Annotated in this window: 118 protein-coding genes and 3 pseudogenes (2 of these 121 only partly in view); 25 read left to right on the forward strand and 96 right to left on the reverse strand. The window is 69.3% G+C overall.

Features of this window, described 5'->3' with window-relative positions; all coding sequences use genetic code 11:
* A protein-coding gene (locus tag VFR64_15260; GenBank protein ID HET9491098.1) for a CapA family protein crosses the window boundary here: on the forward strand, positions 1-1,131 show its 3' portion. The gene continues 6 nt to the left of window position 1, outside the view; the window shows 1,131 of its 1,137 coding nt (coding positions 7-1,137); the start codon falls outside the window, past its left edge; it ends in the stop codon at positions 1,129-1,131.
* Between the two features lie 121 nt (positions 1,132-1,252).
* Here VFR64_15260 and VFR64_15265 read toward each other — a convergent pair whose 3' ends face one another.
* From VFR64_15265 to VFR64_15280, 4 genes are read right to left on the reverse strand one after another with little or no spacing between them, the layout of a single operon-like run.
* Positions 1,253-1,816: a CBS domain-containing protein gene (locus tag VFR64_15265; protein HET9491099.1), complete on the reverse strand. Its 564-nt coding sequence runs from the start codon at positions 1,814-1,816 to the stop codon at positions 1,253-1,255.
* 45 nt (positions 1,817-1,861) lie between these two features.
* Positions 1,862-3,307, reverse strand: a complete 1,446-nt coding sequence (locus VFR64_15270; GenBank protein HET9491100.1) for an RtcB family protein — start codon at positions 3,305-3,307, stop codon at positions 1,862-1,864.
* A 7-nt stretch (positions 3,308-3,314) separates the two neighbouring features.
* On the reverse strand, positions 3,315-3,743 hold the full coding sequence (locus tag VFR64_15275) for an archease (GenBank protein HET9491101.1): 429 nt from the start codon (positions 3,741-3,743) through the stop codon (positions 3,315-3,317).
* A gap of 15 nt (positions 3,744-3,758) precedes the next feature.
* Entirely contained in the window at positions 3,759-4,202 is a 444-nt protein-coding gene (locus tag VFR64_15280) for an Hsp20/alpha crystallin family protein (protein ID HET9491102.1), read from the reverse strand.
* A gap of 223 nt (positions 4,203-4,425) precedes the next feature.
* Between VFR64_15280 and ald the strand changes: the two genes are divergently transcribed.
* Complete coding sequence (gene ald / locus VFR64_15285; protein HET9491103.1) at positions 4,426-5,526, forward strand: alanine dehydrogenase; 1,101 nt, start codon at positions 4,426-4,428, stop codon at positions 5,524-5,526.
* 22 nt (positions 5,527-5,548) lie between these two features.
* Here ald and VFR64_15290 read toward each other — a convergent pair whose 3' ends face one another.
* Complete coding sequence (locus tag VFR64_15290; protein ID HET9491104.1) at positions 5,549-7,966, reverse strand: xylulose 5-phosphate 3-epimerase; 2,418 nt, start codon at positions 7,964-7,966, stop codon at positions 5,549-5,551.
* Complete coding sequence (locus VFR64_15295; protein HET9491105.1) at positions 7,956-9,101, reverse strand: acetate kinase; 1,146 nt, start codon at positions 9,099-9,101, stop codon at positions 7,956-7,958. Before VFR64_15295 ends, VFR64_15290 begins: the two co-directional genes overlap by 11 nt.
* A gap of 189 nt (positions 9,102-9,290) precedes the next feature.
* Here VFR64_15295 and VFR64_15300 point away from each other — a divergent pair, with 189 nt between their 5' ends.
* The 5 genes from VFR64_15300 (at position 9,291) to VFR64_15320 (ending at position 13,171) form a co-directional block, all read left to right on the forward strand.
* Positions 9,291-10,319 (forward strand): TRAP transporter substrate-binding protein, encoded by a 1,029-nt coding sequence (locus VFR64_15300; protein ID HET9491106.1) that lies wholly within the window; start codon positions 9,291-9,293, stop codon positions 10,317-10,319.
* Positions 10,320-10,326: 7 nt separating this feature from the next.
* Complete coding sequence (locus tag VFR64_15305; protein HET9491107.1) at positions 10,327-10,803, forward strand: TRAP transporter small permease; 477 nt, start codon at positions 10,327-10,329, stop codon at positions 10,801-10,803.
* A complete protein-coding gene (locus VFR64_15310) occupies positions 10,800-12,122 on the forward strand; it encodes a TRAP transporter large permease (protein ID HET9491108.1) in 1,323 nt (440 codons plus the stop codon). The genes VFR64_15305 and VFR64_15310 overlap by 4 nt, the downstream gene beginning before the upstream one ends.
* A 248-nt stretch (positions 12,123-12,370) precedes the next feature.
* Complete coding sequence (locus VFR64_15315) at positions 12,371-12,856, forward strand: OsmC family protein (GenBank protein HET9491109.1); 486 nt, start codon at positions 12,371-12,373, stop codon at positions 12,854-12,856.
* A 57-nt stretch (positions 12,857-12,913) separates the two neighbouring features.
* Entirely contained in the window at positions 12,914-13,171 is a 258-nt protein-coding gene (locus VFR64_15320) for a hypothetical protein (GenBank protein HET9491110.1), read from the forward strand.
* A 75-nt stretch (positions 13,172-13,246) separates the two neighbouring features.
* Here the strand turns inward: VFR64_15320 and VFR64_15325 are convergent, their stop codons facing one another.
* The 5 genes from VFR64_15325 to VFR64_15345 form a co-directional block, all read right to left on the reverse strand.
* Positions 13,247-13,474 carry a hypothetical protein gene (locus VFR64_15325; protein ID HET9491111.1) on the reverse strand — a complete coding sequence of 76 codons (228 nt, stop codon included), beginning with the start codon at positions 13,472-13,474 and terminating at the stop codon, positions 13,247-13,249.
* Between the two features lie 898 nt (positions 13,475-14,372).
* Positions 14,373-15,272, reverse strand: a complete 900-nt coding sequence (locus VFR64_15330; protein ID HET9491112.1) for a YCF48-related protein — start codon at positions 15,270-15,272, stop codon at positions 14,373-14,375.
* Positions 15,273-15,289: 17 nt separating this feature from the next.
* Complete coding sequence (locus VFR64_15335) at positions 15,290-15,727, reverse strand: hypothetical protein (GenBank protein ID HET9491113.1); 438 nt, start codon at positions 15,725-15,727, stop codon at positions 15,290-15,292.
* Positions 15,728-15,761: 34 nt separating this feature from the next.
* Complete coding sequence (locus VFR64_15340; protein HET9491114.1) at positions 15,762-17,978, reverse strand: MtrB/PioB family decaheme-associated outer membrane protein; 2,217 nt, start codon at positions 17,976-17,978, stop codon at positions 15,762-15,764.
* Positions 17,979-17,981: 3 nt separating this feature from the next.
* Positions 17,982-18,962 (reverse strand): DmsE family decaheme c-type cytochrome, encoded by a 981-nt coding sequence (locus VFR64_15345; protein HET9491115.1) that lies wholly within the window; start codon positions 18,960-18,962, stop codon positions 17,982-17,984.
* Between the two features lie 485 nt (positions 18,963-19,447).
* Between VFR64_15345 and VFR64_15350 the strand changes: the two genes are divergently transcribed.
* The 11 genes from VFR64_15350 (at position 19,448) to VFR64_15400 (ending at position 30,414) form a co-directional block, all read left to right on the forward strand.
* Positions 19,448-19,741, forward strand: a complete 294-nt coding sequence (locus tag VFR64_15350) for a hypothetical protein (protein HET9491116.1) — start codon at positions 19,448-19,450, stop codon at positions 19,739-19,741.
* Positions 19,742-19,761: 20 nt separating this feature from the next.
* Positions 19,762-20,424, forward strand: a complete 663-nt coding sequence (locus tag VFR64_15355; protein HET9491117.1) for a NapC/NirT family cytochrome c — start codon at positions 19,762-19,764, stop codon at positions 20,422-20,424.
* A complete protein-coding gene (locus VFR64_15360) occupies positions 20,421-20,624 on the forward strand; it encodes a hypothetical protein (protein HET9491118.1) in 204 nt (67 codons plus the stop codon). Before VFR64_15355 ends, VFR64_15360 begins: the two co-directional genes overlap by 4 nt.
* Positions 20,625-21,186: 562 nt before the next feature.
* On the forward strand, positions 21,187-21,441 hold the full coding sequence (locus VFR64_15365; GenBank protein ID HET9491119.1) for a DUF5676 family membrane protein: 255 nt from the start codon (positions 21,187-21,189) through the stop codon (positions 21,439-21,441).
* Positions 21,442-21,466: 25 nt separating this feature from the next.
* Positions 21,467-22,093, forward strand: coding sequence for a hypothetical protein (locus VFR64_15370; protein ID HET9491120.1), 627 nt, complete (start codon positions 21,467-21,469; stop codon positions 22,091-22,093).
* A 49-nt stretch (positions 22,094-22,142) separates the two neighbouring features.
* Positions 22,143-23,348, forward strand: coding sequence for an efflux RND transporter periplasmic adaptor subunit (locus tag VFR64_15375; GenBank protein HET9491121.1), 1,206 nt, complete (start codon positions 22,143-22,145; stop codon positions 23,346-23,348).
* A gap of 3 nt (positions 23,349-23,351) precedes the next feature.
* The gene (locus VFR64_15380) at positions 23,352-25,259 is read left to right on the forward strand and encodes an ATP-binding cassette domain-containing protein (protein ID HET9491122.1); all 1,908 of its coding nucleotides are present in this window, start codon (positions 23,352-23,354) and stop codon (positions 25,257-25,259) included.
* Entirely contained in the window at positions 25,252-26,394 is a 1,143-nt protein-coding gene (locus VFR64_15385; GenBank protein HET9491123.1) for an ABC transporter permease, read from the forward strand. The genes VFR64_15380 and VFR64_15385 overlap by 8 nt, the downstream gene beginning before the upstream one ends.
* Before the next feature lie 3 nt (positions 26,395-26,397).
* Positions 26,398-27,522 carry an ABC transporter permease gene (locus VFR64_15390; GenBank protein HET9491124.1) on the forward strand — a complete coding sequence of 375 codons (1,125 nt, stop codon included), beginning with the start codon at positions 26,398-26,400 and terminating at the stop codon, positions 27,520-27,522.
* A gap of 15 nt (positions 27,523-27,537) precedes the next feature.
* A complete protein-coding gene (locus VFR64_15395; GenBank protein ID HET9491125.1) occupies positions 27,538-28,233 on the forward strand; it encodes a CBS domain-containing protein in 696 nt (231 codons plus the stop codon).
* Between the two features lie 240 nt (positions 28,234-28,473).
* Positions 28,474-30,414 carry a copper-translocating P-type ATPase gene (locus tag VFR64_15400; GenBank protein HET9491126.1) on the forward strand — a complete coding sequence of 647 codons (1,941 nt, stop codon included), beginning with the start codon at positions 28,474-28,476 and terminating at the stop codon, positions 30,412-30,414.
* A gap of 39 nt (positions 30,415-30,453) precedes the next feature.
* On the opposite strand, the gene VFR64_15405 is transcribed toward VFR64_15400, so the two are convergent.
* From VFR64_15405 to VFR64_15450, 10 genes and pseudogenes are all read right to left on the reverse strand, one after another.
* Positions 30,454-31,533 (reverse strand): hypothetical protein, encoded by a 1,080-nt coding sequence (locus VFR64_15405; GenBank protein ID HET9491127.1) that lies wholly within the window; start codon positions 31,531-31,533, stop codon positions 30,454-30,456.
* Positions 31,534-31,557: 24 nt separating this feature from the next.
* Positions 31,558-31,704, reverse strand: coding sequence for a YHS domain-containing protein (locus VFR64_15410; protein HET9491128.1), 147 nt, complete (start codon positions 31,702-31,704; stop codon positions 31,558-31,560).
* A gap of 130 nt (positions 31,705-31,834) precedes the next feature.
* Positions 31,835-31,993: pseudogene (locus VFR64_15415) on the reverse strand (isoprenylcysteine carboxylmethyltransferase family protein).
* Positions 31,990-32,232, reverse strand: coding sequence for a DUF2933 domain-containing protein (locus tag VFR64_15420; protein ID HET9491129.1), 243 nt, complete (start codon positions 32,230-32,232; stop codon positions 31,990-31,992). Before VFR64_15420 ends, VFR64_15415 begins: the two are co-directional and overlap by 4 nt.
* A 68-nt stretch (positions 32,233-32,300) precedes the next feature.
* Complete coding sequence (locus VFR64_15425) at positions 32,301-32,753, reverse strand: hypothetical protein (protein HET9491130.1); 453 nt, start codon at positions 32,751-32,753, stop codon at positions 32,301-32,303.
* 31 nt (positions 32,754-32,784) lie between these two features.
* The gene (locus VFR64_15430) at positions 32,785-33,117 is read right to left on the reverse strand and encodes an SHOCT domain-containing protein (GenBank protein HET9491131.1); all 333 of its coding nucleotides are present in this window, start codon (positions 33,115-33,117) and stop codon (positions 32,785-32,787) included.
* A gap of 234 nt (positions 33,118-33,351) precedes the next feature.
* Positions 33,352-33,693, reverse strand: a complete 342-nt coding sequence (locus VFR64_15435; GenBank protein HET9491132.1) for a hypothetical protein — start codon at positions 33,691-33,693, stop codon at positions 33,352-33,354.
* A 29-nt stretch (positions 33,694-33,722) separates the two neighbouring features.
* Positions 33,723-34,958, reverse strand: a complete 1,236-nt coding sequence (locus VFR64_15440) for a c-type cytochrome (protein ID HET9491133.1) — start codon at positions 34,956-34,958, stop codon at positions 33,723-33,725.
* An 11-nt stretch (positions 34,959-34,969) separates the two neighbouring features.
* Positions 34,970-36,400 carry a hypothetical protein gene (locus VFR64_15445; protein ID HET9491134.1) on the reverse strand — a complete coding sequence of 477 codons (1,431 nt, stop codon included), beginning with the start codon at positions 36,398-36,400 and terminating at the stop codon, positions 34,970-34,972.
* 64 nt (positions 36,401-36,464) lie between these two features.
* Positions 36,465-36,869, reverse strand: coding sequence for a hypothetical protein (locus VFR64_15450; GenBank protein HET9491135.1), 405 nt, complete (start codon positions 36,867-36,869; stop codon positions 36,465-36,467).
* Positions 36,870-37,042: 173 nt separating this feature from the next.
* Between VFR64_15450 and VFR64_15455 the strand changes: the two genes are divergently transcribed.
* The 4 genes from VFR64_15455 (at position 37,043) to VFR64_15470 (ending at position 40,570) form a co-directional block, all read left to right on the forward strand.
* Positions 37,043-37,378 carry a hypothetical protein gene (locus VFR64_15455; GenBank protein ID HET9491136.1) on the forward strand — a complete coding sequence of 112 codons (336 nt, stop codon included), beginning with the start codon at positions 37,043-37,045 and terminating at the stop codon, positions 37,376-37,378.
* A 340-nt stretch (positions 37,379-37,718) separates the two neighbouring features.
* The gene (locus tag VFR64_15460; protein ID HET9491137.1) at positions 37,719-38,777 is read left to right on the forward strand and encodes a hypothetical protein; all 1,059 of its coding nucleotides are present in this window, start codon (positions 37,719-37,721) and stop codon (positions 38,775-38,777) included.
* Positions 38,778-38,789: 12 nt separating this feature from the next.
* On the forward strand, positions 38,790-39,710 hold the full coding sequence (locus VFR64_15465; GenBank protein HET9491138.1) for a metal ABC transporter substrate-binding protein: 921 nt from the start codon (positions 38,790-38,792) through the stop codon (positions 39,708-39,710).
* Positions 39,707-40,570 (forward strand): iron chelate uptake ABC transporter family permease subunit, encoded by an 864-nt coding sequence (locus VFR64_15470; protein HET9491139.1) that lies wholly within the window; start codon positions 39,707-39,709, stop codon positions 40,568-40,570. Before VFR64_15465 ends, VFR64_15470 begins: the two co-directional genes overlap by 4 nt.
* 36 nt (positions 40,571-40,606) lie before the next feature.
* Here VFR64_15470 and VFR64_15475 read toward each other — a convergent pair whose 3' ends face one another.
* From VFR64_15475 to tsaB, 13 genes and pseudogenes are all read right to left on the reverse strand, one after another.
* A complete protein-coding gene (locus tag VFR64_15475; protein ID HET9491140.1) occupies positions 40,607-41,317 on the reverse strand; it encodes an ABC transporter ATP-binding protein in 711 nt (236 codons plus the stop codon).
* A 4-nt stretch (positions 41,318-41,321) separates the two neighbouring features.
* The gene (locus VFR64_15480) at positions 41,322-42,077 is read right to left on the reverse strand and encodes an ABC transporter ATP-binding protein (GenBank protein HET9491141.1); all 756 of its coding nucleotides are present in this window, start codon (positions 42,075-42,077) and stop codon (positions 41,322-41,324) included.
* Between the two features lie 79 nt (positions 42,078-42,156).
* Complete coding sequence (locus tag VFR64_15485; protein ID HET9491142.1) at positions 42,157-43,377, reverse strand: ABC transporter substrate-binding protein; 1,221 nt, start codon at positions 43,375-43,377, stop codon at positions 42,157-42,159.
* Between the two features lie 35 nt (positions 43,378-43,412).
* The gene (locus tag VFR64_15490) at positions 43,413-44,435 is read right to left on the reverse strand and encodes a branched-chain amino acid ABC transporter permease (GenBank protein HET9491143.1); all 1,023 of its coding nucleotides are present in this window, start codon (positions 44,433-44,435) and stop codon (positions 43,413-43,415) included.
* A gap of 5 nt (positions 44,436-44,440) precedes the next feature.
* The gene (locus VFR64_15495; GenBank protein ID HET9491144.1) at positions 44,441-45,322 is read right to left on the reverse strand and encodes a branched-chain amino acid ABC transporter permease; all 882 of its coding nucleotides are present in this window, start codon (positions 45,320-45,322) and stop codon (positions 44,441-44,443) included.
* A 120-nt stretch (positions 45,323-45,442) separates the two neighbouring features.
* Entirely contained in the window at positions 45,443-46,861 is a 1,419-nt protein-coding gene (locus VFR64_15500) for an OB-fold domain-containing protein (GenBank protein ID HET9491145.1), read from the reverse strand.
* A gap of 161 nt (positions 46,862-47,022) precedes the next feature.
* Positions 47,023-47,145 (reverse strand): annotated as a pseudogene (locus VFR64_15505) (YkvA family protein).
* A 73-nt stretch (positions 47,146-47,218) separates the two neighbouring features.
* The gene (locus VFR64_15510) at positions 47,219-49,204 is read right to left on the reverse strand and encodes a (Fe-S)-binding protein (protein HET9491146.1); all 1,986 of its coding nucleotides are present in this window, start codon (positions 49,202-49,204) and stop codon (positions 47,219-47,221) included.
* Positions 49,204-50,199 (reverse strand): methylmalonyl Co-A mutase-associated GTPase MeaB, encoded by a 996-nt coding sequence (gene meaB / locus VFR64_15515; GenBank protein HET9491147.1) that lies wholly within the window; start codon positions 50,197-50,199, stop codon positions 49,204-49,206. The genes VFR64_15510 and meaB overlap by 1 nt, the downstream gene beginning before the upstream one ends.
* Before the next feature lie 119 nt (positions 50,200-50,318).
* Positions 50,319-50,786, reverse strand: a complete 468-nt coding sequence (locus VFR64_15520) for a cytochrome c (GenBank protein ID HET9491148.1) — start codon at positions 50,784-50,786, stop codon at positions 50,319-50,321.
* A 58-nt stretch (positions 50,787-50,844) separates the two neighbouring features.
* Positions 50,845-51,717 carry a cytochrome c gene (locus VFR64_15525; GenBank protein HET9491149.1) on the reverse strand — a complete coding sequence of 291 codons (873 nt, stop codon included), beginning with the start codon at positions 51,715-51,717 and terminating at the stop codon, positions 50,845-50,847.
* 68 nt (positions 51,718-51,785) lie between these two features.
* Positions 51,786-52,280 (reverse strand): ribosomal protein S18-alanine N-acetyltransferase, encoded by a 495-nt coding sequence (gene rimI, locus VFR64_15530; protein HET9491150.1) that lies wholly within the window; start codon positions 52,278-52,280, stop codon positions 51,786-51,788.
* A complete protein-coding gene (tsaB, locus tag VFR64_15535; protein HET9491151.1) occupies positions 52,261-52,935 on the reverse strand; it encodes a tRNA (adenosine(37)-N6)-threonylcarbamoyltransferase complex dimerization subunit type 1 TsaB in 675 nt (224 codons plus the stop codon). The genes rimI and tsaB overlap by 20 nt, the downstream gene beginning before the upstream one ends.
* Before the next feature lie 89 nt (positions 52,936-53,024).
* Here tsaB and VFR64_15540 point away from each other — a divergent pair, with 89 nt between their 5' ends.
* On the forward strand, positions 53,025-53,708 hold the full coding sequence (locus VFR64_15540; GenBank protein ID HET9491152.1) for a phosphoribosyltransferase family protein: 684 nt from the start codon (positions 53,025-53,027) through the stop codon (positions 53,706-53,708).
* A gap of 85 nt (positions 53,709-53,793) precedes the next feature.
* Here the strand turns inward: VFR64_15540 and VFR64_15545 are convergent, their stop codons facing one another.
* From VFR64_15545 to VFR64_15810, 54 genes are all read right to left on the reverse strand, one after another.
* Positions 53,794-55,611 (reverse strand): radical SAM protein, encoded by a 1,818-nt coding sequence (locus VFR64_15545; GenBank protein HET9491153.1) that lies wholly within the window; start codon positions 55,609-55,611, stop codon positions 53,794-53,796.
* 138 nt (positions 55,612-55,749) lie between these two features.
* On the reverse strand, positions 55,750-56,271 hold the full coding sequence (nrdR, locus tag VFR64_15550; protein HET9491154.1) for a transcriptional regulator NrdR: 522 nt from the start codon (positions 56,269-56,271) through the stop codon (positions 55,750-55,752).
* Between the two features lie 13 nt (positions 56,272-56,284).
* Positions 56,285-57,532 (reverse strand): serine hydroxymethyltransferase, encoded by a 1,248-nt coding sequence (glyA, locus tag VFR64_15555; protein HET9491155.1) that lies wholly within the window; start codon positions 57,530-57,532, stop codon positions 56,285-56,287.
* Positions 57,516-57,992, reverse strand: coding sequence for a ribose 5-phosphate isomerase B (rpiB, locus tag VFR64_15560; protein HET9491156.1), 477 nt, complete (start codon positions 57,990-57,992; stop codon positions 57,516-57,518). Before rpiB ends, glyA begins: the two co-directional genes overlap by 17 nt.
* Before the next feature lie 35 nt (positions 57,993-58,027).
* The gene (locus VFR64_15565; protein HET9491157.1) at positions 58,028-58,786 is read right to left on the reverse strand and encodes a glucosamine-6-phosphate deaminase; all 759 of its coding nucleotides are present in this window, start codon (positions 58,784-58,786) and stop codon (positions 58,028-58,030) included.
* A 3-nt stretch (positions 58,787-58,789) separates the two neighbouring features.
* Entirely contained in the window at positions 58,790-59,578 is a 789-nt protein-coding gene (locus tag VFR64_15570) for an MBL fold metallo-hydrolase (GenBank protein ID HET9491158.1), read from the reverse strand.
* On the reverse strand, positions 59,500-60,168 hold the full coding sequence (locus VFR64_15575; protein ID HET9491159.1) for an MBL fold metallo-hydrolase: 669 nt from the start codon (positions 60,166-60,168) through the stop codon (positions 59,500-59,502). The genes VFR64_15570 and VFR64_15575 overlap by 79 nt, the downstream gene beginning before the upstream one ends.
* Positions 60,165-61,400 carry a tRNA uracil 4-sulfurtransferase ThiI gene (thiI, locus tag VFR64_15580; protein HET9491160.1) on the reverse strand — a complete coding sequence of 412 codons (1,236 nt, stop codon included), beginning with the start codon at positions 61,398-61,400 and terminating at the stop codon, positions 60,165-60,167. The genes VFR64_15575 and thiI overlap by 4 nt, the downstream gene beginning before the upstream one ends.
* 10 nt (positions 61,401-61,410) lie before the next feature.
* The gene (locus tag VFR64_15585) at positions 61,411-62,205 is read right to left on the reverse strand and encodes a hypothetical protein (GenBank protein HET9491161.1); all 795 of its coding nucleotides are present in this window, start codon (positions 62,203-62,205) and stop codon (positions 61,411-61,413) included.
* On the reverse strand, positions 62,202-62,801 hold the full coding sequence (locus VFR64_15590) for a molybdenum cofactor guanylyltransferase (protein ID HET9491162.1): 600 nt from the start codon (positions 62,799-62,801) through the stop codon (positions 62,202-62,204). Before VFR64_15590 ends, VFR64_15585 begins: the two co-directional genes overlap by 4 nt.
* The gene (locus tag VFR64_15595; GenBank protein HET9491163.1) at positions 62,798-63,406 is read right to left on the reverse strand and encodes an L-threonylcarbamoyladenylate synthase; all 609 of its coding nucleotides are present in this window, start codon (positions 63,404-63,406) and stop codon (positions 62,798-62,800) included. Before VFR64_15595 ends, VFR64_15590 begins: the two co-directional genes overlap by 4 nt.
* 9 nt (positions 63,407-63,415) lie before the next feature.
* Positions 63,416-63,862: a 5-(carboxyamino)imidazole ribonucleotide mutase gene (gene purE / locus VFR64_15600; protein HET9491164.1), complete on the reverse strand. Its 447-nt coding sequence runs from the start codon at positions 63,860-63,862 to the stop codon at positions 63,416-63,418.
* A gap of 91 nt (positions 63,863-63,953) precedes the next feature.
* Entirely contained in the window at positions 63,954-65,228 is a 1,275-nt protein-coding gene (gene purD / locus VFR64_15605) for a phosphoribosylamine--glycine ligase (protein HET9491165.1), read from the reverse strand.
* Entirely contained in the window at positions 65,225-66,133 is a 909-nt protein-coding gene (locus VFR64_15610; GenBank protein ID HET9491166.1) for a tetratricopeptide repeat protein, read from the reverse strand. The genes purD and VFR64_15610 overlap by 4 nt, the downstream gene beginning before the upstream one ends.
* Before the next feature lie 3 nt (positions 66,134-66,136).
* A complete protein-coding gene (gene purH / locus VFR64_15615; protein ID HET9491167.1) occupies positions 66,137-67,789 on the reverse strand; it encodes a bifunctional phosphoribosylaminoimidazolecarboxamide formyltransferase/IMP cyclohydrolase in 1,653 nt (550 codons plus the stop codon).
* 2 nt (positions 67,790-67,791) lie between these two features.
* Positions 67,792-68,406, reverse strand: coding sequence for a phosphoribosylglycinamide formyltransferase (gene purN / locus VFR64_15620; GenBank protein ID HET9491168.1), 615 nt, complete (start codon positions 68,404-68,406; stop codon positions 67,792-67,794).
* On the reverse strand, positions 68,403-69,707 hold the full coding sequence (locus tag VFR64_15625) for an NAD(P)/FAD-dependent oxidoreductase (protein HET9491169.1): 1,305 nt from the start codon (positions 69,705-69,707) through the stop codon (positions 68,403-68,405). The genes purN and VFR64_15625 overlap by 4 nt, the downstream gene beginning before the upstream one ends.
* Positions 69,708-69,715: 8 nt before the next feature.
* The gene (gene purF / locus VFR64_15630) at positions 69,716-71,128 is read right to left on the reverse strand and encodes an amidophosphoribosyltransferase (protein ID HET9491170.1); all 1,413 of its coding nucleotides are present in this window, start codon (positions 71,126-71,128) and stop codon (positions 69,716-69,718) included.
* Entirely contained in the window at positions 71,109-73,343 is a 2,235-nt protein-coding gene (gene purL, locus VFR64_15635) for a phosphoribosylformylglycinamidine synthase subunit PurL (protein ID HET9491171.1), read from the reverse strand. The genes purF and purL overlap by 20 nt, the downstream gene beginning before the upstream one ends.
* A 13-nt stretch (positions 73,344-73,356) precedes the next feature.
* Positions 73,357-74,070, reverse strand: a complete 714-nt coding sequence (purQ, locus tag VFR64_15640; GenBank protein HET9491172.1) for a phosphoribosylformylglycinamidine synthase subunit PurQ — start codon at positions 74,068-74,070, stop codon at positions 73,357-73,359.
* 78 nt (positions 74,071-74,148) lie between these two features.
* Positions 74,149-74,382, reverse strand: coding sequence for a phosphoribosylformylglycinamidine synthase subunit PurS (purS, locus tag VFR64_15645; protein ID HET9491173.1), 234 nt, complete (start codon positions 74,380-74,382; stop codon positions 74,149-74,151).
* A 45-nt stretch (positions 74,383-74,427) separates the two neighbouring features.
* On the reverse strand, positions 74,428-75,180 hold the full coding sequence (gene purC / locus VFR64_15650; protein HET9491174.1) for a phosphoribosylaminoimidazolesuccinocarboxamide synthase: 753 nt from the start codon (positions 75,178-75,180) through the stop codon (positions 74,428-74,430).
* An 11-nt stretch (positions 75,181-75,191) separates the two neighbouring features.
* Positions 75,192-76,487, reverse strand: a complete 1,296-nt coding sequence (gene purB, locus VFR64_15655) for an adenylosuccinate lyase (GenBank protein ID HET9491175.1) — start codon at positions 76,485-76,487, stop codon at positions 75,192-75,194.
* Between the two features lie 97 nt (positions 76,488-76,584).
* The gene (locus VFR64_15660; protein ID HET9491176.1) at positions 76,585-77,868 is read right to left on the reverse strand and encodes a pitrilysin family protein; all 1,284 of its coding nucleotides are present in this window, start codon (positions 77,866-77,868) and stop codon (positions 76,585-76,587) included.
* Positions 77,861-79,999, reverse strand: a complete 2,139-nt coding sequence (pnp, locus tag VFR64_15665) for a polyribonucleotide nucleotidyltransferase (GenBank protein ID HET9491177.1) — start codon at positions 79,997-79,999, stop codon at positions 77,861-77,863. Before pnp ends, VFR64_15660 begins: the two co-directional genes overlap by 8 nt.
* Positions 80,000-80,192: 193 nt before the next feature.
* Positions 80,193-80,462, reverse strand: a complete 270-nt coding sequence (gene rpsO / locus VFR64_15670; GenBank protein ID HET9491178.1) for a 30S ribosomal protein S15 — start codon at positions 80,460-80,462, stop codon at positions 80,193-80,195.
* A gap of 126 nt (positions 80,463-80,588) precedes the next feature.
* Complete coding sequence (locus VFR64_15675; GenBank protein ID HET9491179.1) at positions 80,589-81,506, reverse strand: bifunctional riboflavin kinase/FAD synthetase; 918 nt, start codon at positions 81,504-81,506, stop codon at positions 80,589-80,591.
* A complete protein-coding gene (gene truB / locus VFR64_15680) occupies positions 81,469-82,392 on the reverse strand; it encodes a tRNA pseudouridine(55) synthase TruB (protein ID HET9491180.1) in 924 nt (307 codons plus the stop codon). Before truB ends, VFR64_15675 begins: the two co-directional genes overlap by 38 nt.
* Positions 82,389-83,351 carry a bifunctional oligoribonuclease/PAP phosphatase NrnA gene (locus tag VFR64_15685; GenBank protein ID HET9491181.1) on the reverse strand — a complete coding sequence of 321 codons (963 nt, stop codon included), beginning with the start codon at positions 83,349-83,351 and terminating at the stop codon, positions 82,389-82,391. Before VFR64_15685 ends, truB begins: the two co-directional genes overlap by 4 nt.
* A gap of 8 nt (positions 83,352-83,359) precedes the next feature.
* The gene (gene rbfA, locus VFR64_15690) at positions 83,360-83,707 is read right to left on the reverse strand and encodes a 30S ribosome-binding factor RbfA (GenBank protein HET9491182.1); all 348 of its coding nucleotides are present in this window, start codon (positions 83,705-83,707) and stop codon (positions 83,360-83,362) included.
* On the reverse strand, positions 83,707-83,997 hold the full coding sequence (locus tag VFR64_15695) for a DUF503 domain-containing protein (protein HET9491183.1): 291 nt from the start codon (positions 83,995-83,997) through the stop codon (positions 83,707-83,709). Before VFR64_15695 ends, rbfA begins: the two co-directional genes overlap by 1 nt.
* 21 nt (positions 83,998-84,018) lie before the next feature.
* Positions 84,019-86,586 carry a translation initiation factor IF-2 gene (gene infB / locus VFR64_15700; GenBank protein HET9491184.1) on the reverse strand — a complete coding sequence of 856 codons (2,568 nt, stop codon included), beginning with the start codon at positions 86,584-86,586 and terminating at the stop codon, positions 84,019-84,021.
* 7 nt (positions 86,587-86,593) lie between these two features.
* A complete protein-coding gene (locus tag VFR64_15705) occupies positions 86,594-86,872 on the reverse strand; it encodes a YlxR family protein (protein HET9491185.1) in 279 nt (92 codons plus the stop codon).
* A 10-nt stretch (positions 86,873-86,882) separates the two neighbouring features.
* Positions 86,883-88,205 (reverse strand): transcription termination factor NusA, encoded by a 1,323-nt coding sequence (nusA, locus tag VFR64_15710; protein HET9491186.1) that lies wholly within the window; start codon positions 88,203-88,205, stop codon positions 86,883-86,885.
* Between the two features lie 6 nt (positions 88,206-88,211).
* Positions 88,212-88,679, reverse strand: coding sequence for a ribosome maturation factor RimP (locus VFR64_15715; protein ID HET9491187.1), 468 nt, complete (start codon positions 88,677-88,679; stop codon positions 88,212-88,214).
* 76 nt (positions 88,680-88,755) lie between these two features.
* Entirely contained in the window at positions 88,756-90,450 is a 1,695-nt protein-coding gene (locus VFR64_15720) for a proline--tRNA ligase (GenBank protein ID HET9491188.1), read from the reverse strand.
* A gap of 13 nt (positions 90,451-90,463) precedes the next feature.
* Positions 90,464-90,796 (reverse strand): (2Fe-2S) ferredoxin domain-containing protein, encoded by a 333-nt coding sequence (locus tag VFR64_15725; protein ID HET9491189.1) that lies wholly within the window; start codon positions 90,794-90,796, stop codon positions 90,464-90,466.
* Complete coding sequence (ispG, locus tag VFR64_15730) at positions 90,796-91,890, reverse strand: flavodoxin-dependent (E)-4-hydroxy-3-methylbut-2-enyl-diphosphate synthase (GenBank protein ID HET9491190.1); 1,095 nt, start codon at positions 91,888-91,890, stop codon at positions 90,796-90,798. The genes VFR64_15725 and ispG overlap by 1 nt, the downstream gene beginning before the upstream one ends.
* Positions 91,891-91,905: 15 nt before the next feature.
* Positions 91,906-93,264, reverse strand: coding sequence for an RIP metalloprotease RseP (rseP, locus tag VFR64_15735; GenBank protein HET9491191.1), 1,359 nt, complete (start codon positions 93,262-93,264; stop codon positions 91,906-91,908).
* Between the two features lie 6 nt (positions 93,265-93,270).
* The gene (gene dxr, locus VFR64_15740; GenBank protein ID HET9491192.1) at positions 93,271-94,440 is read right to left on the reverse strand and encodes a 1-deoxy-D-xylulose-5-phosphate reductoisomerase; all 1,170 of its coding nucleotides are present in this window, start codon (positions 94,438-94,440) and stop codon (positions 93,271-93,273) included.
* Positions 94,437-95,270, reverse strand: coding sequence for a phosphatidate cytidylyltransferase (locus VFR64_15745; protein HET9491193.1), 834 nt, complete (start codon positions 95,268-95,270; stop codon positions 94,437-94,439). The genes dxr and VFR64_15745 overlap by 4 nt, the downstream gene beginning before the upstream one ends.
* A gap of 16 nt (positions 95,271-95,286) precedes the next feature.
* Positions 95,287-96,069 carry an isoprenyl transferase gene (locus VFR64_15750; protein HET9491194.1) on the reverse strand — a complete coding sequence of 261 codons (783 nt, stop codon included), beginning with the start codon at positions 96,067-96,069 and terminating at the stop codon, positions 95,287-95,289.
* 14 nt (positions 96,070-96,083) lie between these two features.
* Positions 96,084-96,638 carry a ribosome recycling factor gene (gene frr / locus VFR64_15755; protein ID HET9491195.1) on the reverse strand — a complete coding sequence of 185 codons (555 nt, stop codon included), beginning with the start codon at positions 96,636-96,638 and terminating at the stop codon, positions 96,084-96,086.
* 21 nt (positions 96,639-96,659) lie between these two features.
* A complete protein-coding gene (gene pyrH, locus VFR64_15760; protein ID HET9491196.1) occupies positions 96,660-97,394 on the reverse strand; it encodes a UMP kinase in 735 nt (244 codons plus the stop codon).
* Between the two features lie 2 nt (positions 97,395-97,396).
* Entirely contained in the window at positions 97,397-98,002 is a 606-nt protein-coding gene (gene tsf / locus VFR64_15765) for a translation elongation factor Ts (protein HET9491197.1), read from the reverse strand.
* Positions 98,003-98,004: 2 nt separating this feature from the next.
* Positions 98,005-98,766 carry a 30S ribosomal protein S2 gene (gene rpsB / locus VFR64_15770; protein ID HET9491198.1) on the reverse strand — a complete coding sequence of 254 codons (762 nt, stop codon included), beginning with the start codon at positions 98,764-98,766 and terminating at the stop codon, positions 98,005-98,007.
* A gap of 141 nt (positions 98,767-98,907) precedes the next feature.
* Entirely contained in the window at positions 98,908-100,101 is a 1,194-nt protein-coding gene (argJ, locus tag VFR64_15775) for a bifunctional glutamate N-acetyltransferase/amino-acid acetyltransferase ArgJ (GenBank protein ID HET9491199.1), read from the reverse strand.
* A gap of 56 nt (positions 100,102-100,157) precedes the next feature.
* Positions 100,158-101,216, reverse strand: a complete 1,059-nt coding sequence (argC, locus tag VFR64_15780; GenBank protein HET9491200.1) for an N-acetyl-gamma-glutamyl-phosphate reductase — start codon at positions 101,214-101,216, stop codon at positions 100,158-100,160.
* Positions 101,217-101,221: 5 nt separating this feature from the next.
* The gene (gene rpsI / locus VFR64_15785) at positions 101,222-101,620 is read right to left on the reverse strand and encodes a 30S ribosomal protein S9 (protein ID HET9491201.1); all 399 of its coding nucleotides are present in this window, start codon (positions 101,618-101,620) and stop codon (positions 101,222-101,224) included.
* Complete coding sequence (rplM, locus tag VFR64_15790; GenBank protein ID HET9491202.1) at positions 101,620-102,042, reverse strand: 50S ribosomal protein L13; 423 nt, start codon at positions 102,040-102,042, stop codon at positions 101,620-101,622. The genes rpsI and rplM overlap by 1 nt, the downstream gene beginning before the upstream one ends.
* Before the next feature lie 120 nt (positions 102,043-102,162).
* Entirely contained in the window at positions 102,163-102,825 is a 663-nt protein-coding gene (gene nth / locus VFR64_15795) for an endonuclease III (GenBank protein ID HET9491203.1), read from the reverse strand.
* Complete coding sequence (locus VFR64_15800; protein ID HET9491204.1) at positions 102,822-103,172, reverse strand: HIT family protein; 351 nt, start codon at positions 103,170-103,172, stop codon at positions 102,822-102,824. Before VFR64_15800 ends, nth begins: the two co-directional genes overlap by 4 nt.
* Before the next feature lie 67 nt (positions 103,173-103,239).
* Entirely contained in the window at positions 103,240-104,403 is a 1,164-nt protein-coding gene (locus tag VFR64_15805; protein HET9491205.1) for a pyridoxal phosphate-dependent aminotransferase, read from the reverse strand.
* On the reverse strand, positions 104,400-105,833 hold the full coding sequence (locus VFR64_15810; protein ID HET9491206.1) for an NAD-dependent malic enzyme: 1,434 nt from the start codon (positions 105,831-105,833) through the stop codon (positions 104,400-104,402). The genes VFR64_15805 and VFR64_15810 overlap by 4 nt, the downstream gene beginning before the upstream one ends.
* 525 nt (positions 105,834-106,358) lie before the next feature.
* On the opposite strand from VFR64_15810, the pseudogene VFR64_15815 reads away from it, so the two are divergent.
* Positions 106,359-107,681: pseudogene (locus VFR64_15815) on the forward strand (sigma-70 family RNA polymerase sigma factor).
* Between the two features lie 12 nt (positions 107,682-107,693).
* Here the strand turns inward: VFR64_15815 and VFR64_15820 are convergent.
* The 8 genes from VFR64_15820 to VFR64_15855 all read right to left on the reverse strand — a co-directional run bounded on the left by VFR64_15820 (position 107,694) and on the right by VFR64_15855 (position 112,683).
* A complete protein-coding gene (locus VFR64_15820; GenBank protein HET9491207.1) occupies positions 107,694-108,218 on the reverse strand; it encodes a DinB family protein in 525 nt (174 codons plus the stop codon).
* 11 nt (positions 108,219-108,229) lie between these two features.
* Complete coding sequence (locus tag VFR64_15825) at positions 108,230-108,445, reverse strand: biotin/lipoyl-binding carrier protein (protein HET9491208.1); 216 nt, start codon at positions 108,443-108,445, stop codon at positions 108,230-108,232.
* 15 nt (positions 108,446-108,460) lie between these two features.
* Positions 108,461-109,423 carry a hypothetical protein gene (locus VFR64_15830; GenBank protein HET9491209.1) on the reverse strand — a complete coding sequence of 321 codons (963 nt, stop codon included), beginning with the start codon at positions 109,421-109,423 and terminating at the stop codon, positions 108,461-108,463.
* Between the two features lie 21 nt (positions 109,424-109,444).
* Positions 109,445-110,203, reverse strand: a complete 759-nt coding sequence (locus VFR64_15835) for a DUF455 family protein (GenBank protein ID HET9491210.1) — start codon at positions 110,201-110,203, stop codon at positions 109,445-109,447.
* An 81-nt stretch (positions 110,204-110,284) separates the two neighbouring features.
* Entirely contained in the window at positions 110,285-110,467 is a 183-nt protein-coding gene (locus VFR64_15840; protein HET9491211.1) for a helix-turn-helix domain-containing protein, read from the reverse strand.
* A 23-nt stretch (positions 110,468-110,490) separates the two neighbouring features.
* The gene (cysE, locus tag VFR64_15845) at positions 110,491-111,156 is read right to left on the reverse strand and encodes a serine O-acetyltransferase (GenBank protein ID HET9491212.1); all 666 of its coding nucleotides are present in this window, start codon (positions 111,154-111,156) and stop codon (positions 110,491-110,493) included.
* On the reverse strand, positions 111,149-111,529 hold the full coding sequence (locus VFR64_15850) for an iron-sulfur cluster assembly scaffold protein (protein ID HET9491213.1): 381 nt from the start codon (positions 111,527-111,529) through the stop codon (positions 111,149-111,151). Before VFR64_15850 ends, cysE begins: the two co-directional genes overlap by 8 nt.
* Positions 111,526-112,683, reverse strand: a complete 1,158-nt coding sequence (locus tag VFR64_15855) for a cysteine desulfurase family protein (GenBank protein ID HET9491214.1) — start codon at positions 112,681-112,683, stop codon at positions 111,526-111,528. The genes VFR64_15850 and VFR64_15855 overlap by 4 nt, the downstream gene beginning before the upstream one ends.
* A gap of 41 nt (positions 112,684-112,724) precedes the next feature.
* On the opposite strand from VFR64_15855, the gene VFR64_15860 reads away from it, so the two are divergent.
* On the forward strand, positions 112,725-112,837 hold the 5' portion of the coding sequence (locus VFR64_15860; protein HET9491215.1) for a DsrE family protein. It continues 211 nt past the right edge of the window; the window shows 113 of its 324 coding nt (coding positions 1-113); the start codon lies at positions 112,725-112,727; its stop codon lies beyond the right edge, outside the window.

Consider the following 112,837-nt stretch of genomic DNA (forward strand, 5'->3'; position numbering starts at 1 on the left):
TCGGAACCAGTCGCGGGATCGTCCGCCCGCATCACCCTGTTTCTCTGCGGCGACGCCATGACCGGCAGAGGCGTCGACCAGATCCTGTCCCATCCGAGCGATCCCCGACTCCACGAGCCCGTGTTGAAGAACGCCCGTGGTTACGTCGAGCTTGCCGAGGCTCGCGGCGGGCCCATCGAGAGGCCGGTCGACGCCGCCTACATCTGGGGCGATGCCCTGGCCGAATTCGCCCGTGTCTCGCCGGATGTCAAGATCATCAACCTGGAGACTGCCGTCACCACCAGTAGCGAGTACTGGCCCGGCAAGGGGATTCACTACCGGATGCATCCGAGCAACGTGCCGTGCCTCACAATGGCGGGCATCGACGTCTGCGTGCTGGCCAACAACCACGTCCTCGACTGGGGGTACGCCGGGCTCCGGGAGACGCTGGAAACCTTGCAGCGAGCCGGCATCAAGACCGCCGGGGCAGGCCGCGATGCCGTCGAGGCAGCCGCGCCCGCGCTCGTCGAGGTCGCCGACAAGGGGCGCGTGGCGGTCGTTGCGCTCGGCTCCGAGACCAGCGGTATCCCGCCCGCATGGGCCGCGTCGGCCACCACGCCCGGCATCAATCTCCTGCCCGATCTCTCGCCCCGTACAGCCCGAGCCCTCGCGCGCGCCATGCAGGCGGTGAGGCGGCCCCGCACCATCGTGGTCGTCTCGCTGCACTGGGGGGAGAACTGGGGATATCGCATCCCACGGTCGCAGCAGGCGTTCGCCCGCATGCTGATCGACGAGGCCGGCGTCGACGTGGTGCACGGACATTCGTCGCACCACCCGAAGGCTATCGAGCTCTACCGGGACCGCCCGATCTTCTACGGCTGCGGCGACTTCCTCACGGACTACGAGGGCATCGGCGGGCACGAAGCCTTTCGCGGCGAGCTGGGCCTGATGTACTTCCCCACTCTCGACGTCCTGACGGGCCGGCTGGTCCATCTGGCCATGACGCCAACCCGGGTCGCCCGGTTCCGCGTCACTCGAGCCTTGCCCGAGGAGGCGCAGTGGCTCGGCGACGTCCTGACTCGAGAAGGCCAACGATTCGGCACCCGCGCGTCGCTGACCGAGGATCATGGCTTGACGCTGCGGGGGCCGTGAGCTCGGCGGCGTGGGCGCCATCAGCCCGCGATCGCGGGCTCCAGCCTGATCGGCGTGTCGAGCGAGGCCGAGACGAGGCGTCCCGCCTTGACCTGCGCCGGTCCGGCCTGGGCGCCCCGGCTCATCGGTATGCAAAGGCCCAGCGGTAGGGTTTGGCCAACGCCTCCTGGGTCAGCACGTCCTGAAATGCCTTCAGGACGTCGCTCTCGGTGATGATGCCGACCACCCGCTCGCCCTCTACCACGGGCAGCGCGCCAATCTTCTGCTCGTGCATCCGGCGTGCGGCTTCCCCGATGGTCGTGTCGGGACGCGCCGTGACGACGCCCCAGGTCATCACGTCCCGGATGGTGAGGCGGCCCAGGGCGTCGGCCACGCTACCGGCTCGGCTCTGGATGCTGGGATCGAAGATGACTTGCCGCAGGTCCCGGTCGGTCACGATGCCTACGAGCCGGCCTTCCCGGTCGATCACGGGCAGGTGCCGGATCTTCCGTGTCCTCATCATCTCGGCCGCGCCGCGGACCAGGGCGTCTGAATGAATCGTGGCGACCCCACGGGTCATCCGGTCCCGCACGCGGATCGCCGCCTCCGGCCACTGCAAAGCCTCCAGCTGATCGGCGTCCCGGCCGGGATGGAGCGGACGCCGCGTGCGGATCGCTCTGGTGATCGTCCGTTTCGGATGCCTCATCGTCGTCGTTTCCTCGTCGGCTCGCCCCCGAGCAGAGCGGGCGGGCTAGCCTTTGATGTTGCCGATCGGCGCCAGCGAGACTACCCGGCGCGAGATGTCGAGACGGTGGACCACGTCCACGACCTCGGTCAGGCTCTTGTAGGCGAAGCCGGCTTCCTCGGCCACGCCCGACTTCGACGCCGCCCGGATGATGATTCCCCGCGCCCGCATGTCCTTCATCAGCGTCTCGCCCCACACCTGGCGCTTGGCCTGCGTGCGGGACATGGTGCGGCCGGCACCGTGGGCCGTCGAGCCGAACGTCTCCTGCATGGCGTGGGCGGTGCCCACCAGCAGCGCGGAGCCCGTCTCCATCGAGCCGCCGATGATGACGGGCTGGCCGATCGCCCGGTACGCTTCGGGAACGTCGGGGGCGCCAGGCCCGAAGGAGCGTGTGGCGCCCTTGCGGTGGACCACGAGGTCCACGCTCTCCCCCTCCACGACGTGGCGCTCCAGCTTGGCCGTGTTGTGACAGACATCGTAGATGACCGAGAGCCCGAGCTCCCGAGGGTCGCGGCCCAAGACGCGCCCCATGACCTCGCGGACGCGGTGAGTGATCACCTGGCGGTTGGCGAAGGCGGTGTTGGCGGCGGCGTTCATGGCGCCGAAGTAGGCCTGGCCTTCGCGGGAGCGGAAAGGAGCGCAGGCCAGCTCGCGGTCACGCACCGTGATGCCATAGGTCTTCATCACCTGGTCGAAGGCGCGGAGGTAGTCGGTGCCGATCTGGTGACCGAAGCCCCGCGAGCCGCAGTGCAGCATGACGAGGATCTGCCCCGGCTCGCTGACACCCAGGGCGCGCGCCACTTCCGGGTCGTGAATGCCATCGGGCGGCACCACCTGGATCTCGAGATAGTGGTTGCCGGAGCCCAGCGTGCCGAGCTGATCCTTGCCCCGCGAGACGGCCCGGGCGCTCACGTGCGAAGGCTCGGCTCCGGCCAGACAGCCGCCGGCTTCGGTGGCGGCCAGGTCCTCGGGCCAGCCATAGCCGCGGCGCACGCACCAGCGCGACCCCTCCCGCATTACCTCGCGAAATTCGTCCTCGCTGAGGCGGACGAAGCCCTTGGCCCCCACTCCGGAGGGCACGGCGGCGAAGAGCGCCTCCACCAGCTCCGTGAGCCGGGGACGGACCTCGGCCTCGCTAAGCGTGGTGCGCAGCACCCGCATGCCGCAGTTGATGTCGAACCCGATGCCGCCGGGAGAGATGACGCCGCCGTCGGCCCGGAACGCGGCGACCCCGCCGATGGGGAAGCCGTATCCCCAGTGGCCATCGGGCATACACAGCGCGGCCCGGACGATCCCGGGCAGGCAGGCGACATTGGTCACCTGCTCGAAGACCCCTCGGTCCATCTGGGCGAGCAGCCGCTCCGAGGCATAGATGCGCGCCGGTACCAGCATGCCCGGCTTCTCGCTCGCCGGGATCTCCCAGATGCAGTCGCCGACCGGGATCGTCTTCATCGTCTCCTCAGATGTCGATGACCACGCGGGCCCACCAGCCCTGACCCCGCCGCTCGATGGCGAACTGGTGGAAGGTCACAGCCTTGGCATCGGCCCGCAGGGCGGTCCGCTTGCGGTCGATCGTCCCGCCCGTGAGGACGGCCTCCAGCCGGCACGGCTCCCCCTCGCTCACCCGGACCTTGACCCTGGGAAAGATCATTTCCTCCTGATCCTTGAGAAAAATCAACTCGGCCAGCCAGTCATAGAGCAAGAGATCGAGCGAGGGGGCCGTGAGCGTCACCGTCCGCTCCACCGTGGCCGCCACCGTGGCCGGATCGACCATCACCTCGGCCAGCGCCTGCGCCGCCGTCGCGAACAGATCGTCGAGATCGGCCCCCTCGACCTCGAGGGCGCAGTCGGCGATGGCCACGGCATCGAGAAACCGGTAGTGGCCCACGGCCCCGGAGCGTCCTCAGGACGCCTTGATCGGAATGGTCGTGCCCTTGGCCGCCGGCGTCTTGGGTAGCGTCACCGTGAGCACGCCGTCCTTGAAGCTCGCCGCCACCTTGCTGGCTTCCACGGCGGCGGGCAGCCGCATGGCCCGTGCGAAGGCCCCGTAGGAGCGCTCCACCCGATGGTAATTCTCGTCCTTCTCCTCCTTCTCTTTCGTCTTCTCGCCCTTGATCGTGAGGAGGTCATTCTGAAGCGAGACCTGGATGTCTTTCTGCTCGACGCCCGGGACCTCGGCCCGGACGACGTAGGCATCCTTGGTCTCGGAGAGATCGACCTTGGGGGCCCATTCGCCGCCGATCTCGAGGGCCTCCCATCCGGCGTCGCCCTCGAAGAAGCGGTCGAAGAGCCGGTCCATCTCCCGTCGCAGACCCGTCATCCCCGTCCAGGGGGCCAGAGCACGCATGCTGTCCTCCTTCTGGCGCTCACCGCGCCGCTCAGACGGGCTGCAACCGGGCTGCCAGGAAACAGTAACGCGATTTTGAAGAGTTGCCCTCCACGGTCCCCGTGGCGGCCGCGCGTCGGCTCCCCAGGCGGGGCATGCTTGCCCCAGAGCGTTCCGTACTCGACAGCGCCTGGCGTCCTGGCTACGATCGCGTCATGGCCGCCCCCACCGCAGGCGCCCGGCGATGATCGTCGGCGTGCCCAGAGAGATCAAGCCCGGCGAGCAGCGCGCCGCCCTGACGCCGGCCGGAACCCGGGCCCTCGTGGAGCATGGACATCAGGTGCTGGTCGAGCGCGGGGTCGGCGCCGGCAGCGGAATCCGCGACACCGATTTCGTGACGGCAGGCGCCGAGGCCGTCTCCCTCGAGCAGGTGTGGTCGGCGGCCGAGCTCATCTTGAAGGTGAAAGAGCCCATTCCCGAGGAGATTCCGCGATTCCGCTCGGGCCAGGTCCTGTTCACCTATCTCCACCTGGCCCCCTCCCCGGCGCTGACCGCCGCCCTGCGTAAGGCCGACGTGATCGCGATCGCCTACGAGACCGTGCAGCGGGCCGACGGCAGCCTGCCGCTGCTCACCCCCATGAGCGAGGTCGCCGGCCGTCTGGCCGTCCAGGAGGGCGCCTCTTACCTGAGCAAGGCGCGCGGCGGCCGCGGCATCTTGCTTTCCGGCGTCCCCGGCGTTCCGCGGGGCAACGTGGTCATCCTGGGAGCCGGCACCGTCGGCCTCAATGCCTCCAAGACGGCGCTCGGCCTGGGGGCCGACGTCTCGATCCTGGATGTGAATCTGGATCGCCTCCGCTATGTCGACGACGTCTTTCGCGGGCAGATCGTGACGCTGTTCTCCAACAGCTACAATATCGCGCGCGCCGTCGAGCGGGCGGACCTCCTCATCGGCGGCGTCCTCATCACCGGCGCGCGGGCGCCCGTGCTGGTGACCCAGGCGATGGTGGCCGCCATGAAGGAAGGCGCGGTCATCGTCGACGTGGCCGTCGATCAGGGCGGATGCGTGGCCACCACCCGGCCCACCACGCTGCTCGATCCCGTGTACACGGTGTCCGGTGTGGTGCATTACGGCGTCACCAACATGCCCGCCCTGGTGCCCCGCACGTCCACCTTCGCCCTCACCAACGCCACGCTCCCCTACGTCCTGCAGCTCGCCGCGTCCGGCCCCGCTCAGGCTGCCCGCGACAATCCGGCCCTGGCCAAGGGCGTCAACATCTGGCGCGGGCGCATCGTGCATCCTGCGGTGGCCGAGTCCGTGGGCGAGGTGGCGCTACCCCTGGAGTAGGCCCAGGCCGGGTTCGGCAGGCTCAGACCTCGTCGATGACGACGCCGTGAGGGGAGCGGCGGCGGTCGAGCGCGGCCCTCTCTTCGTCGGCGAGCAGCTCGGCCCGGTCGAGCCCCATCAGCCGGCCGACGGCAGCCAGACAATGCGCCCACGTCGAGCCGTTGATGAAGAGCAGGCCCTGCACGCTCAACGTCCCTCCGTGATTCGTGAAGCCCAGCGCGACCGTGTCCGGGCCCGTGTGCAGCGGCGGCAGGGCGCCGAGGAGCGCCTGGGGACGCGTATGGGTGAGGAAGACCCGCGCCGGCACGGTGTCCGGGTAACAGCGGGCCACGACGTCCGGGGAGGCCCGATGGCGCTCCTCGCCCTCGCTGCGGGCCGCCCGGAAGCGTCCGGGCTCGAGCATGTACACCACGGCGTGGGCGAAGCCTCGCTCGGTCAGGCGCTGCGACGCGCGGAGGACCTCGGTCAGCTGATACGCGCCCACGGCGGTCAGGATCACGCGCGCCTCGTCGGGGGAGTGGCCGGCCCAGTCGAGCCGCAGGGCGCCGTCGCGCAACAGGGCGCTCGCCTCGTCGCCGGTGAAGCGGTCGGGCACCGCCAGCTTGGGGACGACGAGCGTCCAGATCTGGCCGCACGTCCGGTAGACAGCCTGCATCACCGCGGCGGCCGTGTTGTAGTCCGCGGGGAACATCACGCGGGAGACGTCCGACGGCTCGCCCAGGAGAACTTCCGCCAGCGCCGGATCCTGATGGGACCGCTCGTTCTTGGCGTTCTCCCAGGTGTGTGAGGTCAGGACCAGCGGCACCGAGAGCCAGCCCGGCGGCCGGCCGGCCGCGGCGAGCTCGTCTGCGAAGATGATTTCCTGACGGACGGCGCCGTGCATCTTGGCCCCGAAGGCCTCGTACGTGACGATGATGTTGAGGCCGCCCTTGTTGCCCAGCGCCGCCGAGGCCACGGCTTCCTCGTTGAGCGCCGTGATCACCGCGCCCCCGACCGCCTCCGGGATTCCTTCCTCGGGATCGGTGACGCGGAACTTGAGGTTCTCCAGCGTCCGGAGCATGCGGTTGCTGCGCATCTCGTCCGGGTTGCCCACCCGCGGTCTGAGCCCGGAGTTGGCCTGGACGACGGCGAGGAAGCCCTCGTCGACAGCGGCCATGGGACTGGTTGTGGCTCCTCGGGACCCGTCGGCGCGATCCGCTGGAACCTGCCGGAACACGGGTTCGGGCGACTTCAGGAGGCTCACGCGACGGGTGGCCAGCGCGTGATCGCGCTCGCGGGGGCGCCCGGTGCGGCCGTGGCCCTGGAACGCCTGGGCGGCCCCCGCGAGCTCGGCCGGCGGCACCCGGAGCCGCCGCGCGTGCTCGTTGAAGCGTCGGGCCGCCAGGGCATCGGTGTGCGGGTTCGTGCCGAGAGGCAAGTTGTGGGCGAGGTTGGTCCCGGCGCCATAAAAGCCCGCACCCTTCGGGGCGACCGCGATCCCGTAGGGCAGGCGCACGGGGTATCTGGCCTGCCCGGCTTTGACCGCCGCGGCGGCCGCCTCCAGCCGCCGCTCGATCTCGTAGATCGCCCACACGAACGCCGCCGGGTCCCGCCCGTCGAAGACGAAGGGGTCGAAGCTGTTGAGCCTCAGGTGCCGGAGGAGCCAGGCGATACCCCCCTGCTGGGACATGGTCGTTCGCTGGTCGATCCGCCGGCCGTTGGCGATCATGATCGGCGCGACCAGGCCGGAATCCTCGGCCCGCCACCAGCGCGGTGCCCAGTCGCCGCCGCGCTGCTCCTCGAAGGCCCCGTCGCTCAGGAACACCACCAGGCACTCGCCCGGCAGTGGCATGTGCACGTACTGCAGCTCGGCGAACCCCAGGTAACCGCCTTCGGCCAGCCCTCCGGCCGTGTGGGCGTTGACGTGGCTGCCGAGCGGTGAGTCCTGACGCCCGTCGTCGCGCAGCCGATACGAGTAGAAATCGCGGACGTAGCGCGTCAGGCCCTCGTCGGAGACGGAATAGCGCTCGGCGTGGGCCCGCGTCATGTTGCCCACCAGCAGGTTCACGGAGTCGACGGCGGCCACGCAGTGGCCCTGGCCCATGAGCCAGGCGCGCGTGGTGCCCGTGAGCGCGTTGACCGCCAGGTACCCCGTGTAGGCGGGCACCATGTTCAGGGCCCCGCCGGTGTGGCCCTCCGGCGAGGGCTTGAAGTCCTCCGGGCGCAACGGGCGGCCATCCAGGTAGACGTTGCGCGCATACGTCTCGTGGACGACGAGCCACATGCCTGCGCTGGCGATGCGGTCGGCGGCGAGCAGCAGCTCGTAGACGGGCGTCCCGTCGCCCTGCCCGCCCTTCCGCGACAGCGCTTCCACCATGGCGCGGATGCGCCGCTGGGTCATCGACGTGTGGCGGATCGGCCCGTAGCCGCTCGTCCACCGGGTGTCGGCATTACCGTTCACGGAGCGCCTCCCTCGTCTCGCGCGCGATGATCGCCTCCTCGTCGGTGGGGATGACGAATACCCCGATGCGCGATGTCGCCGTGCTGATGCAACCCTCGCTGCCGATGACCCGGGCGTTGCGCGCCTCGTCCAGCCGGAGTCCGCACCACTCCATCCCGGCGCAGATGCGGGCGCGCACCGGGGGCCAGTGCTCCCCGATTCCGCCGGTGAAGACGACGGCGTCGGCGCCGCCGAGGGCGGCCAGGTACGCGCCCAGATACTTCCGCGCGCGGTAACAGAAGATCTCCACCGCCAATTGGGCCCGGGGGTCGTGCTGCTCCCCGGCCAGCAGGTCCCGCATGTCGGCGCTCACGCCCGACAAGCCGAGGAGCCCGGACCTCTCGTTCAGCCACCGCTCGACCTCGGCCGCGTCCACGTCCTCCTTGCGGACCAGGTAGCCGACCAGCGCGGCATCGAGATCACCGGCGCGCGTACCCATCACGAGCCCCTCCAGGGGCGTGAAGCCCATCGACGTGTCGATCGACGTGCCATCACGGATGGCCGCGGCCGAGCACCCGTTGCCCAGATGGAAGACCACGAGACGCGCGCCGTCCGATGGCCGCGCGAGCTCCCGATACCGCTCCACGACGTACCGGTAGGACGTCCCGTGGAAGCCGAACCGGCGGACGCCGTGCCGTTCCGCCAGCTCGTAGGGAATGGCGTACCGGTAGGCGTGCTCCGGCAGGGCCGCATGAAACGCCGTATCGAACACCGCAACCATCGGGACCTCCGGGCCCAGCACCTGGCGGCAGGCGCGGATCGCGGCCAGGCTCGGCCGGTTGTGGAGCGGGGCCAGGTCCTCGAGCGCCTCGATCGCCGCCACCACCTGGTCATCGATCACCGTGGGTCGGACGAAGCTCCGGCCGCCGTGCACCACGCGGTGGCCGACCGCCTCCACGGGAGAAGCATCGGGGACGGCCTGGACCCGCTCGACGACCCGGCGGACCGCCTCGCCGTGATCCGTCTGGCCGCCGGCCACTCCGATTCGCTCGATCACGCCCCGCAAGATCTCGCGCCCCACCGCGTGCGGGCTCTCGAACCGGCTCAGGCGGAACTTCAGGGACGAGCTTCCCGCGTTCAGCACGAGCACCCTCATGACGCCCGTCGCGGGAATGCCCCCCGCCCTCTCGAGCCAACCGTAGAGACGAAGGCGCCCTCCGTCAAGCCGGACCGCGCCGGCCAGCCGTCCATGCCTCGAACGCGCTTGACAGCACGTCCATGCCTCACTAGCTTACCGGTGCCCGGGCCGGCGCGCCGGACCGAGGCGACACCCAAGGAGGCGCACATGAAGCGCTGGAGCCTCGCGGCCGCTCTGCTGATCGCGCTCGCCCTCCCGCCGGCGCCCGCGGCGGCCCAAACCGTCACGCTGAAGCTGAGCCACTTCGTGCCGCCGGTTGCGCCTCCCCACGCGACGTTCCTGGCCCCGTGGGCGGCCAAGGTGGAGAAGGCGTCCGGGGGCCGGCTCAAGATCCAGATCTACCCGTCCATGCAGCTCGGGGGCACGCCGCCCCAGCTCATCGACCAGATCAAGGACGGCGTGGTGGACATCGGCTGGACCCTCCCCGGCTACACCGCCGGCCGTTTCCCGCGGACGGAGATCTTCGAGATTCCCTTCCTGCACACCAACGCGCTCGGGACCACGCTGGCGCTGCAGGACTACTACGAGAAATATCTGCGCGACGAGTACAAGGATTACCACGTGCTGCTGCTGCACGTCCACGGCGGCACGCTGGTCCACGCCAACAAGCCCATCCTCAAGCTCGAGGACTACAAGGGGTTGAAGATCCGCACGGCGAATCGCGCCGGCAGCGTCTATCTGCGCGCGGTGGGGGCCAACGCCGTGGGCTCCCCGGTGCCCGAGGTCCCCCAGATGCTCTCCAAGGGGGTGATCGATGGCGCCCTGCTCCCCTACGAGATCGCCCGCCCCCTCAAGATCCACGAGCTCGTGAAGTACCACTCGGAGCTCGCCGGCCCCCAGCCCCGCCTGGGCACCAGCGTGTTCCTGTTCGCGATGAACAAGAAGAAGTACGAGTCGCTGCCCGCGGATCTCAAGAAGGTGATCGATCAGCATTCGGGACGCCACATCGCCGCCTGGGCCGGCCAGAACTGGGACGACATCGAGAAGCCGGGCAAGGAGGCCGCGCAAAAGGCCGGCAATCAGTTCCCGGTGATGCCCGTGTCCGAGGTCGAGCGCGTGCGCGCGGCCGTCAAGCCCGAAATCGCGAAATTCTTGAAGGAGCTGTCGTCCGCCGGTTTCGACGCCAACGCGGCGTACGCCGAGGCCCAGAAGCTGGTCAAGAAGTACACGAAGTAGCCCACGCGTGACCGGCGCCCTCGAGGGTCTGGCCCGCGCCTTCGCCCTGGCCGGGGGCGCGCTCCTGGTCGTGATCACCGGGATGTCCGTGGTCTCGATCGTCGGGCGGGCCGTCCTCGGCACGCCGGTGCCGGGCGACTTCGAGCTGGTCCAGGTCGGCTGCGGGGCGGGAATCGCCATGTTCCTGCCCTACTGCCAGCTTCGCCGCGGCAACATCATCGTCGACTTCTTCACCGTCAGGGCGCCCGCGCGCGTGCAGGCCGCGCTCGACGCCTTTGGCGCGCTCGCCGTGGCGGCCGTCATGGCGCTGCTGGCCTGGCGCACGACGGCCGGGATGCTGACCGTCAAGGCCGCCGGCGAGGTGTCGATGATCGTCGGCTTCCCCATCTGGATCGGCTACGCGGCCATCGTGCCCTCGCTGGCGCTGGCCGCCCTCGTCGGCCTGGCCACCGCCATCGCGTCCTGGAAGGCAGCGCGGGGCTGAGCGCGGTCGAAGCCGGGCTCCTGCTGTTCGCGGCGATGCTCGGCCTCATGGCCCTCCGCGTGCCCATCGCCATCGCCATGTTCATTCCCGGCGCCGTGGGCTATGCCCTGCTGGCGAGCCCCACGGTCCTGCTGAACCATCTCAAGGGCGCGGCTTGGGCGCGCCTGTCCGTCTACGACCTCTCGGTGATTCCGCTGTTCCTGCTCATGGGGCAGTTCGCCACCCAGGGCGGTCTGTCGCGCGCGCTGTTTCGGTTCACCAACACGCTCGTCGGCCACCACCGCGCCGGCCTGGCCATGGCCGCCGTGCTGGCCTGCGCCGCCTTCGGCACCATCTGCGGCTCGTCGGTGGCGACCGCAGCGACCCTCAGTCAGGTGGCCCTGCCCGAGATGCGGCGCCACCACTACTCGGGACGGCTGGCCACGGCCACCCTGGCCGCCGGCGGGACGCTCGGTATCCTGGTCCCGCCGTCGGTGGTCCTGGTGGTCTACGCGATCCTCACCGAACAGAACATCGCCAAGCTGTTCGCGGCCGCCTTCGTGCCCGGCGCGCTGGCCGCCGCCGGCTACGTCACCGCGATCGCCGTGTACGTACGGCTGGTGCCCGGCCAGGCGCCCGCGCTGCCACGCGCCACCCGGCAGGAGCGCCTGGCCGCCCTCGCCGACGTGTGGCCCATCGCCGCGATCTTCGTGGTGGTCTTCGGCGGCATCTACGGAGGCCTGTTCACGCCCACCGAGGGGGCCGGGGTCGGCGCGGCGGGCACCTTCCTCACCGCGGTGGCCAGGCGCGAGCTCGGCCTGGCCGCGCTCCAGCGGGCGTTCCTCGGCACCGCCGAGACCACCGCCATGGTCTTCCTGATCTTCCTCGGGGCCGACATGCTGAACGCCGCGCTGGCCCTGTCCCAGATGCCGGCACAGCTCGCCCAGTCCGTGGTGGAGCTGAGCCTGCCCCCGCTGGCCGTCGTGGCGGGGATCCTCGGCTTCTACATCATCCTCTGCAGCGTCATGGACGAGCTGTCCATGATCATCCTGACCGTCCCCATCCTCATCCCGGTGGTGATGGAGCTGAGCCTGTTCGGCCTGAACTCGACGGAGAAGGCGATCTGGTTCGGGATCCTGGTCCTCTCGGTCGTCGAGATCGGGCTCATCGCGCCGCCCGTCGGCCTGAACGTGTACGTCGTGAACAGCCTCGCCCGCGACGTGCCCATGGCCGAGACCTACCGGGGCGTGCTCCCCTTCCTGGCCTCGGACGCCGTCCGCGTCACGCTGCTCCTGGCCTTCCCCATCCTGTCGCTCTGGGCGGTGCGCCTGATCAGCTGACCGCGGCCCGGAGGTCGTCGTCAGCAAGCGCCGCACCGGGACGCCGCTGCCGCCGTCGCTGCGTCACCGCATCCCCAGGTGGGAAGCTCACGCCTCACTCGATCCTCCCGGGCGTTTCACGCACCGTCGAGAAGCCCGCCACTTCAGCAGGTTACAGCCACCATAACCGGACGGCTGCGGCACCGGGTATGCACGCGTTGATGACTTGTCCCTCTGGAGGACCGACTCCGCCCCTGAAGGAGGCCCCAATGGCAGAGGCCCATTTCTACGCGACGCTCGTCTGGAGCGGCGGAGCGCTCGGACCGACCAGCTCCGTCGAACGTTACTCGCGAGAGTTCCGAGCCGAGTTCGAAGGTAAGCCTCCGTTGCGAGGTTCTGCCGATCCGGCGTTTCACGGCGACCCCACCCTCTACAATCCCGAAGACCTGCTCCTTGGCTCGCTGGCCGGTTGCCACATGCTGAGCTATCTGGCCGTCTGTGCCCACGCCGGCATCGCGGTGCGCTCGTACGAGGACGCCGCCGTCGCCACGATCGCGCGCCGGGACGGGAAGGTGAGGTTTGTCGATGTGCTCCTTCGCCCCAAGGTGGTGCTGGAACCGGGAAGCGATCTCGAGAAGGCCAGGGCGCTACACGAGAAGGCGCACAACATCTGCGTCGTGGTGAACTCGGTGAACTTCCCGGTTCGTCACGAGGCGGAGGTGACCATGCCCAGCGCGAGCGTGGCCGCCGTGTAGCCGGCACCGGCGGTCCCTCGAAGCCTCCTGCTCGGCACCGAATAAGGAGAAGCGCCGATGATGAACCAGGACCAGGGCACGCAACGCAGGAGCGCCATGGCGATGTGCCCGATGGCGTCGATGTGCAGGGAGATGGCGGAAAAACCGGGTATCGGCCTCCTGCTGCTGATACCCGGCCTCCTCCTGATCCTGGGAGGTGTGTTGATTTTCCTGGAGCCGAAGTTCCTGGTCTGGCTCCTGGCCGGCACCTCGATCCTGATTGGCCTGGTGATCCTGTTCTTCGCGCTGTCCATACGAAAGATGGTCACTCGCTAGGGAGCGGCGCGGGCCGGACCCTCAGCCAACCGTCGGTGGGGCAGGCCCGTCCCGGGCGCAGCGCCGCCGACCCGTTCAGGGACAGCTCGCCTCCACCGCTCGGCTGATCTCCTGCGGCGAGGCGAACAGGAGCGACGCCCGGTCGCCCTGCATCCCTGCCGGCAGCAACACGGGCCGGCCGGGAGCCGGCCCCTGCGCGCTGGAGTCCGTCTTCAAGCGCAGATTGAGCTCCCAGAAAGGGACCGTCCGGCCATCTTCGGTCGTGACGTGGTAGCCGTCGCCGCAGTAGCGAATCCCCTTCACCCGACGTTCCGGCCCCAGCGCCTTGAGGTTTGGGACGTGCCAGGCCGGCCATCATCCGCCCCCGTGGCGCCACGGCAGGCGCTCGGACTGCGGCAACCGCCTCCAGGTACGCGACGACGTCGGCCGCTGTCTTCCATCTTTCAGTCCGGGGAACGTCATGAGATTCCCCGGCACGACGGCCTGGGGGTCCTCGAGCCAGCGCCCGAACGTAGCGACGTCCCACACGACAGTGGCGGCTTTGAGCGCTGAACGGCGAACCCGAAAAGGCTTGACCTTGCCCCCAGGGGCAAGGTCTATCCTGGGCCCCGTGCGGTCAGGGTTGCTGATCGGCGAGGTGGCTGCGCGTAGCGGGATGAGCCGCAAGGCTCTTCGGCTCTATGAGGCCAAAGGGTTGCTGCCGCCTTCGCGCCGCACTCAATCCGGCTACCGTGTCTACCCGGACGACGTGCTGGTAGTCCTCGCGTTCATTGGCCGCGCGCGCCAGCTCGGGTTCACGCTAACCGAGATCGGGGAGATCGTCGCTCTTCGGCGGGCAGGGCGCGCTCCTTGCACACATGTACGGGCCATTCTTCACAAGAAGATCAGGAGCCTCGGAACTCTCTTGGACGACCTGCGAGGCAGTCTGCGGTCCTGGGGCACCGCCTCCGGGCGGTTGCCCGCCATCTGTCCGCATATCGAGTCGAAGGGAGGTGATCAGCGATGGAGAGATTCTCCCTCTGCCCAGGCTGCACGAACTGTCCGGAAGTCGTGATCGATGGCGACGCCATCCGGATCGGTGAGGATGGGAACGCGGCTGTCCTCAAAAAAGAGGAATGGAACGTCCTTGTGGACCTCATCCGATCAGGGCAGCTTTCGGGCCGCTGATTCCTGAGCGAGGGGCGGCCGCCGCCCCTCGCTGTCACCGCGAGGATGTGCGCGACCGCCCACGCTCGAGCAGGACCTCCCACGTCCCCCCGCCATCGCCCGAGCGCAGGACGTCGGCGCTCGTCGTGGCAGCCACGACCTGCTGGCCAGGGCCTACCGCCAGCGCGATCACGGGATCCTGCGCCTCGCGTTGAAGCGCGGACTTCTCCCACGTCCTTCCGCTGTCCGCGCTTCGGAAGAGAACGCTGGCGGCACCGGCCGCGAAGGCGTAAACGACGCGTGCGTCGTTGCGGTGGAACGCCACGGCAGTGACCGGCGCCCCGGCCGGGAGTCCCGTCACCGGCAACCATGTGAGCCCGCGGTCGCGACTTGCCAGCAAGCCCCGGCGCGTGCCCGCAAGCAGGGGCCCCGCGGGCGCCGGGCTGGCGGCGAGAGCGCTGACGTCGGCGAGCCCGCGGGTGGGCAGGCGCTCGACCTTGGCTGACGCCGGCGAGACCCGATAAAGCCCCGGCTCACCGGCGACAGTCCAGCCATAGAGATGACCCCCGTCGTGAGGGCTCCAGGCAAGCGCGTGGAAGTCCGCCTTGCCCCGGAGCGCCACCGACCGCCACGTGGCGCCGCCGTCCCGGCTCTCGAGGACCCCCAGGTTGGCGACCCCCTCCCGGTGATACGTGGGCAGATCGGGATGACCGCTCGCCCAGACCAGGCCCTGGCGGCTCGGATGCGCCGTGAACCCCATGAGGTCGAAGCGATGCTCGCCTACGAGCTCAGGCCTTCGGCCCGGCGCGAGCTTCGCGAGGCCCGTATGCGTCGCCACATAGACGATCGCGGGATCACCCGAGTCGACCGACAAACCGTGGATGTGATGGACCTGGACCTCGCTTGCCCACCCGGTCACGATCGCCAGCGTGAGAAGCCCCACCACGAGCGGCATCAGGGCCTTGCCTCGGATCACGGGCGCGGACCGGGCGCGGATGGCGCCGGCACCTTCTCCAGTTCGGCGCCGTGCTTCAGCAGAACCTCGCCCATCGCCTTGAGGAGGTCGCCGCAGATTCTCAGGCTCCGGCTCATCGCCCTGGCGTCGTCGTGCGCCAGCATCCTTGCCGTCGGGCACAGACTCAATGGCCCTTCGCCACCGCGGCCATGACCCATCATCCCGCCGCCGTGCATGCGCATCATCTCTCCCATCATGCCGCCGCCCATCATGCCGCCCATCCCGCCGGGACCCCCGCCCGGCGCCGGCTGGCCGGGTGCCGGTTGGCCGGGCACGGGCGCTTGCTGCTGCGGGTGGTGAGGATCGGATGGCTGACCGGATTGCTGGGCGACGGCCGGCAGCGTGACGGTGATCAGCACTGCCGCGACCGCGATCGGACCGATGACGCGCATCATGACGAACCCTCCTTCGCCGATTGTGGCTCTGAGGCTAGTCGAAGCGGTAGCCCAGCGTTGCTATAAGCATGTGGGCATCGTAATTCCTGGCGTCATTCCCCAGCCAGATCGACGTCACGCCCGGAATGAACGGGTTCAGCCGATCGGTCCGCCAGTCGTTCTTCCGAAACGACTCGAAGACGTACCCGAGCTTGGCCGTCCACCTCTTCGCGAAGCGGTACCGCAACGCCGTCTCCAGACGGAGGAGCCGGTCTTCGAAGGCGGGCCAGGGCTTGGCGGTGGCCGTGGCATCCTGGGCCGCCGTCCCGCTGGCTGGCGTCACGGGGTTCCCGTTCTGCACCCTACCGAGCGCAGAGGCGTAGCTGGCGTCGAGGCTCCAGTCGAGCACCCGCGGGATCAGCCCGATCCGGGTACCCGCATAGAGCGTGTCCACGGTGTCGGTGTGGACGGCTATCCAGTCGTAATCGGCAAAATCCAAGGTCACGCCCCCACTCACCGGCCGGCTCCGGGAACGCTGCGTCTGCTCGATGACTTCGTGGGTGTAGCCGCCGTAGAGCGATAGCCACCGCAGAGGAGCCCAGGTGAGATCGACGCCGACGGACCAGGTGGTGGCGTCCTGCAGACCGAGGGGTGACGCGATGTAGTCGTCGTCGTACAGGGCTCCCGTCACCGAGGCGGTGACGGCGTCGGCGGGCATGAACTGCAGGAGCAGGTCGACGCGCTGGCGATCCCGCTCGCCCTCGTCGAATTTCCTCAGCAGCGGAGACTGGCTCTGGGCCGCAGCGCTGGTCACATCCTCCTCTACCACCGTGTGCACGAGGTGGGCAAACGTGTCGTACTCCTCGATCCGCCGAAACGAGGGACGGTACGTGAGCCGGACGAGCAGCCAGTCGAGCGGCGTGGCGTCCAGAGCGCCCCTGGCGAAGTACTCGTCGCTCGTGGGGACCTCGCGGTGTTCGTTGCGGTCCCACCGCTCCCAGCCTCCACCCACCGTGATGGTCAGCGGGCGCAGGAGGCGCATTCGCGCATCGGCGTCCGCATTCTGTCGGGTGTACTCGAAGCGGCCCGCCCGGCGGTCTTCGACCACCAGGGTCCGGTCGTCGACGACGTGCCCGGGAAAGACCGGCTCGTCGCTCATGTCCTGCAGGTCGTAGAGCCGGTAGCGCAATCTGAGGGTCAGCGGTCGCAGTGGTCGGCTGGTGGCGCTCAAGTTTACGAGCGTGGTCCCGACCATCCCGTTGAGGCTGTCCTGCGGCAGGGCAAGCGCCGGGTCGCTGATGGCCGGGTTGATCGTGTGGGGCAGAAACGTCTCGTTCTGAAGACGCAAGCTGTACGCGACATTCGCGGTCAGGCGCGTCCGGAGCGGCAGGGTGACCCCTCCGGCGAGGCTCAGCGTGTGGGCCATGTTGTCGGGGGCCAGCGCGATCTGTCCCGAGGCCGGGGCGGCCGCGCCGCCGTCGCTGGCGCCGCACGACGCCACGTTGCCGAAGCACGGGTTGTCGGCGATGACGCGGCTCAGCGAGTTCTGGAACATCGAGAGCGCGTACCCGAGCTGCAGCTGCCAGCGGTCGCGAGCCAGGGTCGCGCGCAGGCGCAGGTCGTGGATCGTCTGGTCGATCGGCTCCACGATCTCGTAGAAATTGTTGCCCGGGCTGCCGAATGCCATCCCGAAGGGACGGTCGCCGGCTTTATGGGTCCGCGTGTACTGCGCGTCCAGATCCAGATCCGGGGTCGGCGTGACCCTGACGAACATCCGCGCGGTGTCCCAGCGGATGCTGATCTCGGACTGATCGGGCGTGTTGTGGGTCGAGAGCGCGGGCCGCGGAGCCGGCAGCGTGAAAACACCGCGGTCGGTCTCGACGGCCAGCGTCCGCGCGGTCGTGGAGTACAGGTGGGGGATCTGATCCCATGCGAACCCGAACTGCCAGAGCCCGAGCCGGCCGGCGCCCAGCGAGAACTCCTGGTCCTCGTGGCCCCACTTCGAGCCCCCGAGCTCGACGGAGTAGCTTTCGTCGGGACGAAACAGCCTCAGCTGCAGCTCGTGCAGGAACGGCCCGGGCGATAGGTCTCGGTACTCCTCGAACTTAGCTCGACGGGTCGGCGAGGGACGCTCGATGAAGAATCGGCCCCCGGCCTCGACCTCCCCCTCGAGGGTGAGGCCGCCCGGGCTGACCTGGGCGGAGGCGAGGTCAGCGCCCCCGAGCACCGTCAGCGCCGCGACGATGAGGGCTTTCGGCCTCGCCGCTCTCATCGCCTACCGCGTGAAGGCGAATCCCGAGGGATGGTTGGAGCCATGGATGTTCACGTGGCAGCTGGAACAGGCTCGGCCGAACACGAACTTGGCGGATGCGGTTTCCCGACCGTACGGGTTGGTCGGATGGCGGGTCTCCACGTGGCACTGCTGGCAGAGCCGTGGCTTGGCCATCTTGAGCATCCGCTCGTGGTTGGAGCCGTGTGGATCGTGGCAATTCACGCAGCTCTCGGCGACGGGCGGATGCTCCCAGAGGAACGGCCCCCGCTTCTCGGCGTGGCAGGTGTAGCAGGTGTCGTTGAGGGACTGCTCCTTGAGCAGGGCCGGGGTGACGGTGCCGTGCGGGTTGTGGCACGACGTACAGGTCATCTTGCCCTCCCGCAGCGGCATGTGGGACGAGCGCATCTGCTGGGCCCGCCTCTGGATATGGCAGGAGCCGCAGGTATCGATCTCGGTAGCCCGGGCCAACTGGGCGCGCGGCGAATGGTCCTGCATGACCCTGTGGCAGCCGGCGCAGGTGACGTCGCGGGAGTCGTGGGGGCTCCCGGTCCAGAACAGGCGGTCGCCCTTGGTGTGGCACGCCAGGCACGCCTCGCTCCGCCGCTCCGGCGCGGTGGGATCGTCCCTGGCGAAGGTGATCAGCCTGGCCTGACGCCCCTTACCTCCACCGGCCTCGACGTGGGCCTGGCCCGGCCCGTGGCAGTTCTCGCAGCCCAGCCGCTCCAGCGCATTGCGCGGATGCCGGAGGAACAGCCGCCCCATCCGGGTGGTCGCGAAGCGCTCGTAGGCGTCCTCGTGGCACGCCTTGCAGGTCTCGGCGCCGACGTAGCCGTCTACCGGAGCCGATGCAGTGGTGCTCGATTGCGCGACTGGCGAAACGGGAGAAGGCGGCTGGGCTGGCGAGCAGGCAGAGAGCGCAAAGGCCAGGGCCAAAAGCCCTGTGCACCCGACTATCGTGACGGACCAGGCTGCTCGTCGTCCCACGCCACGCCTCCCCGACAGGGGACGTCCCGAACGCTCAACGAAGACACCTGCCCTCGAACCAGCAGATCTGTGAGGGACAGTGAGAGGCGGACGAGAGGCTAGATCAGTAGCGCGGCGTGGCGTAAGAACAGCGGCGGTGAGGTCGCGACAGCTCGAACCTGCCCAGCCGCCGACCGAGCACGCAGGGCATTGCGTTCAGGAGTAATCTCCGCACTGGCCGCGCCGACGATGATGAGGCTCACAGGCGACGGTGCCGCGGCGTCACACGACGCTTCGGCGACCGCATCAGTGGCGTGACCGGGCGTCTCGTCGGCGGCTTCACGGGTCGTGACCGTCGCCGTCGAAGCATGATCCGGGACCGGGCACACGTGGCCCAAGCACATCGCGGCTGTGAACGCCACCAGGACCTGGCCGAATCGCTGCGCCAGACGCACGGTAGCGTAACCTTGACACCGCTGCCTCGCGTGTGTCAAGCGATCGGCAGGGTGGAGACCACAGTGATTCTTCGAACGTCGGCCCTCGTGCTCGTCTTCTGGAGCGTTAGCCTCGGTGCCGCCGTGGCCGAGCCACTCTGGGTAAAGAACGCGAAGGACCTCGGGTACCCGGCCCAGAACTGTCTCTACTGCCACAGCACCAAGCTGCCGAAAAAGGAGACCTACACGCCTGGCGAGCTGAACGACCGCGGCCGGTGGCTGGTCCAGGAACGAGAGCGGCGCCGAGCGAGCCAGGTCGATCTGTCGTGGCTGAAGGACTATCCCGGCGGTAAAGCTCAGAAGTGACGAGCGGATGGCTCGGGTCCTTGCTGCCTCTCCTGGCGACAGCCACCTCAGCCATCCCGCAACCGCACGGGTGGCTCGGCACGGTCAACGACTGGGCCCGCGGACTCGGGATCGCGTTCGCCATTCTCGATTGCGTCCTTCTCGCCGTCGCCTGGACGATGCTCCGCCGGGCAGGAGTGACACCCACCCTGAGGCTGCTGCTGCCCGCGGCGGTCGTCGTGCTGCCGCTCGCCGTGACATTCTTCGGATACCACTACGGATTCGAAGCGGCCAAGAGCGTGGAGGCCTGCGGGGCCTGCCATGCGATGAGACCGTACGTGAGCGACCTCCGCGAGCCCGCCAGTCAGACGCTGGCCGCCGTTCATTTCAAGAACCGCTACATCCAGGACAATCAATGCTACACGTGTCATTCCGACTACGGCATGTTCGGGGGACTGAGGGCGAAGTGGAAGGGGCTCGAGCACCTCGCGCGCCAGACAACGGGGTCCTATAGCCTGCCGCTGACGATCGCCCGTCCCTATGCCAGCGCCCGGTGCCTGCACTGTCACGGAGAATCCCTGAAGTTCCTCGAATCGGCCGGCCACGGCCGGGAACTGGTGGCGCAGATGATCACCGGCGCGGTTTCGTGCCTCGGCTGCCACGGCCCTGCGCACCGGGCGGCAGCCGCTCGGGCGGTGCAGTGATCGCCCGGCAGCCCCGTCTCCTGCGCGCCGTCATCGTGCTCACCGGTCTGGGTGTCCTCCTCACCCTGATCATGCTGATCCGGGTCACCGGTCTCACGCTGGCGCTCTTCATGTTCGTGGCGCAACCCCTGCTGCTGGTCGCCGTCGTCCTGCTGGCCTGGCGGGTCGTCCGCGATCTGCGGCGTAGCGGTCTCGTGTGAAATCTCGCGATGCGCCGAGGCATTGCCGTTGTCGGGGGCCTGATGGCGGGCCGTATCCGCCTCAGATGGGGCTGCAATGCCCCAGTGGCAAGGTGTTCGATCGGTGAATCTGCCGGGAACCGGCTGATTCCACGAGACCTTCCGGGCTGTGGGTTCTGGCAGGCAATTTGCCCTGGAGGCCAGGCAGGAGCGCTTGAGCATGCCTCGTAGATTGGCGGTCATGGTGCTGATCGGATTGGTCCTAGCGGCTGGCCTCTGCATCCTGGACGACGACGGCGCCGACGCCGATCTGTGCAACCTGAGTCTCCTGATCGTGACCGTCTCTCCGCTCGCTTTTTCACTGGCGGTTACCGGCCGTGCTCAGCCAGGCCCCCTTGCCGGGTACATTGCCCCTCTAGCGGACCGCCCGTCTCCCCCTCCCCGCGCCTGACCCTCCTCAACGTTGTAGCAGAGTCTCTGGCGGCTCGGCCTGCGCCCCCGGGCACGACCGGCACGGAAGCCGGGACGTCAACCCCCGGCGCCCGCATGGAGGGACGCGATGCACAGCCTGAACTGGCGCGCGATGACATTGTCCCTCGGGCTCTTCAGCGCCGTGACGTTCGTCGTGTGCGTGGCATACGGCCTACTAGTCCCGAGGAGCCTCCACATGACACAGTTTCTCGAGGCCATCCTGCCGGGCTTCACGTGGCTCACCGCGGGGAGCTTCGTGCTCGGGCTGGTGGAGACCTTCCTCTACGGCGTGTACGCGGGGCTCGTGTTCACGCCCATCTACAACGTCGTGGCGCGACGCTTTCAGCCAGTGAAGGAGGCTCGGTGAAAGCCGGTCCATCTCAGGAGATCTGATGACACCCTCATCTTACGTGGCCCGCGACCCGTTCACCGGTGTCCAGGTCCGCATCGGAGTGATGGGCTCGGCGGCCGAGTTGCCGGAGCCGAGTATCACCGCCCTCTGCAGGAGGTTGGGGCGGACCATCGCGGACCGCGGATGCTGCCTGCTGACGGGTGCGTGCCCCGGGCTCCCGCACGAGGCCGTGCTGGGCGCCAAGGAGGTTGGCGGCCATGTCGTGGGGATCTCCCCAGCGAGCTCGCTCAAGGAACATGTCGAGAGCTTCACCTCTCCTTATCGTGAGTACGACGTGCTGGTGTTCACGGGCCTCGGTCTCATGGGCCGCGAGATGGTGAACATCCGGAGCAGCGATATCGTGGTCGTCATCGGCGGGCGATCGGGCACGCTCGGCGAGTTTGCCATCGCCTACGAGGAGGGCAAGCTGATCGGCGTTCTCACGGGAACGGGTGGCATCACGGCCGCGCTGCGAACGGTGGAGACGAGCCTCCGGAAGAAGACCGGCGCCGAGGTGATGTACGAAGCGGACCCGAGCCGGCTCGTGGACCGGCTCCTCGGGCACTATCGGTCCTCAGATTATGTGTGCCCCTGCTGGCCGGGTTCCCGGCGGGGCAACGAGGCGTAGGCGGGTCGATGGCTCTTCGAGCGCCGATTCCCCGCACGGCCGCCGTCAGATGACCAGGCTGCCGACGGGGACCGTCCGCCGTGCTGCGATGATGCTCGGCGTAGCCGCCCTGGCGGCTGCGGTGACGGCGGCGGCGGCGTGGCTCGTGCTGCGCCCGGCAGAACGGCCGTCGGGGATCCTCGAGGTCAACGGCCGCGTCGAGGGTGACGAGTCGGCCGTGGGGCCGCGGGCGGGCGGTAAGGTCGTGAAACTGCTGGTCCGGGAGGGCCAACGCGTCGACTCCGGCGCGCTGATTGCCGAGCTCGCGTCCGACCAGGTCCGCGCCCAGCTCGCCCAGGCCGCGCACGCCGTGCACACGGCCCGCGAGGAGCTCGCCGAGGCTCACGCCCACCTGGCCTCGGCCCGCCGCGAGGTCGAGACGGCGGACCTCGCGGTCACGCACGCCAGGCAACAAGCCCGGGCGCGGATCGGCGAGGCCGAGGCGGCGCTGGGCGCCGCCCGCGCCCGGCTGACGGAGGCGGAGGCCAGTCGGACGAACGCCGACCGCGATTTCGCCAGAGCCCGGGAGCTCTACGCCAAGGAGCTCATCGCCGCCCAGCAGCTCGACCAGGCGCAGACGCGCTTCGAGGTCGCACGGGCCGGCGCGGAGGCCGCCCGGCAACACGTCGGGCAGGCCGAGGAGACGCTGGCCCTGGCCCGAACTTCCCGGACGGCGGCCGAGGTGCTCGAGGGCCGCGCGCAGACCGCGCGCGAGCGCGTGCGAGAGGCCCGGGCGGCGATCGAGACCGCCCGCGCACGGATCGAGGTGGCCGATGCCAACCGCGCGGTGGCGCGCGCGAACGTGGAAGATACCCGGGTGCTGGCGCCCTTCACCGGAACCGTGCTCCGGAAGCTGGTGGAGCCCGGCGAGGTGGTGGCGGCGGGCACGCCGCTGGTCCTCTTCGTCGATCTCGCGCGGCTCCACGCCAAGGTGTACGTGCCGGAGGCCGATCTCGGCAAGGTCAAGGTGGGCGATCCCGCGCGTGTCTACACCGACGCGTTCCCCGGCCGGGCCTTCGACGCCCACGTCTCTGAGGTCGCGCAGCACGCCGAGTTCACGCCACGGGACGTGCACATGAAGGACGAGCGCGCGAAGCTCGTCTTCGCCGTCAAGCTGGCGATCGACAACCCCGAGGGGATCCTCAAGCCCGGCATGCCCGTCGACGCGCTGATCCGGTGGCGTCCCGATGCTTCCTGGCCAGAGCCGGAGAAATAGCCGATGACAGCGGCGATCGAGGCCCGGGGGCTCACGAAGCGGTTCGGACAGACGACGGCCGTCGACGGCGTCGATCTCGAGATCGCGCCGGGGGAGCTGTTCGGCATCGTCGGGCCCAACGGCGCCGGCAAGACGACACTGCTCCTCATGCTGGCCGCGCTCGTGGATCCGACCGCGGGGCAGGCCCGGATAGACGACCGCGACGTCGCCCGGAGCGGCCCGGCCGCGCGCGAGCGCCTCGGCTACGTGTCCCAGGACTTCACGCTCTACGGAACGCTCAGCGTGGAGGAGAATCTCGATTTCTTCGCCGACCTGTACGGGGTGCCGGCGTCCGCGCGCGCCGAGCGGAAGGCCGGGCTGCTGACCTGGAGCCGCCTGGAGCCGTTCCGGACCCGGCGGGCGGCCGCACTGTCGGGCGGCATGCAGAAGAAGCTCCACCTCTGCTGTTCGCTCATCCACGAGCCGGCCGTGCTCCTCCTCGACGAGCCGACCACGGGCGTCGACCCGGTCTCGCGTCGCGAGTTGTGGGAGATCCTGCACGGCCTCGTGGGGCGGGGGCTCACTCTGGTGGTGACGACGCCGTACATGGACGAGGCCGAGCGCTGCGGGCGCGTCGCGCTGATGGACCGTGGCCGCATCCTGAGGCACGACCGCCCGGCGGCGCTCAAGGCCGGCGTCGCCGAGGCAGTCTGGCGGGTGCGGGCCCCCGACCTCGCCTCAGCCCGGACCCGGCTGGCCGCCCCCCCGGCCTTCCAGGTCCGCCTCGCGGGCGATGCCCTCCACGTGATCACGCCTTCGGCGCCGGACGTCGAGGGTGACATCCGGCGGCGGCTCGGCGGCGCTGTGGTCGACATCCGCCGCGTGCCCCCGACCATGGAGGACGTCTTCGTCCTGACCGTGGGGGACCGGGCGAGGCGACCGCCGGCGATGGCGACCGGCCCGACGGCACCTCCCCGCAGCGCCGGTCCCGCGGTACGCCTCGAGGCACTCACCAGGCGTTTCGGCGACTTCGTCGCCGTGGATGGCATTTCGCTCTCCGTCGATCGTGGCGAGATCTTCGGATTCCTCGGTCCCAACGGCTCGGGGAAGACCACGACCATCAGGATGCTGTGCGGGGTCCTCCCGCCGTCATCGGGGCGGGGCGAAGTGCTCGGGCATGACGTTCGTCGCCCTGGCCGGCGCGTGAAGGCGCGAATCGGCTACATGTCCCAGCGCTTCTCGCTCTATCAGGACCTGACCGTCGGCGAAAACCTGGCCTTCTTCGGGCGCGGCTACGGCCTCCCCGCCGGCCGCCTCGCCGAGCGGGTCGCCTGGGCGCTGGAGCTGGCCGGGCTGGGGGGTGAGGAGCGTCGGCTTGCGCGTGAGCTCTCCGGCGGCGTCAAGCAGCGGTTGGCGCTCGGCTGCGCCCTGCTCCACGATCCCGAGGTGCTGTTCCTCGACGAGCCCACGGCCGGTGTCGACCCGGTGGCGCGGCGGCAGTTCTGGGACATCATCGTCGCCCTCGCATCCTCGGGCACGACGGCCTTCGTGACCACCCACTACCTGGACGAGGCGGAGCACTGCCACCGGCTCGGCCTGATGTACCAGGGGCGGCTCATCGCCGAGGGCAGTCCTCGTCAGCTCAAGGAGCGGATGCGGGCAGGCGTGATGGTGGAGGTCGCCTGCGCCGATCCCCTGCGAGCGCTCGGCCTGATCCGGGCCGAGCCCGCGCTCGGGCGGGTCAGCCTCTTCGGCGACCGACTGCACGTCCTCGTCGACGATCCAAACGCGGCCATGCCGTCCCTCCGGACGGCGTTGCGCGAGGCGGGCCTCATCGTCGAGCGGCTGGAGACGGTCCCCCTCACGCTCGAGGACGTGTTCGTGATCTTCGTGGAGATGGAGGAGGCGCGGCTGAGGACCGCCGGTGGATAGCCTGCGCCGTTGTCTGGCCATCGCGCGCAAGGAGGCGCGTGAGATCCGGCGCGACCCGATCACGCTGGGGATCGCGATGGTGCTGCCCCTCATCATGATGTTCCTCCTCGCCTACGCGATCACGCTCGACGTCCGGGAGATCCGGATGGCGGTCCTCGACGAGGACGGCAGCGCGGACAGTCGCGAGTACGTCGCCGGCTTCCTCCGGTCGGGCTACTTCCGGCTCCAGGCCACCGTGCACTCCTTCGGGGAGGTCGAGCGGCTGCTCGATTATGGGGCCGCCCGCCTGGTCCTCGTGATTCCCGAGGGGTTTGCCCGCACGCTGGCCCAGGGGCGTCCGGTCGACGTCCAGATCCTCCTCGACGGCTCGTTCGCCAACACGGCCATCCTCGCCCTGAACTACGCCGACCGGATCACCGAGGACTACACGCTCGGGATCCAGGAGCGCTCGCTGGCGTCGCGCGCCGGGTCGGCGGTCCGGCTGGCGGAAGCCGTCCGACTGGAGCCGCGGATCCGCCACAACCTTGAGTTGCGCAACGAGAACTTCGTGGTGCCCGGTCTTTTCGCGCTGATCCTCATGGCCTTCCCGCCGATGCTCACGGCGCTCGCGGTGGTGCGGGAACGCCAGCGCGGCTCCATTCTCCAGCTCGCCATCGCGCCCGTTCGCCCCTGGGAGTTCCTCGTCGGCAAGCTCGTCCCCTACGCAGCCCTCGCGTTCGCCGAGATGCTGCTCCTCCTGGCCGCGGGGTGGGTCTGGTTCGGCGTCGCCGTCCGGGGCAGCGTACCGCTCCTCCTGGGGCTGTCCCTCATCTACGTCCTGTGCACGGTCGCGATCGGTCTCGCCGTGTCCACCGTGACGCGCAGCCAGGTCGTGGCGATCCTGCTGTCCATCGTGCTCACCTTGATGCCCTCGTTTCTCTTCTCCGGCTTCCTGTTCAGCATCGACAGCATGCCGGTAGGATTCCGGGCGTACACGTACCTCTTCCCCGCCCGGTACTTCATGACGATCGCCCGCGGGATCGTGCTGAAGGGGGCCGGACTCGATCAGCTCTGGGGGCAAGCCCTGGCCCTGGTGGCCTACGGCGCCGTCCTGCTCACCCTGGCCTCCCTGCGCTTCGGCCGGCGGCTAGGTTGACGCGTGGGGCCCCTGGCTGCCCTCGTCCGGAAGGAGCTCATCCAGTTTCTCCGGAGCCGGCCGCTGGTCGTAATCGTGGTCTGGACCATCGCGATCGAGATCGCAATCTGCGCCTGGAGCATCACCTACGACATGAAGCACCTGAGCCTGGCGATCTTCGACCTGGACCAGTCGGCCTCGAGCCGCGAGCTGGTGGAGCGATTCGCCCGGACCGAGTACTTCGACCGGCGTTTCCAGGCGCACAGCGATGCCGAGCTCGATGCGCTGATCGAGAGCGGCCGCGCCACCCTCGGCCTGGTGATCCCCCCGGGTTTCGCGCGCCGGATCGATCAGCGCCTGCCCGCGGCCGTCCAGCTGGTCGCCGACGGGACGAACTCCAACACGGCCCTGATCGCGCTCGGGTACGCCGACCGGGTCGTCCACGCCTATTCGCGCGGCCTCCAGCTGAGCCAGCTCCAGGCCAGGCTCGGTCGGATCGAGATCGTGCCCGAGGTGCGCGCCCAGCGGCGAGCCTGGTACAACCCCTCGCTGCGCAGCGTGGACTTCGTGGTGGTCTCGATGCTGACCCTCGCGGTCATGATGATCGCCGTGATCCTGCCGGCGGCGGGGCTGGCGTGGGAGAAGGAGGCCGGGACGGTCGAGCAGCTCCTGGTTATGCCGTTCCGGGCGTGGGAGCTGATGCTCGCCAAGGTCGTGCCGACCTTCGCGGTGAGCCTGGCGTCACTGGCCCTGGCGTTGTGGGTGCCCTGGTGGTTCGCAGTGCCCATCCGCGGCAGCCTTGTGCTTTTCTTCGCGCTGTCCGCCGTGTTCCTCTTCAGCGGCCTGGGAGTGGGCCTCCTGATCGGCGCCGTCACCGACAACTTGCAGCAGGCGCTGCTCCTGTCCTTCTTCACGATCTTCCCCGTGTTCGTGATCTCCGGGACCTTGGCGCCCGTGGAAACGATGCCGCGGGCGATCCAGCTACTCTCGCTGGCCAGCCCGCTGACGTACTACACGGACATCGCGCTGGCGATCTTCCTGAAGGGTGTCGGGATAGAAGCGTTGTGGCGCCAGGCCCTGGCCATGGCTGGCCTCGGGCTAGCCATCCTCGCGCTCGGACTCTGGCGCTTCCGCCGTCAACTTGCCTGAAGAGAGGAGACGCCCATGCAGGCCAGAGACCTCATGACGACGAGCGTGATCACCGTCAGCCCCGAGACGCGGGTCCGGGAGCTGGCCCGTCTCTTGCTGGAGCACCACATCAGCGCCGTCCCCGTGGTCGACAGCGACAATCGCATCCTCGGGATCGTCAGCGAGGGCGATCTGATGCGCCGGGCGGAGGTCGGAACCGAGTGGCACCGGTCGTGGTGGCTGTCACTGATGGCGGGTGCGGATCAGCTGGCCCGCGAATATGTGAAGACGCACGGCCGGCGAGCGGACGACGTCATGACGCGCGATGTCGTCACCGTGGCCGAGGACACGCCCGCCCATGAGATCGCCGGCCTCCTCGAGAAGCGCCGGATCAAGAGGGTGCCGGTGGTGCGAGACGGGCGGCTCGTGGGGATCGTCAGCCGGGCCGACCTGCTCCGCGGGCTCGCGGTCCAGCCGCTTCCAGCCGAGGCGCCGTCGGCGGCGGACGACCGGGCGATCCGCGAACGCCTGCTTCGCGAGCTGCGCGGCACAGCGTGGACGAGCCCCGTATCGAACAACGTGGTCGTGAAGGACGGCGTGGTCCATCTGTGGGGACTGGTGTCGACAGAAGACGAACGCCGGGCTCTGCGTGTCGCTGCGAGCAACGTTCCAGGGGTGCGGGCCGTCGAGGATCATCTGCTGCGGGTGCCGGTGGTGGGGTCGGCCGAGTGAGCCGGGTCGCCGTTCCCCCGGGGCGGCGCCAGTCCCGTTCGCGGGCCTGCTGCGAAACAGGGAGGACATCATATGAGCGCACGGCAACGCGCTAGCGATCGCGCCGGACATCGCGACCATGCGCCCGACGTCCATAGCCCCGTCGTCCACGGAGGCGGGGGTGGGACTGCCGAGGCCGCGCACCGAGGACAGGCTGCCGCCGGGCACCCCCGCAGTGGGGGCGGGGGCCACCACGCCCACATGGTCGCCGACTTTCGCCGGCGCTTCTGGATTTCTCTGATCCTGTCGATCCCGGTGCTGGCGCTGGCGCCGCTCCTCCAGCGCTGGCTGGGGCTCAGCGACGTGCTGGCCTTCCCGGGAGACCGGGCGGTCCAGACCGTGCTCGCGACGGCCATCTACTTCTACGGGGGCTGGCCGTTCCTGCGCGGTTTCGCCGCCGAGCTCGGGAAGCGCCAGCCCGGGATGATGACGCTGATCGCGCTGGCCATCACGGTCGCCTGGGGCTACAGCGTCCTGGTGGCCCTCGGGCTCCGCGGCGAGGTGTTCTTCTGGGAGCTGGCGACGCTGATCGACATCATGCTGCTCGGGCACTGGATCGAGATGAAGTCGGTGCTCGGCGCCTCGGCCGCGCTCGAGAGCCTGGTGCGGCTCATGCCGGCCGAGGCGCACCTGGTGGCCGCCGACGGCTCGACGCGGGAGGTGCCCGTCACGGAGCTGCAGCGTGGCGACCGCGTGCTGGTCAAGCCGGGCGAGAAGATCCCCACGGACGGCACGATCGTCCAGGGCCAGACCTCCGTCAACGAGGCCATGCTGACGGGCGAGAGCAGGCCCGTGGAGAAGGGCGAGGGCGCGACCGTGATCGGGGGCGCGGTCAACGGCGAGGCGGCCATCACGGTCGAAGTGCGGAAGACCGGGGACGAGACGTACCTCTCGCAGGTCATCGCCATGGTCCGACAGGCCCAGGAGTCTCGCTCGCGCTCTCAGGACCTCGCCAACCGGGCGGCCGTCTGGCTGACGGTGGTTGCGCTCGGAGGCGGCGCCGTGACCCTGGTGGCCTGGCTCGCCATCGGCGCCCCCTTCCCGTTCGCGCTCGCCCGGACGGTGACGGTCATGGTCATCGCCTGCCCGCACGCCCTCGGCCTCGCCGTGCCCCTCGTGGTCGCCGTCTCCACCGCGCTCTCAGCGGGCAACGGCCTCCTCATCCGCGACCGCTCGGCCTTCGAGCGCGCCCGCGCCCTCGACGCGATCGTGTTCGACAAGACGGGTACGCTCACGGAGGGGCGCTTCGGCGTCACCGACGTCATCCTGCTCGCCAAACGGAGCGAGGAGGATCTCTTGCGCCTGGCGGCCAGCCTGGAGAGCCAGTCGGAGCACCCCATCGCCGCCGGCATCGTGCGGGGCGCCCAGGACAGGAAGATCCCGTTCCCGTCACCCGCGGAGTTCCGCGCCATCCCCGGCAAGGGTGCCGAGGCCTTGGTGGACGATGCGCGCGTGAAGGTGGTGAGCCCGGGCTACCTGAAAGCCGAGGGCCTCGAGGTCGACAACGCGCGAGTCCGTGAGGTCGCCGAGCAAGGGAAGACCGTCGTTTACGTGCTGGTGAACGACCGCCTGGAGGGAGCCATCGCGCTCGCCGATATCATCCGGCCCGAGTCGCGCGAGGCGCTAGCCCGCCTGAAGGCGATGGGCATCAAGGTGATGATGCTGACGGGTGATGCCACCGCCGTCGCGCGGTGGGTGGCCCGCGAGCTGGCGCTCGACGAGTTCTTCGCCGAAGTCCTCCCCGACCAGAAGGCGGCGAAGATCAAGGAGGTGCAGGAGCGGGGCCTCACGGTGGCCATGATCGGGGACGGCGTCAACGACGCCCCGGCCCTTACCCAGGCCGACGTGGGCATCGCCGTCGGCGCCGGCACCGACGTGGCCATCGAGTCCGCGGACATCGTGCTGGTCCGCTCCGACCCGCGCGATGTGACGGCGATCGTGGACCTGGCCCGTGCCACCTACCGCAAGATGGTGCAGAACCTCTGGTGGGCCACGGGCTACAACGCCGTGGCCATCCCCGTCGCGGCCGGCGTGCTCTCCCCGGCCGGCATCCTGCTCACGCCAGCGGCGGGGGCCGTCCTCATGTCGGTGTCGACGGTGATCGTCGCGATCAACGCGCGCTTGCTGCGCCTGCAGAGATGATTCCCTCGTGGGCCCATGAGTACGATCGCCTCCTGGGCATCACTCCGTCCCGGGCCATGGGGAGGCGGAGCGCCGGCCGAACGCCCCCTCACCTGCGGGCTCCAGACGCCCGAAATTCGCGTACCGAGGCCACCACCCGCGTTGCGTGCGCCGGGCCAGCTCGGCCATCGCACCGAGCCAGGCGCCGGGCACGCGCGGGACGATCCACTGCGACCACCGGAGCCACGTGTAGATCGCGCGGTGCCTCAGAACGAAGCGTCGGTACGCGGCCAGGCCTTGCTCCAGCGTCGTCCGCCCCTCGAGGATGTCCTGGACGACGCGGCCGCACCGGTCGCCGAAGTACAGCGCCGGACGGATGCCCTCGGCAGTCAGGGGCAGGCAGTGTCCGGCCGCGTCACCGGCGGCGAACACCGTGCCCACCGTGGGCGCCCCGAGCCCCGAGGGGAAGTACGTGCCGTGATAGCGGCCTGGAGCGAGACCAAGATCCCCCATGAACCGCTCGAGCGGCTGCCTGAGCCTGGACGTGCCCGCATAGCTGCCTACGCCGACCCGGCTCGCCTCGCCTACGGGAAAGATCCAGCTCACGATGTGTCGGGCCTCGTCGGGTGCCGCCCAGAAGTAGAGCGCCTCGCCCTGGTAATCTGTCCGGGTCTCGAGGCCAAAGCTCATCGGTGCGTGCGCGCCGGCATGGCCGCCGCCCGTCAGCACCCCACGCCATCCCGAGCAGTCCACAACGCAGCGGGCCTCGAACCGTCCGGCCTCGGTCTCGACGGCCCCGTCACGAAGCCCTGTGACGGCGGTGCGGAGGAAGACCGCGCCGGTCTGGTCCAGCAGCCCCCGGCAGAAGCGCCGGTAGTCGAAGGTGCAGTACGGCATGTCGCCGAGGTCGTAGATCGTGGTCCGCGTCGGCGCGTGGACGACCGCCTTGCGGTGCACCTGGAGCACGCTCGCCTCGACGCCCAGCGCCTGGGGCACCCACAGAGGTGTGCCGCAGGCGGAGGTCTGGACTTCGCCGACCTCGCGGCGGTCCAGGAGCAGCACGCGGCCCCGGAGCCTACGGGCGACCGCGAGGCCGGCAAAGCTGGCCCCCACGATGATCGCGTCGTAGTCACGCGTCACCGGGGCTGCCCCAAGGGAGCTGCGTCACTTCCCCGCGTACTGCGCCGGCGCCTTCTCGAAGGTCGCCTTGCAGCCGGCAGAGCAGAAGTAATAGGTTTTACCGGCGTGCACCGCGGTCCCGGCCGCCTTCTTCTCGTCCACGTTCATCCCACAGACCGGATCCTTCGTCATCGACCCTCTCCTTTCGTCGTCATGGCTGCCCTTTCCCTGTTCGCGACATCATGGGCCGCTCGTTCGTGGTGGCGCTGTTCACCGAGCGTGCACGCAGTCGCGGGATCCAGGCCGGCGTTCCCGCGGCCTACATCTCGGCGAAGAGCGCCACCACGAACGCCGCGAAGCCGCCAAACGACCGCCACTCACGGGCCGTGCGCGGTCGAGTGAAGCTGAAGGCGAAGACCAGGAACACGAGCGAGTTGATCGCGACGAGGGGCCAGAGCCCGTAGGCCGGCGCCTCGCTCATGTGTCGCGCCCGCCCGGGGCCGGCCGCCCCGCGTCGCTACGCCGCTCCAGGTCTCCAGCATGATGCCCGCTGCCGCCGCGACCACCGTGGCCGCCGTGTCGGCCATGCATGAAGAAGTGCAGGAGCGGGCAGGCGAGCAGCAGAAGATACGGAACGACGCCGAACACGTGCGCCCGGTGCTCCGTCAGCATGAAGAAGGCCGCGATCGCGAGGAACGCGAGCAGCACCCACCAGGTCATCGCGTCACCTCCGCCGGAAGATCACGGGCCCGGCAGCCATTCGTGACCGGTCGGAGCCCGCCAGGCGGCTACTTTGTCTTCGGCGCCGCCGAGGGCGTGCCCATCATCTCCGACATGTGCTTCTGCATCTCGGCCATGTGGCGCATCATCTCGGACATCTGTTCATGCAGGTCGCCGCGTGCTCCCATGCCGCCCTGACCGCCGGCGGCGCCGGGCCCCATGGGCCCGCGCGAACCCATGCCACCCATCATTGCGTGCATCATGCCCATCATCCCGCCCATCTCTTGCATGAGCTCGCCCATACGCTTCTGCTGCTCGGGCGACATCCCGCCGCTCTCCATCATCTCGGCCATCTGCTGCATCATCCCTTGCATCTGCTGCAGCGTGCCCTGCATCTGCATCATGGGTCCCATGCCCGGTCCACCACGATCCATGCCGGCCCCCGGACGCCCGGGGCCCATCTGCGCATGCGCAGCCGCCGGCGCCAGCCCCACCACCACGGCCGCCAGCACACCGATCATCCATCGCGTCTTCATCGCCGTTTCCCTCTCTTCATGTGAGATCCCGCTTCCGGGCTTCGAACTCCTCCTTGCCGATCTCCCCTCTCGCATAGCGCTCGCGCAGGATCTGGAGCGCGCGGTCGGCGCGCGGCTCGCCCCGAGACTCATCGCCCTGTCGCACGAGCCACCGGATGCCGAGCACGAGGCCTGCGATCACGAGTGCCCAGAAGAAGAACATCATCACCATCATCCCCAAGCCCCAGGCACCCCATCCCCACATCATCGGATGCGCGCCCCAATCCCAGGGACGGTCCTGGGCCACCACGATCAGCCGCAAAAGTCCCAGGTCGGACAGGCCGAGCGTCGTGCCTGCTGTGGCAAGCATCAGAGTCCCTCCCCATGGTCCGGGCCACTACGCCCAGCCGCAGACCGCGGACGCACCCTGGCTTCGGACGCGCAGCGGCTGCGAGCCCTCGAACGAGCATCAAGCCTGCCATACCAGCGACCCCGGGAAAGCTTTCGAAATCGCGAACTTCCCGCCTGCGGCCACAGCCCGCCCTTGCCGGGTGGGGAGGACGTGCCTCCCCAGCGGAGCACGGTCGCCCCGTCGCACCGTGCCTCATCGCTCCAGTACGACCTTCACGAGCTCGGCCACCTCCCGGTCCCCCTCGTGCTTCGTCTCGACACTGACGATCCAGCCGGGCTTGAGCGCGGTCAGCGGAAGCAGTTGCTCCACGAAGCCGGTCTTCCCGGGGTCGGTGGCCCTGACGAACCTCACGACCCTCGCTCCCGGCTTGAGGTGCACCACCACCTGGCGGGTCTTCCCCTGGGCCGTCGCTTCCAGGGTCACCGTCCGCGCACCGGCATCCACAGCCTTCACGGAACCCGCGATCGGCGCCTCGTCGGCGACTGCCACCGTGGCGAAGAAAAGGAAACCCGCCGCTACTTGAATCGCTCTCATCGTGTATCCTCCGTGCACGCGGCTGACGGTCACCTCGCTGCCGTGGCGCGCTCACGGTCCCGAGCGAGGGACAGCACGTAATACGCGAGGTCCCAGACCTGCTCGGGCTCCAGCGCATCCGCATAGGACGGCATCGGCGTGCCGGCCAGGCCTGTCATCAGGGTGCGGTAGATGTCCTCGGGGCGGCGACCATTCTTGAAGCGCTCGGCACGGGTCAGATCCGCCGCCGCGATGGGCAGACCGCGGTTGTCCTTCAGGGTCGGGGCCGAGGGACCATCACCCCGTCCGCCCGCGCCGTGGCAGGCAAGACACTCGGCATCGGCGTAGAGCTGCTTGCCGCGAGCCACGCGCTCGGGCGTGACGGGCGGCGCGGCCGGTATCACGACCGTCCGGATCTCGTCCCGCTCCCAGAATCGTCGGTTGAGGCTCTTGACGTATTCGATCACCTCGAGCCGTTGCTCCTCGGGCATGTGACGGAAGCTAGGCATGATGCGGTGGCCACGGAGCCCGATCGTCATCGCCCCCCGAGGGCCCCGGACACCCTCGGTCACCGTCCGGAACAGATCGGCCGTGATCGGCAACTGGCCTGTAGGGGTCGAGCGGAACTTGAACTCGCCGCTGGTGAAGTCACGAGGCTGGGGCGCCCGCCGGGGCGACAGGGTCGCCCCCACCGTGCCATCGCCACGCCCCTGGTCGCCATGGCACGGCAGGCACGCCATCACGTAGATGTCGCGGCCGACGAGCACGCTCTCGGGGTGCTCCCACGGCGTATGGGGGCCGTCGTGCCCGGAAAAGGTGTGCTGGTAGGCCATGACGGCCCAGCGCTCCTCCACCGACAGCTCGCCCTTCCAGGGCGGCATGGCCGAGCCCTTACTCTTGAACGGCTCGGCTTGCCCACCCTCGGTCACGCGCCAGAACCAGTAGTTGTCGCGCATCTCGGCCACGCCGGCCTTGTCGGTGAAGTCGGAGGGCTTGAGCGGGAGGGCCAGGCCGGCCGGCCCCTTGCCGTCCCCGCCGTCGCCGTGGCAAACCGCGCACTTCGCGGTGTAGATCTGCTTGCCGCGGGCGATCATCGCCGGATCGGTCCACACGCTCGTGGGCACATGGGCGTCCGCATAGCCCAGCGGGGCCGGCACATGGGCGTGACCGCCCGCATCAGCGTGATCGTCGCCGTTGGCGCGGATCGCCGGCGGGTTCGATCCCCAGAGGCCCAGCATCGCAAGCGCGCACGCGGCCCCCAGCGTGATCCACCTCTTCCGCCTCACAGGCCCCTCCATCAGAAATCCCAGTCGATGCCGACGAACAGCTGGTTCCGCCAGCTCCGCAGCGCGTTGTGCTCGACGGTGCTCCGGAGGTTCACGCTGTCCCGGACGAAGAAGGCGATGTTCTGCCAGGGGTAGAACTTCGCCTGGACCGAAAGCACGCTGCCGTCGCGCTTGTCGTCCCGGAGACCCCCCGCCCAGAGCTGGTCGAACCGGCCGGAGAGCATCACCTTCTCGTGCACGAGGTAGTCGGCCTGGACCGTGAAGCCAGCCGCCGAGCGGTCGAACTCGCGCCGGAGCTCCCCCGGCAACCCGTAGAGCAGATCGAAGATGAGCGCCCCGTACACGTCGAGGGCCTTCCAGCGGACGTTGGCGGCCAGGCCATAGCGCAACCGGTCGAGTCGCCGGTCGCCGGGCTGCTCGTGATCGCCGGGGTCGGGGGCGCGCACGACGCCGACCCCCCCGTTGAGCAGCGCCGACACGTTGAAGGTCAGCTCCCGGCGATCGAGGAGATCGTACCGGAGCATCGCATAGGCGTTGAAGCCTTCGTTCTCCCGCAGGAACCCCGCCTGGGCCAGGACCACGTCGTTGATCATGGCGTGGAAGTCCGCCCCCGGCTCACCGGTCGTGTTGTACATGACCTGGTCGGTGACGAGCTGTGGCTCGCCGTCGTCGCGCTCCTTGAACAGCCCGAAGAACTTGGAGGCGAACGCGTACGGCACGACCGGTAATCGATGGACCTCCCCCCGGCCATCCTCTTCCTCGATCTCCGTTTCCGTCGCCTCGACGAGCTGGCGGTTCGTCGGATACGAGAAGTTGGTGTTGGGGTCGATCTTACCCGCCATCAGCATTGGCCCGTGCATGGTGAAGCCGCCGTGCCGGCCCACCATCGTCTGGCCACCCATCTGCATAGTCGGGGCGCCGAGGACGCCCAGCAGGGCGCCCATGTTCCACATGAAGAAGGCCTCCTTGCCGAGGCCGAAGACGTCCTTGCGCTCCACGAAGCCGCGGCTCGGCGAGAATCCGACGGACTTCGGCTCGTACTCGAACTCCAGGTAGACGCTGAGATCGGGCGTGAGGGAGCGCGTCACGAACAGGGCGAACTCGTGCGGCGGCTCGAACGTCGTTTCGGTCTCGTCCGGCGACTCCGAGTACTCGAACAGCCCACCGACGATTCTGAGGGCCAGGCTATCGATGGCGGTCTTGAGCGGGCCGTCCTCCTTGAGACTCCCCACCAGCCCCTCGGGCCGGGCGGCGCTGGGAATTTGAAAGCCCATCAGGTGGAACTGCTCGCCGAACCGGTTCAGGCGCGGCGGGCGAGTATGACAGACGTTACACTGCAGGTCGTACTGCCGGGCGAACGCCGGCACCGCCTCTGCCGTTTCCACAAGAACGCAGCCGACCAGCATCGCGCCAAGCGCGACGTCGAGCAGTCGCCTCGCCATAGCCTCCCCTTCGCTGGAGACACCACGATCTGCAGCTGAAACGTCGGCCGAGAGGAAGAGGAGTCTAGATCAGGAGCGAGGCGTGCAATAGAAAGAGCGGCGGCGCCGTGAACATCGGAGCGATGACGGCGGCGTCCGCAGCCCCGCGACGATCGACCGCCGCCGAGGCGAGCTCCGAGCGCAGCGCCGGCGCGACCACGGACACCTGCGACGCCCGCAAGCCACTACAGGACGCAGCATGGGCGGCCTCGTCGGTGCCGGGATGATCGTGCTGGGAGGACGCCGCCTCCGTCGGGAGATCCGCCTCGTGAACGTAGGACTGGAAGTCGGCGGCGTGAGCATGCGGCAGAACGCAGACGTGACCGGCGACGGCCATCACCGCTACCAGAAGCATCACGAGGGTCGGCCACGAGCGCCGGCTCATGGCTCCCGAGGCTACCGTCACGAGGGAGAGGATGTCAAACTTCACGACGGCCTCCGCAGGTAGACCTTGCCGATCGCTCCGCCATGCTTGCCGCCTCCCAGCTCGCTGGCGGCCACGCCGATCCGCGTAGCCCCCCCGCGTAGCAGCCGGACTGCTGAGCCATCCCCAGCGCGAGGCAGTGACGCTGACGCGCATTGCGACTTGCTCGGCGGCCGGTCTTGCGCTATTTCTTTCCCGGCATGACCCGCCTTCAATGTGCCCGCCGCCGCCGGTCGGTGGCGGGGTTCTTGCTGAGCGCCTGCGCCCTGCTGACGCTCCTCGTCAGTGGCGCGAGCACGACACACGACCACACGCACGGTGTGGGGCTCTACAACTCGGGGTGCTCGCTGCTGGCGTTGGCCGCGCTCGGGAGCAACCCGGCGCTCGATGCAGAGCGGCAGGCCCTGCCCGCAGAGCTCGTCACCTGGACCGGACCACCGCCGGCCGCAGTTGTCATCCCGGAATCGTTCCGTCAGTACCCCGCATCTCGCGCACCTCCGTCCGTCCTCGGCTAGCGCTCCCGTCCTGATCCCCTAGCGCGTCCAGGCGACGCGCGACTGGCATCAACCCCTTCGGGCACGGAGGCCCGCTATGCGCGGACGGCTTACGATCTGCTGTGCGTTCGGACTTGGGTTGGCATGCTCCAGCTCGCCAGGGCAAGCGTTCGAGCCTCTTGAACTTGGACTCCGGCCGGGCACGGCGGCTCGGTCCGCCCAGGCCGCTCCGGCGGCGCCCCCGCCATCAGCGCCAGGGGCCCCCGCGGCACCCACGCTCGAAGAGCTGGCCAGGCCCCGCGCCCCATTCACGCTGTATGAGCGGCGCGGGACCGGGCAGCTCCTCTTCGACCTGGGTGTGGTGGGCGACTTCATCGCCAATATCACTCAGGACAATATCGACAAGGCAGACGCCGGCACCTTTGCCGGCCGCGAGAACCGGTTCTTTCCGCGCGAGGTCGAGCTCTTGCTCTACGGCCAGATCGATCCCTATGCTCGCGGCGAAGTCAGACTCGAGGCGGCCGAGGAGCTCGAAGACGGGGAGCGCGACCTGCACCTGGGCCTCGCCGAGGCGAACCTCACGCTCCTCACCCTGCCCTTCGGCACCCAGCTCAAGATGGGGAAGATGCGTAATCGCTTCGGTCTCCTCAACCAGCTCCATCGCGAGGGGCTGCCTCAGCCGGACCAGCCCAGCGTGCTCACCCGGTTCCTGGGTGAGGAAGGACTCGTGGAGAGTGGGGCGGAAGTGACGTGGGTCGCGCCGCTCCCCTTGTACCTCGAGGCTCTTGTCGGGCTGTTCAACGGCGACAACGAGGACGCCTTCGGCCGGAGCAGTCTCAAGGTCCCGCTCGCGACCGGGCGACTGCGGACCTTCGTCGATCTGGAGACGCTGGGGGCGGTCCAGTTCGGGGCCTCCGTGGCCAACGGCCAGACCGAGGAGCGGCGCTCGCAGACCTTGGTCGGCTACGACGTGAAGTACAAGCTCACGCCGGAAGGCTGGCGCCATCCGCTGCTGACGCTCGCCAGCGAGGGCATCTGGTCCCGCCGGGAAGCCGCGATCGAGGAGGAGATCGACACCGACGCCGACGGTATCCCCGACACGACCGTGACGGTCGACACGAAGACTCGGCGGCGCTTCGGATGGTATGCCTACGCCGAGGTCCAACCGACGCGGCGGTGGGCCGGCGGGGTTCGGTACGACAATACCCAGCTTCTCGAAGGTCCGGGCCGCGAGTGGGCGATCGAGCCCTACGTCACGTTCTGGGCGTCGGATTTTTTACGCTTCCGGCTTGCCTACAAGAAGACCAAGCGTGACGATCGGGAGTCGTTCAATGCCAACGGCGCATCAGGGCGCAGTGCCGACGAAATCTTCTTCCAGGCCACGTTCTTCCTGGGGGCTCATCAACCCCATCCCTTCTAGGAGGAGACGCTGATGCATCGATTGTTTCGCCTGTTCATCGCCGGCCTCGTCGCGGTCGTCACCACGGTGCCGGTCCACGCCCAGCCGAAGATCCGGGTCGTCGCCTCGACGCCGGATCTCAAGTCGCTGACCGAAGCGGTTGGAGGCGACCGCGTGGACGTTGAAAGCCTTGCCCGGGGTTGGCAGAACTTCCACGATGTGGAGGTCCGGCCGAGCCTGATGGTGAAGCTCCGGCGCGCCGACCTGCTCGTCACGAACGGCCTCGACCTGGACTTCTGGGTGGACTCTCTCGTTCAGGGCGCGCACAATCCCAAGCTGCTGGTCGGCGGTCCAGGGCGGATCGATGCGTCGCGCGGCGTGCCAGTCCAGGAAATCCCCGCCGGTCGCGTCGACCGCTCGATGGGCGATGTCCACCCTCTGGGTAACCCGCACTACACCCTTGATCCAGCAACCGCGCCGATCGCGACGGCCAATATCCTGGATGGGCTCGCGCGCCTGACCCCCGAGCATCGCGAGCTCTTCGACCGCCGGCGGGACGAGTTTCTCGGGCGGCTTCGCGCCGCCCAGACGCGGTGGCGGGAGACCCTCGAGCGCTTCAAGGGCGCCAAGGTCGTCGTCTATCACAATACGTGGATCTATTTCCTCTCCCGCTTCGGCCTCACCCAGGCCGGGACGATCGAGGACCGCCCTGGGATTCCGCCCTCGCCCGCGCATCTGGCCGCCATCGTCCGCCGAATGAAAGACGAGCGTATCCGGGTCGTAGTCCTCGCCCCCTGGGGCGACCGCAGGCTCGCTGAACGAGTGGCTGCCGACGCTGGGGCCCAGGTGATCGTGCTGGCCCACACGGTCGGCGCGGTGAAAGGCACGGACTCCTATCTCGAAATGATCGGGCACAACGTGAACGCCCTGGCCCGAGCCCTGGGCGCTTCATGAGCGATCTGCTGGCACTCCTCTGGGCCCCGTTTCTGATGTGCCTGGTGCTCACGGGGATCCATGCCTACCTCGGCATCCACGTGATCGCCCGCGAGGTGGTGTTCGTGGATATCGCCCTGGCCCAGATCGCGGCCCTCGGGGCTACGGCCGCCTTCCTCGTCGGCATCCCGCTGGAGGCGTGGGGTTCGTACGCGACGGGATTGGCGGCGACGCTGCTGGGGGCCGTCATCCTCGCGCTCAGTCGCGCCCGCCAGCGTCAGGTATCCCAGGAAGCCGTCATCGGCGTGGTCTATGCTGTCTCGACGGCCGCGGCTATTCTGCTGATCGACCGCGCGCCCCATGGCAGTGAGCACCTTCGCGCGATGCTTGTCGGCAACATCTTGGCCGTGAATGGAGCCGACGTGGTGAAGGTCGCGGCCCTGTACGCGGTCGTCGGAGCCTTTCACTGGCTCTGGAGGCGACAGTTCGTGCTGATCACGCTCTCGCCCGAGGCAGCGTTTCGGGAAGGCTGGAACGTCCGTCTCTGGGACTTTATCTTCTACGCCTCATTTGGCGTGGTCGTGACAAGCTCGGTCCGGGTAGCCGGAGTCCTCCTCGTCTTTTCCTACCTCATCGTTCCCGCGCTCGCTGGCACGGTTCTGGGCGGCCGTCTATCGACCCGCCTGGCGATCGGGTGGGCCTTCGGAACCGCGGTGAGCATCCTCGGCGTGGCCGGCTCGGCGATCCTGGACACCCCGACCGGCGCCACGGTGGTCTGCGCCTTCGGGCTCTCGCTGTTGATTCTCACCGGCTTCACACGGGTGCTGGGATTGCCGGTGCTGCGTAAGGAGGCTGATGGTGCTCGCCTGCGGTCCACCTGAGACCGACGGATCAGGATGCAGGGGCCCGGGATCAGGTCAGCCGATCCCCAGGTGGGTGTGCTTGATCTCCTCGTTCGCCGACAGCTCCTGGGGCGAGAGGTCGAAGACCACTCTGCCCTTCGTGATGATGTTCACCCGGTCCACGACCTTGATGGCGAAGGGCGTGTTCTGCTCGACGAGGAGGATGGAGAGGCCCTCCTCCTTGAGCTTGCGGATGGCCTCGCCCAGGTGCTGGATGATGAGGGGAGCGAGCCCCTCGGAGGGCTCGTCCAGGATGAGGCAGGTGGGGTTGGTCATGAGCGCCCGGGCGATGGCCAGCATCTGCTGCTCGCCACCCGAGAGCGAGCCCGCGCGCTGCTCGGCGCGCTCGCCCAGGCGGGGGAAGAGCTCGTAGACGGAGTCGAAGTTCCAGCGGCTCTGGCCGTCCCGCGCCTGATGGGCCACCAGCAGGTTCTCCCGGACGGAGAGAGTGGGAAACACCCGCCGGCCCTGCGGACACAGGCCGATGCCCATGTTGCAGGTGTCGAAGCTGGGAACCTGGGTGATGTCCATGCCCTGGAAGGTGATCTTGCCCCGCCGGGGGGGCACGAAGCCCATGATGGAGTTGATGAGGGTGGTCTTGCCCATCCCGTTGCGGCCGAGGACGCCCAGCGCCTCGCGCTCGCGCACCTCCAGGGTCAGGCCCTGGAGGATGTAGGAGTCTCCGTAGTAGGTGTGGACGTCTTCGACGGACAGCAGGGCAGCCATGGCCTCAGCTCTTCCCCAGGTAGATCTCTTTGACCTGATGGTCGTTCCGCACCTCATCGCTCGGCCCCCCGAGGAGCACCTTGCCGTAGTGGAGGACGGTGATGTCGGAAACGACGCCGAAGAGGACGTCCAGGTCGTGTTCGATGATGAGGATGGAGAGGTCCGGGTCCAGCGAGCTGAGGAACCGGGCCATCTCGCGCGACTCGCCCGTGGCGAGCCCGGCCGAAGGCTCGTCCAGCAGGAGCACCTTGGGATCGCTGGCCAGGCCGAGCACGACTTCGAGCTGGCGCTGCTCGCCGTGGGAGAGGTTGCGCACCTGCTGGTCCCGCAGGTGCCAGAAGCTCGCTTCGGTCAGGAGCTTCTCGGCCTTCTCGTACACGTTCTTGTAGCGGGCGAGAGGGCGCCACATGACGAGCTTCATGGGACGCACTCCCTGGACCGCGAGCAGCACGTTGTCGAGCACGGTCAGCTTCGGGAAGAGGCTGGTGATCTGGAAGGTCCGCGCCATCCCCAGGGCCGTCCGCTTGTGGGTGGGCCAGTGGGTGACGTCCTGGCCGAACAGGGAGATCCGGCCCGAGGTCACCGGCAGCACTCCGGTGATGAGGTGGAACAGGGTCGTCTTGCCCGCCCCGTTCGGCCCCAGGATGCCGTGCCGGTCGCCCGCGTGCAGGCGCAGGTTCACGTCGTCGACGGCGTGGAGGCCGCCGAAGTGCTTTGAAATGCCCTTCAGCTCCAAGCGAGGCTGCCTCTCGCCGGTCACGAATTCCTCTCCGTCCGCTCCTGGAGGGCCGGGCGTCGCCGCCCGGAGGGTACGCCTCCGGGCGGCCTGCCTCATCCCCTCATTTCCCGCAGAACTTGCACGGCGGGTAGTCCTTGTCGTACACGGGGTTCTTCAGGAACTCCTCGGGCGTCCACTTCCAGAACTGGCTCACCGCCGGGTAGGTCTTGATGACGACGTTCCACAGCGAGTTGGGCTTGACGCCCAGGTTGTTGCGGTCGCCGGGGACACGCTCCACCTTGCGGATGTAGCAGTTCTGCACGGGGTTGGCGTACTTGTCGAGGACGATCGGGCCGCGGACCGCGTCCACCTTGAGGGACCTCAATTGATCGAGCCAGGTCAGGGTCTTGTCAGGGTCATAGCCGGTCTTCTTGAGCGCCTCGTGGATGTAGTAGGCGCTCGTGTACGCCGCCTCGGAATAGTAGGAGGCCATCTTCCCGTAGCGCTGCTGGAACTCCTTGACGAAGGCGTGGTTCTTCGGGGTGTCCAGCGCTGCGCTGTAGTGCGACGTCGTGATGTAGCCGATCGCTTCGTCGCCCATGTTGGGAAGGATGAACTCGTCCGCGCTCGTCGTCCCTCCGAGGAGAGGCATCTTGAAGCCGGACGCCTTGAACTGCTTGGGGAAGGCCAGCGACATGGGGCCGACCATTAGGGCGTACACCGCGTCCACGTCCCGGGGGATGAGGGGCAAATAGGGCCCGAAGTCCACGGCGTTCAGCTTGGGCCAGACCTTGGCGACGATCTTGCCGCCCCGCGCCTCGAACCCCGCCTGGAAGCCGCCCACCGACTCGTAGCCGAAGGCATAGTCGGCCCCCACGGTCGCGATCCGGCGGAAGCCCTGCTCATATGCCCAGTCGCCGAGGGCGTGCTGGCACTGAGCGCTCGTGAAGCTGAGCCGGGCATAATACTTGGTCCTCTTGCGCTGGGTCTGGTCCTCGCCCGCGGGCGCCGGCGAGATGTAGGGGACCTTGAACTGATCCGCCACGGGCGCCAGGGCGTAGCCGGTGGGCGCCAGGAGGCCGCCCAGGAACATGTGCACCTTGTCGCGCTGGATGAGCTTCTGCGCCTTCGCCACGGCCAGGGCGGGCTTGCCTTCGTTGTCCTCGGTGATGAACTTCACGCTCAACGGGCCCATCTTGTGCTTGACCTGCTCCAGGTACATCGTGAAGCCGTTGATCTGGTCCTTGGCGATCTGGGCGAAGGGCCCCGTGACAGGCGCGATGAAGCCGATTCGGACCTCCTCCGCTGCCGGGGCCGGGCCCGCGCCGACCGCCAGCGCCAAGCCGACTCCTGCGACTGCCGCGAGCCATCTGTGTCTCATGATTGCTTCCTCCCTTCCAGGGTGGTGAGACTCGTCGCGACGCGCCGATCTTCTGCCGAGCTTCCAGCTTCCTCCTTCCGGGACCAGAGCCCCTGGACCAGGCCCAGGATCCCCTGGCGTGCGTAGAGGATGGTGATGATGTAGGTGATGCCCAGGAACATGTACCAGCGCTCAATGTAGGTGCTCACCCAGTACCGCAGGAACATGATGACCCCGGCCCCGATGACGGGCCCCACCAGGGTCGCGGGCCCTCCCAGCGCCACCATCAGGAGCGCCTCCACCGAGGTCACCAGCTCCACGTCGGTCGGGGCGATGAACCGGTTCAGCAACGCCCAGAGGGTGCCCGAGATCCCGGCCAGGGTGCCCGAGATCACGAAGGCCAGGTACTTGTGTAGCCACGTGTTGTACCCGAGCATCTTCATCCGGGCCTCGGACTCGCGGATGCCCACGAGGGTCTTCCCGAAGGGGCTCTTGACGAGGAGGTAGAGCAGACCCAAGCACATCATGAAGATGGCGAAGGTGAAATAGAAGAACAACACGGGATCCTGCAGGGAGAACCCGAAGAAGTCGGGGGGCACGATGCCCGCGATACCGTTGTCCCCGCCCGTCATGGTGTGCCAGCGGTACACGAGGCCCCACATCACCATCGAGAAGGACAGCGTGATCATGAGGAAGTACACGCCGACCGCCCGGATGGCCAGCAAGCCCAGGAACAGCGCGGCCAGGCAGGAGAGACCCAGGCCCACGCCGAAGATGGCGAAGAGGTTCGACACGTTCATGTTGGCGATCATGATGGCGGCGGAGTAGGCGCCGAGGGCGAAGTAGACGCCGTGCCCCATGGAGCGAAGACCCGTGTAGCCCACCAGGATGTCCAGGCTCATGGCCATGATCGCGAACACGAGCGTACGGGTGATGATCGTCTGGAGATAGTCGTTGAGGTTGGGGGTGACGGCGCCCAGGGCGGCGAAGCAGGCCAGCGTCAGCACGACCCGACTGTGTCTGGCCAGGCGCCTGAGCATGCCCCCTAGCCTCTTCCGAAGAGGCCGGTGGGCTTGAGGGCGAGGATCAGGGCCATGGGAGCGAACAGGGCGAAGTAGGAGAGCTCGGGGAAGAGCGCGGTGCCGAAGTTCTCCATGAAGCCGACCACGATGCTCCCGACCACCGCGCCGGTCAGGCTTCCCAGGCCCCCGATGATGACCACGGCGAAGGCGTAGGGAAGGATCAGGAAATCGATGCCCGGGGAGACCCCGAGGAAGGCGCCTCCCACCACCCCACCCATCGCCGAGAGGAACACGCCCAGGCCGTAGATGCTCATCTGAACGCGGTTGGTGTTGATGCCGACGCCGCGGGCCATCTGGGGATCGTCCACCGTCGCCCGCACGATGGCCCCCGCGCGCGTGCGCTCGATGACGAAGTAGAGGATCGCCCACACGAGCACCGCGGCGAAGATCATGAAGGCCCGGTAGCGGGGGAAGGAGATGCCGCCGATGACCGTGCTCTCGTCCAGGGGCCAGGGACGGTGGAGCATGTAGTTGTCCCCCGTCCAGATGAGGATGTTGGTGTCGAACAGGATGAAGGCGAAGCCGATCGTGACGAGCACCTGGGCCAGGGTGTCCTGCCCCAGGCGGCGCAGGAAGAAGCGCTCGATGAACACGGCGACCCCCGCCACGACGCCTCCCCCGACCACCATCGCCACCGGCAGCGTCCAGAGGGCGGTCCCCAGCACGCGGTAGACCGAAAGGGCAATGTAGCCCCCGAGCAGGAAGAAGGCCGCGTGGGCGAGGTTCACGATGCGCATGACACCGAAGATGATCGAGAGCCCGCTCGCCAGCAGGAAGAGCAGGGCCGCGTAGGAGAGGCTGTTGTAGGAGAGCTCGATGACGTTTCTGAGCGTGAAAACGGCCATTCCGCCTCTGCCTCGTTTTCGGGGGGTCGCCCGATTTCCCCTGAATTGCCCATCATGGTGATCGATTTCCACGCCTGCTGCAAGACAGGAACAGTCGCGCGCGGCCTGGTCGCGGGCGAGCTACGGGGCCAGGGCCGGCCGCAGCTTCCAGAAGTAGTTCACGTACTCCTCCCCTTCGTGCAGGCGGCGGAACGTGAGCTCGACCGGCATGTCGACCTCCACGGTCGCGGGGTCGACGTCGGTGACCTGAGCGTAGAAGCGGCCTCCGCCCTCCAGGTCGGCTGCCGCCATGATCGTGGGCGGATCGGGGCTGGGCACCAGGTGATCCCTCGTGAACGTGAAGATCTTGCCCCGCCGGGCCAGGCGATAGTCCACCAACCGGTCCGACGAGCACTTCCAGCACAGGTGACGGCGCGGGTAGCTGACGGCGCCGCAGTCCTCGCAGCGCTGCCCGTAGAGGCGGAGGTTCTGGCGCTCCTCGCGGACCAGGGTGGGCACGCTGGAGAACGACTTGACGACCTCCGTCGCCACGTGGCGCCGGAACTTCAAAAACTTGCCGTAGTGCACGAGCGGCCGGCCGGCGCCCAGCTGGCGGGCGATCGGCCGAGCGGGACGGAAGTCGCGCACGGCCTCCGTCGCCTCGAACAGCAGGGCCTCGGCGCCGTTGCCGTACGAGACCACGAGCATCTGCTGGCGGGGCTGGAGCTCCTCCAGGGCGGCGGCCAGGCCGAGCAGACAGGCCGCGGTCCCGGTACTGCCCACGCGTGGGATGACGGGCTCCGCCGGCATGGCCGACTCCAGGCGCAGCATCCTGACCAGGGCCGCGTGGGTCCGGGCGTCAGGACCGTAAAGCACCAGCTTGCCGATGTCCTGTCGCTTGCGGCCCGTGCGCTGAAGGAGCCCCTCGACGGCCTCGGCGATGTGCCTGTCCAGCCCGTGAGCCCGCACGAACGTCGGGTCGGACAGCCATTGCACGTAGCGATCGCCGTCGTTGCGCCAGAAGTCGGTGAACTCGTGGCTCACGGCGAAGGCGTCCACGAACGCGGCGAGCACGCCCTCCCCGCCGACGAGCGCGGCCCCGGCCCCGTCGCCGACCAGGAGCTCCAGCTCGCCCCCCGGCTCCACCGGGCGCAGGTCGGCCGCCGCCACCAGCGCCTCGGCCACCGAACCCGCCCGCACGCTGTCCAGGGCCAGCCGCAACGCGGTGGTGCCGGCCCGCAGCGAGCCGAAGAGGTCGGCCGTCAAGATGGGGGCCGGGAGGTCGGCCACGGCGGCGAGCACGGTGGCGTTGGATTTCTCGATGTAGGGCGCCGACGTCGAGGCGAAGAAGCAGGCGCCGACTCGCGAGGTGTCGCGCCCGCTCAGGGCGCCCAGCGCGGCCTCGCAGGCCATGGTCAGGGCGTCCTCGTCATAGTTGGCGACCGCCCGCTCGGCTCCCGACGCGCCACCCCACACCTGGGCCACGGTCTTGCCGGACAGACGGTAGCGGGGCACGTACCCGGCGACCCCGGTCACCCCGACGCTCCGCTCGGCGCTCATCGACCGGCGAAGATCCGGGCCTTGACGCGACCGGGCACCCAGCGGGCCACCAGGTGGGCGATCCGGGCCACCTGATCCAGCGACGTCGGCGTCCCCGGCCAGTAGCGGAGCACCAGCGCGCGGTCCACGTAATTCAGGATGCCGTCGAGCACGATCGCGGCCAGCACCAGGTCGTCGAGGTAGCCGAGCAGCGGAATGAAGTCGGGCAGCACGTCCAACGGGCTCAGCAGATATGCGGCGGCCGCCGCCAGCGCGAGCTTCGCGGTTCGGGGCAACCGCGGGTCGGCGACCAGTCGCGCCACCAGCCGGGCGATGTCGGGCAATGCCCGCAAGAGCGTCGTCACCCGCGCCACGGGATCATTCCAGGCTCTCGGCCACCAGCTCGCTGATGTCCTTCACGCCCAGCCGCTCCTCGGCCCCGGCCACTTTGCGGCCGAGATCGATCATGGCCAGACAGAACGGGCAGGCGGTACCCACCGTGGTCGCGTCCGTGCTCAGCGCCTCCTCGACCCGGATCACGTTCACGCGCTTGCGCGCCGGCACCTCCATCCACATGTGCCCGCCTCCGCCGCCGCAACAGAGCCCGCGCTCGCGGTTGCGGGGCATCTCGATCACGCGCAGCCCGGGCACCGCCCGGGCCACGGCGCGCGGCGCCTCCATGATGCCGTTGTAGCGCCCGAGGTAACACGAGTCGTGGAAGGCGATCACCTCGTCCAGCGGCTTGCGCGGGACGATCCGTCCGCTCTCGATGAGCTCGCGGATGAGCACGGAGTGATGGACCACCGGCCACGTCCCGCCGAACCGGGGGAACTCGTTGCGGATGGTGTTGAAGCAATGCGGACAGTGCGCGAGGACTTTCTGGAAGCGGTACTGCGTCATGGCCGGGACGGTCTCCTGCTGCAGCGTCTGGTAGAGGTACTCCTCGCCCAGGCGTCGGGCCACTTCGCCGTGGCAGCGCTCTTCGGCGAGGACGCCGAACGAGACTCCGGCCGCCTTGAGGATCTTCACCACCGCGCGGGCGATGGCCTGGTTGCGCTTGTCGTAGGAGGCGGAGCAGCCGACCCAGTAGAGGTACTCCACCTCCATCCCTTCGCGCAGGACCGGGACGTCGAGCCCCTCGGCCCAGGCCAGCCGGTCGCCCGCCGGCAGCCCCCAGGGGTTGCCGGCGCGCTGGATGTTCTGCAGCGACTGCGGGGCCGTGGAGGGCAAGGCGCCCTCCGACAGCGCGAGATACCGGCGCAGGTCGATGATCGTGTCCACGATGTCGATGAAGGCCGGGCATTCCTGCACGCACGCCATGCACGTCGTGCAGGCCCACAGCTCCTCCGGCTTGATGAGCTGGCCGTGGATGGGGCCCGGGAGCTCTCCGTGCAGGTGGCGCTTGAGCTTCACGATGATCTGCTTGGGGCTCAGCGCGGTGCCGGCCATCCAGGCCGGGCAAGCGTCCTGACACCGCCCGCACTCCACGCACGCGTCGAAGTCGAGCCGCCGCTTCCACGAGAACTCCTCCAGCGAGGAGACGCCCAGGGATTCGGCGGCCTCGATGTTCTCGATCGTGGCGATCTCCCCCCGGGGCGTGAGCTTGGCGAAGAAGATGTTGAGGGGCGTCAGGATGAGGTGGATGAAATACGAGTGCGGGATGATCGCGATGAAGCCCAGCGACACCACCGCGTGGAAGAGCCAGGTGCCCAGGTGGAGCCCGCGCAGCGCGGCCTCCGACATCCCCGCCGCCCGCAGGGCCTCGCCCAGCGCGAAGCCCACCGGCGACCATGGCGCCCATGCCGGGTTCACGACGGCCAGCCGCGCCGCCTCCATGATGAATCCGGTGACGTTGATGACGAAGAGCAGCGCCAGCACCCCGGCGAAGCGCGCCGTGGGATCGACGCGCGGCGGCCGGCGCACGAAGCGCCGCCACACCGCCATGCCGAGCCCGATCACGAAGAACAGCCCGAAGAGGTCCAGCGTGATTTCGTAGAAGAGGTAGAACGGCCCCTTGAGCAGCTTGTAATCGAAGAAGGGCAGCGTGATGTCGTAATCGATGGTGGCCAGCACCGTGCCCATGAACAGGGCCAGGAAGCCCCAGAACATGGTGGCGTGCATGACGCCGGGATAGGCCTGGGACAGGGTGCGGGCCTGACCGAGCACGTGCAGCGCCACCAGCTTGACGCGCTGGGGAAGACGATCGAACCGGTGCTCGGGTTTCCCCGCCCGCCAGAGCCGCACCCGTTGCCACACGCCGACCGCGCAGATCGCCACCGCGATCACGCCGCCGATGTAGAGCGCCAGCTGGGCCCAGAAGGGGACGTTCCAGAACGTGTCGCGGAACGGAACGTCGGGAGCCATCAGCGTTTCCACGATAGCACGGCCAGCACCTGCTCGGCCGCCGAGTAGGGGTCGACCGCGCCGTCCACCACCTGCTGGAACGTGGACGCCAGGTCACCGGCGGCCAGGCGCTGCTCGAGGCTGGCCGTCAGGGTCTCCGTGAGGAGGCCGCGGAACTCCTGATGTCGTCGGGCGCGTCGCCTGACCTCCAGCGCGCCCGCCGCCTCCAGGGTCGTCCGGTGGCGCCCGATCGCCTCCAGCAATTCGGCCACGCCCCGGTCGTTGTGCGCCTCGGTGGCCAGGATGGGAATCTCCCAGTCGATGTCCCGGGGACCGGTCGCGCTCGTGTACTGCAGGTGCGCGGCGAAGCGCAGCTCGGCCATGAGCGCGTCGGCGCCGGCCCGGTCGGCCTTGTTCACCACGAACACGTCGGCCGCCTCGAGGAGCCCGGCCTTCATCGTCTGGATGGCGTCGCCCGACTCCGGCACGAGCACGACGACGGTGGTATCGGCCAGTTTCATGATGTCGAGCTCCGTCTGGCCGACCCCCACGGTCTCCACGAAGATCCACTGCAGCCCGAAGGCGGCCAGCAGCTTGAGCACGTCGCCGGTGGCCCGGGCCAGCCCCCCGAAGGCCCCGCGCGTGGCCATGCTGCGGATGAACACGCCCGTGTCCAGCGCGTGGGCTTGCATACGGATGCGATCGCCCAGGACGGCCCCGCCGGTAAACGGGCTGGAGGGATCCACGGCGATCACGCCCACCGTCTCGTCCCGCGCGCGCACCAGCGCGGTGAGCCGGTCGACGATCGTCGACTTGCCGGCGCCGGGCGGCCCCGTCACGCCGACGACGTAGACGCCCGGACCGCGCCTGTGGACGGCGCGCATGATCGCCGGCACCGCCTCGGAGCGATTCTCGACCAGGGTGATGAGGCGGGCCAGAGCGAGCCGGTCGCCGGCCAGCATCCGCTCGACGAGCGTCGCGGGATCGTTGCGGGGAGGAGCGCCGGCGCCGGCCATCGGAGAGCGGCCGGATTCTAACACGGGGAGGGCGGCCGGCCCGCCCTCCCCGGTCGGTGCTCAGTGAAGCATCGGCAACGCGGTGCCGGCCGTCACCGGCATCCTGACAGAGCGATCCGCTACTTCTTGATCTCCGGGCCGCGGAACGCCGTGTGGCAGGCGCCGCACGTCGTCTTGCTGAGGTCGGCGACCGCCGCGCTCGTCGCCTGGGCCGTCCCCGTCCTGGCGATGGCGGCCGTCTGGGTCGCCTTCTCTCCCAGTCGCTTCGCGTTTCCTTCGAACTCCGACCACCTCTGCCAGATCTCCGGCTTGGCTCGAGATCTGGAGGGATCCAGCGAGCCCTGCGGGAACAGCGCCGGGATCTGACTGGACGTCTTGGCGAGCTTGTCCAGCTCGGGGGTGATCGCCTGGTGCTGTCCGGCCTTGAGCTTGCTCTGGATTGCCCTCATGGCCGCGCTCTGCTCCTTCATGAGGGCCTGGCGCTCGGCGATAGGATCGCCCATGCCCATCATCGACTTGGCCTTGGCGCAACCGAACAGGACCACCGCACCAACAATGATGACGCCTGCCTGCAGTGCCAACCTCATCGTCTGACCTCCTGTCGAGGGCGATGGCCGCTGGCCGGCGCCCGTGAGGGTGGTGACGCTACGGCTTCGTGATCTTGTTGTTCACCGGGGGAATCGACTTGAGATATCCGGCGATGGCCAGACGGTCGTCCCGGGTCAGGTCTTTGTAGCCCGCCCGCGTGCCCTGGATCACCTCGGCCATCAGGCCACCGGCGACGTCGCCGTCGGGCTTGTTGCCGGTCCCCAGATACTCGGCGATCTCCTCCTCGGACCAGGTCAGCCCCGTGCTCTTGTCCGGTGTTATGTTCGGGACCTCCGAGTCCTCGGGGCCCTTCGGGTTGCCGGCCAGGAAGCGCGAATTGTCGGTCGCCATGGTGACCGTCCGGGGCGTGTGACACTCGCCACAGTGACTCACCGCCCGCACCAGGTACTCGCCCCGCGCGATTCCCGACGTGGGAGCGGACGGCGGGGGCGTCTCGCGCGGCGCGAACGCGGCCAGCCAGGCGGGCAGGAAGACGCTCTCGAAGAACGGCACGGTGATCTTCTTGGGTTGGTTCTCCCGCTTCACCGCGGGGACCGTGCGCAGGAACGCGACCAGCGCCTGGAGGTCGGCCTCAGCCATGCCGTTGAAGACCGGGTACGGGTGCACGGGGATCAAGCGCTCTCCGTTGGGCCTCCGGCCCAGCCGGATCGCCGCGATGATCTGCTCGTCGGTCCAGCCGCCGATGCCCGTCTCGCGGTCCGGCGTGATGTTTGTCGAGTACACGGTGCCGAACGCCCCATCGTAGCGTCGTCCCCCCGTGTTGACGGCCTGTTCGGGAACGGTGTGACAGCCGCATCCGCCCGCGGCGCCGAAGATGTACCGGCCGCGCAGAACAGGGTCCCCGGCCGGGGCCTGGGCCCCCGCGTGCCGGGGGGACACCAGCACGGCCGCGGCGAGCGTGAGCCCCACCCCGGTCGCCAGCAGCCTCCACCCGCCCCGCGGGGCGGAGCCCAACCTGAACTGACAGGATGAACGCGTCAACTGGCGCGCGGGTTCCCGCCCGCAGCGCGGCCGGGCTCCTCCCCGGCGAGGGCGACTTCCATCACCAGGGCGTCCTCTCCGGTGTCGTAGTAGTACCCGCGCCGGCGGCCGACGACCCGAAATCCGAAGGCCTCGTAGAGGGCGCGGGCCTCGCTGTTGCTCGGCCGGACCTCCAGCACGACCGCCCGCGTGGCCCGCCGCCGGGCCTCCTCGAGGATCGAGCCCAGAAGGCTCCGCCCGATACCCCGCCGGCGCTCGTCGGGATGCACGGCGATGTTGGTGATGTGCATCTCGTCGGCGACCTCCCAGACGCAGATGTAGCCGACGATACGCTCGGCCTCGCGCGTGACGTAGCAGCGGGCGACGCGGTTCTGCTCGATCTCGTAGAGGAACGCTCCCCGCGACCAGGGCATGGTGAAGGAGGCGCGCTCGATGGCCAGCACCTCGTCCAGGTCGGCCGGCCGCATCCGTTCAGTGAACAGCGTCGCCACGATGTTTGAGCTCCGCCTCCGACGGGCGCAGGTAGATGGGCGTCAGGGCCGCGGCGGCCACGCTCTCCCCCGCCTCGAGCCGGGCCAGGCCCAGCACCCCGACCGCCCCGGGGGAAGGCACGCGCCGGTGGGGCGGTGCCAGGATCGCGTGCGCCGCGGGGACGAGGCGGGCGCCGTCACCGAGCAGGATCACCGGCTCGCTCAGCCGAGCGGCCAACGCCTCCGGCGGCAGCGCCGCGTAGTCCCATTCCCGCCGCACCGCCTCACCCTCCCAACGATACAGACTGCAGTAGACCTCGCCTTTGCGGGCGTCGAGCACAGGGCAGACCGGCAGTGACGCGAAGGGCAACGCCGCCGCCATCGCATCCAGCGTCGGAACCGCGGCCACCGGCACGCCGAGCGCCAGGGCCAGTCCCTTGACGGCGCTGAGCCCGATGCGCAAGCCCGTGAACGAGCCGGGCCCCACGGCGACGGCGAGTCCTTGCAGATCGCTCGGGCCCCAGCCGGCGTCGGCCAGGAGGCGATCGATCGCGGGCAGCAGCCGCTCCGAGTGCGTGGCGCTCACGTCCAAAAGGTACTCCCCGCGCAGCCGGTCGTCCTCCAGGATCGCCACGCCTCCGGCGAGGGTCGACGTCTCCACGGCCAGCAGGCGCACGCGGGAAGTCTAGCACGCGCCGCCCGGCGTCGAGGGCGCGGGCGCAGATCGGAAGTGCGTGCGATAATACGCGCAAGGAGGCCTGTTCGATGCCGGTGGCGCCCCGCAAAGATCCTTCTGCCGTCGAGGCGGAGGTCCGCGAAAAGATCCATCTCGAGATCCTGAAACGGACGGGCGCCTACCACGCCAACGATCACGTCCTGCTTCCCTCGGGCCAGCACACCAGCGAATACATCGAGAAGACCCTGGTGACGACGGAGCCCTCCTTCACCGAGGGCCTGGGGGCGGTCATCGCCAAGCACTTCGCCCAGTGGCCGGTGGACGTCGTCCTCTCCACCGGCCCGGGGGCGCTCATCCTCTCTCACTGCGTGGCCCGCGCCCACCCGTCCCGCCCCATCGTCCTCTACGGGACCAAGGGCATGGCCGCCGGCAAGCGGCGGGTCTCACTGCCCGTCGAGTTCCAGCGTCTGCTCCGGGAGGGGACGCGTGTCCTGCTGATCGAAGACCTGGTGTCGACGGGCACGACGCTCAAGCTGCTCATCGACCTGGTGGAACAGCTCGGCGCCGAGATCGTGGGGATCGGCTGCCTGTGGCGGCGCACCTCCGTCAACATGGACGGCAAGCCGGTGTTCAGCCTGGTCAGCCGGGATTTTCCGACCTACGCGGCCGGGACGTGTCCGCTATGCAAGAAGGGCGTGCCTCTCAACGAGGAGTTCGTGCGCCGGCGCCATCACCGGCGGCCCTCCACCGTGAAGGAAGTTCGCGAGCCCTAGGTAGCGCCGCTCGAGCGGCGGCTTTGCCGCCGCACCCTTTCCTGGGGGGAGGCTCGGAGGGGGCCGCCGAGGCCCCCTCCGATGATTAAGCGCCCTCCCACAGCCCTTCGGCGACGCCAGCGTCCCGATAGGCCGTGCGGATCTGGTCCAGATTGCGGGTAAAGAGCAGGCCGATCTTGGCGAACGGCTCGAAGACCGGGCCCTGCCCCTCGATGAGCGGGAAACTCACCTTCGGGAGCTTGTCCCACTGTGCGTGCACCGCGGTGCTCACCGCGGTGAGCCGGCTGTAGAATTCCTCGCGCTCCCGCGCCGCCCGCTTCACGAGGGGCGTGATCACGCAGTCGATCGTCTGGCGCGCCCGGGCCGCGCCCTCCAGCGCTACCTCGGCGAGGGGAACGACCGTCACCCCCAGCTCGCTCAGGAAGCGCTGCAGCAGCCGGCCCAGCGAGTCCTGCAGCAGGACCTCGGGCAGCCCCACCGTCTTCATGTCGCGGTGGCCGAGCTGCCGAGCGTCGGCGTACAGCTGGTCGCGCAGCCATTCGACGTGGGCCCGGTTCTCCTCGTCCTTCCACCACTGCCGGATCATCTTCTTGCCCCAGTAGCGGATGGTCGTGTAGTAGATGTCCCGCTTCAGGATCTTCTGGGCGATGCCGCGCCAGGAATAGAACTTGGCCATCGCGTTGATGGCCGCCATCTGCAGCTCGTAGGGCGACATGCGGCGAGGCTGGTGCACCGTGTGGTGGCCGTCGTAGAGCGACCAGTTGTCGTTGATCACGTACTTTTCGCCGTTGGCGTACAGCGATTCCCAGTCGGGCGAGCCCGGAATGGGCGTGAGGATCATGAACTGCACGGAGTCGATGTCGTGCTTGAGCGCGAACTCCGCCGTGGCATCGATGGTCTCCAGGTCGTCCTCGTCCGAGCCGACCACGAACATGCCGTGGATCCGGATCTTGTGGGCGTGGAACCGCTCGATGGAGCGCTCGATCTTGGCCAGGTCCTGCTTCTTCTGGAAGAGCTTCAACGTCCGGGGGTTGATCGACTCGAAGCCGACGTAGACATTGAAACAGTTGGAGTCGCGCATGAGCTGCAAAAGCTCGGGGTCGTCCACCGTCTCCGTCCGCACCTGGGCGCCCCACTCCGGGGTGAGCCCGCGGTCGATCATCCCCCGCAGCAGCTCCTTCACCCGTTTCTTGTTCGCGGTGAAGATGTCGTCGGCGAAGAAGGCGTACATGGCGTCCTTGTGCACAGCCAGCTCCTCGAGCACGCGGCCGATCGAATGTGTCCGGAAGGCGTGGCCGTACATGCCCGGCACCGAGCAGAAGGTGCACGAGAAGGGACACCCTCGGGAGGTGGCGATGGAGATGACCCCACCGGCCTTCCAGCCCCTGATCAAGTGGTAGTCGGGAATGGGGTTGACGTCGAGGTTGGGGATCTTGGGCCGCTCGGGATTGTGCACGGCCCGGCCGTCGACCAGGTACGAGAGGTTCTGGATCTTCTCGAAGCCGCCGCCGCGCTCGATGGCCTCGACCAGTTCCTGAAACGCGAACTCGCCCTCGCCCCGGATGACGAAATCGGCGTGCCGGAGTCCTTCCTCGGCCAGGAAGCTCGTGTGCGTCCCCCCCATGACGACGAGCCCGCCGGCCTCGCGGACCTTGTCGGCCAGCCGGTAGGACTGGGGCGCCGTGGACGTGATGGCCGAGATTCCCACCAGGTCGGCCGACAGCACGTCGTTCATGTCGATCGGATGGATGTCCTCGATGTAGGTTCGCGTGTCGTAGCCCCGGGCTCGCATGATGGTGGCCAGGAGGACGGAGCCCAGCCGGGGAATGCACACGCGGCTGTAGATGTGCAGGTGGGTGCTCTTGGGCTCGACGAACACCAGTTTCTTGAGCGCACGCTTCATGGGCGAGGTCTCCTCAGGTGCTGAGGCCAGATGTTCCGATGGGTTGGGCACACGCTAACACCCGGCTCTTGCCATTGTCAAACGACTGACCAGTGGCTACCCATCCCCACCCATAGGGGTTGCCGTCGGGACCCGCCCCTACTTGGTGTTGGTCTTGGCGAGGACGCGGGGCTTGGGCAGAGCGACGGGCTTGACCTTGTCCTCTTTGAGGAGGCCTTTGAGCTGATTGACGGTCTCCGAGAACTGCGACACGTCCTGGAACTGCCGGTACACCGAGGCGAAGCGGACGTAGGCGACCTGGTCCAGCCGCTTGAGGTGCTCCATCACCATGTCCCCCAGCTCCATGCTGGAGGTCTCCTTCTCGGCGCGCTCGTGCAGGCGGGCCTCGATGTCGGCCACGATGTCGTCGACCTTCTGCACCCCCACCGAGCGCTTCTCGCACGCCTTGAGGATGGAGCTCCGGAGCTTCTGGCGATCGAACGGCTCCCGCCGTCCGTCGCGCTTGGCCACGTGCGGCAGGACGTCCTCGATGTACTCGTACGTCGTGTAGCGGCGGTGACACTTGAGGCATTCCCGGCGACGCCGGATGAACTCCCCCTCCCGGCCAACGCGCGAGTCCACGACGCGGTCCTCGGTGTGACCGCAGAACGGACACTTCATCGGGCCCCTCCCCTCACTTGCGGCGATCCGGATACAACGGGAACCGGCTCGTCAGCTCCTGGACCTCGCCCCGGACCTGGGCCTCTACCGCCGGGACCCCCAGGTTGGTGAGCACCCGGTCGATGAGCTCGGCGATCCGCGCCATCTCGGCCTCGCGCATGCCCCGCGTCGTCACGGCGGGGGTGCCGAGGCGGATTCCGCTCGTCACCATGGGACTGCGGGTGTCGAACGGGACGGTGTTCTTGTTGGCCGTGATCCACGCCCGGTCGAGGGCCTCCTGCGCATCCTTGCCGGTGATCTTGCGGTCGGTGAGGTCCACGAGGAGCAGATGGGTGTCGGTGCCTCCGCTGACCAGCCGATACCCGCGGGCCAGGAGCGCCTCGGCCAGCGCAGCCGCGTTGCGCACCACCTGCTGCTGGTAGGCCGGCCACTCCGGCGTGAGCGCCTCCCGGAACGCCACCGCCTTGGCGGCGATGACGTGCATGAGCGGCCCGCCCTGGACTCCCGGCATCACCACCTTGTCCAGCGTCGCCGCGTCCTGCGCGCGACACATCACCATGCCGCCTCGGGGTCCGCGGAGCGTCTTGTGCGTCGTGGTGGTGACGAAATCGGCGTGGCCGATCGGGGACGGGTGCAGGCCCGCGGCCACCAGCCCGGCCGGATGCGCGATATCGGCCATCAGCGCCGCGCCCACCTCGCGGGCGATGTCCCCGAAGGGGGCGAAGTCGATGGCCCGGGGGAAGGCCGAGCCGCCGGCGATGATCATCCGGGGGCGATGCTGGCGGGCGAGGTCACGCACCTGGTCGAGGTCGATGCGTTCGGTGTCCCGGCGCACCCCGTAGGGAACGACGTTGTAGAGCTTGCCGGAGTAGTTCACCGGGCTGCCCGCCGTGAGGTGTCCGCCGTGCGAGAGGTTCGGGCCCAGGACGGTGTCGCCGGGCTTCAGCACGGTGAAATACACGGCCATGTTGGCCTGGGCGCCCGAGTGCGGTTGCACGTTGACGTGCTCGGCGCCGAACAGCTCCCTGGCGCGGCTGATGGCCAGCTCCTCGGCGATGTCGACGACCTCGCAGCCGCCGTAGTAGCGGCGCCCGGGATACCCCTCGGCGTACTTGTTGGTCATCACCGAGCCCAGCGCTTCCAGGACCGCCTCCGAGACGAAATTCTCGGACGCGATCAGCTCGAGGTTGCGATGCTGGCGCTGGGTCTCCTCGCGGAGGGCCTTGGCGATGTCGGGATCGACCTCAGCGAGCCGGGACATGCGGATCCTCCCGCGCGACCAGACGCTCCAGAGCGGCAAGCTTCTCCACGCGACGGGTGTGACGCCCAGCCGCGAAGTCGGTCCTGAGCCAGGTCTCGACGATCGAGAACGCCGTCTCCCGCGGCAGGACGCGGGCCCCCAGGGCGAGGATGTTGGCGTCGTTGTGCTCGCGGCTCATCCGCGCCGCCCCGGCATCGCCGCACACGGCGGCTCGGGCGCCCGGGACCTTGTTGGCCGCGATCGCCATCCCGATGCCGGTGCCGCACACCAGCACGCCGCGCGCGGCCTTGCCCCGAGCGACGGCTTCGGCCACGACCGCCGCGAAATCGGGATAGTCCACGATCTCGGCCGAGTGGGTGCCGAAATCGAGGACCTCGTGGTCGCGCGCCGTCAGCCACAGCTTGAGCTCCTCCTTGAGGGCGAAGCCGGCGTGATCGGCGCCGAGCGCGATGACCCACATATCCCGCCAACCATACCGGTGGGGGGTGGAACGTGTCAAGGTACCAAGATGTCGGGGGACAGCAGCTCCGGGCTCGCGTCCCGGTCGAGCAGGATCGTGCAGTTGGGGTGGCGTCTCAGGATCGAGCCCGGGACCTCGGGGGTGATCGGCCCGGCCGCGAGACCGGCGATCGCCCGCCGCTTGGCCGGACCGCTCACGAGGACGACCACCTCCCGGGCGGCGAGAATGGTGGCCAGCCCCAGCGTGACCGCGCGGTCGGACACGGCGCCACCGGCCAGGGCGAGGTTGACCCCGTCGGTCTTGATGTAGGCCACGGTCTCCGGTAGCAGGGTCACCGGCCGCGTCGAGGAATCGAGAGGTCCGCCCGGCTCGTTGGAGGCCAGGTGCGCGTTGGGTCCCAGGCCGAGCATCACCAGGTCGAGGCCCCCGCAGCGGGCGATGGTCTGCTCGTAGCCCTGGCACATCGCGTCGAGATCGTCGGCCTCGACACGGAAGGGATGGCAGCGCTCCTGCGGGACCGCGGCCCAGCCCACGAACTCCCTGCGCACCTGGCGCCAGAAGTAGCCGTCGACCGGCGCGGGCGGACACAGCTCGTCCACCGAGAACACGCGCAGACGCGAGAAGTCGACGGGGTCCCGAGCCTGCATGTCGCGGAGCCGCGCGTACATCCGCCGTGGCGTTCTCCCCGCCGGCACCGCCACCGCCAGCGCGGGGGTGGCTCGCACCCGGTCACGCAGGAGCTCGGATGCCGCCACGGCGAGCTCGTCGGCGTCACGGACGACGGCGAACCGCATGCCTCAGAGCGCCACACGGGCGCCGTGGGCGGCGACCGCGACACGCGGCCAGCCCAGCTCGCGGACGATCACCTCGCACAGGGCGCTTGCCGCCGCCGGTTCTCCGTGCACGGCGTAGGTGGCCGCCGGCGGCCGCTGGAAGCCCTTCAGCCACCGGAGCAGGTCCTGCTGGTCGGCATGGGCGGACAAGGCGTCGGTCGTCAAGATCGTCGCCCGCACGGGCATCTCTTCGCCGAAGATCCTGACCGAGCGCGCGCCCTCGCACAGCGATCGTCCGCGTGTGCCGGGCGCCTGGTAGCCGGCGAACAGCACCGTGGTCCGCTCGTCACCGAGCCGGCGGCGGAGGTGGTGGAGGATCCGTCCTCCGGTGGCCATCCCGCTTCCTGCGATGATGACCAGCGGGCCCTCCACGTCATTGAGCCGCTTCGAGTCCTCGGCGGACGGCGACAGATGGAAGCGGGCCGGGGCGAAGGGCCTCGTGCCCGCCGCGCCCGTGCGCGACGTCTCGTCGTCGTGCTCCTCGGGATGGCGGGCGTAAGCCACCGTCGCGGCGATCGCCATGGGGCTGTCCAGGTACACGGGCAGCGCCGGCACTCGATCCTCTTCCTCGAGCTGGCGCAGGAGGTAGAGCAGCTGCTGCGTCCGCCCCACGGCGAAGGCGGGGATCAGCAGCGCGCCCCGGCGCTCGACGGCCCGCCGCATCGCCTGCACGATCACCGGCGTGCCGTCATCGGGCGGGTGGAGCCGGTTGCCGTAGGTGGATTCGACCAGAAGCGTGTCGGCCTGCAGCACCGGCTGGGGATCCTGCATGATCGGCACGCCGTAGCGGCCGAGATCACCCGAGTACACGAGCCGCTTGCCCGCCAGCTCGAGCTCGACCGTGGAGGTCCCCAGGATGTGGCCGGCCGGAACCGCGCGGCCAATCCCGGCGCGGGAGCGAAGCGAGCGTCGAAGCGTATCGGCCGCAGCAGGGCCAGCGCCCGTGCCGCGTCTTCGCCGGTGAACAGCGGCAGCGCGGGGGTGTGGCGCGTCGCCCGCACCTTGTTGCGAAAGGCCGCCTCCTCTTCCTCGAGCCGGGCGGCATCCGGCAGCATGATGGCGAGCACATCCGCTGTGCCCGGTGAGCAGTACACGGCCCCGGCGTAGCCGTTGCTCACGAGCCGGGGCAGGTAGCCGCTGTGGTCCAGGTGGGCGTGGGAGAGCAGGACGGCGTCGAGCCCGGCGGCCTCGACTGGGGACGCGGCCCAGTTGGGCTCGCGCAGCTCACGCAGCCCCTGAAACAGCCCGCACTCGAGAAGTACCTGGGCGCCGCCAGCGTCGACGAGGAACTTGGCGCCCGTCACGGTGCCGGCGGCGCCGTGAAAGGTGAGCGATGCCGTCACTCGCCGTGGGCCGCGGGCGGCAGCCCCGCCCGACGGCCAGTGCCGATCACCGCAGGGGGAAACTCGAACGATTCCCGTATCGCGCCGGCGACGCCCAGGCCCACCAGCCGGGCGATGTCCAGGCGCGCCTCGGCCGCCCGGATCTCGTCCGCGCCGACGCGGGTGGAGGGATGCCGGGGGACGAAGAGGGTGCAGCAGTCGGCGTCGGGCTCGATGGAGATCTCGAAGGTCCCGAGGCGCTGGGCCTCACCGGTGATCTCGAGCTTGTCCATGCCGACCAGCGGGCGGAGCACGGGCAGTCCCGCGACCTCATCGATGCGGGACAGGTTGGTGAGCGTCTGCGAGGCCACCTGACCCAGACTCTCGCCGGTGATCAGGGCCTCGGCCCCCATCGGGCGTCCCAGCGCCTCGGCGATCCTCACCATCATCCGCCGATACACGACGACCCGGATCGGCGGGGGCACGCTCAGCACCACCTCGCGCTGGATCTCGCCCAGCGGCACCAGCAGCAGGTCGGACCGATACTGCCACTGCGTGAGCCGCTCTACGAGCGCGCGGGCCTTGGCCTGGGAGGTGGCCGGCAAGTAGGGCACGCTGTGGAAGTGCACGAAGATCACCCGGCAGCCGCGCTTCATCATCCGCCAGGCCGCCACCGGCGAGTCGATGCCTCCCGACAGCAACGCTGCCACCGTTCCGCTGACGCCGACGGGCAGGCCGCCCGGCCCCGGCACGGGGTCGGCGTAGACGAAGGTCTCAGCGGGCAGGACCTCGACGTGGACCTCCAGCTCGGGCTCGCGCAGATTCACCCGGACGGCGTTCTGCAGCCGGGCGAGGACGAAGGCGCCCAGCTCCCGGTTCAGCTCCACCGACGTCAGCGGATAGCTCCGGAAGGCCCGCCGCGCCGAAATCCGGAACGATCGGAACGTGCGCTCGTCGACGACCCGGCCGACCGCCGCCTTCATCGCGTCCACTGTGGACGGCACCCGGTAGGCGACGGCCACGCTGCTCACCCCGCACACCCGGGCGGTGCGGTCACGCACGGCCTCGGCGCATCCCGAGTCGCCGAGCTCCAGAAGGATCCGCCCGGGAAGCTGGCGCACGGTCACCTGCCCGAGATCGGCGGTGGCTCGGCTGAGGTTGCGGGCCAGGCGGCGCAGGAACAGCGGACGGTTGCCACGCTTCAGGCTGATCTCGTGATAGTGGACGATGACGGCGGCGTGCAGGCGGCTCATCGAGGACCTGTCAGTAGAGGCAGCCGGGGAACGTCGACACAGCGGCCCGCCGGTTCGGGACCCTGTACATCTTCACGCCGCCCTCGGCGCCGGCGAACGGCTCGCCGAGAATACCATCGTGAATGGCCCAGCTGCGACCGCGGACCGAGGCTTCACCGCCCCGGCGGCGGAACGGCGTGGAGCCATCCAGACGGGCCCACAAATCCCCGTCGGGCTGGAACCCGGCGTGGATGCGGTCCATGCGCTCCCGCCCCACGAAGTAGTCGCAGCCGTGCCGCTCGTAGAGCAGCGCCGAGTGATAGAAGAGGGGCTCCACCAGGTAGAAGTCACCGCCGAGGAGCTGGCAGAAGCCATCCATGCATTCCAGCACCCGGCCCAACATCCTGAGCCCACGCCGCACCTGTCCCGGGGCCAACCCATCGCTCAGCGCGCGCAGCTCCTCGGCCACGTTGCGCGAGGCGGTCCCGAGCAGCGTGTCGTGCCCTTCGTCGTCGCGGTCGATGTCGTAGCGCGGCGCCCGGGGATCGTTGATCTGCACCAGGGCCAGCTCGGGCGGCCCGAAGACCGACATGCCGACGTCGATGAGCAGCACCGGGTCGCGGTCGTGCTCGCGGGCTCGCAGCTCCACCCGGGCCCAGGGCTTGTCCTCACTGGCCGTGACGCGCAACAGGTGCTCGCCGCCGGGACCTTCGAGCCGCCGGGGATCCACGGCATACCGCGCGAGCAGCTCCTCGGGGATCAGCCGCACGTAGAGCCGCTCGCGCACGCCCAGGGGCAGGGCGTTGAGGCCCAGGATGGAGCTCATCCCGCGCTCCGCTCGGCCAGCGCCCGGGCTCGCTCAAGCTCCTGGGGGGTGTTGACGTTCATGAAGACGATGTCGGGATCGCCGTAACGACCCAGCTCGTCCTCCTCGATGGGAACCACCTGGACGGCGTCGAAGAAGTCGATGATCTTCAGGCGCCCCCGATTCAGCCGCTCCTGCATGGGCGGCAGGCACGTCTTTCGGTAGGCGGCGTGCAGCGTCTCGTACAGGCCATGCACGCGCGGGATCACGACGTCGCCGGCGCCCGCCCGCTCGACCACCATTCGCACGATCTCCGGGCGGAGAAACGGCATATCGCAGGCGACGGTGAACGCCGCGTCGCCCGAGGCCGCCTTCAGGCCGGAGTAGATCCCGCCCAGCGACCCGTGGTCCGGATAGACGTCGGGCACCATCGGCACACCGAGAAAGCCGTACAGCTCCGGAGTGTTGGTCACGACCAGCACATCATCCACCGCTGATTCCAGGGCCCTCATCACCCGCTCGATGATCCGCCGGCCGCCGAGATCCATCAGCGCCTTGGGCCGGCCTCCCATGCGGGTGCTCTTGCCGCCCGCCTGGATGACGCCGGTGACCCTCACAGGCGGACCGCGCCCTCTCGCAGGACGCGCGGCGCGTCGCCGGTCATGTCGACAACCGTGGAGGGCGAGCCGCCCGCGGTGGGACCGCCGTCGAGCAGCAACGGCAGCGCTCCGACGAAGTAGGCCAGCACCTCGTCTGCCGTCGTCGGAGGGGGCGCTCCGGAGGGGTTGGCGCTGGGCGCCGTGATCGGTCCGCCCAGTCCGGCGACCAGCGCCCGGGCCAGCCAGTGGGGGGACAGCCGTACGCCGATCGTGGACGTTCCCGCGGTCAGCTCGGCTGGCAGCTCGGAGCGCGCGGGCAGGACCAGGGTGAGCGCGCCCGGCCAGTGGCGCGCCATGAGCGCGCGCGCCGACTCACCGACCAGGGCGATGCGCTGGGCCATCGCGATGGAGTCGACGAGCACCAGCAGGGGCTTCGACCAGGCCCGCCCCTTGAGGTCGAACACGCGCCTGACCGCGCCGGCATCGAGCGCGTGGGCGCCGAGGGCGTAGAAGGTCTCGGTGGGAAAGGCCAGGAGACCGCCGCTCTTCAGCACCTCAACCGCCCGCTCAAGCACTGCCCCGGAAACGCTGGCCGGATCGAGCTTCTGGACCTCTGGCCCCATCCCGATCAGCTATCTCCGCGCCTTCATCTGCTCGGCGACTTTCCGCGCACGGTCCTCCACCTCGTCGGCGAGCCGCTTGCGGTATGCGACGAGCCGCTCGGCGAGAGCCGCATCGCCCGTGGCGATGATCTGCGCGGCGAGGATCGCCGCGTTTGCTGCACCCCAGGCCCCGATGGCCACGGTCGCCACAGGCACGCCCTTGGGCATCTGGACCATGGAGAGCAGCGCGTCCAGTCCTCCCAGGGGCGTCGCGGCCAGGGGCACCCCGACGACCGGCACGGACGACGACGCGGCCAGGACCCCGGGCAACGCGGCCGCCCCGCCCGCGGCCCCGATGAGGACCTTGATCCCTCGCGCGTGAGCCGTCGCCGCGTAGTCGTGGGTGCGCTCGGGCGTGCGATGCGCGGAGGCCACCACCACCTCGCTGCCGATCTCCAGCGCATCCAGGACCCTCACCGCTTCCAGCATCACGGGCAAATCGGAATCGCTGCCGAGGACGATCCCGACCCGGACTCCCCCCTCTCGGGGCTTCGGGCCCGCGATTGCTCTACGGCGTGACGACGGCTCTGCGCCCAATGTCTCTCCTGTAGTGCATCCCCTCGAAGTGGATGGAGTCGACGGCGGCGTAAGCGCGCTCGATGGCAACGCGAAGCGAAGACCCCGTTGCCGTCACGCCCAGCACGCGTCCGCCGGCCGTGACCAGGCCTCCGTCGCGCCGGGCCGTGCCGGCGTGAAACGCGCGGACGCCTTCCATGGCCTCGGCGGCCTCCAGGCCTGCAACCGGGAGGCCGGTGGCGTACGCGCCGGGATAGCCTCCCGAGGCCAGCGTGACGCACACGGCGGCCTCGGGGCTCCACCGCACCCGGGCGGGCAACGCCTCGCCGCGGGCTGCGGCCAGGAGGAGCGGGACGATGTCGTCCTGGAGGCGAGCCATGAGCACCTGGCACTCCGGGTCGCCGAAGCGGCAGTTGAACTCGAGCACCTTGGGCCCCTCGGCGGTCAGCATGAGGCCGACGAAGAGCACCCCACGGTAGACCACCCCTTCCTTGGCGAGCGCCGCGACCGTGGGCATGACGATGGTCTCCATGACCGCCTGCTCCATCGCCAGGGGGAAGCCCGGTACCGGCGAGTAGGCGCCCATCCCCCCCGTGTTCGGCCCGCAATCGTCATCGAACACCGTCTTGTGGTCCTGGGCCGCTCCCAGCGCGACCGCCGTGGAGCCATTGGCCAGGGCGAAGAACGAGACCTCCTCGCCGACCAGCAGCTCCTCGACGACGACGATGTCGCCAGCGGCGCCGAAGGCTCGTTCTTCCATGCAGGCGGCGATCGCCGCGTCGGCGTCGGCCAGCGTGCGGCAGACGACGGCGCCCTTGCCCGCGGCCAGGCCGTCGGCCTTGACGACCAGCGGGACGCCCAGCTTCCGGCAATACCGCCGCGCCTCGGCGGCGGCGGCGAACGTCGCGAATCGGGCCGTGGGAATCCCGTGGCTGGCCATCAACTCCTTGGCCCAGGCTTTCGAGCCCTCGATCCGCGCCGCCGCCGAGCCGGGCCCCAGCGCAATGAGGCCGGCGTCGCCGAACCGGTCGGCGAGGCCCGCGACCAGTGGCGCCTCCGGTCCCACCACGGTGAGGTCGACGCGCTCGGCCCGGGCCAGGCTCACGAGATCCGCGGCGGCATCGGGGGGGATCGCCCGGCAGTCGGCATGCGCCGCGATGCCGGGGTTGCCGGGCGTGGCCAGCACCGACTGGACGATCGGGCTGCCGGCGATTCGCCAGGCCAGGGCGTGCTCGCGGCCGCCGCCGCCGACGAGCAGCACCTTCATTCGGGCTTGCTCCCGCCTTCCGGGGGCTCGACGAGCTCGAGATGGGCGCGCGCGATACGGGCCCACGGGCTGCCGGCGTCCAGGTCGAGGTAGCGCTGCCAGTGGCGAAAGGCCTCGGCATTGCGGCCGGCCCTGGCCAGCGCGGCCGCCAGGTTGAAATGCGCGTCGGCGTAGTCGGGTGACAGGGCAAGCGCCTGGCGATAGTGCTGGATCGCCTGCTCGGCGTCTCCGCTGTCCTCGTCGAGCGAGCCCAGGTTGTAGGCGGCCTCGGCGCAGTTCTTATCCTGGGCCAGCGCCTCGACGTAGGCGCGCCGGGCCCCGTCGTATTGCCCCATCCGGTGCAGGAGCAAGCCGAGGTTGTTCCAGGCCGCGGCGTAGGCAGGGTCCAGCGCGACGACCCGCCGGTAGGCGTCGATGGCGTCCTCCCAGCGTCCGGGATCGGCGTCCCACTCGCTGGCGCGCTGGAACCACACCTCCGCCTGGGCGGCCGGCGGGTGCAACGGTCGCACGAGTCCGGTGACCAGCGTCGCCACGGCGTCCTTGTTGAGATCGCCCGCGTCCAGCGCCAAAACCGTCTGGCCGGTACGGGGATCGAAGCGCATGCGCTCGGACTGGGCGAGCAGGCGGCCGCCCTCCACGACGAAGCGCACCTCGGCCAGCGGGTTCTCGAGATCCGGCGCCTGGCGGCGGAGCGCCGTCAACGCCTCCCGGATCTGCCGCACGCCGGCCCCGGCATCGAGCAGCGCGCTGGCCGCCTTGAGGGCGAGCAGATCGCGGAACGTGTAGCCGCCTCCCCGCTGGAGCAGGTCGAGCCTGCGCAACTGGGCCACCCGCCTGGGCGTGAGGCTCAGGACGCGCGTCAGCTCCCGATGGCCGTAGATCCGCTCGGGGCTGGGGCCGGCCATCGCTCAGTGACGGAAGTGTCGGATGCCGGTGAACAGCATGCCCATGCCGTGCTCGTCGGCCGCGGCGATGACCTCGGCGTCGCGCACCGAGCCACCCGGCTGGATCACCGCGGTGACGCCGGCCCGGGCCAGGACGTCGAGCCCGTCCCGGAACGGGAAGAACGCGTCCGAGGCGCCGACGCTGCCCCGCGTAGCCAGCTTGGCCTCGCCGGCCCGGAGCACGGCCAGCCGCGCGGAGTCGAGCCGGTTCATCTGGCCGGCGCCCACCCCGATGACCTGCTCGCGCGTGGTCAGCACGATGGCGTTCGACTTCACGTGCTTGGCCACCCGCCACGCGAAGCCCAGCGCCGCCTGCTCGTCGTCGCTGGGCGCCCGCTGCGAGACCACCCGCAGGGCCGCCGGATCGAGGTCGACGTCGTCGAGGCTCTGGGTGAGCAGGCCCCCCAGCACGCTACGGAGCTCGATGCCGCCGGCCGGCCGCTGGCACGGCAGCTCCAGCACCCGGCACTTCTTCTTGGTCCGGCGCAGCTCCTCCAGGGCATCGGCGGCGAACGCCGGGGCGAAGAGGATCTCCACGAAGATCCCGCTGAGCGCGGCCACGACCCCCATGTCCAGCGTACGATTGACGCCCACGATGCCGCCGTATATGGAGACGGGGTCGGAGGCCTTCGCCCGCACCATGGCCTCGGCGACCGTCACGCCGCACGCCGCTCCGCAGGGATTGGTGTGCTTCACGACCACGGCGGCGGGGTCCGGGAACTCGAGCAGCAGGCCCAGCGCGGCCGACAGATCGAGCAGGTTGTTGTAGCCGAGCTCGGGCCCATGCAGCTGTCGCATGGCGCCGACCCCGAAGGGCCAGCCGTTTGCCTCGCGATAGAGCGCCGCCGCCTGGTGCGGATTCTCCCCATACCGCAATGCCGCCACCCGCTCGTACTCGACCCGCAAGCGCTCCGGAAATTCGACTGTTCGAGCGTCGGCTTCACCGCCGCTACCTGACGTCGCGGGCGCGATCGAGCCCAGGGCTCGGTCGAGACCCGAATCGGGGGGTTTGGGGGAGGGCGCCTCGCACCCCCCCAACTGGAGATAGGCGGCGATCGCCGCGTCGTACTGCGCCGTCCGTCGGAACGCCTCCCGGGCCAGGCTGCGCCGGGTGGCCGCGCTCAACGTCCCCTGACCGGCCCTGAGCTCCTCCAGCACGGTGGCGTACTGCGAGACGTCGGTGACGACGGCGACACCGTCGTGGTTCTTGGCGGCCGCGCGAATCATGGTGGGCCCTCCCACGTCGATCTGCTCGATGGCCTCAGCCCGGCCGACCCCGGGCCGGGCGACCGTGGCTTCGAAAGGATAGAGCGAGACCACGACCAGATCGATGGGGGGGATGCCGTGGCGCTCCAGCGTGGCCAGGTGCTCCGGCAGGTCGCGGCGGGCCAGGATGCCGCCGTGGATGCGGGGATGCAGTGTCTTCACGCGGCCGTCGAGCATCTCCGAGAAGCCCGTGATGTCACTCACCTCGCGGACCGGTATTCCGGCTTCCCGGAGCAGCCGGGCGGTGCCGCCCGTCGAGACGAGCTCCACGCCCAACTCGTGCAGGCCGCGGGCGAAGTCCACGACGCCCGTCTTGTCGTGCACGCTGACGAGGGCTCGCGCGATCTTCACGGTCACCGCTCCACCAGGACTCGCCGGCCGACGATGCGCAGCCGCCCTTCGGCGAACAGCCGTATCGCCTGGGAATAGAGCCGGTGCTCCTCGGCCAGGATCCGCGCGGCCAGCGTCTGTTCAGTGTCGTCCGGTTCCACGGGGACGCTGGATTGTAAGATGATCGGGCCCGTGTCGACGCCCTCGTCGACGAAGTGCACCGTGGCCCCGGCGACCTTGACCCCATGCTCGAGGGCCTGGCGCTGGGCGTGGAGCCCGGGAAACGCGGGGAGCAACGCGGGGTGGATGTTCATGACGTGGCCGGCCCAGGCCCGGATGAAGCCGCCGCCCAGGATGCGCATGAACCCGGCCAGGCAGACGAGCCCCACCCGCGCCTCCTCCAGCCGGCGGCTGAGCGCGGCGTCGTACGCCTCGCGTTCGCCGAAGTCCTTGGGGTTCAGGAACACGCCGGCCACGCCGTGAGCCGCCGCCCGCTCCAGGGCCGGCGCCCGCTCGCGATCGGAGACGACCAGCACGACCCGAGCCGGGAAGTCGGGGAGCCGGCTCGCCTCGAGGATCGCCTCGAGGTTCGAGCCCCGGCCGGAGGCCAGCACGGCGACGCGGAGCGGCTCGCTCACGCCGCGTGGGGCTCGCGGGCTGCGCGCAGCGCCACACAGATGGGACAGCGGCTGGCTGACCGCATCATGGTGGAATCCCGGGGGAAGACACGGGCCAGCGACCAGTCCAGGGCCACCTGTAGCTGCTTGCGCACGCCTACCAGCTTCAGCAGGTGCAGGGCGTTCCAGAAGAGCCAGGCCAGGTATCCCGAGAACCGGATCCCCATGACCTCCACCACAGCGTCCTTCTCGCCGAGGGACACCAGCATGCCCCGCGGAGCGAACTCGATCGTGGCCAGCGGCCGGCCTTCCAGCTCCGCCACGATGTTCTCGCCGGCGAGCCGACCGTGGGCCAGCGCCGCGGGAATAATGGGAATGGACGTCTCGGGCTTGCCTTCCACGCTCACGGCATCCCCGGCGCCGTAGACCTCCGGGTGGCCGGGGATCTGCAGCCGCCCGTTGACGACGATGCGGCCCAGGCGGTCGTGGGCTACCGGCAGATCCGCCAGCAACGGATGACCCTTGACGCCGGCAGCCCAGACGACGAGACCGGCCCGGATGATCTCGGCGCCCGCGACCTCCACCGCCCCCGGCAGCACTCGGGTGACGCGCGCCGACGTCCTGACCTCGATGCCCTCCCGATTGAGCCGCCGGAGCGCCCGCGCCGCCAGCGAAGGGTGCACGCCGCGCAGGATCTCGCCGCCCGCCTCGAGCACCATGAGGCGGTAGTCGCGCGCGTCGATCCCCCGGTAGCGCGGCACGACGTACGAGTGGAAGAAATCCTGAACCTCCGTGATCAGCTCGACGCCGGTGTACCCGCCGCCGACGACGCAGATGGTCAGCAGGCGCCGGCGGATCTCGGCGTCGGGCTCGTGATCGGCGTGCTCGGCCAGGTCGATGAGATGGTCACGCAGGAGGATGGCGTCCTCGAGCTGCTTGTAGGGCAGCGCATGCTCCTCCACGCCGGGCACGCCGAACGTCGGGGTCACACCGCCCAGGGCGATGACCAGACGGTCGTAGGCCAGCACGCCCTCACTCAGGGTGAGCCGTCGCGCCGCCAGATCGATGGCGACCACGTGGTCCCGCCGGAACCGGAAGTGGCGCGCCCCCCGCAGGTCGCGGATCGGCTGGACGATGTGCCGGGGCTCCACCAGGGACGAGGCGACCTGGGGGAGCAGCGGCGTGAAGAGCAGGTAGTTCCGATCACTCACCAGCAGCAGCTCGACGTCGGGCCGGCGGCCCAGGCGCCGTTCCAGCACCCGCATGGCCTCCATCCCGGCGAAGCCGCCGCCGAGCACCACGACCCGGGTGAGCGGGTCCATCCCGGGGGTCAGGGCTCGAAGAGGCGGAGTTGCGGCGTGGGCTCGGGCACGATCCCCACCCGGTAGCTCCCCGTGAAGCACGCATGACAGAACTGCGTCGGATCGGATCCGGTGGACTTCAGCATGCCCTCCAGGCTGAGGTAACCGAGGGACTCGGCGCCCAGGTAACGTCGGGTCTCGTCCACGCTGTGGCTGGCCGCGATCAGGTCCTTGCGGGTCGGCGTGTCGATCCCGTAATAGCACGGCCATTGGATGGGCGGCGATGAGATGCGCATGTGCACCTCGCGAGCCCCCGCGCTCTGGATCATACGCACGATCTTGCGGCTGGTGGTCCCGCGCACGATCGAGTCGTCCACGACCACCACGCGCCGGCCTTCGAGCATCTCGGGCATCGGGTTCAGCTTCACCTTGACGCCGAAGTGACGGATACCCTGTTTGGGCTCGATGAAGGTGCGCCCGACGTAGTGGTTGCGGATCAACCCCATCTCGTACCGGATCCCCGACTGCTCGGCGAAGCCCAGCGCCGCGCTGGTCCCAGAGTCCGGGACTGGAATGACGACGTCGGCCTCCACCGGGTGCTCGCGGGCCAGCTCGCGGCCCAGGGCTTTGCGCACGGTGTGGACGTTCCGCCCCCACAACACGGAGTCCGGCCGGGCGAAGTACACGTATTCGAAGACGCACTGCAGCCGCTCGGCCGTCGGGAAGGGCCGGAGAGATTGCAGGCCGGCGTCGGAGATCATGAGGATCTCCCCCGGATTCACCTCGCGCTCGTAACGGGCCTCGATCAGGTCCAGGGCGCACGTCTCCGACGCCACCACCCAGGCATCCCCCAGCCGCCCCAGCGTGAGCGGACGGAAGCCGTACGGGTCCCGCACGGCGTACATCGCGTCAGGGGTGAGGATCAGCAGCGAGTACGCCCCGGTGACCTGTCCGAGCGCGTGGGGCAACTGCTCGGCGAGGGAGCCGGCCGGCGCCCGGGCCAGCAGATGCAGGATCACCTCGGTATCGGAGGTCGACTGGAAGATGGCGCCGTCGCGCTCCATCTCCCGCCGCAGGGCGTCGGCGTTCGTCAGGTTCCCGTTGTGGGCGATGGCGATGGGTCCGCGCGCGGTGTTCGCCGTGATGGGCTGGGCGTTGCGCAGCCGGGAGGCCCCCGCCGTGGAGTAGCGCACGTGGCCGATAGCCCGATGCCCGGGCAGCCGACGCAACCGCTCCGGACTGAACACGTCGGCCACCCAGCCCATCGCCTTCTCGGTGTGGAAGCTGGCCCCGTCGGTCGCCGCGATACCGGCGGACTCCTGGCCGCGGTGCTGCAGGGCGTAGAGACCCAGGTAGGTGACATTCCCGGCTTCCGGGTGGTTCCAGATGCCGAACACCCCGCACTCGTCGTGGAACTTGTCGTCACGCCACGTGGCGCTCAAAGCCCCTCCTCCACGCGTGCTCCAGTCCCTCCACGGCCGCGTCGATGACGATCGTCGACCCGCACTGGATCCGGAGCCTTTCACCCCCGGTGGCTCCGATCCATCGCCAGGGAATCGCCGACTCCGCCATCAGGCCCTCGAACTCTGCCGCTCGCGCCGGCTCGACCGTGAGCACCACCCGCGACGGGCCCTCGCCGAACAAGGCGAGCGAGGGTCGCGCCGCGTCCGGCAGGCGCACCGTGCAACCGACCGTCTCCGGACCCGTGACGCAGCACTCGGCCAGCGCCGTGGCCAGGCCACCCTCGGCGCAGTCGTGGGCCGAGCGCGCCAGCCCCGCCTGGAGGGCCGCCCGGGTCGCCGCCTGCACGCGCCGTTCGAGCGCCAGGTCCAGCGGTGGCAGCGCTCCGGCAACGAGGCGATGCAGAGCCCAGAGGTACTCGCTCGCGCTCAGGCTCACCACGTCGGGCCCCAGGAGCGCGATCCGGTGTCCGGCCCCCTTGAACCACTGTGTCGTCAGCCGCTCGGCGTCCTCCAGGACCCCCACCACGCCGATGATCGGCGTGGGAAAGATCGCCTGCGCCGATCCCGTACCCTGGACAGTCTCATTGTAGAAGGAAACGTTGCCGCCCACTACCGGCAGGGCCAGCGCCCGGCAGGCCTCGGCGATGCCCTCGACGGCCTCGGCGAACTGCCAGAGGATCTCGGGCCGCTCCGGGGACCCGAAGTTGAGGCAGTCCGTCACGCCCAGCGGCTCGCCGCCGGCGCACGAGACATTGCGCGCAGCCTCGCAGACGGCCATGGCCGCGCCACGCCGAGGATCCACCAGAACCTGCCGGCCGTTGCCATCGGTCGCCGCGGCCAGCGCCCGCCGGGTGCCTTTGATGCGGAGCACGGCCGCGTCCGACCCCGGGAGGACCAGCGTGTTGATACCGACCTGCTGATCGTACTGCCGGTACGCCCACTCCTTGGAGGCGATGGTCGGGGAGCCCAGCAGCGCGTGCAGCGCGTTGCTGCAGTCCTCCGGCTCGGGTACCGTGAGCGGATCGAACGCCTGCAGCTGCTTGAGCCCGGCCGGGGGGACCGTCGGCTTTTCGTAGCGGGGGGCTTCGGCCAGCGCGGCGACCGGCACGCGTGCGACGACCTCGCCGTGGTCACGGACCGTGAGCATCCCATCCGCGGTCACCCGCCCCACCTCGACGGCGTCCAGCTCCCATTTCGCGAAGACGCGCCGCACGTCGTCCTCCCGGCCGCGCGCGGCGACCAGGAGCATGCGCTCCTGCGACTCCGACAACAGGATCTCGTAGGGGATCATGGCCTGCTCGCGCTGAGGCACGTGCGCGAGCTCCACCTCCATCCCGGTGCCCGCGCGCGCTGGCATCTCCGTGGTGCAACAGGCCAGGCCGGCCGCGCCCATGTCCTGGATGCCGACCACGGCCCCGCTCTGCATGGCCTCCAGGCAGGCCTCCAGCAGCAGCTTCTCCGTGAACGGATCTCCCACCTGGACCGTGGGCCGGCGCTCCTCGGCGTGCTCGTCGAAGGTGGCCGAGGCCATCGTGGCCCCATGGATGCCGTCGCGCCCGGTCTTGTTCCCCACGTAGAAGACAGGGTTGCCCACGCCGTCGGCCCGGGCACGAAAGATCCGATCGGCCCGGACCAGGCCGATGCACATCACGTTGACCAGCGGGTTGCCGGCGTACTCCCGGGCGAAAGCGATCTCCCCGCCGACCGTCGGACAGCCGAAACAGTTGCCGTACCAGCTGATCCCGGCCACCACACCCTCGATGAGACGGCGGGTCCGGGGGTCGGCCGGATCGCCGAAGCGGAGGGAGTCGAGAATGGCGATGGGCCGCGCGCCCATCGTGAAGACGTCGCGGAGGATCCCGCCCACGCCGGTGGCCGCGCCCTGGAAGGGCTCGATGAAGGACGGATGGTTGTGGCTTTCGATCTTGAAGACCACCGCCCAGCCGTCGCCGACGTCCAGGGCGCCGGCGTTCTCACCCGGGCCCTGCAGCACCCGCGGCCCCTGGGTGGGCAGCCGGGCCAGGAACACGCGGGAGTGCTTGTAGGCGCAGTGCTCGGACCACAACGCGGAGAACAGGCCGAGCTCCGTGTACGTCGGCTCGCGCCCGAGGCGCTGGATGATGCGATCGTATTCTTCGGCGGTGAGCCCCAGGTCGCGGGCGAGGTCCGGTGTCGCTTTCGGCTCCGCCCTCACTCCGGCTCCAGCACTAGCGCTTCAGGAAGCTGCCGTCCTCGACGAGGCTGCCGAGGAGCGAGTGGAAGATGAGCAGGCCGTCGGTGCCCCCCATCGCTCGCTCGGCCGCACGTTCCGGATGGGGCATGAGGCCGAGCACTGTCCCCTCTTCGTTCACGATGCCGGCGATGTTGTCCAGGGAGCCGTTGGGGTTGGCGGCCCGCGTCACCTGCCCGTCCACCGTGGCGTACCGGAACACGATCTGGTTGTTGCCCTTGAGCCGGGCCAGCGTTGCTCCGTCGCAATAGTATTTGCCCTCGCCGTGGGAGATCGGCATGGCCAACACCTGGCCCGACCGCATGCCGCGGGTGAACGGCGTGTCGGCGTTGTCGACAACCAGGTGGGTGGACTGGCAGCGGTACTGCAGGCACTCGTTGCGCATGAGGGCGCCGGGCAGGAGGCCGGCCTCGCACAGGATCTGAAAGCCATTGCAGGAGCCGAGGACGTGGCCGCCTCGGCCGACGAACCCGGCCAACGTCTCGACCACCGGAGAGCGGCCGGCCACGGCGCCGGCCCGCAGATAGTCCCCGTACGAGAATCCCCCGGGAAGAATCACGCAATCCACGTCGTCGAGGTTGCGGTCGCGGTGCCAGACGTACCGGACCGGCTGCCGGAGGACTTCCGAGATGACGTAGTGGAAGTCGCAGTCGCTCCACGTGCCGGGAAACACGACGACGCCGAATCTCATCGGATCGGGCCTCTCCTCGCCACCCGCACTCTCATCTTACCGCCCCCGCGAGGGCCGCAGCAAGGTGACGGCGCGAGCTCACTCGATCGTGTACTCCTCGAGCACCGGGTTGGCCAACAGCTTCTGGCACATCTCGTCGGCGCGGCGACGGGCCTGGGCCTCGTTGGGGGCGTCCACGTCCACCTCGATCACCTTGCCGACTCGCAGATCGGCAACGTCGGGAAAGCCCAGACCGACGAGCGCGCGCTTGACCGCGGCCCCCTGCACGTCCAGGATGCCCGGCTTGAGCCGGACCAGCACGCGGATCTTCATTCTAGCGACGACCTGGCGAGCGGCTTGAGCCGTGGGTGGGCTGCTCTAGGCACGGGTGGCTCCGTCACGCGCGGTCACCAGGCGGCGGTAGACCTCCTGGTAGGCCTCCTCGACCCCGCCCAGATCCTGGCGGAAGCGGTCCTTGTCGAGCTTGGCGCGCGTGCGCGCGTCCCACAGTCGGCAGGTGTCCGGCGAGATCTCGTCGCCCAGGTAGAGCCGGCCGCGCGCCCGGCCGAACTCCAGCTTGAAATCGACGAGCAGCAGATCGCGACGGCCCAGCTGCCGACGCAGGACCTGGTTGACGCGCAGAGCGGTCCGCCGGATCCAGCCCAGCTCGCGCGGCGTGGCCAACCGCAGCATGCGCACGTGGTCGTCGTTGATCATGGGATCGCCCAGCGGGTCGGACTTGTAGTAGAGCTCGGCGATGGGCCGGGCGATCGCGGTGCCCTCGGGGAGTCCGGTGCGCTTGGCCAGGCTGCCGGCCACGATATTCCGCACGATCGTCTCGATGAGGATGATGTCCAGGCGGCGGCACAGCATCTCGCGCTCGGAAAGCGTGGCCACGTAGTGCGTCGGCACGCGGGCCCGCTCCAGCAACCGGAACATCGCCGCCGACATCTGGTTGTTCACCACGCCCTTGCCGACGATCGTCCCCCGCTTGAGGGCGTTGAACGCGGTGGCGTCGTCCTTGAAGTACTGCACGACGAGGTCGGAGCGGGTCGTCGCGTAGACGATCTTGGCCTTGCCCTCGTAGAGCTTCTCCCTCAGCTCGACTGCCGGAATCGCTGTCGCCGTCATGGCTCGCCCCTTCACCGGAGACCCGCACGCGTGAAGATGGTGTCGACGTGACGCAGGAACCACCCCGGGTCGAAGCACTCCTTGAGCCCGCTCGCGCCCAGCCGGTCGTTGACCTCCGGATCGGCGGCGAGGAGCTCCAGGAACGGCCGGCGCTCGCGCCAGGCCCGCATGGCGTGGCGCTGCACGATCTCATAGGCGGCCTGCCGGGGCAGGCCGGCCTCGGTCAGCTTGAGCAGGACCCGTTGCGAGTACACCAGGCCGTAGCTGCGCTCGAGGTTCTCGGCCATCCGGGCCGGATCGACCTCGAGCCCCTCCACGATGGTCGTGGTCAGGTCGAGCAGGTAGTCGAGCAGGATCGTGGAGTCGGGCAAGATCACCCGCTCCACCGAGGAATGACTGATGTCGCGCTCGTGCCAGAGGGCCACGTTCTCGAGGGCAGCCAGCGCGTTGCTCCGGATCACCCGGGCCAGGCCGCAGATCCGCTCGCTGAGCTCGGGATTGCGCTTGTGCGGCATGGCGCTGGATCCCTTCTGGCCTTCGCTGAAGGGCTCCTGGACCTCGAGCACCTCCGTCCGCTGAAGGCCGCGGATCTCCAGCGCGATCTTCTCCAGGGAGGCGGCGGCGATGGCCAGCGCGGCGCAGAATTCGGCGTGGCGATCCCGCTGCACGATCTGGGTGCTCACGGCCGCCGGGGCGAGGCCGAGCTCTCGACACACCTCCTCTTCCACATCGGGATCGACATGGGCGAAGTTGCCCACGGCCCCCGAGAGCTTCCCCACCATGACCGCCGCGCGGGCCCGCTGCAGCCGCTCCAGGTTGCGGCCGGCCTCCGTGTACCACACGGCGGCCTTGAGGCCGAACGTGGTGGGCTCGGCGTGCACCCCGTGCGTGCGGCCGACGATCACGGTGTCCTTGTAGCGCCGGGCCAGCGCGGCCAACGCCGTGCGCAGCCGCTCCTGGCCGACGATCAGCAGCTCGGCGGCCCGGCTCAGCTGGAGCGCCAGCGCGGTGTCCCAGACGTCGTTGCTGGTCAGGCCCTGGTGGACGAAGCGCGAGTCCACGCCCAGCTGCTCCTCCAGGCTGGTGAGCAGCGCGATCATCTCGTGCTTGACCCGGGCCTGGATCTCCTGGATGCGCGCCACGTCGATGCGGGCCCGGGCCCGGATGCGGGCCAGGGCGTCGGAGGGGATGCGGCCGCGGCGAGCGTAAGCCTCGCACACGGCCAGCTCCACGCGGAGCCAGGTGGCATACTTTTCCTCATCGGTCCACACACGCCCCATGGCCGAACGCGTGTAACGCTCGATCACGACCCCCACCTTAGAGCAAAACCGGGACGGGGGAAAGACGCTTGCCCGCCGACGAGACCGGGACGCGGCACGGAGGCGGTCGCCGCCCCCTCCGCGTTCATTGCCCCGGGGAGACTCCGTCGGCGCGGAGCTCGCGCGGTAGGTGGCGCCGGTCCAGGGGCCCGTAGGTGGTGAGGGCCAGGCGCTCCTCGTCGAGCAGGTCGCTGACGAGGGCCTGCACTTCCTCGTGACGCACCCCATCGATGGAGGCCAGCATGGCGTCCATGGTGAGGAACGACCCGAGGTGCATCTCGTGCTTGGCCAGCCGGTTCATGCGGCTGGAAGTGGACTCCAGCGACAGCATGAGGCTGCCCTTGAGGTGATCCTTGGCCCGCTTGAGCTCATCCACGGAGACCCCGTTCTTCTTGAGGTCTCGCAGCTCCTTGAGCAGCGCCTTGAGGACCTTCGAGAAGTTGGCGCTGTCGGTGGCCGCATAGATGTAGAGCAGACCGGTGTCGCGGAACGGCTGCACGCCGGAGTGGATGGAGTAGGCCAGCCCCTGGCGTTCGCGCACCTCCTGGAACAGGCGCGACGACATGCTGCCACCCACGATGTCGTTGAGCAGGAACAAGGCGTAGCGCTCGGGAGCGCCGTGGCTCAGGCCGGGGAAGCCAATGACCAGGTGCACCTGCTCGAGGGGCTTGGGGACGATGTTCACGCCCGGCCGCATCACCGGGAGCTGGCTGGGCGGCTCCACGGCGGGCAGCCGGAACCCGTCGAACCCGGCTCCGAAGAGCTCCACCGCCCGCGCGTGCGTCACGTTGCCGGCCACGGCGATGATGATCTTGGGAGGCACGTAGTGGCCAACGAAGTGGGCGTGGACGAGCTCGCGTCGGTAGGCCTCCACCGCCTCTCGAGAGCCCAGAATCGGGCGGCCCAGGGGGTGGCCGGCCCACACGTGGGCGGAGAACAGGTCGTGGATGAGATCGTCCGGCGTATCCTCCACCATCTTGATCTCCTGCAACACCACGCTCTTCTCCCGCTCCAGCTCATCGGCGTCGAAGCGCGGGTGCAGCAGGATGTCGGTGAGGAGGTCCACGGCCAGAGGGAGATGCTCGTCCAGGACCTGCACGTAGAAGCACGTGTGCTCCTTGGTGGTGAAGGCATCCATCTGCCCCCCCACCGAATCCATGGTTCGGGCGATCTCCTCGGCGCTCCGGGTGGCCGTCCCCTTGAAAACCAGGTGCTCGATGAGGTGCGAGATGCCGGCCCGCTCATCGGGCTCGTGGCGCGAGCCCGTCTCCACCCAGACGCCGACGGCGACCGAGCGGACATGGGACATCTCCTCCGTGATGACCCGGATGCCGTTGGGCAGCAGGCTCTTCCGGTACTCTTCAGTCACGGGGCGGGTTCGCCGCGTTGGGGTTCTTGAGCTTCTCCTTCTCGCCGAGCGCGGGCTGCTCGCGGAGCGCGATCTTGCGGCTCAGCCGCATCTTGCCGTTGCCGTCGATCTCGATGACCTTGACCACGACCTCGTCGCCTTCGCTCAGGACGTCTTGCACGCTACGGATGCGGGATTCCGCGATCTGCGAAATGTGCAGCAACCCCTCGGTGTTGGGGATGACCTCCACGAAAGCGCCGAATTCCACGATCTTCTTGACCTTGCCCACGTAGATCCGATCGAGCTCGACCTCCCGGGTGATGTCCTGGATCATGGAAATCGCCCGCTGGACGGAGGCTGCGTCGGGCGAGAAGACGGTAACCCGGCCATCGTCCTCGATGTCGATCTTGGTGCCCGTCTGTTCCTGGATCGCCCGGACCACCTTGCCGCCTGGACCGATGATCTCCCTGATCTTCTCGGGCCGGATCTTGATGGTGACGAACCGGGGGGCGTGCGGGGCCAGCTCGGGCCGCGGCCGCTCGATGGCTTCCCGCATCTTGGCCAGCACGGACAGCCGGGCCTCGCGGGCCTGGCCCAGGGCGGCTCGCATGATCTCGGTGGACACCCCGGCGATCTTGATGTCCATCTGCAGCGCGGTGACGCCCCTCTCGGTGCCGGCCACCTTGAAGTCCATGTCCCCGTAGTGATCCTCGGTCCCCATGATGTCGGTGAGGATGCCGTAGCGGTCGCCTTCCTTCACCAGGCCCATGGCGATTCCCGCCACGTGGCTCTTGAGCGGCACCCCGGCATCCATCAACGCCAGCGAGGCCCCGCACACCGTGGCCATCGAGCTCGAGCCGTTACTCTCCAGAATGTCGGAGACGACCCGGATCGTGTAGGGGAAGTCCTCCCGGGAGGGCAGCACCGCCGACACCGCTCGTTCGGCCAGCGCCCCGTGGCCGATCTCCCGCCGTCCCGGAGAACCGAAGCGACGGACCTCGCCCACCGAGAACGAGGGAAAGTTGTAGTGCAGCATGAAGCGCCGGTACATCTCGCCTTCCAGCAACTCGATCTTCTGCTCGTCGGACTTCGTGCCCAGCGTGGCCGCGACCAGGGCCTGGGTCTCACCACGGGTGAAGACGGCGGAGCCGTGCGCGCGGGGCAGGTACGCCATGTCCACGGAGATGGGCCGGATCTCGCTGACCTTGCGGCCGTCGATGCGGACGCCCCGATCCACGATCATCCGGCGGACCTCGAGGGCCTCCAGCGCTTCGAACGCCTCGCGGACGGCCGGCTGCTTGCCGTCGTCGCCCAGGGCCTGCGCCACCTCCTCGAAGAGCCTCTGCACCGCGTCGCCGCGGGCCTGCTTCTCGACGATCCCCAGCACCGCCGTCAGGCGGTCGCCGACGATGGCGGCCACCCGGGCTTCCAGCTGGCGGTCGCGCCCGGCTTCGGGATCGACGGCCCAGCGGGGCTTGCCCGCCCGTTGCACCAACTCTCGCTGAATGCCCGCCAGGCGTCTGCACTCGGCATGGCCGAAGGCGATCGCCTCGATCATGACGTCCTCGGACACTTCCTGCGCGCCGGCCTCCACCATCAGCACGGCGTCCGCCGTTCCCGCGATCACCAGCTCCAGGGTGCAGAGCTGCTGCTGGGCCACCGTGGGATTGGCCACCAGCTTGCCGTCGACCAGGCCCACCCGCACCGCGCCCACCGGGCCGTCGAACGGGATGCCCGACAGACAGAGCGCCGCGGAGGCCCCGTTCATCGCCAGGACGTCGGCCTCGTTCTGCCCGTCGGCCGAGATGGTGAGGCAGATCACCTGGACCTCGTTGCGAAAGCCCTTGGGAAACAGGGGGCGGATGGGGCGATCGATCAGCCGCGAGGTGAGGACCTCGTGCTCGGCCGGTCGGCCCTCGCGCTTGAAGTACCCGCCGGGGATCCGGCCGCCCGCATAGGCCCGTTCGCGGTACTCGACGGTGAGCGGAAAGAAGTCCTGCCCTTCGGTGGCGCTCCGGGCGGCGACACAGGTGGCGAGCACCATGGTTCCGCCGTGCCGGACGATGACCGCCCCTTCCGCCTGCTTGGCGACCTTGCCGGTCTCCAGGGACAGGGGCTGGCCGTTGATCTCCATGTGAACGCTGTGACTCATGTGGATGCTTGTCCTCGCGTATCGGCCGGAGTCCGGCGAACGCCGTATGCGAGCGTCAACGTTGCGGGCGCGGCGTGCAGGTGCCGGCCGAGCGCTGGACCAACTCGCAGTTCAGCGGGCCCTGGCACGGCCCGCCCGGGGGCCCCCGGAGTCGTCGCGTCCGAGGACCAGTCCTTTTCCAGTGAACCCGCCGTCAACGGCGGATTCCGAGCTTCTCGATGATCCCGCGGTACCTCTCGGGGTCCTTCTTGTGCAGATATTCCAGCAGGCTGCGTCGCTTGCCGATCAGCATGAGCAACCCCCGCCGGGAGTGATGGTCCTTCGTATGCTGCTTGAAGTGCTCCGTGAGGCCGTTGATGCGCTCGGTGAGAAGCGCGATCTGCACCTCGGGCGATCCCGTATCACCATCGTGCACGCGGAACTGCTGGATCAGGTTGCGCTTCTTCTCAATGGGCAGCGGCATGGAAGTCCCCTTCTCCAATCGCCTCGCCCCGGGCAGGCACCCCGCTCCAGGACGGGTTCAAAAACTCTTGTTTTATCGGCAATTATCGGCATGCTACCACCGAACGCCCAGCGAGTAAAGCTGAGCTCAGACCCGTTCGCGGGCGGCGGCGATGTCGCGGCTGATCTGCTCGCGCAGAGCCTCGGGGCCCGCGAAGCGTCGCTCGTCCCTGAGCCGGCTGACGAACTCGAGCCGTAGCAGGCAGCCGTAGAGCGCTCCCGCAAAATCGAGGAGATGGGCCTCGATGACCAGGGCGGTCTCCCCGAAGGTCGGTCGCTTGCCGATGTTCACCACTGCCCGATACCGGTCGGCGCCGATGACCGCCCGGCAGGCGTATACCCCTGGGGCCAGGATGACGCCGCGGTCTGGCTTGACGTTGGCGGTGGGAAAGCCCAGCTCGCGACCGCGTCCGGCCCCCCGGACAATCTCGCCGTTGATCGTGTAGCTCCTACCCAGATAGCGGCTGGCCCGCTCGACGTCCCCAGCCCGCAGCGCCGCCCGGATCGCCGTCGAAGAGACCGGAACGCCGTCCACCATGAGGGGTGGAACCACGTGGGCGCGGAACCCCAGCTGGCCGGCCAGCTCCTGAAGGAGCCGGGCGTTGCCCCGGGCCCCGCGCCCGAACGTGTGGTTGTAGCCGACGACGACGTCGTGGGCGTGCAGGCGGTCGAGCAGAACGTCCTTGACGAACGCCTCGGGCTCCATGGCCGCGAGTTGCGGCGTGAAGGCCAGGACGACGGTGGCGTCCACGCCGGTTTCGGCCAGCAGCTCGAGCCTCTCAGCGAGCGTGGAGATGGGCGCCGGAGTCTGGTTCGGGCGGAGGACCTCGGCGGGATGCGGATCGAACGTGCAGGCCAGCGCGCGAAGTCCGCCCTCCCGGGCCCGAGCCACGGCGGCGGCGAGGATCGCCCGGTGAGCGAGGTGTATGCCGTCGAAGGTGCCCAGCGCCACGGCGGCAGAGGGAGCGTCAGGCGGGTAAGACTCGAGGCCCTGGACGGTCTGCATGAAGGATTCGCGCCGGCTTCACCCGGCCGCCGAGGAACTCCCCGACGCCGAGGAAGCCGCTGGTGGAGGCGTGCACGGCGACGAACCGCGCTGCGCCGGGAGGGTACGGCACCGCAGTCACGGACTGGCCGTTCAGGAACGCCGCCGCCACCCGGGGCTCGAGCCGGACGACGGGCCATCCGGCCACCGCTGCCTCCGGAGGCAGCACCCGCGCCCACAACGCCGGGGCCGGGCTCGACGCCACCTCGGCGGAAGGCACGGCGTCGCGTACCGCGAACGGCCCCACGCGCACCCGCACCAGGTGCTCCACGGCGGCTCCGCACCCCAGCGCATCACCGAGATCGGCCACGAGGGAGCGGACATACGCGCCCTTGCCGCAGACGATCCTCAACGTGGCCCGCGGCAGCTCCACCCCGGCGACGTCGATTGAATGAACCACCACGGTCCTGGGCTCCCTCGGCACCTCCACACCCTTTCGGGCCAGCTCGTACAGACGCTGGCCCTCGTGGTGGAGGGCCGAGTACATCGGCGGGATCTGCTTGATGCGCCCGACGAACGGGCGGGTGGCCTTGATCAAGCGCTCGCGATCAAGCGCGGGCACGGGGGCGGTGGCCAGCACCCGGCCGGACAGATCCAGCGTGTCGGTTCGGACCCCGAAGCGCACGGTGACGACGTACTCCTTGTCGAATTCCTGCATGTACGCCATCAGCTTGGTGGCTTCCCCGATGAGGATGGGCAGGACGCCGGTGGCGTCCGGATCCAGCGTGCCGGCGTGACCGACTCGACGGGCGCCGAGCCGTCGGCGGACCAGCGCGACGACGTCGAACGACGTCATGCCGGCCGCCTTGGCCACGACGAGGACGCCGGAGCGGGTCGCCCGGCTCATGGCACGCCCAGCTCGGCCTCCACGGCGGCCAGCACGTCGCGGGTGACGGTGTCGAGCGCACCCGCCACCGTGCAGCCGGCCGCGTTGGGGTGGCCGCCTCCACCGAATCTGGCCGCGATACGACTCACGTCGATGTCGCCCTTGCCGCGCAGGCTGACCTTCACCGTGTCGCCGCGCTCCCGCAACAGGCAGGCCACGCGCACGGACGCCAGCGAACGGGGGTAGCTGACGAGGTCCTCCGCCTCGACGAAGGACTCGGGGACGGCGCCGGCCCGCAGGGCCAGCCAGGCCACGCGCCCGTCCGCGCTCAGCTGCACGCGAGCCAGCGTCTCGCCCAGCAGCCGGAGGGCCTGAGCCGGGCGACGCTCGTACAGCCGGTTGGAGACGAACGCGGGCTCGACTCCGGCGGCGACCAGCGCTCCCGCGATGCGGAACGTCTCGGGCGTTACGTTGGAGTACCGGAAGGAGCCCGTGTCCATGTGGATGGCCGTGAACAGATTCAGGGCGATCGGCGGGGTGATGGGCACGTCCAGCGCACGGCACAGCTCGTAGACCATTTCCCCGGCGGCCGCCGCCGTCGGATCGACCCAGTTCACGTCTCCGTATCGCCGGTTGTCGTGGTGATGATCGATGTTGACGACCTCGGCTCCGGCCTGGCGGGCCTGCCCGAGCAGGCCCTGGGTCCGATCGGGATTCGGGCAGTCGGTCAGCACGACGACGTCGAGGGGGCCGCTCACGCCGGTGAGTCGGCGATAACGCTCGATACCGGGCAGGAAGGACAGAACCTCCGGCGCGGGGTCCGGGCCCCCCCAGGACACCGTCCAGCCCCGGGCGCTCAGACCGAGTCCCAGGGCCAGCAGGGTACCCAGCACGTCGGCATCCGGGTGGACGTGGCCCAGCATGAGGGCGCGCCGGGGCGCGTGCCGGAACGGGACGAGAACCTCGGCAGGGACGCGCACCTCAGCGCCTAGCGGTCGCCGCCGAGCCGCTTGAGCAGTTGTTGGATGCGGGCCGCGTGCTCCATCGACCGGTCGGCCCGAAACTCCAGCTCGGGCGTCACGCGCAGGTCCAGATGCTCGCGGAGCCAGTTGCGGATGAATCCCCGGGCCCGGGTCAAGGCGGCCAGGGAGGCGGTCCACTGCCCCTCGTCGCCCAGCACCGAGACGAAGATCTTGGCCGACCTGAGATCCTTGGTCGTCTCCACCTCCGTCACGGTGACGAACCCCAGTCCCGGGTCCTTGAGCTCGCGCTGGAGCAGCAGCGAGATCTCCTCGCGGATGAGCTGGTTGACGCGATCCAGGCGCTTGCCCTGCATCAGAGGATCTCCAGGCTCGTCTCGATCACGGACCCGTCCACGTTGGCCTCGATGAAGCCCATGGCCTTGGAGACCACCTCGTTGGCGTGGCGGGAGTCGTGGGAGACGCAGGCCACGGCCAGTGTCGCCCGCTGCCAGACATCGTGGTGATCGACCTCGGCCACCGCCACCTCGAAGCGGGCGCGCACCCGCTCCTTGAGGCCCTTGAGGACGTGGCGCTTGCCCTTCAGCGAGTCGACGTCCGGCAGGTGCAGCTCGATCGTGCCGACAGCGACGCGTGCAACAGACATGACGCTTCGCCCATCCCGGCGCTACAGCGTGCGCGCGACTTCCTCGGTGCTGAAGACCTCGAGGATATCGCCCGGCTGGAGCCCCTTCACCGCATCGACGCCGATTCCGCACTCCAACCCGGCCAGCACCTCGCGGACGTCTTCCTTGAATCGCTTGAGCGAGGTCACGGTCCCCTCGCCGACCACGCTGTCGCCGCGCCGGACACGCACCCGGGCGCCGCGCAGGATCTTGCCTTCCTGGACGTAACTGCCGGCGATGGGGCCGAGTTTGGAAATGACGAAGATCTGCCGGGCCTGGGCCCGGCCCAGCACCGTCTCCCGGATCTCGGGTGCCAGCAGTCCGGCCAGCGCGGCCTTCAGGTCATTGATGACGTCGTAGATGATGTTGTAGTGGCGGAGATCGACGCCGTTGGCCTGGGCCTGGCTCTGGGCTTTGGGATCCGCTTTGATGTTGAACCCGATCACGATGGCGTTGGAGGCCGAGGCCAGCATGACGTCGCTCTCGTTGATCGCGCCCACCGAGGCGTGGATGACTTTGAGCTTGACCTCGTCGGTGCTCAGCCGCTCCAGGGCCTCCCCCAGCGCTTCCACCGAGCCCTGCACGTCGGCCTTGAGCACCAGCCGCAGCTCCTTGACCTCCCCACTGACGATCTGCTTGTGCAGACTCTCCAGCGTGACCCGCGTGGCCGCCTTGATCTTGGCGCGTTCCCGCTCAGCCCGCATCTGGGCGATCTGCCGGGCCTTGCGCTCATCGGAGACCGCCACCAGCACGTCGCCGGCGGCGGGGACACCTCCGAGGCCGAGCAGCTCCACCGGGTCCGACGGCCCCGCCGACTTCACCTTGCGGCCGGCCGGGTCGATGAGGGCGCGGATCCGTCCGGCATGGGCGCCCACTACCACCGCATCGCCTTCCCGCAACGTTCCGGTCTGCACCAGGACGGTGGCCACGGGACCACGGCCGCGATCCAGCCGGCCTTCGATGATCACGCCCTTGGCCGCCCGATTGGGGGCAGCCTTGAGCTCGAGGATCTCGGCCTGCAGGGCAGTCATCTCCAGCAGCTGGTCGACCCCGGTACCCTTCTTGGCCGAGGTCGGTACGAAGATCGTCTGGCCGCCCCACTCTTCCGGCACGAGCCCGTGGTTGGCCAGCTCGCGCTTGACCCGCTCGGGGTCGGCTTCCGGCCGGTCGATCTTGTTCACGGCTACGATGATCGGGACATTCGCGGCCCGGGCGTGGTTGAGGGCCTCGACGGTCTGAGGCATCACCCCGTCGTCGGCGGCCACCACCAGGATCACGATGTCCGTCGCCTGGGCCCCCCGGGCCCGCATCGCGGTGAAGGCCTCGTGGCCGGGAGTGTCCAGGAACGTCACCTTGCCGTGCGAGGTCATCACCTGATAGGCGCCGATGTGCTGGGTGATACCGCCGAACTCCTTTTCGGCGATCTTCGTCTTGCGGACGTAGTCCAGCAGGGAGGTCTTGCCGTGATCGACGTGTCCCATCACGGTGACCACCGGCGGTCGCAAGCTGAGCTGGCTCGGATCGACCTCGTCCTCGTCGAGGACGTCGCCTTCGACCGAGCGGATCTCCAGGTCGAAGCCCAACCTGTCGGCCACGAGCTTGGCCTCGGTGGGATCCAGCAGGTCATTGACCATCCGCATGACACCCAGCTCGAGCAGGGTCTTGATCACTTCGCCCGATTTGCGCCTCATCTTCTCGGCCAGCTCCGCCACCGTCACGGATTCGGGTACGCGGACGAGCTCGCGTTTGACTTCGACCACGGGCTGCGGCGGCGGAGCCGGGACGCTGACCCGGGCCGGCGGGACGTCGACCGGCGCGGCCGGCGGCGGCGCCACAATCGAGGGTGCGGCGCTGGCCGCGGGCGGCACGACCTCACGCGGCGGCTCGCGACGCGGCTCTCGCGGCGGCGGCGCCGGCCGGGGCGGGGCCTGGACGACACGCGGCGGTGCGAACGGGGTGGCCGGCTGACGCGGGGCCGGACGCCCGGGCGGAGGCGGTGCCGGCGCCGGCCGCTCGAGCGGACGGAAGGGAACGATCTTCGGCTCGGGCTTCGGCGGCGCGGCCGGTCGGGGCGGAGGCGGCGGTGCGGTCACGAGCGGCTTCACGGACGGTGGCGGCGGCTCGGGCGCCGGCGGGGCCGGCTTCACCTCGACGGTCTCGGCGACCGGCGCGACGGGCTCCGGCATCTCCGGAACGGCTTCGGCCGGCTTCTCGCTCGGCTTGGGCTTGACGATCGTCGCCGCCGGCTTCAGCTCCACGGGCTCGGAGGGCACCTCGCCCGGCACTTCGGCCTTCGGTTTGCGGACGCGAGCCGTCTTCTTCGGCGCTTCGCCCTCCGCCCCCTCGGGCGCGGTGGCGCGGACGCGAGCGGGACGCTTGGGACGAGCCTCCTCCGGGATCTCACGGCCCTTGCCCAGCTTGACGCGGAGCTCGTGAGCGAGGGTGGCATCGAGGGGGGTCATGGCCCGGACACCTTTGCGGCCCATCTCCTCGGCCGCCAGCATGATGTCTTTGCTCGTCACCCCGAGCTCCTTCGCCAGATCGATGACTTTGATCTTCGTTGCCGCCAAAGCTCCCTCACCTCCCCCGGAGTGGTTTCGGATCCCGCCGGCCGCCGCTTGCCAGCTCCGGCCCCGGCACACTGGGTTGCCTGAATGCGTGGCTGAGCCGTCCCGGCTGGGTGGCTCGCTCCAGGCACTCGGTGTCCGGACAGACATAGGCGCCTCGGCCGAGGCCGGTGGCATCCCGCACCACGGCCCCGTCCGGTCGCCGTACCAACCGCATCAGCTCAGCCTTGAGCCTCACCTTCCGGCACCCGATACACGTCCGCCACGGACCCCGCTGCTCGTGCGCCATGCCTTCGGCCTCACGCGGAGATCGCGTCCTCCGGGCCGCGGCCTTCAGGGGTGCCGGTGTCGGCCTGGGTGTGGGCAGTCAGCCATTTCGCCGCCGCCGCATAGATCGCCTCGGCACGGTCAGCCACCGCGGGGATGCCGGCCAGACGTTCACGCCCCGCCCGCACGATGGCCCGGGGAGAGCCGAGGCCGGCCGTGAGCAGCGCCTCTACGGTCTCGTCGTCTCCACCGGTCAACTCGGCTAGCGCGGCGCCGTTCGCGGCGTCCTCGGGCTCGGCCCGCTGGGTCTCCAGCTCGGACTCGCTCTTGATGTCGATCCGCATGCCGGTGAGCTTGGCCGCCAGGCGGGCGTTCTGGCCTTTCTTGCCGATCGCCAGGGACAGCTGGTTGTCGGGCACGACGACGAAGGCCGAGGGTTGGCCGTCGGCGTCGGACTCCTCGCTGATCGTCACCGACGACACCTTGGCCGGAGACAGCGCCCGGGCCACGAAGGTGGCGGGGTCGTGGGACCACTCGATGATGTCGATCTTCTCGCCTCGCAGCTCCCGGCTGATCACCTGGATGCGGGTGCCCCGCAGGCCGACACAGGCGCCGATCGGGTCGACGTCGCGCTTGGTCGAGGCGACCGCCACTTTGGCTCGCTCGCCCGGCTCCCGGGAGGCCGCCTTGACGACGACGATGCCTTCCTGGATCTCCGGGATCTCCGTCTCGAACAGCCGAACGAGGAACCCCGGGTGAGTCCGCGAGAGCGTGATCTGGGGCCCCTTGATGGTCCGCCGCACCTCCAGCACGTACGCCCGCACGCGGTCGCTCGGATTGTACCGCTCGCCGGGGATCTGCTCCCGCTCGGGCAGGATGGCCTCGGCTTTGCCGATCTCGAGGATCACGTTGCGCTTCTCGATGCGGTGGATGAGGCCGCGCAGGATCTGCCCTTCCTTGCCCTCGAACTCCTTGTAGATGCGCTCCCGCTCGGCATCCCGGACCCGCTGCAAGATCACCTGCTTCGCCGTCTGGGCGGCGATGCGGCCGAACTCCTGGGGCGGCAGCTCCTGCTCGAGCTCGTCGTCCAGCTCGGCTTCCGGGTTGAGGGCTTTGGCTTCGGCCAGCGCGATCTCCAGCTTGGGATCGCCGACCACCTCGACGACCTTTTTCCGCCCGAAGACCCGGAGGGCGCCCGTCTTGCGGTCGATCTCCATGCGGACGTTCTCGGCCGCCCCCAGCGTCTTCCGCGAAGCCGACAGCAGGGCGGACTCCAGCGCCTCGAAGAGGACCTCCGGATCGATCCCCTTCTCGCGTCCGAGCTGTTCAATGACCATCAACAATTCGCGGTTCATCCCACCTCATCCCCGCCGGGGCCACGGCACCTCGGCATCCAGGCGCGCCTTGGTCACGCCGGCCCGGGGGACCTCCACTCGCTGACCGTCCTGGTCGAGCACCAGCCCCTCGGCCGCAACCTCGATCAGGCGACCACGCACCTCGCGCCCGTCGCGCAGCCAGCAGCGAACACGCCGGCCACGCGCCCACTGGTACTCCCGCTCGCTTCTGAGCAGCCGGTCGAGGCCCGGCGACGACACTTCGAGATCGTACGATCCCTCGATCACCCCCGCCACCTCGAGCAGGTCGCCGACCTCGCGACTCAGCCGCTCGCAATCCCCGATGCCGACGCCCCCGGGTTTGTCGACGAAGACGCGCAGGACGGACCGGGGGGCCCGAGCCCGCCACTCCAGGTCCACCAGCTCCACCCCGTGATCCCGCAGCACCGGCTCGATCACCTGCTCGATCCGCGCGCTCCGCTCGCCTTCCTCCACCGCTCCCCGTGAAATAAAAAACTGGGCTGGGCCCAGTTTTTCAAGACTTTAGCACGTGCCTCCCGGGGAGGCAAGCTCAGGGTTGCCGAAATGCCTCGCTGGCCGCGATCGCCGCCATCACCTCTCCCCGCCCGACCCGCGTCTGCCGGCGGGTCCGCCGCTCGCGCAATTCGACGACTCCCTCTTTGACGAAGGCGTTTCCCACGGTGACCCGAAGGGGCACGCCCAACAGGTCGGCGTCCTTGAATTTTACGCCCGGGCGCTCGTCCCGGTCGTCGAGAACGGCCTCGATCCCCTGCCGCCAGCACTCGGCGTAGATCTCGTCAGCGGCGCGGGCCTGCCTCCCCTCGCGGACGTTGACCGCCACGATGTGGACCTGGAAGGGAGCGATGGCGGGCGGCCAGACGATCCCGTCGCTGTCGGCCAGCTGCTCGATGGCGGCCGCCGCGATGCGGGCCGGGCCGATGCCGTAGCTGCCCATCACCACGGGACGCTGTTGGCCCGACTCGTCGAGGTAGGTGGCGCCGAGGGCTTCGGAGAACTTCGTCCCCAGCTTGAAGATGTTGCCGACCTCGATCACGCGCTCGATGGCCAGGGGGGCTCCGCACTGCGGGCATCCCTCGCCCGCCACCGCCGTGTGAAGGTCGGCGAAGCGGCAGGGGAAATCGTGACCGGGCCGCACCCCGCGGACGTGGAAGCCCTCGCGATTCGCGCCCACCACGTACACCCCCTGGCGTAGCGCCTCGTCGGCCACGACGGGGACGGCGACCCCGAGCGGCCCCACCGACCCCACGGGAGCCCCCAGGTGCTGGCGGACCTCATCGGGATGCGCGGGACGACACTCTTCGCCCACGGCCCGCATGAGCTTGCGCTCGTGCAGGTTGTGATCGCCACGGAGGAGGACCAGCACGGGCCCCGCCCGGGGCGCCACGTAGAGCAGCGACTTGATGGTGAGCCGGGGGTCGACCTTCAGATAGGCTGCGACCTCGGCGATGGTTCGGGCCCCGGGGGTGGCCACCTCCTCCCGCGGGTCGTCGGCGAACGTCGGGACCGGCGCGACGGCACGAGCCAGCTCGACGTTGGCGGCGTAGCCGCACCGCCCGCACATGGCGATCTCGTCCTCGCCCGCCGCGCTGGGGGCCATGAACTCGTGCGCGCTGTGGCCGCCCATCATCCCTGTGTCGGACTGCACCACGTGGAACCGCAAGCCGCAGCGCGTGAAGATCCGTACGTAGGCCTGCTCGTGCGCGGTGTACGAGCGGTCGAGCGAGGCCAGATCGGGATCCAGGGTGTAGGAATCCTTCATGAGGAATTCGCGGGTACGCAACACGCCCGAGCGCGGCCGTGCCTCGTCGCGCTCCTTGGTCTGGATCTGGTACCAGATCTGGGGCAGGTCCCGGTAGGACCGGATCTCCCGCGCGGCCAGCCAGGCGATGACCTCTTCGTGCGTCATCCCCAGGCAGAGCTCCCGGCCGTGCCGGTCCTTGAGCTTGAACATCTCGGGGATGCCCTCCCAGCGGCCCGACTGTTTCCAGATCTCCGCCGGGTGCAGGACGGGCATGGTGATCTCCTGCCCGCCGATGGCGTTCATCTCTTCGCGGATGATGGCGGTGATCTTGTCGATCACGCGCTGGCCCAAGGGCAGGTACACGAAGATGCCTGCGGCGAGCTGGCGAGCCAGGCCGGCCCGCAACATCAGCTTGTGGCTCACCGCCTCGGCCTCGGCGGGGTCCTCCCGCAACGTGGCCACGAGCGAGCGGCTCAGGCGCATCGAATCCGCGGACTCAGTGAGCGCCGGGCTTCTTGTTGGGTCCCTTGACGCCGGGGTCGTAGCGCAGCCGGTCCACGGGGACGCCACCCACGATGTGAGAGCGGAAGATCTCCTCGAGATCGGAGGCCTGGACGCCCGCGTACCAGACGTCGTCGGGGTAGACGACCAGCATCGGCCCGTGGCCGCACTGCGAGAAGCAACCGGCCTTGTTGATGCGCACCTCGCTCTTGAGACCGGCCTTGACCGCTTCGCCGCGAAGGTAGCTGACGAACCGCTCGACGTCGCCCTGCGTGGGACAGGTATCGCCGCTGGTGCACACGAAGACGTGGGTGCGATATTGGCCCATCAGCGCTTGTCCGCGCCGGGGGCGCTGGCCGCGCGCCGGTCGGTCAGGAAGCGGTCGACCTCCTCGCGCATGGCCTGGACGATCTCCTGTTCCGGCACCTTCCGGATCACCTCGCCGTTGCGGAAGATGAGCCCGATGCCGCGGCCGCCGGCGACGCCGATGTCGGCCGCCCGGGCCTCCCCGGGACCGTTGACCTCGCAGCCCATCACGGCGATGTGGATCTCTTCGTTGAGACCTTTGAACTCGTTCTCCACCTCGCGGGCCAAGCGGACCAGGTCCACGTCGGCGCGCCCGCAGGAGGGACAGGCCACGAAGGTGAGGCCGCCCTTGCGCAGGCCCAGCGATTTCAAGATGTCGATACCTACGCGAACCTCCTCGGTGGGGTCGGCCGACAGCGAGACGCGGATGGTGTCGCCGATGCCTTCGCTCAGCAGGGCGCCCAGTCCCACCGCCGACTTGATGGTGCCCACCCCGGGGGTGCCTGCCTCGGTCACCCCCAGATGGAACGGGTAGTCGACCTGGCCGGCCAGCATCCGGTAGGCCTCGATCATCATCGACGGGTCGGAGGCCTTCAGTGAGATCTTCATCTCGGGGTAGTTCAAGTCCTCCAGGATGCGGATGTGCCGCAGCGCGGACTCCACCATGCCCTGGGCCGTGGGGCCGCCGTATTTGGCGAGCAGATCCTTCTCCAGCGAGCCGGCATTGACCCCGATGCGGATGGGGATCCTCCGCTCCTTGGCGGTGTTGATCACCTCCTGCACGAAGGCCTTGCCCCCGATGTTGCCGGGGTTCAGGCGCAGGCCGTCCACGCCCTGCTCGAGGGCGAGCAGGGCCAGCTTGTAGTTGAAGTGGATGTCGGCCACCAGCGGAATCCGGATCTGCCGCTTGATCTCGCCGAGCCTTTCGGCGGCCTCTCGAACCGGCACCGCGCAGCGGACGATGTCACAGCCCGCCGCCTCCAGCGACCAGATCTCGAGCAGCGTGGCCTGGACGTCGCGGGTATCGGTCTTGGTCATGGACTGCACGGTGATGGGGGCGTCGCCTCCGACCGTGAGCCCGCCCAGCCGAATCTGTCGCGTGGGGCGCCGTTTCATCATCGTGTCCTGACCTTATCTGAACAGTCGAAACGCGTCGATCCTGACGAGGTCATTGTAGAGCGCGAGAACCATGATCAGCATCAAGAGCACGAAGCCGACCTGCTGGGCCAGCTCGCGTTTGCGCACGGACAGGGGCCGGCCCAGGACGGCCTCGATGAGGAAGAAGAAGAGATGGCCGCCGTCCAGCATGGGGACCGGCAACAGGTTCAGCACCGCCAGGTTCACGCTGATGACCGCGGTGAAGATCGCCAGCGGCGCCGCTCCCTCCTGGGCCTGGCGCCCGGTCTCGGAGGCGATCTGCACGGGCCCGCCCAGGTTCGACAGCGGGATCTGCCCGCTGACGATCTTCCAGAACCCCTTTACGGTCAGCACGGTCATGTCCCAGGTCCGGACCAGGCCGTACCACACGGCCACGGGCGGAGAGTACGAGGCGTAGCTCACCGCCCTGGTGACGATGCTGACGCCGATGCGACCGACCTCGATCTCCTCGCCGAGCGGCCCCTTGTCGCGCACGGGACTCGCCGTCACCTCGAGCCGGACGGCCTGGTTGTTGCGCCGGACGGTCACCTCGAAGCTCTTGCCCGGCCGCTTCTGGATCGCCTGCATGAGCTCTTCGGGCGTGTACACCGGCTGCCCCTCCACCGCCACCACCTGATCGCCGGGCTTGAATCCCGCCCGCTCGGCCGGCGAGCCGGGATTCACCACCCCGATGTGCGGGATGAGCCGGGGGCCGGCCCCGATGTCCCACATGCTCTGTTCCTCGCGGAAGATGGGATCGCGCACGGTCGTGCGCTGCGGGGTGACCGTCAGGACCAGACCGTCCCGACTGACGCGCAGGGCCAGCGGCCGACCGCCGGAGCGTGAGATGGCCCGCTCCACGTCTTCCCAGTACCTGACGGGCCGGCCGTCCACGGCCTCGATGACGTCGCCGGTCCGGAGTCCAGCCTCGGCGGCCGGCGTTCCTTCGCCCACCCGCCCCACCACCGGGGGCCAGACGGGACGACCGATCGTGCCTAGCGCCACGATGAAGATCACGGCGGCCAGCACGAAATTCATGCCCGGACCCGCGAACACGATGAGGAACCGCGCCCACAGGGGCTTGAGCGCGAAGGCCTTGGCGGGATCGTAGGCCAGCCCGGCACCGCCCTCGAGCGGATTCTCCTCTCCCATCATCTTGACGTAGCCGCCCATCGGGATCGCGCTCAGGCAGTACTCCGTCTCCTTGCCGCGCCAGCGCAAGAGGACGGGACCAAAGCCGATCGAGAATCGCTCCACCCCTACGCCCACCCAGCGCGCGACAATGAAGTGGCCCAGCTCGTGAATCAGGATCAGCACGCCGATAACGACGATGAACGAGATGATTGTGGTCACGCCGATTTACCGCCTCCCGCCAATCTCGTGGACGAACGCCTCCGTCCGCCGCCGGACGTCGGCGTCGATCGCCACGCAGTCTTCGATCCCCTGGAGCGGGCTGGCCGGATACGCCGCCAGGGCTCGCTCGATCAACTCGGAGATGGCGACAAAGGGAATCTTCCGGTCCAGGAACGCCGCGACCGCCACCTCGTTGGCCGCGTTGAGCACCACCGGGGCGGCGCCGCCCCGGTCCAGAGCAGCCCGGGCCAGCCTCAGACAGGGAAACCGCTCGGCGTCCGGCTCGAAGAACGTGAGCGCGCCGACCCGGCTGAGATCCAGGCGGGCCGCCGGGGCGGGGCGCCGTTCGGGGTACGTCAGCGCGTAGAGGATCGGCACGCCCATGTCGGCCACGCCGAGCTGGGCGATCACCGAGCCGTCGATGTACTCCACCATCGAGTGCACGATCGACTGGGGATGCACGAGCACCTGCACCTGGTGTGGCTCCACGTCGAACAGCCAGCGCGCTTCGATGATCTCCAATCCCTTGTTCATCAGGGTCGCCGAGTCGATCGTGATCTTCGGTCCCATCTTCCACGTCGGGTGCCGGAGGGCGTCCTCCACCGTCACGTGGGCGAATTGCTCCCGGGGCAACTCGCGGAAGGGCCCCCCGGACGCCGTCAGCATCACCCGGTGGACATCGCTCTTATTGTGCCCGATGAGGCACTGGAAGATCGCGCTGTGTTCGGAGTCGACCGGAAGCAGCGGCACCCGGTGGCGGCGGGCGGCCGCCGTCATGAGGTCCCCGGCCATGACCAGCGTCTCCTTGTTGGCCAGGGCCACCGTCCGGCCCGCTTCGATGGCGGCCATGGTGGGTAGCAGCCCCGCCCCTCCCACGAGCGCGGAGAGCAGGACGTCGGCCGGCACCTGACGGGCCAGGGTCACCAGGCCCTCCGGCCCGGCGAGCAGCTCCGGACGCGGCGCCGGCAGGAGGCGGGCGAGCCGGTCGACGGCCGTGGGGTCGAGGAGGGCGACCGCGGCCGGGGCGTACTTGCGACAGAGGTCGGCGATGCCCTCGACGTTCGATCCCCGCGCGGCCAGCCCGGCCACGGCGAACTCGTCGGGAAAGCTCGAGACCAGCTCCAGCGTGCGCAGCCCGATCGAGCCGGTGGCACCGAGCACGGTGATCCGCTTCACGCCAGCGCTCCCAGCACCGCGTAGTAGTAGAGCGCTGGGGTATTGAGGAGCAGGCCGTCCACGCGGTCCAGCAGCCCCCCGTGGCCGGGAATGAGATGGCCGGTGTCCTTGACGCCGACGCTCCGCTTGATCACGGACTCGATCAAATCGCCCACCTGCCCGACCACGCCCAGCAGCAAGCCGGCTCCCAGTGTCTGCGCCGGGCTCCACCCCGGCAGCAACCACACGCTCAGGACGAGGGCGCCGAGGAGCGAGGCGACCGCCTGGGCGACGGCGCCTTCGACCGTCTTGTTGGGACTGATGACCGGGGCGAGTTTGTGGCGGCCCATCGTGGAGCCCACGAAGTATGCCGCCGACTCTCCCAGCCAGGTGAGGCCGACGAGCAAGAGGATGAGCGGCCCGCCGTCGGCCAGGCGGTAGAGCAGGACGGCATGGCCCAGGAACCAGCCCACGTACAGGATGCCCGGCAGGGTCGTCAGCACGGAGTCGACCGACGGCGTCCCCCCTGTGCGCAGCGAAGCTGCGAACACGATCGCCACCGCCAGCGTGAGCGCGATCATGGCCGCCGGGGGATCCACGTCGGGAAGGGCGAAGCTGATCGTCACGAAGACGGCGGCGGCCGGGCCGAGCCGGGCATAGGTCGGCATCCCGGCGTGCGCGAACATGCGGGCCAGCTCCCACGCCGCGGTGCCGGCCACCGCGGCCACGAAGGCCACGAAGAGCCACTGCGGACCCCGGGTGACCATCCACACGAAAACCGGGATGAAGACGACAGCGCTGGCCACGCGCTTCACCACATCGGCAGGGAGCGAGTGGCGGCTCAGCGTCATCGCGGCGGCGCCCACGTCACACCCCACCGAACCGGCGGGTACGCCCCTGGAAATCGGCCACCGCACGGTAGAGGTCGATCGCCTGGAAGTCGGGCCACAGCGTGGGCGTCACCCACAGCTCGGTGTAGGCGATCTGCCAGAGCAGGAAATTCGAGATGCGCAGCTCCCCGCTGGTGCGGATGAGCAGATCGGGATCCGGGATACCGGCCGTGTAGAGCGCGCCGCTCACGTGCTCCTCGGTGATCGACCCGGCCGCCAGCTCGCCGGCGGCCACTCGACGGGCCAGGGCGCGGAAGGCGTCCACCAGCTCGTCCCGGCCGCCGTAATTGAAGGCCATGATGAGGTGCAGGCCGGTGTTCCCGCGGGTGGCCTCCACCACACGCTCGATCCCCCGCCGCACCGCGGCCGGAACGCCGGTCGGACGGCCGATCACGCTGAGCCGGACGTTGCGCTCCATCAGCTCGCGCAACTCCCGGGACATCGAGTCTTCCAGGAGCTTCATCAACGTGGTGACCTCGTCCTCGGGCCGGCTCCAGTTCTCGGTGGAGAACGCATAGAGGGTCAGGTACCGCAGTCCGAGCTGCCCGGCCGCGCGCACGATGGCCCGCGCCGTTTCCACCCCCTTGTGATGACCGGCGACCCGGGGCAGCCCGCGGGCAGTCGCCCAGCGCCCGTTGCCGTCCATGATGACGGCCACGTGCTCGGGAACCGGCCGGCTCCGGGCGAGCTCCAGCCACTCGTGCTCGGTGAGGGACGGCTGTTCGACCCGCGGCCGCTCGCTACGTGTGCGCAGCGCCATGGAAATTCATCGTATTAGAACGCCAGGATTTCCTGCTCCTTTTTCTTCAGGAGCTCGTCCACCCTGGCGATGAACTTGTCGGTGATCTTCTGGATCTGATCGTGGCCTCGCCGCTCCTCGTCCTCCGATACCTTCTTGTCCTTGGCCATGGCCTTGAGCTTGTCGTTGGCCTCGCGCCGGATGTTGCGCACCGCGATTCGGGCGTCTTCGGCGATCTTGTGCACGGTCTTGGCCAGCTGCTTGCGCCGTTCTTCGGTCAGGGGCGGCAGATTGAGCCGGATCACCTTGCCATCATTGATCGGTGTCAAGCCGAGGTCCGACTTCATGATCGCCTTCTCGATGGCCGGGAGCTGAGCCGACTCCCACGGCTGGATGACGAGGGTCCGGGCGTCGGGCACGGACACCGAGGCGGTCTGGGTCACCGGGGTCGGCGTGCCGTAGTAGTCCACGCGGACGCTCTCCAGCAGCGCGGTCGAGGCGCGGCCCGTCCGCACGGCGGCGAACTCCCGGGTCAGCGTCTCCAGCGTCCCATTCATCCGGCTCTCGATGTCCTTCAGCAGCGCTTGCATGCCTCCCCTCCCACGCGTGGCTCACGCCGACACGATCGATCCCACGGCCTCTCCCAGCACGATCCGCTTGATATTCCCCGAACGAGTGAGATCGAACACGATGATGGGCAAGGCGTTCTCCATGCACAGGGAAATCGCGGTGGAGTCCATCACCTGCAGCCGTCGATTGAGCACGTCCTGATATGTCGTGCGAGCCAGCCGCTCGGCGCTGCGGTCCTGCTTGGGATCGGCCGAGTAGATCCCGTCGACTTTGGTGGCCTTGATGATGGCGTCGGCGCCGATCTCGATAGCCCGCAGCGCGCCGGCGGTGTCGGTGGTGAAGAACGGGTTGCCCGTGCCCGCGGCGAAGATGACGACGCGCCCCTTCTCCAGGTGGCGGATGGCCCGCCGGCGGATATAGGGCTCGGCCACCGCCCGCATCTCGATCGCCGACAGCACCCGCGTCTGGAGCCCGACCTTCTCCAGGGCGTCCTGCAAGGCCAGCGCGTTGATCACCGTGGCCAGCATCCCCATGTAGTCGGCGGTCGCCCGGTCCATCCCGTTCACGCTGGCGGCGACGCCCCGGAAGATGTTGCCGCCCCCGATCACGATGGCCACCTGGACACCCAGCGCGGTCACCTCGCGGGTCTCCCGCGCGATCCGCTCCAGCACGGCGGGGTCGATGCCGTAGCCCTGCGTGCCGGCCAGCGCTTCCCCGGACAGCTTGAGGACGATGCGGCGGTACGCCGGACGCGGGGTGCCGGCCTCCGCCGTCACGGTCACTGTCCCTCGCCGACCTGGAAGCGGGCGAACCGCCTCACCACGATGTGCTCGCCGGTCTTGGCGTTCAGAGCGGCGACCAGGTCCTTGACCTTCGTCTTGCCCGAGGCATCCTTGATGAAGGGCTGCTCCAGCAGGCACTGCTCGGTATAGAACTTCTCCAGCTTGCCCTCGATGATCTTGTCCAGCACCTGGGCGGGTTTCTTCTGGTCGGCCATCTGGCCGCGGTAGATCTCGCGCTCCTTGTCGATCACCGTGGCGGGGACGTCCTCGCGAGAGACGTAGGCGGGGTTGGCCGCCGCCACTTGCATCGCCAGATCCTTGACCAGCTCCTGGAAGCTCTCGGTGCGGGCCACGAAGTCGGTTTCGCAGTCGACTTCCACCAGCACGCCCAGCCGGGCCCCGGGGTGGATGTAGGCGCCCACCGCGCCCTCGCGGGCTTCGCGATGCGCCCGCTTGGCCGCGTCGGCCAGCCCCTTTTTCCGGAGCAGCTCCACGGCCGACTCGAGATTTCCCTTGGTCTGCTCCAGCGCGGCCTTGCAGTCCATCACACCGGCCCCGGTACGGTCCCGGAGCTCCCTGACGAGCTGAGCCGAGGCGGCCATCCCTAGCTCTCGGCCTCGGCGGCGGCCATCTCGGAGTCGGCGACCACCTCGGCCGCGCCCTCCTCGCCCTCCTCCTTGGCCAGCGCGCCCCGTCCTTCCAGGATCGCATCGGCGATACGCGACGTGATGAGGCGTACCGCCCGGATCGCGTCGTCGTTCCCCGGAATGGGGTAATCGATCCCGGTGGGATCGCAGTTGGTGTCGACGATGGCGACGATGGGAATGCCCAGGCGCTGCGCCTCGGCGACGGCGATCCGCTCCTTGCGCGGGTCGATGATGAACACGGCCGAGGGCAGCTGCTCCATCGCCTTGATCCCGATCAGCGCCTTCTCCAGCTTCTGGCGCTCGCGGTCCAGCTCCAGCGCTTCCTTCTTGGGCAGGCGGTCCCATTCGCCCGCCTCCTTCATCTCCTCGAGCTTCTTGAGGCGCGCGATCGACTTGCGGATCGTCTCGAAGTTGGTGAGGGTTCCCCCCAGCCAGCGCTGGTTGACATAGAACATGGCGCAGCGCGTGGCCTCGTCGAGCACGGTGTCCTGGGCCTGCTTCTTGGTGCCGATGAACAGGACGCTCCCCCCGTTGCCGGCCAGGTCGCGGACGAACGCGTACGCTTCCCGGAACTTCTTGAGCGTCTTCTGGAGGTCGATGATGTAGATGCCGTTTCGCTCACCGAAGATGTACTTCTGCATCTTCGGGTTCCAACGCTTGGTCTGATGGCCGAAATGCACCCCGGCCTCGAGCAACTCCTTCATCGTCAGTGCCGCCATGTCTCCTCCTTCGGTTGAGCCTCCGCCGAGCCCCCGGAACTTTTCATAGGCTCGCCTCGGACGGTGGGGCCCCAGCCCCACGACGTCCTGCGGCTCGCACAACGGCTCCGGACCGAGTCCGCCCGGCGTGCGTGATGGTGACTACGTCGTGTACTTGGCGTTGATTCGAACGTACTCCTCACTGAGGTCGCACGTCCATACCCGATCTTCGCCGTGTCCGAGGTCGAGATCGACGGTGATCGTGTACTCCGGCCGGCCCATGACCTCGCGAACCCGGTCCATTCGCGCTCCCGGACGAAGGATGCCCCGCTCGACCACGGGCTCGTCCTCGAAGAGGATGCTGACCCGGTCGGGATCGACCTTGGCCGGCGACTTGCCGAGCGCCATCATGATCCGACCCCAGTTGGGGTCCTGGCCGTTGAGGGCCGTCTTGACCAGGGGCGAGTTGGCCACGCTGCGCGCCGCCAGCACGGCGTCCCGACGGCTGGCCGCCCTCCGGACGGCGATGGTGACGAGCTTGGTGGCCCCCTCGCCGTCGCTGACCAGCAGGCGCGCCATGCGCTGGGTCAGCGCGGCCAGCCCGCGGGCGAAATCCCGCAGCCCGCGGCTGCCCTCGACCGGCGCGTGCTCGGCCAGGCCGTTGGCCAGCAGCGCGACGGTATCGCTGGTGGACTGGTCACCGTCGACGGTGATGCGGTTGAAGGAGCGCTCCACGTCCTGCTGGAGCACCCGGCGAAGCGCTGCCGGCTCGATGACGACGTCGCTGGTGATGAAACAGAACATCGTGGCCAGGTGCGGCTCGATCATCCCCACGCCCTTGGCGATCGCCCCGATGGTCACCGGCCGGCCGTTGACCTCGACGCGGAGCGCGGCCTCCTTGGGCCGCGTGTCCGTCGTCATGATGGCCTCGGCGGCCGCCCGGCTGCCCTGCGGGGACAGCGCCTTGACCAGTCGGGGGAGCGCGCCCCGGATCCTGTCCATCGGCAGCGGCGCCCCGATCACCCCCGTGGCGCCGATCAGCACGTGCCGGGCGGGGATTCTCAGCAATTCGCCGATGAGGCGGGTGATCTCCCGGGCGTCGCGCACGCCCTGCTCCCCGGTGCACACGTTGGCGCAGCCGCTGGAGGCCACGATGGCCTGGGCCACCCCGCCGCGGACGTGCTCCATGGAAACCTGCACCGGAGCGCCCTTGATCTGGCTGGAGGTGAACACCGCGGCCGCCCGGGCCGGCGTGGGCGAATAGATCAGCGCCAGGTCCTTACGACCGCTGGGCTTGATCCCTCCCGCCACGCCGCCAGCGAGGATGCCCGGCACGGCCGTGACCCCGCCGTCCAACCACTCGATGTCGCTCGCAGCCGCGTCGGCGGAGGACGAGCGCGCGGATCGTGCCACTAGGGGTACACCGGCGGCGCTTCGAGGCCCGCCCGCTCGCTCCAGCCGGCCAGAAGGTTCAGGTTCTGGACGCCATTGGCGGCGCCGCCCTTGCCCAGGTTGTCCAGCGCCGACAGGCAGACGGCCCGGCCGGTGCGGGTATCGGCGACCACGGCCACATCGCAGTAGTTCGAGCCCAGCACGGCTCGCGTCGTCGGTCGCTGGCCCTCGTCCAGCACCCTGACGAAGGGCTCGCCGGCGTAGAAGTCTCGATAGACGGCGAGCAGCTCCCGCGTGGTGGCGTCGGTGGCCAGCGGCACGACGGCCGTCGTGAACAGGCCGCGGTTGAGGGGCACCAGGTGCGGGGTGAACGTGACACGGACCGGCGAGCCGGCCAGGGCCGAGAGCTCCTGCTCGATCTCGGGCGTGTGGCGGTGCACGCCGACCCCGTAGGCCTGGACGTTCTCGTTGGCCTCCGTGTAGAGATACATCGGGTCCATCTTCCGTCCCTGGGCCCCCGCTCCGCTCACACCGGACTTGCCGTCGATCACGATGCCATCCGGCCTGGCCAACCCGGTCTTCAACAGCGGCGCCACGGCCAGGACGGCCCCGGCCGGGTAGCATCCCGGCGCCGCCACCAGACAAGCGCCAGCGATCGCCTTGCGGTGCAGCTCGGGCAGCCCGTACACCGCCTCGCCCAGTCCTGGCCGATCGATGTGGGGCGCGTTGTACCAGACCGTGTAGTCGTCGGCGTCGTGCAGGCGGTAGTCGGCCGAGAGATCGATGGCCCGCACGCGGCGCTGCCGCAGCACGGGCACGATCCTTTGAGACTCCATGTGAGGCAGGGCCAGCACGACGATGTCGGCCGCGCCGGCAAGCCACTCGGCCTCGAGGTCGTGAAAACGCAGGTCGCTGAACCCCCTGAGATGCGGGAAGGCGCTGGACAGCGGCTGTCCGGAGAGCCGATCCGAGGTGACGCCGGTCAGCTCCAGATGCGGGTGGCGGAGGACCAGCCGCAGGAGCTCGGCGCCCATGTAACCGCTGGCGCCGGCAACAGCCACGCGAAGGGTCGCCGCCACGACGCTTACCGCTTGGAGTACTGGAACTTCTGGCGGGCGCCTGGCTGCCCGTACTTCTTGCGCTCGCGCATCCGTGGATCACGGGTGAGCAGCCCGGCCTTCTTGAGAACCTGCCGCAAGTTCTCGTCGAACCGGACGAGCGCTCGGGCCAACCCGTGCCGCAGCGCACCCGCCTGGCCGGTGGGCCCTCCCCCGAAGACGGTGGCCAGCACGTCGAACTGCTCCGCCGTGTTGGTGACTTGAAGCGGCTGGGCGATGATCATCCGCAGCGTCTCACGGGGAAAGTAATCCTCGAACGTGCGCCGATTGATGGTGACCCGTCCCGAGCCCGGCCGGATCCAGACCCGGGCCACGGATGTCTTGCGGCGCCCGGTGCCGTAGAAGCGCTCGACGACGGCTGCCATTACCGCTGGCCCGCCGCCAGCGGCTCGGGACGCTGGGCCTGGTGCGGATGGGCGCTTCCCCGGTAGACCTTGAGCTTCTTGGCCATCGCCCGGCCCAGCCGATTCTTGGGCAGCATGCCCTGCACGGCCCACTCGATGACCCGCTCGGGATGAGTCCGGAGCATCGTCTCGGCGTTCACCTCGCGGAGCGCGCCGATGTAGCCGGTGTGCCAGCGGTACATCTTGTCGCGAAGCTTGCGCCCGGTGAGGTGGACCTTCTCGGCATTGACGACGATGACGTGGTCGCCGCCATCCAGGTGCGGGCTGAACGTCGGCTTGTGCTTGCCCCTCAGGATCGTCGCCACCCGCGTCGCCAGGCGCCCCAGCACCTGGTCCTGGGCGTCGACGACGAACCACTTCCTCTCGCTCTCACTCATCCTCATCCTCGTGCGATCCGGCGTTGCGATAGCTCGGCTAAGTGGGCCTCAGACCAGCCAAATTGCAACGCCATACTCTACGGGAAAATGCAGGGGCTGTCAACGAACTGGCCACACCTTCCCGACTCACGCCCTCGTCTTGTCCCGCCAGGGGCAGAGCGTCAGGACCGGGCAGACGGGACAACGGGGCTTGCGGGCCACACAGGTGCGGCGTCCGTGCGCCTGGAAGAGGTGGCAGGTTCGAGTCCACCTGGCCCGCGGGAGCACCTCGGCCAGCTCGTCGTGGACCGGGTCGGGGTCCCTGGAGCGGGCCAGCCCCAGGCGTTGCGAGACGCGGAGCACATGGGTGTCGACGGCGATGGCGGGCTGGCCGAAGGCGTTGCCGAGAACCACGTTGGCCGTCTTGAGCCCGACGCCGGGCAGCGCGGTAAGCAGCGCGCGCTCGGCCGGCACCTGGCCGCCGTGCTTGTCGACCAGCATCCTGGCCATGGCGACGATGGCGCGGGCCTTGGATCGGAAGAACCCCGTCGGGCGAATGTCCCGCTCCAGCGCGGCGGGGTCGGCCCGCGCGTAATCCTCGGCCGTCCGATACTTTCGGAAGAGCGACCGGGTGACCGTGTTCACACGCTCGTCGGTGCACTGCGCGGACAGAATGGTCGCCACGAGCAGCTCGAGCGACGTCGTGAACTCCAGCGCGATCCTGGCGTCGGGATAGGCCCGCTCCAGTGCCGCGATGATGCGCCGGGCCCTGGCCTTCGTGGCCTCCCGAGACTCCCGCGCCCTGCTCACCGACCCAGCTGTGCGCGGAGCCGGGCCAGGCGCTCCGTGAGGTCGGCGCCCTCCAGCGGCTGCGGCGCATGGTGGACGAGCCAGGCCGGCTCCCGGGGAGCAGGGTCGCGGGCCAGGCGGGGAACGATGTGCCAGTGGATGTGGGGAATCTGGTTGCCGAGCAGCTCGTAATTGACCTTGATGGCGTGGAAGGTCGTGGCCAGGACCCGAGCGACCTCGCTGACCTCTTCCATCAGCGCGGCGCGTTCCTCGTGGCTCAGCTCGTAGAGCTCGGTGGCGTGACGCTTGAGGACCAGCACCGTCCAGCCGGGAAAGAACTGATCGGCGTGCAAGTAGGCGACGGACACCCCGAGATCGGCGATACGATGATCGGCCCGCGGCCAGCGACCGCTGCAGGCCAGGCAGCTCCCCGGGTCAACCGCGGGCGGCAAGGAACGGGCCCAGGCGGCGCAGGCCTTCCTGGATGCGCTCGAGCGCCGCCGCATAGGAAAAGCGCAGGTACCCTTCGGCGTTGGCCCCGAACGCCGCTCCCGGGGTGACGGCCACGCGAGCGCTCTCGAGCATCTCGTACACGAAGCTCGTGGAGTCGCCCGTGTAGCGCCGAGCATTGGCCAGCACGTAAAACGCCCCCGTCGGCTCGCGGGCCACGCCCAGTCCGACGGCCCTCAGCCCCTCCACCATGACGTGCCGGCGCTCGTCGAAGACGCTGCGGAACCGCCGCGCGTCGTCGCCGGCTTCGCGCAGGGCGGCCACCCCGGCCCACTGGACGAACTCGTTCGTCGAGATGAAGAAGTTCCCGGCGAGTGTCTGCAGGGCGCGGACGTGCTCGCGCGGGGCGATGAGGTAGCCGAGCCTCCAGCCCGTCATCGCGAAGGCCTTGGAAAAGCCATTCAACACGAACGCCCGGTCGGTGAATTCCAGCATCGTGCGATCGCGGCCGACGTAGGACAGGCCGTGGTAGATCTCGTCGGACACCACGAACAGATCGCGCTCCTGGGCGAGGTCGGCGATCGCGGCCAGGCGTTCGGGCTGCAGCACGGTGCCCGTCGGGTTGGCCGGGGAGTTGACCACGATGGCGCGCGTGCGCGGCCCCAGGCGTTCGCGGATGGCCTCGGCCCGGTACTGAAACGCATCCTCCTCGCTCACGCCGACCCAGGCCGGCACTCCCCCCGCGTAGCGGACGAAGTTAGGGTAGCAGGCATAGGAGGGGTCGGAGAGCACCACCTCGTCTCCGGCGTCCAGCAGATAACCGAAGAGCAAGAGCATCGCGGGAGACGTGCCCGGCGTGACGAGGATCTGGTCGGGCGACACCGCGACGCCATAGGTGCAGGCGTAGTGCTCGGCGATCGCCTCCCGGAGCGGCAGGATCCCCAGGCTGGCGGTGTAGCGCGTGCGGCCGTCCTTGATGGCCCGGGTGGCGGCTTCCACGATGGCCGGTGGGGTGTCGAAGTCGGGCTCGCCGAACTCCAGGTGAACGACGTCCGCCCCCGCCCGCTCCAGAGCCTGGGCCCGCTCGAAGACCTCTACGGCCAGGAAGGGCTCGATCGTGGACGAGCGGCGCGCCGGCCTCGGCGTCATCCGCCGCGATGGCTCGTGCGGTGACGGCGACGGGCCGCGCCCGTCTGCCAGGCCGCCCGGGCCACCCCTTCGGCCACCACAGGCGCCACGGTCTTGTTGAACACGCTGGGAATGATGTACTCGCGGCTGAGCTCGCTCCGGCCCACGCAGGCGGCCAGGGCGCGGGCTGCCGCGATCTTCATCTCGTCGTTCACCGACCGGGCCCGGGAATCGAGCAGACCCCGGAAGAACCCGGGGAAGCACAGGACGTTGTTGATCTGGTTGGGATAGTCCGAGCGGCCGGTCGCCATCACGCCGACGTGCCGTTCGGCCTCCTCGGGCTGGACTTCGGGCACTGGATTGGCCATGGCGAAGACAACCGGGCGGCGAGCCATCCGCTTGATGTCCCGTACCGAGAGGATGCCCGGCACGCTCAGGCCGATGAAGACGTCGGCCCGGTGCACGGCGTCCGCCAGTGTACCCCGGACCTGACGGGGGTTGGTCACCGAGGCCACCCAGCGCTTCATGAAGTCCATGCCGGCCGCCCGGCTGGGGGAGATGATGCCATGCTCGTCGACGCCGATGATGTCGCGGACGCCGCTCGACAGTAGGATCTTGATGGTGGCGGTGCCGGCGGCGCCGACGCCGGCGACGACCACCCGGATCTTCTGCAGCTCTTTGCGGACGATCTTCAGGGCGTTCAGGAGGGCGGCCAGTACGACCACGGCCGTGCCGTGCTGGTCGTCGTGGAAGACCGGGATGTCCAGGTCCTTGCGTAGCCGGTCCTCCACCTCGAAGCAGCGGGGCGCGGAGATATCCTCCAGGTTGATCCCCCCGAAGCCGGGCGAGATGAGCTTGACCGTCTCTACGATCCTGTCGACGTCCTTCGTGGCCAGGCAGATCGGGAAGGCGTCGACGTCGGCGAACTCCTTGAAGAGCATGGCCTTGCCCTCCATGACCGGCATGGCCGCTTCCGGTCCGATGTCGCCCAGGCCCAGGACGGCGGTGCCGTCGGTTACGACGGCCACGCTGTTCTGCTTGATGGTCAGGGCGAAGGCCCGCTCACGATCGTCCTGGATGGCCAGGCACACCCGGGCCACGCCCGGGGTGTAAGCCATGGAAAGATCGTCCCGAGTCCGGACCGGCACCTTGTTGCGGATCTCGATCTTGCCTCCCAGGTGCATGAGGAAGGTGCGATCCGAAATGTTGACGATGCGGACCCCCGCGACATGCTTGAGACGGCTGACCACCTGCTGGCCGTGGTGGCTGTCTCTGGCCTTGATGGTGATGTCGCGGACCACGCGGTCGCGCTGCGACTCGACGAGGTCCACCGCGCCGATGTCACCGCCTGCCCCGCCGATGGCCGAGGCCACCCTCCCCAGCATGCCGGGGCGGTTCTTGATCTCCAGGCGCACGGTGAGGCTGTAGCTGGCGCTGGGCGCGACGGCCATCAGCGACCCCCGGTCCGGGGGGAGGCTACGGTTGCGAGCAGGTGGTTGATTTTGCAGGGAACTACCGAGGGGGTCATTACGGTTCTAGTTCTTGCTCCTGCGGTGAGGGTGCTCGTGTCGCCGTCGTCGGACCTTCCGGGAACCCATCATAGCAGAGCAAGACGGCGCTGAATATGTGAAGGCGCTTACCCAGTCTTACAACGGGAGCGTCGGAGGCAGGCACCGGAATATCAGGACTTGCCGAGCCCGCTTTTGTGCTGGCTCGGTTCTTGAAGTTTCGCAGTGAAACGAACCGTGTCCCGGCTGCATCTAACGTGAGGAAGATCCGGTGACATGATGACATTCAGAGAACGCGACCCCGAAAGTCCTCTCGGCACGGCCACCGCAGCCCCGACGGCGCTGAGCGCTGAAGACGAGGCGGCCGAAGCCCACACCCAGCAGCTGGACGAGGACAGCGAAGAGATCTCGCCGCGGCTGAACGCCGTGCTGGCGCCCTCGCCCGCGCGCGCCGAGGATCCCGTCCGTCTCTACCTCAAGGAGATCGGTAAGGTGCCCCTGCTCACCGCGCGGCAGGAGGTCGAGATCGGCCGGCGGATCGAGGTCGGGCAGGTCGGCCTGCGTCGCGCCCTGGCCGTCATCCCGATGGCCCTGCGTGAGCTCCTGGCGGTGGGCGACCGGCTCCGCCGCAACGAGATCGCCGCGGAGGACGTGATCGTCCTGCCCGAGGGGGGGGAGGTGGATGCCGCCGAGGTCAGGCGCGTCCTGAACGCCTTCGCCCGCATCCGGCGCCTCGAACGGGAGATCGCCCAGCTCGAGGAATCCATGCGCGATCGCCGGCGTAGCGCGGCGACCCGGCAAAATTACGCGAAGTGGATCGCCGCCAACCAGGAAGCGATCCAGAAGATCGTGGCCGAGCTACCGCTCAAGCCAGCCCTCATCGACGGGCTGGTGGCGCGCGTCCAGCGCCAGTGCCAGCGGATCGAGAAGTTGGGGGAGACCGCCCGGCGCCGGGGGTCAGCCGCGGCCACGGCGGCGCGGGAGCTGCGGCAGCTCGAGCGCGAGGTGGGCCTGCCGCGGCGTCGGCTGCAGGCCGTCCTGGCCGAGATCATCAAGCGCGACCGCGAGGTGCGCCAGGCCAAGAAGGAGCTCATGGAGGCCAACCTCCGGCTGGTGGTCTCCGTGGCCAAGCGCTACCTGGGAAGCGATCTGTCGCTGCTCGACCTCATCCAGGAAGGCAACATCGGGCTCATGAAGGCCGTCGATCGATTCCAGTACCGGCGCGGGTTCAAGTTCTCGACGTATGCCACCTGGTGGATCCGCCAGGCCATCACACGAGCGATCGCCGACCACTCCCGCACGATCCGGATCCCCGTCCACATGGTGGAGACGCTCAACCGGATCTCCCGGGTCGGCCGGGCGATGGTCAACGAGCTGGGACGCGAGCCGACCCCCGAAGAGCTCGCCCAGCGCACTGGCGTGCCGGCCAAGAAGGTACGCCTGATCTTGGAGTCGTCGCGGAAGCCGCTCTCGCTGGAGACGCCGATCGGTGAGGACTCGGAGCTGGGCGACTTCCTCGAGGACAAGTCGGCCGGCTCACCCAACGATACGCTCCTCAGTCAGGACCTCACCACCCAGGTAGAGCGGGCGCTGGCCACCCTCTCTCCCAAGGAGAAGGAGATCCTGCGCCTGCGCTTCGGCATCGGCGAGGAAGGCGAGCATACCCTCGAGGAGGTGGGTCGGCGGTTCGCCGTGACCCGCGAGCGTATCCGCCAGATCGAGGCCAAGGCGCTGCGCAAGCTGCGCCACCCACTCCGCGGGCGCAACCTGCGAGCCTTCGTCGAGAACTGAGCCCGGCCCCGCTCAGCCCGGGATCTGACCCGACTTCACCAGGTGGTACGTCACCACACCGGTGTCGGGCGGCGACTTGCTGATCAGGGTGATCATCGTCGCGATCTCGCTCCGGTGGTGGGTGGCGTGGTTCGCCACATGCTGCAGGAGCGGCCACAGCGTCATCCGACACGGGATGCCGTCCAGGTTGGTGTAGGCGACCACGCCAGTGAGGTCGTCCGGCGTGAGATTCTCGATGAACGCCCGCTGTTGCTGCTCCAGCGGATCCCACCGCTCGCGGAGCGCGCTCAGGGTGGGAATGTCGCCGCCCGGAAGCCCCCGGGTGGGTTGTCCCTGCCAGCGGCTCAGCCAGGCCGCGTCGGCCCCGTAGAGGTGGGCGAACATACGGGTCAGCGTGGGTAGGCTGAAATGCCGACCCATCTCGCGGCTGGCGGCCTCTTCGCCCAGCGAGAGGGCCACGCCGAAGAGACGCCGATTCGCCCACCGGTGATAGTCGTAGAGACTTCGGATCATCTCGAAGATCGTGACCTCGGCCATCCTCTACCTCCTCAGTCGAGCACGGCGACGGTGTCCCCTTCCTGGACCGTCTGGCCTTCCTGCACCCGGATCTCCCGCACAGAACCGGCCCGCGGGGCCTCCACCGGGATCTCCATCTTCATCGACTCCAGCACGATCACGGGGTCACCGGCCTGGACCGCGTCCCCGGGCTGGGCAGTGACCTGGAACACCACCCCGGTGATGTGCGCCCTGATCTCTTCAGCCATCGAAGGCTCCTTGCCTTAGCGGCCACCGGACGGTGTCAACCGCTCGGCCGCGGCGACCCGCCACCGACCATCTACGCTCTCCCAGCGCTCGACGACGAGCCAGCACCCCTCGGGGCCACGGAGGCGAAGCTTGATGAGCCGATAGGCGCCGACCTTGGCCTGGGCCACGACCTCGTACCTCTGGCCGGCGGCCGGGCGACCGCACGCTTCCAGCGCCGACGCGCGGGCCGGCTCGGCGATCTGCTCGATCAGCCGCGCCGTGTCCCCCTCGGCGAGAGCGCGGACGTGGTCGTCGATGGCCGCCTGCAGATCCGGGGCGACGACCGCCGGGTCGAAGACCGAGTGCAGGGCGACGAGATCGCGGCTGGGGTCGGCGGCGCCGGTGTCGAACGCGCGGCCCGGTGCGGCCTCGTCACCGGTCACACCACCGGCCCGGGTCAGCGCCTCGCCGAGAACACCCTCCCAGGCGGCGGTCCGTCGTCGCGCCTGCTCGTCGGTGAGCAGTCGGACCAGGACGGCGGCGCCGGCGGCGACGTGGCGGCGCTCCTCGGCGATGCACCGCTCGAGGATGCGCCGGGTGGGCGGCTCGTACACCGGGTTGGCTACGGCCAGGTGCGCCTGGTAGGTGGCGAGCAGGTGCGGCTTGAGTACCCGGTACACGCCGACCACTCGTTCCAGCGATTCCGTGGGACCGTCCCGGGCCTCCAGCCGGTCCAGGACCTGAACGACCTGGTCGTTGGCCGGCTCCGACTGCTGCGCGGCAGCCCGCAGCTCGGGCAGCCGGCGGCCCCAGAGGTCCGCATGCTGCGCGCAGTCCCAGACGTGGCGGCCGAACAGGACCTTCACCGGCAGCTCGGGGGTGAGCGCGATCCACCCGCCGAGCATCCGCATCACCCGTTCCTCGACGTAGCGATAGTGGCGAACCCGCCGCGCGGACGCCTCGACAGAGAAGGCGCCGGCCAGCGGATGCGCGCTCACCAAGGCACCATCCGCAACCGGTCAGTAGACGGGCGAGCGCTGGGTGCTACGGACGAGGCGGTCGATTTCTTCGGCGGTGAAGCCGGCCAGGAGGCGCGCGTCCCTGGCGATGGAGATCGCGACGTCGTCGTGGTGCCCGTCCCGGCGCAGGCCGCCCAGGTTGAAGCGCTCGTCGATGGACTCCTGGAACTCCACGGCCCGGCGGCGGCGCTCGGGATCGTCCCTGGTGAGCTCGTTGAGCCACTTGGAGCCCATGCGCACGTGGGTGATCTCATCGGCCAGGACGTAGTCCACGGCCCGCTCGACGATGGGGTCGCCGATCTTGCGTGCGACGTGTACCAGTTGGGTGAAGACGTCGCAGGCCAGCCCCTCCAGCCCCCGGTTCACCCCGGCCACCCGGGCGGCGGCGTCCTCGGCGCCGGCGCACCGCCAGAGGATCGTCGACTCGGGGAACTCCCCGACGTACCCGCCCAGGTGCTCGAGCAGGCCCAGGTAGATCTCCACGTGGCGGGACTCATCCCAGACCTGACGCGCCATGTCCATGGTGAACTCCCACGGCGCATCGGGAAAATCGCACACCGTGCGGCCGGCACCTTCCATGGCCTGTAGCTCGCCGACCAGGATTCCGTGGAGACGCTCTCGAATGGAGTCTCGGCTGGCCAGATCGGCCATCGGGGGCAGGCCCTGGGCGAGCCTGAGCGCGCCCACCTCGCGGGCCCGCGCGCGCACGAAACGGTCCTCGCGGGCCAGCCTGTCGTACGCGATCGGCCGCTCCATCATCCGGTATTATACGCGTCCCGCGCGGGCGGGCCCGAGGCCCGGGGGGATCACGTGTAGCTCAGAGACCGTGAGGTCACCCTCTCAAGCGCGGGACTGCTGGGACTGGCTCCGCCACTTGTCGATGGATTTCTTCGAGAAGACCCAGGTGCCGTTCATTTCCAGGCACGGGATCCGGCGCTGGCTAGCCAGGAGGGTCAGCGCCGCCTCGTCGATGTCGAGGTACACGCAGACCTCTTTGATGGTCATGACGTCCTTGGGTGTCACCGATGCGTCCCCCCCTCCTTGACTCATTCGAACCGTTCAGATTCAGCCGTCCTCCGCAGGGAGTCGACCTCCGCTTCGAGGACCCGCAGGCGCTCCATGAGTTGCTCGATGGCCTTGGCCACGGGATCGGGAAGATCCGTCTGGTTCAGATCGATGGCCCCGGCGACCCTCTGGCCGTCGCGGTATGTTACGCGCCCGGGCACGCCGACCACAACGGAGTTCGGCGGAACCTCGCGTACCACCACCGAGCCGGCGCCGATGCGGCTGCCGTCGCCGATCTTGAAGGCGCCGATGATCTTGGCCCCTGCCCCCACCACGACGCCGTTGCCCAGGGTGGGATGGCGCTTCTCCCGCATGAGGCTCGTCCCGCCCAGGGTCACCCCTTGCAACAACGTCACGTTCTCACCGATTTCGGCTGTCTCCCCGATCACGACTCCCATGCCGTGATCGATGAAGAGCCCGGGGCCCAGCTTGGCCGCCGGATGGATCTCGATCCCGGTCAGGAAGCGCGCAATCTGCATGAGGAACCGCGCCGACGTGGTCCACCCGCGGTGCCAGAGCCGATGGGCGACGCGGTGAAAGATCAGCACGTGGACCCCGGAATAACAGAGCACGACCTCCAGGGCCGACCGAGCGGCCGGGTCGCGGTCCAGCACGGCTCGTACGTCTCGACGGATCGCCTCAAACACGGTGGTCCTCCCGCCGGCGCCAGTCGTGAGCGGCGGCCTGCAGCGCCTGCGCCACCACGTCGGCCGCGTGCCGGCGATCCTCAGGCAGGCCGTCCAGCGCCTGCTCGATCTCCTGGGCCTTGACGTGCAGCAGATCCTCGACCGCGCGCCCGGCCATCCGCTCGCTGGCCACGCTGGCCGCGGCGATGGTGGGGCCGCAACCGTAGGCCTGGAAGCGCAACTCGGTGGCCCGGCCGGCCCGCACCCGGAGGAAGAACCGCGCGAGGTCGCCGCACCCCGCGTACTCGCCCTCGCCCACCGCGTCGGGCTGACGCATAAGCCCGGCGTTGCGTGGGTTCAGAAAGTGATCGATCACCGTCGCACTGTACCTCATACCGTCCCCGTGGGCCTGACCCGCCGGAGCTTGCCCACGACGCTGTCGATGCACTCGATCACGAAGTCGACATCCTCGGCCGTGGTCGCCGAGCCCAGCGAGAACCGCACGGCTCCCATCGCCCAGGGCCGCGGCAGGCCCAGCGCGGTCAGCACATGGGACGGCTCCACATGGCCCGACATGCACGCCGAGCCGGCCGACACGGCGACGCCCTTGAGGTCGAGACCGAGGACGATGGACTCCGACTCCACTTGGCGGAAGGCGAGATTCACCGTGCCCGGCAGCCGCTCGACGGCGTGCCCGCTGAGGCGGACGTCATCGACGCGGGCCCGGACGCCATCGCCGAGCCGGTCGCGCAGGGGCCGCAGCCGCTCGGCCTCCACCTGCATCGTCCGAGCCCGGATCTCCACGGCTCTGCCGAAGCCCACGATGGCCGGCACGTTCTCCGTACCGGCCCGGCGCCGCCGCTCGTGCTCGCCGCCATGCTGGATCGCCACCATGCGCATCCCGCGGCGAATGTAGAGGGCCCCCACTCCCTTGGGGCCGTAGATCTTGTGCGAGGAGACCGACATCACGTCGATGCCCGCTTCGTCCGGGTCCACGGGAATCTTCCCGAAGGTCTGGACGGCGTCGACGTGGACGGCGACGCCGCGCTCACGGGCGATCGCGCCGATGGCCGCGATCGGCTGCACGGTGCCGATCTCGCTGTTGGCGTGCATGACGCTGATGGCGACGGTGTCGGGCCGGATCGCCCGTTTGACGTCGTCGGGATCGACCAGGCCATTCTGGTCCACCGGCAGGTACGTCACGGCGAATCCGTCGGCCTCCAGGGCCTGGCAGGTGCGCAGCACCGCGTGGTGCTCGATCTGCGTGGTGATGAGATGGCCCCGGGGACCGGCCAGGGCCAGGCCCTTGATGCCCAGGTTGTCCGACTCCGTACCGCCCGACGTGAAGACGATCTCCTCGGGCGTCGCGCCCAGAAAGCCCGCGATCCGCTCTCGGGCCCCGTCGACGGCGTCCCGGGCCTCACGACCGAAGGCGTGGACGCTGGAGGGGTTGCCGAAGCGCTCGGTGAAATACGGCAGCATCGCGGCCACGACGTCCGGGTGGACCGGGGTCGACGCGTTGTGGTCGAGGTACACGCGGCGGCTCATCGGTTGCTCCGGTCCCTGCCGGGTGCTAGGCTCGCGCGGCGATGGCACCGGCCCGGAGGAAGCTCGGCCTGCTGCTCTCGACCGGCCCCGAACACCCCAACGTGGAGACGGCGCTCGGGCTCGCCGCCGCCGCGCTGGACAACGGCACCGACCT

The organism is Candidatus Methylomirabilota bacterium (assembly GCA_035709005.1).
Classification (GTDB): domain Bacteria; phylum Methylomirabilota; class Methylomirabilia; order Rokubacteriales; family CSP1-6; genus 40CM-4-69-5.

Excerpts from the sequence above, each read along its gene's own strand:
- VFR64_15430 (HET9491131.1), bottom strand. The coding sequence starts at position 33,117 with ATGCTTGCCACAGCAGGCACGACGCTCGGCCTGTCCGACCTGGGACTT.
- VFR64_15295 (HET9491105.1), bottom strand. The coding sequence starts at position 9,101 with ATGAGGGTGCTCGTGCTGAACGCGGGAAGCTCGTCCCTGAAGTTCCGC.
- VFR64_15435 (HET9491132.1), bottom strand. The coding sequence starts at position 33,693 with ATGAGAGCGATTCAAGTAGCGGCGGGTTTCCTTTTCTTCGCCACGGTG.
- VFR64_15595 (HET9491163.1), bottom strand. The coding sequence starts at position 63,406 with ATGGGGCCAGAGGTCCAGAAGCTCGATCCGGCCAGCGTTTCCGGGGCA.
- frr (HET9491195.1), bottom strand. The coding sequence starts at position 96,638 with ATGCAAGCGCTGCTGAAGGACATCGAGAGCCGGATGAATGGGACGCTG.
- tsf (HET9491197.1), bottom strand. The coding sequence starts at position 98,002 with ATGGCCGCCTCGGCTCAGCTCGTCAGGGAGCTCCGGGACCGTACCGGG.
- VFR64_15395 (HET9491125.1), top strand. The coding sequence starts at position 27,538 with ATGCAGGCCAGAGACCTCATGACGACGAGCGTGATCACCGTCAGCCCC.
- VFR64_15705 (HET9491185.1), bottom strand. The coding sequence starts at position 86,872 with ATGGCGCACGAGCAGCGGGGTCCGTGGCGGACGTGTATCGGGTGCCGG.
- VFR64_15425 (HET9491130.1), bottom strand. The coding sequence starts at position 32,753 with ATGATCGGTGTGCTGGCGGCCGTGGTGGTGGGGCTGGCGCCGGCGGCT.
- purD (HET9491165.1), bottom strand. The coding sequence starts at position 65,228 with ATGAAGGTGCTGCTCGTCGGCGGCGGCGGCCGCGAGCACGCCCTGGCC.
- nrdR (HET9491154.1), bottom strand. The coding sequence starts at position 56,271 with ATGAAGTGTCCGTTCTGCGGTCACACCGAGGACCGCGTCGTGGACTCG.
- rpsB (HET9491198.1), bottom strand. The coding sequence starts at position 98,766 with ATGGCGGCACTGACGATGAAGGAGTTGCTCGAGGCCGGGGTGCATTTC.
- VFR64_15745 (HET9491193.1), bottom strand. The coding sequence starts at position 95,270 with ATGACGCTGAGCCGCCACTCGCTCCCTGCCGATGTGGTGAAGCGCGTG.
- VFR64_15270 (HET9491100.1), bottom strand. The coding sequence starts at position 3,307 with ATGAAGACGATCCCGGTCGGCGACTGCATCTGGGAGATCCCGGCGAGC.
- ispG (HET9491190.1), bottom strand. The coding sequence starts at position 91,890 with ATGAAACGGCGCCCCACGCGACAGATTCGGCTGGGCGGGCTCACGGTC.
- rpsO (HET9491178.1), bottom strand. The coding sequence starts at position 80,462 with ATGCCGCTGCCCATTGAGAAGAAGCGCAACCTGATCCAGCAGTTCCGC.
- VFR64_15380 (HET9491122.1), top strand. The coding sequence starts at position 23,352 with ATGACAGCGGCGATCGAGGCCCGGGGGCTCACGAAGCGGTTCGGACAG.
- VFR64_15725 (HET9491189.1), bottom strand. The coding sequence starts at position 90,796 with ATGGGCCAATATCGCACCCACGTCTTCGTGTGCACCAGCGGCGATACC.
- purC (HET9491174.1), bottom strand. The coding sequence starts at position 75,180 with ATGACGGCGACAGCGATTCCGGCAGTCGAGCTGAGGGAGAAGCTCTAC.
- VFR64_15855 (HET9491214.1), bottom strand. The coding sequence starts at position 112,683 with ATGAGCCGCCGCGTGTACCTCGACCACAACGCGTCGACCCCGGTCCAC.
- VFR64_15365 (HET9491119.1), top strand. The coding sequence starts at position 21,187 with ATGACATTGTCCCTCGGGCTCTTCAGCGCCGTGACGTTCGTCGTGTGC.
- VFR64_15420 (HET9491129.1), bottom strand. The coding sequence starts at position 32,232 with ATGACCTGGTGGGTGCTGCTCGCGTTCCTCGCGATCGCGGCCTTCTTC.
- VFR64_15410 (HET9491128.1), bottom strand. The coding sequence starts at position 31,704 with ATGACGAAGGATCCGGTCTGTGGGATGAACGTGGACGAGAAGAAGGCG.
- VFR64_15835 (HET9491210.1), bottom strand. The coding sequence starts at position 110,203 with ATGATGGAGCGGCCGATCGCGTACGACAGGCTGGCCCGCGAGGACCGT.
- VFR64_15375 (HET9491121.1), top strand. The coding sequence starts at position 22,143 with ATGACCAGGCTGCCGACGGGGACCGTCCGCCGTGCTGCGATGATGCTC.
- pnp (HET9491177.1), bottom strand. The coding sequence starts at position 79,999 with ATGAGTCACAGCGTTCACATGGAGATCAACGGCCAGCCCCTGTCCCTG.
- VFR64_15805 (HET9491205.1), bottom strand. The coding sequence starts at position 104,403 with ATGACGCCGAGGCCGGCGCGCCGCTCGTCCACGATCGAGCCCTTCCTG.
- VFR64_15675 (HET9491179.1), bottom strand. The coding sequence starts at position 81,506 with ATGCAGACCGTCCAGGGCCTCGAGTCTTACCCGCCTGACGCTCCCTCT.
- VFR64_15340 (HET9491114.1), bottom strand. The coding sequence starts at position 17,978 with ATGAGAGCGGCGAGGCCGAAAGCCCTCATCGTCGCGGCGCTGACGGTG.
- rpsI (HET9491201.1), bottom strand. The coding sequence starts at position 101,620 with ATGGCAGCCGTCGTCGAGCGCTTCTACGGCACCGGGCGCCGCAAGACA.
- VFR64_15335 (HET9491113.1), bottom strand. The coding sequence starts at position 15,727 with ATGATGCGCGTCATCGGTCCGATCGCGGTCGCGGCAGTGCTGATCACC.
- nusA (HET9491186.1), bottom strand. The coding sequence starts at position 88,205 with ATGAACCGCGAATTGTTGATGGTCATTGAACAGCTCGGACGCGAGAAG.
- VFR64_15540 (HET9491152.1), top strand. The coding sequence starts at position 53,025 with ATGCCGGTGGCGCCCCGCAAAGATCCTTCTGCCGTCGAGGCGGAGGTC.
- VFR64_15545 (HET9491153.1), bottom strand. The coding sequence starts at position 55,611 with ATGAAGCGTGCGCTCAAGAAACTGGTGTTCGTCGAGCCCAAGAGCACC.
- purS (HET9491173.1), bottom strand. The coding sequence starts at position 74,382 with ATGAAGATCCGCGTGCTGGTCCGGCTCAAGCCGGGCATCCTGGACGTG.
- VFR64_15750 (HET9491194.1), bottom strand. The coding sequence starts at position 96,069 with ATGGCGCTGCGCACACGTAGCGAGCGGCCGCGGGTCGAACAGCCGTCC.
- VFR64_15465 (HET9491138.1), top strand. The coding sequence starts at position 38,790 with ATGCATCGATTGTTTCGCCTGTTCATCGCCGGCCTCGTCGCGGTCGTC.
- VFR64_15280 (HET9491102.1), bottom strand. The coding sequence starts at position 4,202 with ATGCGTGCTCTGGCCCCCTGGACGGGGATGACGGGTCTGCGACGGGAG.
- VFR64_15475 (HET9491140.1), bottom strand. The coding sequence starts at position 41,317 with ATGGCTGCCCTGCTGTCCGTCGAAGACGTCCACACCTACTACGGAGAC.
- VFR64_15400 (HET9491126.1), top strand. The coding sequence starts at position 28,474 with ATGGTCGCCGACTTTCGCCGGCGCTTCTGGATTTCTCTGATCCTGTCG.
- rplM (HET9491202.1), bottom strand. The coding sequence starts at position 102,042 with ATGAGGATGAGTGAGAGCGAGAGGAAGTGGTTCGTCGTCGACGCCCAG.
- VFR64_15300 (HET9491106.1), top strand. The coding sequence starts at position 9,291 with ATGAAGCGCTGGAGCCTCGCGGCCGCTCTGCTGATCGCGCTCGCCCTC.
- VFR64_15370 (HET9491120.1), top strand. The coding sequence starts at position 21,467 with ATGACACCCTCATCTTACGTGGCCCGCGACCCGTTCACCGGTGTCCAG.
- VFR64_15490 (HET9491143.1), bottom strand. The coding sequence starts at position 44,435 with ATGCTCAGGCGCCTGGCCAGACACAGTCGGGTCGTGCTGACGCTGGCC.
- VFR64_15470 (HET9491139.1), top strand. The coding sequence starts at position 39,707 with ATGAGCGATCTGCTGGCACTCCTCTGGGCCCCGTTTCTGATGTGCCTG.
- VFR64_15825 (HET9491208.1), bottom strand. The coding sequence starts at position 108,445 with ATGGCTGAAGAGATCAGGGCGCACATCACCGGGGTGGTGTTCCAGGTC.
- VFR64_15610 (HET9491166.1), bottom strand. The coding sequence starts at position 66,133 with ATGGCCGGCCCCAGCCCCGAGCGGATCTACGGCCATCGGGAGCTGACG.
- rpiB (HET9491156.1), bottom strand. The coding sequence starts at position 57,992 with ATGTGGGTCATCGCGCTCGGCGCCGATCACGCCGGCTTCGCCCTCAAG.
- VFR64_15520 (HET9491148.1), bottom strand. The coding sequence starts at position 50,786 with ATGAGGTTGGCACTGCAGGCAGGCGTCATCATTGTTGGTGCGGTGGTC.
- VFR64_15625 (HET9491169.1), bottom strand. The coding sequence starts at position 69,707 with ATGGACCCGCTCACCCGGGTCGTGGTGCTCGGCGGCGGCTTCGCCGGG.
- glyA (HET9491155.1), bottom strand. The coding sequence starts at position 57,532 with ATGTCCCGGCTCGCTGAGGTCGATCCCGACATCGCCAAGGCCCTCCGC.
- rbfA (HET9491182.1), bottom strand. The coding sequence starts at position 83,707 with ATGCAGGGCAAGCGCCTGGATCGCGTCAACCAGCTCATCCGCGAGGAG.
- VFR64_15330 (HET9491112.1), bottom strand. The coding sequence starts at position 15,272 with ATGCCGCTCGTGGTGGGGCTTCTCACGCTGGCGATCGTGACCGGGTGG.
- thiI (HET9491160.1), bottom strand. The coding sequence starts at position 61,400 with ATGAGCCGCCTGCACGCCGCCGTCATCGTCCACTATCACGAGATCAGC.
- VFR64_15315 (HET9491109.1), top strand. The coding sequence starts at position 12,371 with ATGGCAGAGGCCCATTTCTACGCGACGCTCGTCTGGAGCGGCGGAGCG.
- VFR64_15820 (HET9491207.1), bottom strand. The coding sequence starts at position 108,218 with ATGGCCGAGGTCACGATCTTCGAGATGATCCGAAGTCTCTACGACTAT.
- meaB (HET9491147.1), bottom strand. The coding sequence starts at position 50,199 with ATGGCCGGCGCCGGCGCTCCTCCCCGCAACGATCCCGCGACGCTCGTC.
- VFR64_15500 (HET9491145.1), bottom strand. The coding sequence starts at position 46,861 with ATGAGCGCCGAGCGGAGCGTCGGGGTGACCGGGGTCGCCGGGTACGTG.
- VFR64_15495 (HET9491144.1), bottom strand. The coding sequence starts at position 45,322 with ATGGCCGTTTTCACGCTCAGAAACGTCATCGAGCTCTCCTACAACAGC.
- truB (HET9491180.1), bottom strand. The coding sequence starts at position 82,392 with ATGAGCCGGGCGACCCGCTCCGGCGTCCTCGTCGTGGCCAAGGCGGCC.
- VFR64_15445 (HET9491134.1), bottom strand. The coding sequence starts at position 36,400 with ATGGCGAGGCGACTGCTCGACGTCGCGCTTGGCGCGATGCTGGTCGGC.
- VFR64_15585 (HET9491161.1), bottom strand. The coding sequence starts at position 62,205 with ATGAGCTCCATCCTGGGCCTCAACGCCCTGCCCCTGGGCGTGCGCGAG.
- VFR64_15265 (HET9491099.1), bottom strand. The coding sequence starts at position 1,816 with ATGAGGCATCCGAAACGGACGATCACCAGAGCGATCCGCACGCGGCGT.
- VFR64_15320 (HET9491110.1), top strand. The coding sequence starts at position 12,914 with ATGATGAACCAGGACCAGGGCACGCAACGCAGGAGCGCCATGGCGATG.
- VFR64_15720 (HET9491188.1), bottom strand. The coding sequence starts at position 90,450 with ATGCGCCTGAGCCGCTCGCTCGTGGCCACGTTGCGGGAGGACCCCGCC.
- ald (HET9491103.1), top strand. The coding sequence starts at position 4,426 with ATGATCGTCGGCGTGCCCAGAGAGATCAAGCCCGGCGAGCAGCGCGCC.
- VFR64_15510 (HET9491146.1), bottom strand. The coding sequence starts at position 49,204 with ATGGCTCCCGACGTTCCGTTCCGCGACACGTTCTGGAACGTCCCCTTC.
- VFR64_15810 (HET9491206.1), bottom strand. The coding sequence starts at position 105,833 with ATGGCCGTCGCGCCCAGCGCCAGCTACAGCCTCACCGTGCGCCTGGAG.
- purQ (HET9491172.1), bottom strand. The coding sequence starts at position 74,070 with ATGAGATTCGGCGTCGTCGTGTTTCCCGGCACGTGGAGCGACTGCGAC.
- VFR64_15850 (HET9491213.1), bottom strand. The coding sequence starts at position 111,529 with ATGAGGTACAGTGCGACGGTGATCGATCACTTTCTGAACCCACGCAAC.
- VFR64_15565 (HET9491157.1), bottom strand. The coding sequence starts at position 58,786 with ATGCGGTTCGCCGTCGTCCGTGACGCCGACGAGCTCGCCGTGGCGGCA.
- VFR64_15695 (HET9491183.1), bottom strand. The coding sequence starts at position 83,997 with ATGTCTGTTGCACGCGTCGCTGTCGGCACGATCGAGCTGCACCTGCCG.